Origin of the sequence: Klebsiella sp. K47 (genome assembly GCF_051858335.1) — a bacterium.
GTDB lineage: Bacteria > Pseudomonadota > Gammaproteobacteria > Enterobacterales > Enterobacteriaceae > Klebsiella > Klebsiella pneumoniae.
The window spans coordinates 111,366-215,405 of sequence record NZ_JBPYUI010000001.1 but is presented as its reverse complement, the minus strand read 5'-3'; the positions used below and the strand labels follow the sequence as shown (position 1 = coordinate 215,405).

Here is a 104,040-nt window from a genome sequence, read left to right as displayed (position 1 = left end):
CCGGTCAACCTGCGCCGCAGGCCTATCAGCCTGAGCCAGCGCCGTATCAGCAGCCGGCTTACGATCCGTATGCCGGTCAACCTGCGCCGCAGGCCTATCAGCCTGAGCCAGCGCCGTATCAGCAGCCAACTTACGATCCCTATGCCGGTCAGCCTGCGCCTCAGACCTATCAGCAGCCGGCTTACGATCCGAATGCCGGTCAGCCCGCGCCGCAGACCTACCAGCAGCCGGCTTACGACCCGCATGCCGGCCAGCCCGCGCCGCAGCCGTATCAGCCGGAGCCAGCGGCGTATCAGCCGCAAAGCGCGCCAGTTCCCCCACCGGAGCCAGAGCCCGAGGTTGTGCAGGAGGAAGTGAAACGTCCGCCGCTCTATTATTTCGAGGAAGTGGAAGAGAAGCGGGCGCGCGAACGCGAGCTGTTGGCCTCGTGGTATCAGCCAATTCCTGAGCCGGAAAGTCCGATTGCCACTAAACCGCTGACGCCGCCGACCACTGCGTCCAAACCGCCAGTGGAGACAACCGTAGTCTCTGCGGTAGCGGCTGGGGTGCATCAGGCTACCGCCGCCAGCGGCGGCGCGGCGGCAGCAACCTCGTCCACTGCCGCATCCGCTGCGGCTACGCCATTGTTCAGCCCGGCGTCCAGCGGCCCACGGGTTCAGGTGAAAGAGGGCATCGGTCCAAAACTACCGCGGCCCAATCGCGTGCGTGTTCCTACGCGTCGGGAACTGGCCTCCTACGGCATCAAGCTACCGTCGCAGCGGGAGGCGGAACAGCGCGCGCGGCAGGCGGAGCGCGATCCGCATTATGATGATGAGCTGCTCTCGGATGAGGAAGCGGATGCTATGGAGCAGGATGAACTGGCTCGCCAGTTCGCCGCCACCCAGCAGCAGCGCTACGGTCATCGCTGGGAAGACGATAACGCGACTGATGACGATGAGGCCGACGCCGCGGCGGAAGCGGAGCTGGCGCGTCAGTTTGCCGCTACCCAGCAGCAGCGGTACGCTACCGAGCAGCCGCCGGGCGCCAACCCGTTCTCGCCGGCAGATTATGAATTCTCGCCGATGAAAACGTTGGTCAATGACGGCCCGAGCGAACCGCTGTTTACGCCGACGCCGGAAGTCCAGCCGCAGCAGCCGGCCCAGCGCTATCAACAACCGGCGGCCGCTCCGCAGCAGGGTTATCAAGCTGCGCAGCATCAGCCGATACACCATCAGCCTGTGCCGCCGCAGCCGCAGTCCTATCCGACTGCGTCGCAGCCCGTGCAGCCGCAACAACCGGTTGCCCCTCAGGGGCATCAGCCTGCCGCCCCTGCGCCGCAGGAGAGCCTGATCCACCCGCTGCTGATGCGCAATGGCGATAGTCGACCGCTGCAAAAGCCGACCACGCCACTGCCGTCGCTGGATCTGCTTACCCCGCCGCCGAGTGAAGTCGAGCCGGTGGATACCTTTGCTCTCGAGCAGATGGCACGCCTGGTGGAAGCGCGACTCGCCGATTTCCGCATTAAAGCGGATGTGGTGAACTACTCACCGGGGCCGGTGATCACCCGCTTCGAACTGAATCTGGCGCCTGGCGTTAAGGCCGCACGGATCTCTAACCTGTCACGGGACCTGGCGCGATCGCTGTCAACGGTCGCCGTGCGCGTGGTGGAGGTGATCCCGGGCAAACCGTATGTCGGGCTTGAGCTGCCGAATAAAAAACGCCAGACCGTCTACCTGCGTGAAGTGCTCGACAACGCCAAGTTCCGTGATAACCCATCTCCGCTCACCGTGGTGCTGGGCAAAGACATCGCTGGCGATCCGGTAGTAGCCGATCTGGCGAAAATGCCGCATCTGCTGGTGGCCGGTACCACCGGTTCCGGTAAGTCTGTTGGCGTCAACGCCATGATCCTCAGCATGCTCTACAAGGCGCAGCCGGAAGATGTGCGTTTCATTATGATCGACCCGAAAATGCTCGAGCTGTCGGTCTACGAAGGAATTCCGCACCTGCTGACGGAAGTGGTCACCGACATGAAAGACGCCGCCAATGCGCTGCGCTGGAGCGTCAATGAGATGGAGCGCCGCTACAAGCTGATGTCGGCGCTGGGCGTGCGTAACCTCGCGGGCTACAACGAGAAGATCGCCGAAGCCGCGCGCATGGGACGTCCGATCCCGGATCCGTACTGGAAGCCTGGCGACAGCATGGACGCCGTACATCCGGTGCTGGAAAAACTGCCGTACATCGTGGTGCTGGTGGATGAATTCGCCGATCTGATGATGACCGTCGGCAAAAAGGTGGAAGAGCTGATCGCTCGCCTGGCGCAGAAAGCGCGCGCGGCGGGGATCCACCTGGTGCTGGCGACACAGCGTCCGTCGGTAGATGTTATTACCGGCCTGATAAAGGCCAACATCCCGACGCGCATCGCCTTTACCGTGTCGAGTAAAATTGACTCACGTACCATTCTCGATCAGGGCGGCGCGGAATCGCTGCTGGGTATGGGGGATATGCTTTACTCCGGGCCGAACTCTACCACGCCGGTGCGTGTCCACGGGGCGTTTGTGCGCGACCAGGAAGTCCACGCCGTGGTTCAGGACTGGAAAGCCCGCGGTCGCCCGCAATATGTGGATGGCATTACCTCCGACAGCGAAAGCGAAGGCGGCGGTGGCGGCTTCGACGGCGGGGAAGAGCTGGATCCGTTGTTCGATCAGGCAGTCAACTTTGTGACCGAGAAGCGCAAAGCGTCGATTTCCGGGGTTCAGCGTCAGTTCCGCATCGGCTATAACCGTGCCGCGCGTATTATCGAACAGATGGAAGCGCAGGGTATCGTCAGCGAGCAGGGCCATAACGGTAACCGCGAAGTGCTGGCGCCGCCGCCCTTTGAATGAGTGCAAAGTTGGGTAAATAAGCGCAAAATCAGCCAATTCTTCTGTCCCACCGCCGCCGGCGGTCCTACAGTAGGGGCAGAAGAGGCTCCCGCGTCGGGAGTGACGCACATTAAGGAAGAACAATGAAAAAACTCGCAATCACCTGTGCATTACTGTCTGGTATGGTCGTCAGCCAGGTCTGGGCAGATGCGGCCAGCGACTTAAAAAGCCGTCTTGATAAAGTGAGCAGCTTCCATGCCAGCTTCACGCAAAAAGTTACCGACGGCAGCGGTAACGCCGTGCAGGACGGGCAGGGAGACCTGTGGGTGAAACGCCCGAACCTGTTTAACTGGCATATGACCCAGCCGGATGAGAGCGTCCTCGTTTCGGATGGTAAAACGCTGTGGTTCTATAATCCGTTCGTCGAGCAGGCCACGGCGACCTGGCTGAAAGACGCCACCAGCAACACGCCGTTTATGCTGATTGCCCGCAACCAGTCCAGCGACTGGCAGCAATATAATATCAAGCAAAATGGCGATGATTTTGTGCTGACGCCAAAAAGCGGCAGCGGCAACCTCAAGCAGTTCACGATCAACGTCGGTCGGGACGGCACTATCCATCAGTTCAGCGCCGTCGAGCAGGATGATCAGCGCAGCAGCTATCAGCTGAAATCGCAGCAGAACGGCGCCGTCGACGCAGCTAAGTTCACCTTTACGCCGCCGAAAGGGGTGACGGTGGACGATCAACGTAAGTAGAGGCGAAAGTGAGCAATCTGTCGCTCGATTTTTCCGACAACGCGTTTCAACCTCTGGCCGCTCGCATGCGGCCAGAAAATTTAGCGCAGTATATTGGCCAGCAGCACCTGCTGGCGCCGGGTAAACCCCTGCCGCGGGCCATTGAGGCCGGGCACCTGCATTCGATGATCCTCTGGGGGCCGCCGGGTACCGGCAAGACCACTCTGGCGGAAGTGATTGCCCGCTACGCCAGCGCCGATGTCGAACGGATCTCAGCGGTAACCTCCGGGGTGAAAGAGATTCGCGAGGCTATTGAGCGCGCGCGGCAAAATCGCAACGCCGGCCGGCGGACCATCCTGTTTGTTGACGAAGTGCATCGCTTTAATAAAAGCCAGCAGGATGCCTTTCTGCCGCATATTGAAGACGGCACCATCACTTTTATTGGCGCGACCACCGAAAACCCCTCCTTTGAGCTTAACTCGGCGCTGCTCTCCCGCGCCCGCGTCTACTTACTGAAATCGCTCACCACCGACGATATCGAGCGGGTGCTTGACCAGGCGATGAACGATAAAACCCGCGGCTACGGCGACCAGGATATCGTTTTGCCGGATGAGACCCGCAGGGCCATTGCCGAGCTAGTGAACGGCGACGCGCGGCGAGCGCTGAATACCCTGGAAATGATGGCCGATATGGCCGAAAGCGATGACTCGGGCAAGCGGGTGCTGAAGGCGGAACTGCTGACCGAGATCGCTGGCGAGCGCAGCGCGCGCTTTGATAATAAAGGCGACCGGTTCTACGATTTGATTTCCGCCCTGCATAAGTCGGTGCGCGGTAGCGCGCCGGATGCGGCACTTTACTGGTACGCGCGGATCATCACCGCCGGCGGCGATCCGCTGTACGTTGCTCGCCGCTGTCTGGCGATTGCCTCGGAAGATGTCGGCAACGCCGACCCGCGGGCGATGCAGGTCGCCATTTCGGCGTGGGACTGCTTTACCCGCGTCGGGCCGGCGGAAGGCGAACGGGCGATTGCCCAGGCCATTGTCTATCTGGCCTGCGCGCCGAAGAGCAACGCGGTGTACACCGCCTTCAAAGCGGCGCTGGCCGACGCGCGGGATCGTCCTGACTACGACGTTCCGGTGCATCTGCGCAATGCGCCGACGAAGCTGATGAAAGAGATGGGCTACGGCCAGGAGTATCGTTACGCTCATGACGAACCCAACGCCTACGCCGCCGGCGAGCAGTACTTCCCGCAGGAAATGGCGCAAACGCGCTATTATCACCCGACAAACCGGGGGCTTGAGGGCAAAATTGGCGAAAAGCTCGCCTGGCTCGCTGAACAGGATCAAAATAGCCCGATAAAACGCTACCGCTAATTGAGGCGTTGCGGTAAGGTTATTACACTATTTCCGTGGTCGTAGTCTGCGGCCACTTTTCTTTTTTAATTCGATAAGCACAGGATAAGCATGCTCGATCCCAATCTGCTGCGTACCGAGCCAGACGCAGTCGCAGAAAAACTGGCACGCCGGGGCTTTAAGCTGGATGTAGATAAACTTCGCGCGCTTGAAGAGCGTCGTAAAGTTCTGCAGGTGCAAACGGAAAACCTGCAGGCGGAGCGTAACTCCCGATCGAAATCCATTGGCCAGGCGAAAGCGCGCGGGGAAGACATCGAGCCATTACGCCTGGAAGTTAACAAGCTTGGCGAACAACTGGATGCTGCAAAATCCGAGCTGGAAACGCTGCTGGCGGAAATTCGCGATATCGCGCTGGCGATCCCGAATATTCCTCATGATGATGTGCCGGTTGGTCGCGACGAAAACGACAACGTTGAAGTTAGCCGCTGGGGTACGCCGCGTCAGTTCGATTTTGAGGTGCGCGATCATGTGACGCTGGGTGAAATGCACGGGGGGCTGGATTTTGCCGCCGCCGTTAAGCTCACCGGCTCGCGCTTCGTGGTGATGAAAGGGCAGCTGGCCCGTCTGCACCGCGCCCTGGCGCAGTTCATGCTGGATCTGCACACCGAACAGCATGGCTACAGCGAAAACTATGTCCCGTACCTGGTGAACCAGGACACCCTGTATGGCACTGGCCAGCTGCCGAAATTCGCCGGCGACCTGTTCCATACCCGTCCGCTGGAAGAAGAGGCTGACAGCAGCAACTACGCGCTGATCCCGACGGCGGAAGTGCCGCTGACCAACCTGGTGCGCGATGAAATCATCGACGAAGACGATCTGCCGATCAAAATGACCGCCCATACGCCGTGCTTCCGCTCTGAAGCCGGTTCCTATGGCCGCGACACCCGCGGTCTGATCCGTATGCACCAGTTCGATAAAGTTGAAATGGTGCAGATCGTCCGCCCGGAAGACTCTATGGCCGCGCTGGAAGAGATGACCGGTCACGCCGAGAAAGTGCTGCAGCTGCTGGGCCTGCCGTACCGTAAGGTCGCGTTGTGCACCGGCGATATGGGCTTCAGCGCCTGCAAAACCTATGACCTCGAAGTATGGGTTCCGGCGCAAAACACTTATCGTGAGATCTCCTCCTGCTCCAACGTCTGGGATTTCCAGGCGCGTCGTATGCAGGCTCGCTGCCGCAGCAAGTCCGATAAGAAGACCCGTCTCGTTCATACCCTGAATGGTTCTGGCCTGGCAGTAGGTCGTACGCTGGTGGCGCTGATGGAAAACTATCAGCAGGCTGATGGCCGTATCGAGATCCCGGAAGTGATGCGCCCGTATATGCGCGGCCTCGAATATATCGGCTAAACTTCTCACTCCTTCTTTTAAAAGCGCCTGCGGGCGCTTTTTTTACGCCCTTATTGATACCGGGCAATAATCCTTGCCGCGAATGCAGTGATACTCCCTTTGGGTTAAACCAGCATAAAAAACCAATAATATCGCAAAGCATTATATATATGTCTATATAACGCTTGTCAGTTTATTGTGAGCAACCAAAGCGAGTATCCATGAAAATTAAAGCCCCTGATGCTTTACTGGCTGCTGAGGTAAGCCGCCGTGGTCTGATGAAAACCACGGCAATAGGCGGCCTGGCGCTGGCCAGCAACGCACTAACGTTACCCTTTACCCGACTGTCGCATGCTGCCGATACGCCGGCGCCCGCCAGTGAGAAGGTGGTCTGGAGCGCCTGCACCGTCAACTGCGGTAGCCGTTGCCCGCTGCGCATGCACGTGGTGGATGGCGCGATTAAATACGTCGAAACCGATAATACCGGTGACGATAACTATGACGGTTTGCACCAGGTCCGCGCCTGCCTGCGTGGGCGTTCAATGCGCCGCCGGGTCTATAATCCGGACCGTCTGAAGTACCCGATGAAGCGCGTTGGTAAACGCGGTGAGGGCAAGTTCGAGCAAATCAGCTGGGAAGAGGCGTTGGATACCATCGCCAGCAATATGCAGCGGCTGATTAAAGAGTACGGCAATGAATCCATCTATCTGAACTACGGCACCGGCACGCTCGGCGGGACGCTGACCCGCTCCTGGCCGCCGGGGAAAACGCTGATTGCCCGTCTGATGAACTGCTGCGGTGGCTATCTCAACCATTATGGCGACTATTCATCAGCGCAGATTGCTGCCGGTCTGAATTACACCTACGGCGGCTGGGCGGACGGCAACAGCCCATCGGATATTGAAAACAGTCAGCTGGTGGTGCTGTTCGGCAATAACCCCGGCGAAACGCGGATGAGCGGCGGCGGGGTGACGTACTACCTTGAACAGGCGCGGCAGAAATCCAATGCCCGGATGATAATCATCGATCCGCGCTATACCGACACCGGCGCCGGGCGTGAAGATGAATGGATCCCGATTCGTCCTGGGACCGATGCGGCACTGGTTTCGGGCCTCGCGTGGGTGATGATCACCGAGAATCTGGTCGATCAGCCGTTCCTCGATAAATACTGCGTAGGATACGACGAGAAAACGCTGCCCGCCGGTGCGCCAGCCAATGGTCATTACAAAGCTTACATTCTTGGCCAGGGCACTGACGGTATCGCCAAAACGCCGGAGTGGGCCTCGACGATTACCGGTATTCCGCGCGAACGCATTGTTAAACTGGCGCGCGAAATTGCCACCGCCAAACCGGCCTATATTAGCCAGGGCTGGGGTCCGCAGCGTCACGCCAACGGTGAGATCGCCACCCGCGCCATCTCAATGCTCGCCATTCTGACGGGTAACGTCGGGATCAACGGCGGCAATAGCGGGGCGCGCGAGGGCTCGTATAGTCTGCCTTTTGAGCGTATGCCGACGCTGGAGAATCCGGTTGAGACCAGTATCTCGATGTTTATGTGGACCGATGCGATTGAGCGCGGCCCGGAAATGACCGCTCTGCGCGACGGCGTACGCGGTAAAGATAAGCTCGACGTGCCGATCAAAATGATCTGGAACTATGCGGGCAACTGTCTGATTAACCAGCATTCTGAGATCAACCGGACCCACGAAATCCTGCAGGACGACAAGAAATGCGAGATGATTGTGGTCATTGACTGCCATATGACCTCCTCGGCGAAATACGCTGATATTCTGCTGCCGGACTGTACCGCCTCCGAGCAGATGGATTTCGCGCTGGATGCCTCCTGCGGCAACATGTCCTACGTTATCTTTGCCGATCAGGCCATCAAGCCGCGCTTTGAATGCAAAACCATCTATGAGATGACCAGCGAACTGGCAAAGCGTCTGGGCGTCGAAGAGCAGTTTACCGAGGGCCGTACCCAGGAAGGCTGGATGCGCTATCTGTATGAGCAGTCGCGCAAAGCGATTCCCGACCTGCCGGATTTCGACACCTTCCGTCAGCAGGGCATCTATAAGCAGCGCGATCCGCAAGGTCATCATGTGGCCTACAAAGCCTTCCGTGAGGATCCGCAGGCTAATCCGCTGACCACGCCTTCGGGCAAGATCGAAATTTACTCGCAGGATCTGGCGAAAATCGCGGCCACCTGGGAGCTGCCGGAAGGGGATGTTATCGATCCGCTGCCGATCTACACCCCGGGTTTCGAAAACTACAACGATCCGCTGACAGCGAAATACCCGCTACAGCTCACCGGCTTCCACTATAAATCTCGCGTCCACTCGACCTACGGCAACGTCGATGTGCTGAAGGCCGCCTGTCGGCAGGAGATGTGGATTAACCCGATCGATGCCCGCAAGCGCGGCATTGCCAACGGCGATCGTATTCGCATCTTCAACGATCGGGGTGAAGTGCATATCGAAGCGAAGGTGACGCCGCGCATGATGCCGGGCGTCGTCGCGCTGGGGGAAGGGGCCTGGTACAACCCGGACGCCTCGCGTGTGGATCAGGCGGGCAGCATCAACGTGCTGACCACCCAGCGTCCGTCGCCGCTGGCGAAGGGAAACCCGTCGCATACCAACCTCGTTCAGGTTGAGAAGCTGTAAGGAGTAACCGATGACAACTCAGTATGGATTTTTTATTGATTCCGCCCGTTGCACCGGTTGCAAAACCTGCGAACTGGCCTGTAAGGACTACAAGAACCTGACCCCGGAGGTCAGCTTTCGCCGCATCTATGAATATGCCGGCGGCGACTGGCAGGAGGACAACGGCGTCTGGTAGCAGAACGTGTTTGCCTATTACCTCTCCATCGCCTGTAACCACTGTGAAGATCCGGCCTGCACCAAGGTCTGTCCGAGCGGCGCGATGCATAAGCGCGAAGACGGTTTTGTGGTGGTCAACGAAGAGGTATGCATTGGCTGCCGCTACTGCCATATGGCCTGCCCGTACGGCGCCCCGCAGTATAACGCCGACAAAGGCCATATGACCAAGTGCGATGGCTGTCACGAGCGCGTCGCCGAGGGGAAAAAGCCGATCTGCGTCGAGTCCTGCCCGCTGCGGGCGTTGGATTTCGGGCCGATTGCCGAACTGCGCGCTAAGCACGGCCAGCTGGCCGCGGTAGCGCCGCTGTCGTCGGCGCACTTTACCCGGCCGAGTATCGTTATCAAACCTAACGCCAATGCCCGGCCGTGTGGCGATACCACCGGTTACCTGGCGAACCCGAAGGAGGTGTGAGATGGGAAACGGATGGCATGAATGGCCGCTGATGGTCTTTACGGTATTCGGCCAGTGCGTCGTAGGCGGCTTTATTGTTCTGGCGCTGGCGCTGATGACAGGCAAGCTTTCCCGTGAGCAGGAGCAGCGCGTGGTGGGCAGCATGCTCGGACTGTGGGTATTGATGGGGATCGGGTTTATTGCCTCGACGATGCACCTTGGCTCGCCGCTGCGGGCCTTTAATTCGCTGAATCGCGTGGGAGCCTCGTCGCTGAGTAATGAAATAGCCAGCGGGGCGATCTTCTTCGCCGTCGGCGGAATTGGCTGGCTGCTGGCCGTGTGCAAAAAGCTGCCTGCCGGCCTGCGGAGCCTGTGGCTGGTGGTGACCATGGTGCTGGGCGTGATTTTCGTGTGGATGATGGTGCGGGTGTACAACACCATCGACACGGTGCCGACCTGGTACACCGTTTGGACACCGCTGAGCTTCTTCCTGACGCTGTTTATCGGCGGTCCACTGCTGGGCTACCTGCTGCTGCGCGTCGCAGGCGTCGATGGTTGGGCGCTGCGCCTGCTGCCGGTGGTTAGTTTGCTGGCGCTGCTGGTCAGTATTATGGTGGTCGTGATGCAGGGAAGTGAACTTGCCACCATCCGCAGCTCAGTTCAGCAGGCCTCCGCCCTGGTGCCGGATTACGGGTTGCTTATGGCCTGGCGCGTGGTGCTGCTGGCGCTGGCCCTGGCCTGCTGGTGCGTGCCGCAGATTCGCGGCCGCAAACCGGCGGTCTCGCTGCTCGGCCTGGCCTTTGTTCTGATACTGGCGGGAGAGATGATCGGCCGCGGCGTATTCTATGGCCTGCATATGACCGTTGGGATGGCTGTCGCCAGTTAACTACCTCCATCATGCCGGTGCCTAACCACCGGCATGATGAAAACGTGCTGTCGATAGATGAAATTTTTCAACTGAAATTAACTTCGGCATTTATTAATAAACCAGCAAAAACAATAGCGTATTATCTGTTGTCTCACCTTTTTCCATCCTCTGGATAAAAAACTTCTATCGTAGCCGACAAAACCGCGTCACGCCTGATTTCAGGTGGATTGACAATGTTTTTAGCAGTGGCATGATGCGCTCGCGATCTGAACATTCCTCACGGTTTTTACCCATGACCATCTACACCCGGCCAGTGCAAATGCTGCTCTGTGGCCTGCTTTTATTGACCCTGGCGATAGCGGTGCTGAATACGCTCGTCCCGCTCTGGCTCGCCCATGAAAACATGCCAACCTGGCAGGTCGGCATGGTGGGGTCATCCTATTTTACCGGCAACCTGGCCGGTACGTTGCTGGCCGGCTGGGTGATCAAGCGCCTGGGGTTTAACCGTAGCTATTATCTCGCATCGTTAATTTTCGCCGTCGGCTGCGTAGGGCTGGGGATCACCGTTGGCTTCTGGACATGGCTGAGCTGGCGTTTTATCGCCGGCGTAGGTTGCGCGATGATCTGGGTGGTGGTGGAAAGCGCGCTGGTTTGCAGCGGCACTTCCCGCAGTCGCGGTCGTCTGCTGGCGGCGTACATGATGGTCTATTACGTCGGTACCGTACTGGGCCAGCTGATGGTCAGTAAATTACCCACCGATTTAATGAGCGTCCTGCCGTGGGTGACCGGCCTGGCGCTGGCGGCGATCCTGCCGTTGCTGTTTACCCGCATTATGGGGCAGGCAGAAGAACCGCATGAAACGGTACGTATCTGGCCGATGCTGAAGCTGCGCCAGGCGCGCCACGGGGTCAATGGCTGTATTATTTCGGGGATTGTCCTCGGCTCGCTGTATGGCCTGATGCCGCTGTGGCTGAACCATCAGGGCGTCAGCGACTCCGGCATCGGCTTCTGGATGGCGGTGATGGTGAGTGCGGGGATCCTCGGCCAGTGGCCGGTAGGGCGCCTGGCAGACCGCTACGGTCGCCTGCTGGTGCTGCGGGTACAGGTCTTTGTGGTCATTCTGGGATGTCTGGCGATGCTTAGTCAGGCGGCAATGGCCCCGGCGCTGTTTGTGCTTGGGGCATCTGGTTTCACGCTGTATCCGGTGGCGATGGCCTGGGCCTGTGAAAAAGTGGAGCACCATCAGCTGGTGGCGATGAATCAGGCGCTGCTGATGAGCTATACCATCGGCAGCCTGCTGGGCCCGACCCTGACGGCGATGCTGATGCAGAACTTCTCAGACAACCTGCTGTTTATCATGATCGCCAGCGTGTCGTTTATCTATCTGCTGACCCTGCTGCGCAAAGCCGGGCATCATCCGACGCCGGTGGCGCACGCCTGACCCTGCAACGCGCAGCGCATGCTGCGCATCATCTGCTGCAATCGCATAGGCTTTCTGCCGCAGAGAGGACAAGTCGTTTTTCATGAGAATGAAACGGCGGGGCGGACACAGCTTCCCACGCCGTTGCAGGCCGGCATAAGCGCATCACCGGCCCGGGCGGGATTAGTACATTACTTTGTGACCATACTGCTCAAGGATGCCTTTTACCCGCTCCATGGTCTCTTTCTTCGGCGGATGGACGCCGTCCAGCTTGTACTCTTCGCCCATCGCTACCCATTTGTGTTTACCCAGCTCATGGTAGGGCAGCAGCTCGATTTTTTCGACATTGCCCATATCGCGGGTAAATTCGCCCAGGCGGTGCGCGGAATCATCATCGTCTGACCAGCCGGGAACCACCACGTAGCGGATCCAGACATTGATATTCTTCTTCGCCAGATACTGGGCGAATTCCAGCGTACGATGGTTAGAGACGCCGACCAGGTTCTGGTGAATCTCATCGTTCATCTGCTTGAGATCCAGCATCACCAGGTCTGTTACCTCCAGCAGCTCGTCGATAACCGGATCGTAGCGACGTACGAAGCCGTTGGTATCCAGGCAGGTGTGGATGCCTTCTTTCTTACACGCGCGGAACCAGTCGCGAACAAACTCCGCCTGCAGGATCGCCTCACCGCCCGAGGCGGTGACGCCGCCGCCGGAAGCATTCATAAAGTGACGATAGGTCACCACCTCTTTCATTAATTCTTCAACGGTGATTTCTTTGCCGCCGTGGGTATCCCAGGTGTCACGGTTATGGCAGTACAGGCAGCGCATCAGGCAGCCCTGGAAAAAGGTAATAAAGCGGATGCCCGGGCCATCAACGGTGCCACAGGATTCAAAGGAGTGAATGCGACCAATAACTGACATTGCGGTGTTTTCTCCAGATGTGGCCCATCCGGGGCCGTGTTGGTGCGCAGCTCCGCGGCTGCGTCGAGTCTGTTTTGACAGGTACCCAAAGTATAGATAACTGGCAAAGCAGGCTGGGGCGGGGAATGCTTGTTAAAAAGGCCCCACTGATGTGGGGCCTTTATTGTACGCCTTTTCAGTCAGACAGGGAATTACATGGTCTGAGTGAAGGTACGGGTAATTACATCCTGCTGCTGTTCTTTGGTCAGGGAGTTAAAACGTACGGCGTAGCCAGATACACGGATGGTCAGCTGCGGATATTTTTCCGGGTTTTCCATCGCGTCGAGCAGCATTTCGCGGTTCATGACGTTCACGTTCAGGTGCTGACCACCTTCGATGGACGCTTCGTGATGGAAGTAACCATCCATCAGACCCGCCAGGTTGGTCTTACGAACTTCGTCGTCTTTACCCAGCGCGTTCGGCACGATAGAGAAGGTATAAGAGATACCATCTTTCGCGTAAGCAAACGGCAGTTTAGCGACGGAGGTCAGAGAGGCTACTGCGCCTTTCTGGTCACGGCCGTGCATCGGGTTAGCACCTGGACCGAACGGCGCGCCAGCGCGACGACCGTCTGGGGTATTACCGGTTTTCTTACCGTACACCACGTTAGAGGTGATGGTCAGAACAGACTGAGTCGGGATAGCGTTGCGGTAGGTGTGCAGTTTCTGAATTTTCTTCATGAAACGTTCAACCAGGTCAACGGCCATGTCATCGACGCGAGGGTCGTTGTTACCAAACTGCGGGTATTCGCCTTCGATTTCGAAGTCGATAGCCAGACCGTCTTCGTCACGAATCGGTTTAACTTTCGCATATTTGATAGCAGACAGGGAGTCAGCAGCAACGGACAGACCAGCGATACCACACGCCATGGTGCGGATAACGTCACGGTCGTGCAGCGCCATCAGAGAGGCTTCGTAGCTGTACTTGTCGTGCATGTAGTGGATGATGTTCAGCGCGGTGACGTACTGTTTAGCCAGCCAGTCCATGAAGTGATCCATGCGATCCATTACTTCGTCGAAGTTCAGGACGTCGCCTTTGATCGGTTCAGATTTCGGACCAACCTGCATTTTCAGTTTTTCATCCACGCCGCCGTTGATAGCGTACAGCATGGTTTTCGCGAGGTTAGCGCGAGCGCCGAAGAACTGCATTTGCTTACCAACAACCATCGGGCTTACGCAGCATGCGATAGCGTAGTCGTCGTTGTTGAAGTCCGGACGCATCAGGTCATCGTTCTCATACTGCAGAGAAGAGGTATCGATGGACACTTTAGCGGCGAATTTCTTGAAGCTCAGCGGCAGTTTTTCAGACCACAGGATAGTAATGTTCGGCTCCGGAGACGGCCCCATGGTGTACAGGGTGTTCAGGAAGCGGAAGCTGTTTTTGGTCACCAGAGTACGGCCGTCAACGCCCATACCGCCGATGGATTCCGTTGCCCAAATCGGGTCGCCGGAGAACAGTTCATCATATTCCGGGGTACGCAGGAAGCGAACCATACGCAGTTTCATGACCAGGTGGTCAACCATTTCCTGCGCGTCTTGCTCGGTGATTTTACCCGCCTGCAGGTCACGCTCGATGTAGATATCCAGGAAGCTGGAGGTACGACCGAAGGACATTGCCGCGCCGTTCTGAGATTTCACGGCAGCCAGGTAACCGAAGTAGGTCCACTGAATCGCTTCCTGAGCGGTGGTCGCCGGACCGGAGATGTCATAGCCATATTTAGCGGCCATCTCTTTGATCTGGCCCAGTGCGCGGTGTTGTTCAGCGATTTCTTCACGCAGACGGATGGTCGCTTCCAGGTCTTCGCCGCTTTCCAGTTTCGCTTGCAGAGAGTTGAACTGGGCGAATTTGTCTTTCATCAGGAAGTCGATACCGTACAGCGCAACGCGACGGTAGTCACCGATGATACGACCACGACCGTAAGCATCCGGCAGACCCGTCAGCACGCCGGATTTACGGCAGCGCAGGATGTCCGGGGTATAGACGTCGAAAACGCCCTGGTTGTGAGTTTTACGGTACTCTGTGAAGATTTTTTTCAGCATCGGGTCCAGCTCGCGATTATACGCTTTGCAGGAACCTTCAACCATTTTGATACCACCGAACGGGATGATCGCACGTTTCAGCGGCGCTTCGGTCTGCAGACCAACGATTTTTTCCAGACCTTTCTCGATATAGCCCGCGTCGTGAGAGGTGATGGTGGAAGCCAGGGCAGTGTCAAAATCAACAGGCGCGTGAGTGCGGTTTTCCTGTTTTACACCTTCCATTACGGTGTCCCACAGCTTGGTGGTCGCTTCAGTCGCGCCAGCCAGGAAGGATTCGTCGCCTTCATATGGGGTGTAGTTTTTCTGAATAAAGTCACGGACGTTGACTTCATTCTGCCAGTCACCTTTCGTAAAACCTTCCCAGGCTGTGGCTAACTTTTCATTAAGCTCGGACATGTAACACCTACCTTCTTAAGTGGATTTTTTATTTACTGCCTGAAACAACCCTTAGTGATGGTCGTTGCCACGCAGGTAAATGACCCAGTATGTCAACCCGACCAGCAGACCCCCGCCGATAATGTTCCCGATAGTTACCGGAATCAGGTTATCAGTGATGAAGTTCATAACGGTCAAGTGAGAGAAACTTTCCGGAGTCGAACCGATGGCGGTCCAGAATTCCGGGCTTGCAAAGTTGCGGATTACGATACCCATCGGGATCATAAACATGTTGGCGATGCTGTGCTCAAAGCCGCTGGCAACGAACATCGCTACCGGCAGGACCATGATCATCGCTTTATCCATCAGGCTACGACCGGAATAGCTCATCCATACGGCGAGACAAACCATCAGGTTAGCGAGGATACCCAGGCTCACGGCCTCCACAAAAGTATGGTGCATTTTGTGGTCGGCGGTCTGCAGAACGTTTAGCCCCCAGCCGCCGTTGGCAGTCATATATTCGCCTGATAACCACATCAGCAGCACAAACAGCAGCGCGCCCACCAGGTTACCAAAATAGACGTTGAGCCAGTTTTTTGCCAGTTGCCCCCAGGTAATTCGACCGCTGGCTTTGGCCACCACGATCAGTACCGTAGAGGTAAAGAGGTCAGCGCCGCAGATAACGCACAGAATCAGACCCAGAGAAAAACAGATCCCACCGATAAGTTTGGCAATCCCATAAGGCATCGCGGCAGTGCCGGTGGTCGCGGTGATATAGAATACGAAAGCGATGGAGATGAAAACGCCAGCGGTGATCGCCAGATAAAACGTCTTCATCGGATGCTTCGTTGCTTTATAGACACCTGCTTCTTCGGCGACTTTCGCCATCGCGGCAGGGAGCAAAAGATCAAAAGGGTTGTCAGCTTTCACACTAACTCTCTCTTTATATAAGTTGGCGGTGAGATACTAACAAAGCATTATAGAAGGGAAATTGATATAGATCATATCTCACCGGAACTATATGCCTTTTTAGTGTGTGGTTTTTATTGAAATTATCAGTAAGCCAATGAAATGTATAGAGAAAATAATTTTTAAATTTTATAGATAATGTTGAATTTTTTCTTTTTTACCCCCATTTTTGAGTTAATTAAAATGGAGTATTTTTATTAAATTTAACAATTGATAAATGATGAAATGGCGTTATTTAACATTAATTAACTTTACAACTACAAATTATAGGAGGCGCTTTCTCAGGGTTAAATAACGGAGCCGCTGAGGGCTCCGTTGTAAGCATGAACGATGGCGCAAGCTGGGCTTATTTTGCCCAAAACGCCGCTTTCGCCCGCTGCAGTTTTTCATAGGCTTTCAGCAGCGACTGATGGGCCGGGAAGGCCTGCAGATCGCTATCGACCGCCTGGAGACCATAGAACGGCGCTTCCCCGCTCAGCGCCGCGCTGGCGGCTTCGACCGCGTCGGCGCCGTACATACGGATGAAGGCGTTCAGGTACTGCAGCGGCTGACGCTCTTCTTCCTGGCTCAGCAGCAGCAGGGTTTGCAGACAGCGATAGTAGTTCGCGCGCTCCGCGCTGAAGACCGAAGCATTAAATTCCATGGTCCACTCGGTCCAGATCAGCGCCTGTTCCAGATCGCCGCCGGCCAGGGCCAGCATCGCTTTCAGCTCGCCGACGCGCAGGGTATACCAGCCGTTGTCTTTTCCGGTGGCGAGCCCCAGCAGTTCGCGAACGCGGGTGAAATCATCCAGACCCTCATCGTCCATCTGCTCGATCAGCGCCAGGTAATCTTCTTTATCCCACTCGCTGCCCGGCAGGGACAGAATGGTGTCCCGCAGATGAGCGCCCATGCTGTTGTTCGCCAGCCACAGGTCTTCCGCCGGGTATATGTCCGACATCCCCGGGACGATGATACGGCAGGCGTAAACGCCCAGGTGCTCGTAGTCGGCGATGTACACTTCTTTATCTTCGGCCTTGAAGATGGCCATCAGGGTGGCGAACTCTTCTTCGGTAGTACCAGAGAAGCTCCAGTCAACGAATGGATAGTCGGCGTCCTGCTTGAACATATCCCAGGAGATCAGGCCGCTGGAGTCGATAAAGTGGGTTTCGAGGTTCGTGTGCTCGGCGACCTCTTCGTCATCGAAGGTTGGCGGCGTGAAGACATCGAGGTCTTTCAGGCTGCGGCCCTGCAGCAGTTCGGTGACGGTTCGCTCCAGCGCCACGCCAAAGTCCGGGTGGGCGCCGAAGGAGGCGAAGCAGGTGCCGTTAGCCGGGTTAAACAGCACGACGCAGATAACCGGATATTTGCCGCCGAGCGAGCCATCATAGGCAAAGATCGGGAAACCTTCAGCTTCCAGTTTGGCGATCGATTCCACGACGCCCGGATAGCGCGCCATGACTTCCGCCGGGATCTCCGGCAGGCTGATGCTTTCAGCGATGATGCGGTTTTTAATGTGACGTTCAAAGACCTCTGACAGACCCTGTACCCGCGCTTCGTTGCGGGTGTTACCGGCGGACATGCCGTTGGAGACGTACAGGTTGCCGACAATATTCATCGGAATATAGACGGTTTCGCCGTCGGACTGGCGGGTAAAAGGCAGACCGCACACGCCGCGCTCATCGTTACCCGACTGCAGATCCACCAGCATACTGGCCGTTAACTGATCGTCAGGATCGTAGAACGCGCGCAGGCGGGCATCCAGCAGACCTTCCGGGACTTCATCATCCTCAGTCAGCGGGAACCACTTTTCGTTCGGGTAGTGAACAAACGGGCCGTTAGCGATAGTGTCGCCTAACCAGAAGTCGGCGAAGAAATAGTTAGTGGACAGACGTTCGAAATATTCGCCCAGCGCGGAGGCCAGGGCTGCCTTTTTGGTGGCGCCTTTACCATTGGTAAAGCACAGCGCGCACGCTTTATCGCGAATGTGAACGGACCACACGTGCGGCACCGGGTTCAGCCACGAGGCCTCTTCGATATCAAATCCGAGGTCGAGCAATTTCTGCTGGAAGCGAGCGATGGAATCTTCCAGGGCGGCATCTTTGCCGGGAATAAACGTTTGGGTCATGGCGATCACTTTTGTCGTACGGAAAGCGCGCAATGATACGGCTTTTATCTGACAGGTGCTATCTCCATCATCTGGCTATGCTTAGAGGCATCTTTAATACACAGGGAGATGGAAAATGAAAGCCTTTGACTGGCAGCGGATGGCGCTCGATAAAGTACCGGTGGAATTCCTGGCGGAGGTGGCGTTGCGCAGCCTCTATACCTTCGTTCTGGTCTTTATTTTCCTCAAGATTACCGGACGGCGCGGCGTGCGGCAGATGTCGCTGTTCGAGGTGCTGATTATTTTGACCCTCGGCTCGGCGGCGGGTGACGTGGCGTTTTATGACGATGTGCCGCTGCTGCCGGTGCTGGTGGTCTTCGTTACGCTGGCGCTACTGTATCGCGGCATTATGTGGCTGATGGGGCATAGCGAAAAGCTGGAGGATCTACTGGAGGGGAAACCTATCGTAGTGGTGGAAGAGGGACAGTTGGCCTGGGAGAAGCTGCATGCGGAAAACATGACCGAATTCGAATTTTTTATGGAGCTGCGGGTCAACAGCGTCGAGCAGCTTGGCCAGGTCCGGCTGGCAATCCTCGAAACCAACGGGCAGATCAGCGTGTTTTATTATCCCGATGAAGAGGTGAGGGCCGGATTATCGATCCTTCCAGCGCATTGTACCACACGCTATACCACCATTCCGCAAGAGGGGATCTATGCCTGCGTGCGCTGCAGCATCGTAATGGCGATGCAGGCGGGAGAAAAACGAATATGTCCGCGCTGCGCAAATGCAGAATGGTCGAAGGCCAGCCGGGCGAAACGGCTTACCTGACAGCAAATATGTCGGTTTTATTACGTCAAGCCGATAGATTCTGTTGTGTGACGGCGGCCGCGTTTTACCGTCGGCGAGTTTTAGCCATTGCGGACCTTGTCACTGAATGATAAAACCGATAGCCACAGGAATAACTTATGCCCGCGGCGGTTCGCGGGCAAAACAACATAGCAACGTGGTGAGGGGAAATGGCTCAGGTCTATAACTTCAGTTCGGGCCCGGCAATGCTGCCGGCGGAAGTACTCAAACTGGCGCAGCAGGAACTGTGCGACTGGCACGGTCTGGGGACGTCGGTCATGGAGATCAGTCACCGTGGTAAGGAGTTTATCCAGGTGGCAGAAGAGGCAGAACAGGACTTCCGCGCTCTGCTGAACATCCCTTCCAACTATAAAGTTTTATTCTGCCACGGCGGCGGCCGCGGCCAGTTCGCCGGGATCCCGCTGAACATCCTCGGCGATAAAAAGGTCGCTGACTATGTGGACGCCGGCTACTGGGCGGCCAGCGCGGTCAAAGAGGCGAAGAAATACTGCACGCCGAACGTTATCGACGCGAAAATCACCGTCGACGGCAAGCGCGCTGTGAAGCCGATGAGCGAGTGGCAGCTGACCCCGGGGGCGGCCTATCTGCACTACTGCCCGAACGAAACCATTGACGGTATCGCGATTGATGAGACGCCGAACTTCGGCGACGACGTCATCGTGACCGCCGATTTCTCCTCCACCATTCTTTCCCGCGAAATTGACGTCAACCGCTTCGGCGTAATCTACGCCGGCGCGCAGAAGAATATCGGTCCGGCTGGGCTGACGCTGGTCATCGTGCGTGAAGATCTGCTGGGCAAAGCCAGCGTGGCCTGCCCGTCAATTCTTGACTACACCGTGTTAAGCGAGAATGACTCGATGTTTAACACACCGCCGACGTTCGCATGGTATCTGGCTGGACTGGTGTTTAAGTGGCTGAAACAGCAGGGCGGGGTTGCCGCGATGGATAAAATCAACCAGCAGAAAGCCGAACTGCTCTACGGCGTGATCGATAACAGCGGCTTCTATCGTAACGATGTGGCGCAGGCCAACCGTTCGCGTATGAACGTACCGTTCCAGCTGGCGGACAGCGCCCTGGACAAACTGTTCCTCGAAGAGTCGTTTGCTGCCGGGCTGCACGCGCTGAAGGGCCACCGGGTGGTGGGCGGCATGCGTGCTTCCATCTACAACGCCATGCCGCTGGACGGCGTGAAGGCGTTAACCGACTTTATGCTGGACTTCGAACGCCGCCACGGTTAATCGCCTGTTTCTTTCTTCCTCCCCGCGGCCTGTCTGCGGGGTTTTTATTCTGTTTGTTTGAGAGTGAAGTTTGATGGAATCCCTGACGTTACAACCCATCGCACGCGTAGAGGGCACCGTGAACCTGCCAGGTTCGAAAAGCGTCTCCAACCGCGCGCTGCTGCTGGCTGCCCTGGCCCGCGGCACGACGGTGCTGACCAACCTGCTGGACAGCGACGATGTGCGCCATATGCTGAATGCCCTGAGTGCGCTGGGGGTTCAATATACCCTGTCTGCCGACCGCACCCGCTGCGAAGTGACCGGCAACGGCGGCCCGTTGCGCTCTGCCGCGGCGCTGGAGCTGTTCCTTGGCAACGCCGGTACCGCGATGCGTCCGCTGGCGGCGGCTCTGTGCCTTGGCAGCAACGATATCGTGCTGACCGGCGAACCGCGGATGAAAGAGCGTCCGATCGGCCATCTGGTGGATGCCCTGCGTCAGGGCGGCGCTCAGATCGACTATCTGGAGCAGGAAAATTATCCACCGCTGCGCCTGCGCGGCGGTTTTCAGGGCGGCAACGTCGAGGTTGACGGCAGCGTCTCCAGCCAGTTCCTGACCGCGCTGCTGATGACCGCGCCGCTGGCGCCGCAGGATACCGTCATCGTCATTAAGGGCGATCTGGTGTCGAAACCCTATATCGACATTACGCTGCACCTGATGAAAACCTTCGGCGTTGAGGTGGACAATCAGTCTTATCAGCGATTTGTGGTGCGCGGCAAGCAGCAGTATCAGTCGCCGGGAGATTACCTGGTGGAAGGCGATGCTTCCTCGGCCTCGTATTTCCTCGCCGCTGGCGCCATTAAGGGCGGCACGGTAAAAGTCACCGGTATCGGCCGCAACAGCGTACAGGGCGACATTCGTTTCGCCGACGTACTGGAGAAAATGGGCGCCACCGTCACCTGGGGCGACGATTTCATCGCCTGCACCCACGGCGAGCTCAAGGCGGTCGATATGGATATGAACCATATCCCGGACGCCGCGATGACCATCGCCACCGCCGCGCTGTTCGCGCAAGGGACCACTACCCTGCGCAATATCTACAACTGGCGGGTCAAGGAGACGGACCGTCTGTTCGCCATGGCGACCGAGCTGCGTAAAGTGGGCGCCGAGGTGGAAGAGGGGGAAGATTATATCCGCATCACCCCGCCGGCAAAGTTGAAGTACGCAGAAATCGGCACCTATAACGACCACCGGATGGCGATGTGCTTCTCGCTGGTAGCGCTGTCTGATACGCCGGTGACCATCCTTGATCCCAAATGTACGGCCAAAACGTTCCCTGACTACTTTGAGCAGCTGGCGCGGATCAGTACCCTCGCCTGAGTAAAACTATGTCATCCCGCGGGCTGATGTCCTGTCAGCCCGCTATAATTGCGCAAAACTTCTGCTTTTCATTTCCTGTAGTCCGTAATTTACAAGCAATGCTCACTTTCCGGCGTATTGATGCGTATAATGCGCGGCGTTTATATTCCATGCGCCTTGCTGAAGGAGAAAAAGATGACGGCGAATATTCCGGTAATCACCATTGATGGGCCTGGCGGTGCGGGTAAAGGTACGTTGTGCAAGGCAATGGCGGAAGCGCTGGGCTGGCATCTGTTAGATTCAGGCGCGATCTACCGCGTTCTGGCGCTGGCGGCGCTGCATCATCATGTCGACGTGGAGTCCGAAGAGGCGCTGGTGCCCCTGGCTGCCCATCTTGACGTGCGTTTTATTTCTACTGACGGCAACCTGGAAGTGGTGCTGGAAGGGGAAGATGTCAGTAGCGAAATTCGCACTCAGGAGGTCGCGAACGCGGCCTCGAAAGTGGCGGCTTTTCCGCGCGTTCGCGAAGCGCTGCTGCGCCGCCAGCGCGCCTTCCGCGAACTGCCAGGGCTTATCGCCGACGGTCGCGATATGGGAACGGTAGTTTTCCCGGACGCGCCGGTGAAAATTTTCCTCGATGCCTCGGCCGACGAGCGGGCGCATCGCCGCATGCGGCAGTTGCAGGAAAAGGGCTTTGATGTTAACTTTGAACGTCTTTTGTCCGAGATAAAAGAGCGTGACGATCGCGACCGAAATCGCGCCGTGGCGCCGCTTGTCCCGGCTGCCGATGCATTAGTTCTCGATTCAACCGAACTAAACATTGAGCAAGTGATTGAAAAAGCGCTACAATATGCGCGCGAAAAATTGGCCGTTGCGTAGGCCTTAACCGGTAACGCGCCGAAGCCTCCGAATTATAGCAGTACCCCGCGGCAATGGATGGTCAGCGGGTATGTGAAACAACCCCATCCGGCACGGAGCCAGGTGGACGTTAATATTAACCTGAAGATTAAACATGACTGAATCTTTTGCTCAACTGTTTGAAGAATCCTTAAAAGAAATCGAAACCCGCCCGGGTTCCATCGTTCGTGGTGTTGTTGTTGCTATCGACAAAGACGTAGTACTGGTTGACGCCGGTCTGAAATCTGAGTCCGCCATCCCGGCTGAGCAGTTCAAAAACGCCCAGGGCGAGCTGGAAATCCAGGTTGGTGACGAAGTTGACGTTGCTCTGGATGCAGTAGAAGACGGCTTCGGTGAAACTCTGCTGTCCCGTGAGAAAGCTAAACGTCACGAAGCTTGGATCACGCTGGAAAAAGCTTACGAAGACGCTGAAACTGTTACCGGTGTTATCAACGGCAAAGTTAAAGGTGGCTTCACTGTTGAGCTGAACGGTATTCGTGCGTTCCTGCCGGGTTCCCTGGTAGACGTTCGTCCGGTGCGCGACACGCTGCACCTGGAAGGCAAAGAGCTTGAGTTCAAAGTCATCAAGCTGGACCAGAAGCGTAACAACGTTGTTGTTTCTCGTCGTGCCGTTATCGAATCCGAAAACAGCGCAGAGCGCGATCAGCTGCTGGAAAACCTGCAGGAAGGCATGGAAGTCAAAGGTATCGTTAAGAACCTCACTGACTACGGTGCATTCGTTGATCTGGGCGGCGTTGACGGCCTGCTGCACATCACCGATATGGCCTGGAAACGCGTTAAGCATCCGAGCGAAATCGTAAACGTTGGCGACGAAATCACTGTTAAAGTGCTGAAGTTCGACCGCGAGCGTACCCGTGTATCCCTGGGCCTGAAACAGCTGGGCGAAGATCCGTGGGTAGCTATCGCTAAACGTTATCCGGAAGGTACCAAACTGACCGGTCGCGTGACCAACCTGACCGACTACGGCTGCTTCGTTGAAATCGAAGAGGGCGTTGAAGGCCTGGTTCACGTTTCCGAAATGGATTGGACCAACAAAAACATCCACCCGTCCAAAGTTGTTAACGTTGGCGACGTTGTGGAAGTAATGGTTCTGGATATCGACGAAGAGCGTCGTCGTATCTCCCTGGGTCTGAAGCAGTGCAAATCTAACCCATGGCAGCAGTTCGCGGAAACCCACAACAAGGGCGACCGTGTTGAAGGTAAAATCAAGTCTATCACTGACTTCGGTATCTTCATCGGCCTGGACGGCGGCATCGACGGCCTGGTTCACCTGTCTGACATCTCCTGGAACGTTGCAGGCGAAGAAGCAGTTCGTGAATACAAAAAAGGCGACGAAATCGCAGCAGTTGTTCTGCAGGTTGACGCAGAGCGTGAGCGTATCTCCCTGGGCGTTAAACAGCTCGCGGAAGATCCGTTCAACAACTACGTTGCTCTGAACAAGAAAGGCGCTATCGTTGTTGGTAAAGTGACTGCAGTTGACGCTAAAGGCGCAACCGTAGAACTGGCTGACGGCGTAGAAGGTTACCTGCGTGCTTCTGAAGCATCCCGTGACCGCGTTGAAGACGCAACTCTGGTTCTGAGCGTTGGCGACGAAGTTGAAGCGAAATTCACCGGCGTGGATCGTAAGAACCGCGTAGTGAGCCTGTCTGTACGTGCGAAAGACGAAGCGGAAGAAAAAGACGCTATCGCTACCGTGAACAAGCAGGAAGACGCGAACTTCTCCAACAACGCTATGGCTGAAGCGTTCAAAGCAGCGAAAGGCGAGTAATCTTTGTCATTCAGGTAATAACAACCTGAATAGCGACGAGTTTACTTGACAGATTGCAGGATTCGTCCTGTAATCAAGCACAAAGGGCGGCTACGGCCGCCCTTGTTTAAGCTGTTAGCTAATTTTTGCCTTGAAGGAAACCGGAGGAATAATGACCAAGTCAGAATTGATTGAAAGACTTGCCAGCCAGCAATCTCACATTCCGGCGAAAGCGGTGGAAGATGCTGTTAAAGAAATGCTGGAACATATGGCCTCAACGCTTGCTCAAGGTGAGCGCATTGAAATCCGCGGTTTCGGCAGTTTTTCTCTGCACTATCGAGCACCTCGCACCGGACGTAACCCGAAAACTGGTGATAAAGTCGAACTGGAAGGTAAGTACGTTCCGCACTTTAAGCCCGGGAAAGAATTACGTGACCGCGCCAATATTTATGAAGGGTGAGTTGCACGACGTGCAGCCTGCCTGACGATAAAGAAAGCACCTTCGGGTGCTTTTTTTGTGCCCGCCATTTACGGCCATCCTCACAAAAAAAGCGTGCCCGGCTGCAAGCGAGGCGATTGTCTGGAATGCGCCGCGCAAGCCTGAATTCGCCGCCAGGACGCCAGCACCGCTTTGCGTAACACTGCCCACTCACAGGGAGGTGTTTATGCGTCTACCATGGCTTGCCGGATGCGCCATCATTGCAATGCTGCCGCTTCTCTGGCTACCCGTCTTGCCGGGCCCGTACAGTCTGGCGGGCGCGAGCGCACTGGCGCTGGCGCTGATTCGTCTGCATGGAAGGGCCGTCGCCGGAGTGGCGATGACGCTTCTGCTGGTGGTCTGGGGAGTATTGAGCGCGCATCAGGCGCTGTGGCCGACCCGGCACCTTACCGGCGCCATCCGGCAAGCGGAAGTGATCCTTAGCGAGACGGATGGCCAGACCTTGCACCGTGGACAAATGGTGCGCCTGCGGGGCCGCTATCTGTTTCCCCCGGTAGGCGTAACGCTGTACGGGGAACTTGCACCTGCGCCAGCCTGTGCGGGTCAACACTGGCTGATGACGCTGCGCCTGCGCCCGGTGCACGGGCAGCTCAATGACGGGGGCTTCGACAGCCAGCGCTATGCGCTGGCGCAGCACCGACCGCTGAGCGGAGGGATCGTCGCCGCTTCCGCGCTGGATGCCCGCTGCAGTCTGCGCGCCCGCTATCTGACGTCGCTGACCCGGCGACTGCAGACTTATCCCTGGCGCGCGGTGATGTTGGGATTAGGAATGGGGGAGCGGCTGTCTCTGCCGACGGAGATAAAGGTCCTGATGCAGAACACGGGCACTTCCCATCTGATGGCTATCTCGGGTCTGCATATCGCTCTCGCGGCTTCTCTTATCATGCTGTTGCTGCGCGGCGTGCAGTATATTCTCCCGGGCCGCTGGATTGGCTGGCGGTTGCCCCTTGTCGCCGGGCTGGCGGGCGCCGTCGGCTATGCCTGGCTGACCGGTATGCAGCCGCCGGCCCTGCGCACTTGCTTAGGGCTTGCGGTCTGTTGTGCTTTACGTTTGTCGGGTCAACGCTGGACGGCGTGGCAGGTGTGGCTCTGCTGTCTGGGAGCGATACTGGTTGCCGACCCGCTGGCGGTCCTGTCGCAAAGCCTGTGGCTATCTGCCTTCGCCGTGGCGGGGCTGATCTTCTGGTTCCAGTGGCTCCCGTTGCCTGCCGGCCGCTGGCGCTGGCCGTGGAAGACCATAATTGCTCTTGTTCATTTGCAGGCTGGCGTGACGCTGCTGCTGCTGCCGCTGCAGTTGTTGCTATTCCATGGAGTCAGCCTGACGTCGATGGCGGCTAATTTGCTGGCGGTACCGTTAGTCACCCTGTTGGCGGTGCCGCTTATTCTGACCGCGATGCTGGTGCATCTCTCGGGGCCGGATATAGTGGAGTCGCTACTCTGGCTGGCGGCCGATCGCGTGCTGGCGCTACTGTTTTGGGGATTACGACGTTTACCGGACGGCTGGTTGACGCTGGATGCTCGCTGGCTGTGGATCAGTATCCTGCCGTGGCTGTTGGTGATGGGCTGGCGTTTTCAGAGCTGGCGGCATTCACCGGCGCTGTGTCTCAGCGTGCTGTTTTTACTGACGCGGCCATTCAGCCGACAACCGCCTGCGGACGAATGGCGGGTGACGATGCTGGATGTCGGACAGGGGCTGGCGATGGTGATCGAGCGTCACGGTAAGGCATTGCTTTACGATACCGGGCCGGCTTGGCCGCAGGGTGATAGCGGTCAACAGGTGATTATCCCGTGGCTGCGCTGGCACCATCTGCAGCTGCAAGGGATTATGCTGAGCCATGAACATCTGGATCATCGCGGCGGCCTTGATTCAGTGCTGCAGGCATGGCCGCAGGCGTGGGTGCGCAGCCCGTTAGGCTGGGCGCATCATCTGCCGTGTCATCGCGGTGAGCGCTGGCAATGGCAGGGACTCAACTTCCAGGCCCTGTGGCCGCTGCCGGGCAGCACGGCAAAGGGTAACAATCATTCCTGTGTGGTGCGGATCGATGATGGTCGCTCCAGCATCCTGCTCACCGGCGATATAGAACGTCAGGCGGAGCAGGCGATGATCAGTCGTTACTGGCGGCATCTGACGTCTACACTTATTCAGGTTCCCCACCACGGCAGCAATACCTCCTCCAGCGCGCTGCTGATCCGCCGGGTGGATGGCGCGGCCGCGCTGGCCTCCGCTTCGCGCTACAATGCGTGGCGGATGCCCTCGTACAAGGTGGTTCAGCGCTACCGCCAGCGGGGTTATCGCTGGTTCGCCACGCCGCAGCAGGGGCAGATAACGGTGGTTTTTTCCGCAGAAGGTTGGCAAATCCATAGCTTACGGGATCAAGTTTTACCGCGTTGGTATCATCAGTGGTTTGGCGCGCCCGCCGATAACGGGTAGAATATGCGGCTATTTCAACACAAGCTGGTTTATTGAATGCAGAACGATAAAGATCTCTCCACGTGGCAGACCTTCCGCCGACTTTGGCCGATTATCGCGCCGTTTAAAGCCGGGCTAATCGTAGCGGCGGTGGCGTTGGTGCTTAACGCGGGCAGTGACACCTTCATGTTATCGCTTCTTAAACCGTTATTGGATGATGGTTTTGGTAAAACGGATCGCTCAGTGCTGCTATGGATGCCGCTGGTGGTTATCGGCCTGATGGTGCTGCGTGGGATCACCAGCTACATCTCGAGCTATTGTATTTCCTGGGTTTCCGGCAAAGTGGTGATGACCATGCGTCGTCGCCTGTTCGGCCACATGATGGGTATGCCGGTGGCCTTCTTTGACAAGCAGTCTACCGGAACGCTGCTGTCACGCATCACCTATGATTCTGAGCAGGTCGCCTCCTCCTCTTCCAGCGCGCTGATCACCGTGGTCCGCGAAGGGGCATCGATTATCGGTCTGTTCGTGATGATGTTCTATTACAGCTGGCAGCTGTCGCTGATCCTGATCGTACTGGCGCCGATTGTGTCGGTGGCGATCCGCGTGGTCTCCAAGCGTTTTCGCAATATCAGTAAGAATATGCAGAACACGATGGGGCAGGTCACCACCAGCGCCGAGCAGATGCTGAAAGGGCACAAAGAGGTGCTGATGTTTGGCGGCCAGGAAGTGGAAACCAAACGTTTTGATAAAGTCAGCAATAAAATGCGTCTGCAGGGGATGAAGATGGTTTCCGCCTCGTCTATCTCCGACCCGATCATTCAGCTTATCGCCTCCCTGGCGCTGGCCTTTGTCCTGTATGCCGCCAGCTTCCCGAGCGTGATGGACACCCTGACCGCCGGGACCATTACCGTGGTCTTCTCCTCGATGATTGCGCTGATGCGTCCGCTGAAGTCGCTGACCAACGTCAATGCCCAGTTCCAGCGTGGGATGGCGGCGTGCCAGACGCTGTTTGCGATCCTCGATTCCGAGCAGGAAAAAGACGAAGGTACGCGGGTCATTGAGCGGGCGAAAGGCAATCTCAAGTTCGAGAACGTCACCTTTACCTACCCGGGTCGCGAAGTGGCCGCGCTGCGCAATATCAATCTCGATATCCCGGAAGGGAAAACCGTGGCGCTGGTGGGGCGCTCAGGGTCGGGTAAATCGACCATTGCCAGCCTGATCACCCGCTTCTACGATGTCGACGAGGGGCAGATCCTGCTGGATGGCCACGACCTGCGCGAGTACAAGCTGAGCTCGCTGCGCGATCAGGTGGCGCTGGTTTCACAGAACGTGCATCTGTTCAACGATACCGTCGCCAACAATATCGCCTATGCCCGTACCGAAGAGTACAGCCGCGAGCAGATTGAAGAGGCCGCGCGCATGGCCTACGCCATGGATTTCATTAACAAGATGGATAATGGTCTGGATACCATCATCGGCGAGAATGGCGTGATGCTGTCCGGCGGCCAGCGCCAGCGTATTGCTATTGCCCGCGCGCTGCTGCGTAACAGCCCGATCCTGATCCTTGATGAAGCCACCTCGGCGCTGGATACCGAGTCCGAGCGTGCCATTCAGGCGGCGCTGGATGAGCTGCAGAAAAACCGTACCTCGCTGGTTATCGCTCACCGTCTGTCGACCATTGAGCAGGCTGATGAAATCGTGGTGGTTGAAGACGGGCGGATCGTGGAGCGCGGAACGCACCATGACCTGCTGGAGCATAAGGGCGTGTACGCCCAGCTGCATAAGATGCAATTCGGCGAATGATCGCGCGCATCTGGTCCGGGGAATCGCCGCTGTGGCGCCTGCTGCTGCCGCTCTCCTGGCTGTATGGCCTGGTGAGCGGGGTGATTCGCCTCAGCTATCGGCTGGGGTGGCAAAAAGCCTGGCGCGCGCCGGTGCCGGTAGTGGTTGTTGGTAACCTGACCGCCGGCGGCAATGGCAAAACGCCGGTGGTGATCTGGCTGGTGGAGCAGCTGCAGCAGCGAGGTATTCGCGTTGGCGTCGTGTCTCGCGGCTACGGCGGTAAAGCCGACCGCTATCCGCTGGTGTTGGACGACAGGACCAGTACGGCGCAGGCGGGTGATGAACCGGTGTTGATCCATCAGCGTACCGGTGCCCCGGTCGCTGTCGCTCCGCTACGCAGCGACGCGGTAAAAGCGTTGCTCAGCGCGCACGATCTGCAGATGATTGTGACCGACGACGGGTTGCAGCACTATAAGCTCGCGCGGGACAGAGAAATTGTCGTTATTGACGGCGTGCGCCGCTTTGGCAACGGCTGGTGGCTGCCTGCCGGGCCGATGCGCGAGCGGGCGTCGCGCTTGCAAAGCGTTGATGCGGTTATCGTTAACGGCGGCGTGGCACGTCCGGGTGAGATCCCGATGCGGCTGCGCCCAGGGATGGCGGTTAACCTGCTTACCGGCGAACGTCGCGATGTCTCCACCTTCACGAACGTGGTGGCGATGGCCGGCATCGGCCATCCGCCGCGCTTCTTCGCCACCCTCGAAAGCTGCGGCGTCCAGCCGGTCAAAACCGTGGCGCTGGCGGACCATCAGGCGCTGAGCCAGGCTGATGTCGCCGCCCTGGTGACCGCCGATCAGACGCTGCTGATGACCGAGAAAGATGCCGTGAAATGTCGCGATTTCGCCGCTGCAAACTGGTGGTATTTACCGGTCGACGCCATAATGGCCGATGAACGCGCACAGCGGTTGCTTGCGGACTTAGCGACGTTGGCGCAACGTTAACTGACGCGCCGGCTTTGCTCGCCGCTGTGCTGGAATTCCTGACGGAGAACCTGCATGTCGGTATTGCAACTATCGCTTAACGAGGCGCGCCACCTCCATCTCGCGGCGCAGGGGTTGTTAAAGAAGCCCCGACGTCGCGCTCGCCCGAAAGACATTCTTTCCACCATCCAGCAGATGTCGCTGCTGCAAATCGATACCATCAACGTGGTGGCCCGCAGCCCCTACCTGGTGCTGTTCAGCCGTCTTGGCAGCTATCCGCAGCACTGGCTGGATGAGTCGCTGCGCAACGGCGAGCTAATGGAATACTGGGCGCATGAAGCCTGCTTTCTGCCGCGCAGCGATTTCGCCCTGGTGCGCCATCGCATGTTGAATCCCGACAATATGGGCTGGAAATACCATCGCGCGTGGATGGAGGAGCATGCCGGGAGTATTGCCGAGCTGGTGGCGCATATCGGACAAAACGGCCCGGTTCGCTCGGCGGATTTTACCCACCCGCGCAAAGGCGCCAGCGGCTGGTGGGAGTGGAAACCGCATAAGCGCCACCTGGAAGGGCTGTTTACCGCCGGCGAAGTGATGGTGGTGGAGCGGCGCAATTTTCACCGCGTGTATGATCTAACCCGGCGGGTGATGCCGGACTGGGACGACGAGCGCGACGCGCTCTCCCGCGAAGACGCAGAGGCCATTATGTTGCGCAATAGCGCCCGTAGTCTCGGCATCTTCCGCGCCCAGTGGCTGGCCGATTACTATCGCTTGCGCCAGCCGTCGCTACCGGGTCTGCTGGCGGCCTGGCAGGAAGAGGGGCTGGTGGTGCCGGTTAACGTGGAAGCACTCGGCGAGATGTGGCTGCATCACGAGGCGCTGGCGCAGCTGGAGACCGCGCCCGGCGGTAAGCTGACCGCCAGCCATAGCGCCGTGCTCTCGCCCTTCGACCCGGTGGTCTGGGATCGGAAACGCGCTGAGCAGCTGTTCAACTTCAGCTATCGCCTGGAGTGTTATACCCCGGCGCCGAAGCGTCAGTATGGCTACTTCGTACTGCCTCTGCTGCACCAGGGAAAACTGGTCGGGCGGATGGACAGTAAAATACATCGCAAAAGCCGGGAGCTGGAGATCTTCGCTCTATGGCTGGAGGAGGGGGTGAAGATCACCCGTGGTCTGGAGCAGGGGCTGCGCCGGGCGATTAACGACTTCGCACACTGGCAATCGGCAGAGCGGATCCTTTGCCGACGCCTGCCGGAAGGGCTGTTTGTCGGCCAGGAGCAGGGGTGGGAAATCGACGCCGATTGATCCCGGCGCCTGCCTTCCTGTGATATGCTGCTGAGAAATCTATCCGGTCCATCAGGAGGAAACATGGATCACCGTTTACTTGAAATCATCGCCTGCCCGGTCTGTAACGGCAAGCTGTATTACAGTCAGGATAAGCAAGAACTTATTTGCAAACTTGATAGCCTGGCGTTTCCGCTGCGCGACGGTATCCCGGTGCTGCTGGAGACAGAGGCGCGTCCGCTGGCGCTAGAAGAGAGTCACTCATGAGTTTCGTGGTCATTATTCCTGCGCGTTTCGCCTCCACGCGCCTGCCGGGAAAACCACTGCAGGACATTAATGGTAAGCCGATGATTGTCCATGTGCTGGAGCGCGCTCGCGAATCCGGCGCGGATCGTATTATTGTCGCCACCGATCACGAAGATGTCGCCCGGGCGGTTGAAGCCGCCGGCGGCGAGGTCTGTATGACCCGCGCCGACCATCAGTCCGGCACCGAACGGCTGGCGGAAGTGGTGGAAAAGTGCGCGTTCAGCGATGACACCATTATCGTCAATATTCAGGGCGATGAGCCGATGATCCCCCCGGCGATTGTCCGCCAGGTGGCGGAGAATCTGGCTGCCAGCAGCAGCGGAATGGCGACGCTGGCGGTACCGATCCATGATGCGGAAGAGGCGTTTAACCCGAATGCGGTGAAAGTGGTGATGGATGCCAAGGGTTACGCGCTCTATTTCTCCCGCGCGACTATTCCCTGGGATCGCGATCGCTTTGCCCAATCCCGCGAGACCATCGGTGACTCCCTGCTGCGTCACATCGGCATCTATGGCTATCGCGCCGGCTTTATCCGCCGCTATGTCAGCTGGGCGCCGAGCCCGCTGGAGCAGATTGAAATGCTCGAGCAGCTGCGAGTGCTGTGGTATGGCGAGAAAATCCATGTCGCCGTAGCGGCGGAAGTGCCCGGCACCGGCGTGGATACCCCGGAAGATCTGGAGCGCGTCCGCGCTGAGCTGCGTTAGTCCTCTGTCCCCTCCTTGCTGGAGGGGATATCCCCGTCGGTTTTTTGCTTTTTTTACCCCTTTTTGATCTTATCCGATGACAACCCAGGTGCGGGCGCTCATTATGAAACCAGTAGTGTTCATAGGGGTAATCGACAATGGAACAGTTGCGAACCGAACTCAGTCATCTTCTTGGCGAAAAGCTAAGCCGGGTGGAGTGTGTCAGTGAACAAGCCGCTACGGCGCTGTGGTTCCTGTACGATGCGCAGGGAAACCCGATGCCGCTGCTGGCGCGAAGTTTCACCACGCCCGGCGTGGCGCGGCAGCTGGCATGGAAGATCTCGACCCTGGCGCGTAATGGTACGGTGCGTATGCCGGTGGTTTATGGCGTCATGACGCACGAAGAACATCCCGGACCAGATGTGCTGCTGCTTGAGCGCCTGCGCGGCGTACCGGTGGAGGCGCCGACGCGCACCCCGGCGCGCTGGGAGCAACTGCAGGAGCAAATCGTCGAGGCGCTGCTGGCGTGGCATCGGCAGGACAGTGGCGGCTGCGTGGGAATGGTCGACAATACCCAGGAAAACCTGTGGCCGAACTGGTACCGCCAGCGGGTAGAGATATTGTGGAGCACCCTGAACCTGTATCAGGACACCGGTCTCACCATGCAGGATAAGCGCCTTTTGTTCCGCTCCCGCGAGTGCCTTCCGGAGCTGTTCCGCGATTTCAATGATAATGCTGTGCTGGTGCATGGCAACTTCACTCTGCGCAGCATGCTAAAAGATCCGCGCAGCGATCAGCTGCTGGCGATGGTGGGGCCGGGGATGATGCTGTGGGCGCCACGCGAGTATGAACTGTTCCGCCTTGCTGAAGGCGGCCAGGCGGAACAGCTGCTGTGGCGCTACCTGCAGCAGGCGCCAGTTTCCGAGGCCTTTGTCTGGCGGCGCTGGCTTTATCTGCTGTGGGATGAGGTGGATAGTCTGGTCAACACCGGGCGCTTTGATCGCGCCCGTTTTGACCTCGCTGCAAAATCACTCCTGCCCTGGCTCGCCTGAGCTGCCTTTCAGCCATTGCCAGACGCGACCAAGGGTTTCATAGCCGACCCGGTCGCTGTGCATCAGCCACACTGGAGAAGGAATGGCCCGCTCCCACGGATTGAGCGGCGAGGTCACCGCCAGCTGATTGGCCGGCGCGGGAAGCGGATCCAGGCCGGCATGGCGAAAGAATATCATCGCCCGCGGAAGGTGTGACGCCGAGGTGACCAGCAGGAAGGGCGCGTCGCCGATGGCGCGCTTCACCGCCAGCGCTTCCTCTTCTGTATCTTTCGGCCGATCGAGCACAATGATATCGCTGCGAGGTACGCCAAGGCTCTCCGCCACTCTCGCCCCGGCTTCCGCTGTGCTGACGGGGTTCGTTTTCGCCGCCGCGCCGGTAAAGATCATTTTCGAACCGGGATTCGCCTGCCACAGGCGGATGCCCTCCGTCAGGCGCGGCAGGCTGTTATTGATAAGATTAGAGCTTGGCGCCCACTCCGGATTCCAGGTATAGCCGCCGCCCAGCACCACCACGTAGTTCACCGGCTGCTCGCCGCGCCAGGTGGGGTAGGTATCTTCAATCGGTTTCAGCAGGCTGTCGGCCACGGGCTGCAGGCTCAGCAGCGTCAGCAGCAGCCAGCCGAGGCTCACGCATAGCTTTCCGGTACGCTGAAAGCGGCTGAACCATAACAGCGCGATCCCGATACCGATCAGCAACAGTAAGGCGGGTAGCGGCAACAGCAGGCCGCCGACGATCTTTTTTAGCGTGAAAAGCATGCCAGATGGTTCCTTTTTTAACCATATAACCAAAGTTATGTTCGGATCTTATAACAGATCGCTTCATTCTCGGCGCGGGTATGACAAAATAGCGGTTTTGTGTTGGCTTGTGGAGTCACTCGTGCAGGATCGCAATTTCGATGACATTGCTGAAAAGTTTTCGCGCAATATTTACGGCACCACAAAAGGCCAGTTGCGTCAGGCGATCCTCTGGCAGGATCTGGAACCGCTGTTGGCGCAGCTGGGGCCGGGACCGCTGAGGGTGCTGGATGCCGGCGGCGGCGAAGGGCAAACGGCCATCAAAGTCGCGCAACTGGGCCATCACGTGACGCTCTGCGATCTCTCCGCTGAGATGGTGGCTCGCGCCCGCCAGGCGGCCGCCGATAAAGGTGTGATCGACAACATGCATTTTGTACAATGCGCGGCTCAGGATATTGCGCAGCATTTGGAAAGCCCGGTCGATCTGGTACTGTTTCATGCGGTGCTGGAGTGGGTGGCGGAGCCCCAGGAAATACTGCATACCCTGTGGTCGACGCTGCGTGCTGGCGGTGGACTGTCATTGATGTTCTACAATGCTAACGGCCTGTTGATGCACAATATGGTTGCCGGTAATTTTGATTACGTTCAACTGGGCATGCCAAAAAAGAAAAAACGCACGCTGTCGCCGGATTATCCGCGTGAACCACAGCAGGTTTATCACTGGCTGGAAGAGATTGGCTGGCAGATCGTCAGCAAAACCGGCGTGCGGGTGTTTCATGATTATCTGCGTGAAAAACGCCAACAGCATGACAGCTATGCGGCGCTGCTGGCGCTGGAGACGCGCTACTGTCGTCAGGAGCCGTATCTCAGCCTGGGCCGTTATATTCATGTCACCGCGCTTAAGAGCCAGGCTCATAGCCGCAGATGCAAGGATAAAGTATGAGTGAATTTTCCCAGACAGTCCCCGAACTGGTTGCCTGGGCCAGAAAAAATGATTTTTCAATCTCGCTACCGGTCGACAGACTCTCTTTCCTGCTGGCGATCGCCACTCTGAATGGTGAACGACTGGAAGGGGAAATGAGCGAGGGTGAACTGGTGGATGCGTTCCGCCACGTCAGTGATGCGTTTGAGCAGACCAGCGAAACCATCAGCCAGCGCGCCAATAACGCGATCAACGATTTGGTGCGCCAGCGTCTGCTGAACCGCTTTACCAGCGAAATTACCGAAGGCAATGCGATCTATCGCCTGACGCCGTTGGGGATTGGGATCACCGATTATTATATCCGTCAGCGCGAATTCTCGACGCTGCGTCTCTCGATGCAGCTGTCGATCGTCGCCGGCGAGCTGAAGCGCGCGGCGGACGCCGCGGAAGAGGGCGGTGATGAATTCCACTGGCATCGCAACGTTTTTGCGCCGCTGAAGTATTCCGTAGCGGAAATTTTCGACAGCATCGACCTGACGCAGCGCATTATGGATGAGCAGCAGCAGCTGGTGAAAGACGATATCGCGCAGTTGTTGAATAAAGACTGGCGCGCGGCGATTTCCAGCTGTGAACTGCTGCTGTCGGAAACCTCCGGCACCCTGCGCGAACTGCAGGATACGCTGGATGCGGCAGGGGATAAGCTGCAGGCGAACCTGCTGCGCATTCAGGACTCGACCATGGCGCGCGACGATCTCCATTTTGTCGATCGGCTGGTGTTCGATCTGCAAAGCAAGCTCGACCGCATCGTCAGCTGGGGTCAGCAGGCGATTGACCTGTGGATCGGCTACGACCGCCATGTGCACAAGTTTATCCGTACCGCTATCGATATGGATAAGAACCGCGTCTTCGCCCAGCGTCTGCGCCAGTCGGTACAGACCTATTTTGATGAACCGTGGGCGCTAACTTACGCCAACGCCGACCGCCTGCTGGATATGCGCGATGAAGAGATGGCCCTGCGCGATGAAGAGGTCACCGGCGAGCTGCCGGCGGACCTCGAATTTGAAGAGTTTAACGAAATTCGCGAGCAGCTGGCGGCGCTGATCGAAGCGCAGCTGGCGGTCTATAAAGAGAAAGGAATACCGCTGGATCTCGGCCTGGTGGCGCGGGAGTTCCTGGCGCAGTATCCGCGCGGGCGTCACTTCGACGTGGCGCGGATCGTCGTGGATCAGGCGGTACAGCTGGGCGTCGCCCAGGCAGATTTCACCGGACTGCCGGCAAAATGGCAGCCGATTAATGATTACGGAGCCAAGGTACAGGCGCATGTCATTGACAAATATTGAACAAGTGATGCCGGTTAAGCTGGCGCAGGCGTTGGCCAATCCGTTATTTCCGGCGCTGGACAGCGCCCTGCGCGCGGGCCGTCATATCGGTCTCGACGAGCTGGATAATCACGCATTTTTGATGGATTTTCAGGATTACCTGGAAGAGTTTTACGCTCGCTATAACGTCGAGCTGATCCGCGCGCCGGAGGGATTCTTCTACCTGCGCCCGCGGTCCACCACGCTGATTTCGCGCTCGGTACTGTCCGAGCTGGATATGATGGTGGGCAAAATTCTTTGCTATCTCTATCTCAGCCCGGAGCGCCTGGCGAACGAAGGGATTTTTACCCAGCAGGAGCTCTATGACGAGCTGCTGACCCTGGCCGATGAATCCAGGCTGCTGAAGCTGGTGAACAACCGTTCCACCGGTTCGGATCTGGACCGCCAGAAGCTGCAGGAAAAAATGCGGGCCTCGCTTAACCGCTTACGCCGTCTGGGGATGGTGTGGTTTATGGGCCACGATAGCAGCAAGTTTCGCATTACCGAATCGGTATTCCGCTTTGGCGCCGATGTGCGCGCCGGCGACGACCCGCGCGAAGCGCAGCGCCGTCTGATCCGCGACGGGGAAGCGATGGCCCTGGAAAATCACCTGCAGCTCAATGATGAGAATGAAGAAAACCAGCCGGATAGCGGGGAGGAAGAGTAATGATTGAACGCGGTAAGTTTCGCTCGCTAACGCTGGTTAACTGGAACGGCTTCTTTGCCCGGACCTTTGATCTTGATGAACTGGTGACCACCCTCTCCGGGGGGAACGGCGCGGGTAAGTCCACGACCATGGCGGCCTTCGTCACGGCGCTGATCCCGGATTTAACCCTGCTGCACTTCCGTAACACCACCGAAGCGGGGGCCACCAGCGGCTCACGCGATAAAGGCCTGCACGGTAAGCTGCGCGCCGGGGTGTGTTACTCGGTACTCGATGTGATCAACTCCCGCCACCAGCGCGTGGTGGTCGGCGTGCGCCTGCAGCAGGTCGCCGGGCGCGATCGTAAAGTCGATATTAAACCTTTCGCCATTCAGGGACTGCCGACCTCTATCCTGCCGACCCAGCTGTTGACCGAAACGCTGAACGAGCGCCAGGCGCGCGTCGTGAGCCTCAACGAGCTGAAAGATAAACTCGAGGCGATGGAAGGGGTCCAGTTTAAACAGTTCAACTCGATCACCGAATATCACTCGCTAATGTTCGATCTGGGCGTGGTGGCGCGTCGCCTGCGTTCCGCCTCCGATCGTAGCAAGTACTACCGCCTGATTGAGGCCTCGCTGTACGGCGGGATCTCCAGCACCATTACCCGCTCGCTGCGCGACTACCTGCTGCCGGAAAACAGCGGCGTGCGTAAAGCGTTCCAGGATATGGAAGCGGCGCTGCGGGAAAACCGCATGACGCTGGAAGCCATTCGCGTTACCCAGTCCGACCGCGATCTGTTTAAACACCTGATCAGCGAAGCCACCAACTACGTGGCGGCGGACTATATGCGTCACGCCAACGAGAGGCGCATTCACCTGGATAAGGCGCTGGAGTATCGCCGCGATCTCTTCACCTCGCGTTCGCAGCTGGCGGCTGAGCAGTATAAGCACGTCGACATGGCGCGCGAACTGCAGGAGCATAACGGCGCGGAGGGCGATCTGGAAGCCGATTACCAGGCCGCCAGCGATCACCTGAACCTGGTGCAGACTGCGCTGCGTCAGCAGGAAAAAATCGAGCGCTACGAAGCGGATCTCGACGAGCTGCAGATCCGTCTGGAAGAGCAGAATGAAGTGGTGGCGGAAGCCGTCGATCGTCAGGAAGAGAACGAAGCCCGCGCTGAGGCCGCCGAGCTGGAAGTGGATGAGCTGAAAAGCCAACTCGCCGACTATCAGCAGGCGCTCGATGTGCAGCAGACCCGCGCCATTCAGTATAACCAGGCGCTGCAGGCGCTGGAGCGCGCGAAGGCGCTGTGCCATCTGCCGGATCTGACCCCGGAGAGCGCCGACGAGTGGCTGGAAACCTTCCAGGCGAAAGAGCAGGAAGCGACGGAGAAAATGCTGTCGCTGGAACAGAAAATGAGCGTGGCGCAAACCGCGCACAGCCAGTTTGAACAGGCTTACCAGTTGGTGGCGGCGATTAACGGCCCGCTGGCGCGCAATGAAGCCTGGGACGTAGCGCGCGAATTGCTGCGCGACGGCGTGAACCAGCGCCACCAGGCCGAGCAGGCGCAGGGGCTGCGCAGCCGCCTCAACGAGCTTGAACAGCGCCTGCGCGAGCAGCAGGACGCTGAGCGTCAGCTGGCCGAGTTCTGCAAACGCCAGGGTAAACGCTACGATATCGACGATCTGGAAACGCTGCATCAGGAGCTGGAAGCGCGCATCGCGTCGCTGGCCGACAGCGTCTCCAATGCTCAGGAGCAGCGCATGGCGCTGCGTCAGGAGCTGGAGCAACTGCAGTCGCGTACCCAGACGCTGATGCGTCGGGCGCCGGTCTGGCTGGCGGCGCAGAACAGCCTTAACCAGCTGTGCGAGCAAAGCGGCGAGCAGTTTGCGTCCGGCCAGGAGGTCACCGAATACCTGCAGCAGCTGCTGGAGCGTGAACGAGAGGCTATCGTTGAACGTGACGAGGTCGGCGCCCGCAAGCGCGCCATCGACGAAGAAATCGAGCGTCTTAGCCAGCCGGGCGGTTCGGAAGATCCGCGCCTCAACGCCCTGGCGGAACGGTTCGGCGGCGTTCTGCTGTCCGAGATCTACGATGATGTTAGCCTCGACGATGCGCCTTACTTCTCCGCGCTGTACGGTCCGTCGCGCCATGCGATCGTGGTACCGGATCTGTCGCGGGTAGCCGAGCAGCTTGAGGGACTGGAAGATTGCCCGGAAGATCTCTATCTGATCGAAGGCGATCCGCAATCCTTTGACGACAGCGTATTCAGCGTCGACGAGCTGGAAAAAGCGGTGGTGGTGAAGATTGCCGATCGCCAGTGGCGTTATTCGCGCTTCCCGTCGCTGCCGCTGTTTGGCCGCGCGGCACGTGAAAACCGCATTGAAACCCTGCATGCCGAGCGTGAATCGCTGTCAGAGCGTTTTGCGACCCTGTCGTTCGATGTGCAGAAAACCCAGCGCCTGCACCAGGCCTTCAGCCGCTTTATCGGCAGCCATCTGGCGGTGGCTTTCGAGGACGATCCGGAAGAAGAGATCCGCAAACTCAACAGCCGCCGCGGCGAGCTGGAGCGTGCGCTGAGCGCCCATGAAAGCGATAACCAACAGAACCGTGTGCAGTACGAGCAGGCGAAAGAGGGCGTGTCGGCGCTCAACCGCCTGCTGCCGCGCTTGAACCTGCTGGCGGATGATACGCTGGCCGACCGCGTGGACGAGATCCAGGAACGTCTGGACGAAGCGCAGGAGGCCGCGCGCTTTATTCAGCAGCACGGTAACCAGCTGGCGAAGCTGGAGCCTATTGTTTCGGTGCTGCAGAGCGATCCGGAGCAGTTTGAGCAGCTGAAAGAAGATTACGCCTATGCGCAGCAAACCCAGCGCGATGCGCGTCAGCAGGCTTTTGCCCTGGCGGAAGTTGTGCAGCGCAGGGCCCACTTCAGCTACTCCGATTCGGCGGAAATGCTCAGCGGCAACAGCGATCTCAACGAGAAGCTGCGCCAGCGTCTGGAGCAGGCGGAGTCCGAACGCAGCCGCGCGCGCGACGCGATGCGTGCCCATGCGGCGCAGCTTAGTCAGTACAATCAGGTGCTGGCCTCGCTGAAGAGCTCGTATGACACCAAGAAAGAGCTGCTCAACGATCTGTATAAAGAGTTGCAGGACATTGGCGTGCGCGCCGACGCCGGTGCGGAAGAGCGTGCTCGCGCGCGTCGCGATGAACTGCACATGCAGCTGAGCAATAACCGCTCCCGACGCAATCAGCTGGAGAAAGCGTTGACCTTCTGCGAAGCGGAAATGGACAACCTGACCCGTAAACTGCGCAAGCTGGAGCGCGATTACTGCGAAATGCGCGAGCAGGTGGTGACCGCCAAGGCGGGCTGGTGCGCGGTGATGCGTCTGGTGAAAGACAACGGCGTCGAACGTCGTCTGCATCGCCGCGAGCTGGCCTATCTCTCCGCCGATGAGCTGCGCTCAATGTCGGATAAGGCGCTGGGGGCGCTGCGTCTGGCGGTCGCCGATAACGAACATCTGCGTGACGTGCTGCGTATCTCGGAAGATCCGAAGCGTCCGGAGCGCAAAATTCAGTTCTTCGTTGCCGTATACCAGCATCTGCGCGAGCGTATTCGTCAGGATATTATTCGCACCGATGATCCGGTGGAAGCGATCGAGCAGATGGAGATCGAGCTCAGCCGCCTGACCGAAGAGCTGACCAACCGTGAACAGAAGCTGGCGATCAGTTCCCGCAGCGTGGCCAACATTATTCGCAAAACCATTCAGCGCGAGCAGAACCGTATCCGGATGCTCAACCAGGGTCTGCAGAGCGTCTCCTTCGGCCAGGTCAACAGCGTGCGTCTGAACGTCAATGTGCGTGAGACCCACTCGATGCTGCTCGACGTGCTCTCCGAGCAGCATGAGCAGCACCAGGATCTGTTTAACAGCAATCGTCTGACCTTCTCTGAGGCGCTGGCCAAGCTCTATCAGCGTCTCAACCCACAGATCGACATGGGGCAGCGCACGCCGCAAACCATCGGTGAAGAGCTGCTCGACTACCGCAACTATCTGGAGATGGAAGTGGAAGTTAACCGCGGCTCCGACGGCTGGCTGCGCGCGGAGTCCGGCGCGCTGTCTACCGGGGAAGCTATCGGTACCGGGATGTCGATTCTGGTGATGGTGGTGCAGAGTTGGGAAGATGAATCCCGTCGCCTGCGCGGCAAGGATATCTCGCCTTGCCGTCTGCTGTTCCTCGATGAAGCGGCGCGTCTTGACGCCCGCTCCATCGCCACCCTGTTCGAGCTGTGCGAACGTCTGGAGATGCAGCTGATTATCGCAGCGCCGGAGAACATCAGTCCGGAAAAAGGCACTACCTATAAACTGGTGCGTAAGGTGTTCAATAATCACGAACATGTGCACGTCGTGGGGCTGCGCGGGTTTGCCGCGCCGCTGCCGGAAGCGCTGCCGGGAACGGCCGACGCCTCCTGACGATGCAGCTCACTACTGGCGGGTAAGCGCTGAAAAGGGCAACGTTAAGTTGCCCTTTTTGCTATCCAGCTTGCTATGCCAGGGTGGTATAATCTTTAAGCTTCTTTACATTAGGTAAGGCAAAAGCCTTTTCGTCTTTATATACTGTGTTAAAGCCCACGAATTTGTGGGCGGCAATGTGTGACAACAGGGGGCAAGGGATGTTGCTTAAGAAACGGTATGGTCGTCCATTGTCAGCGCTCAGTCTGAGCCTGGCAATGGCATTTGCTCCGCTGTTCAATGTCCAGGCCGCAGAGCCTGAAGTCGTACCAGGTGATAGCTCCGCTACGCCTGGAGAGCTTTCCGTCGCGCTGTCGCAAAGCGACGGGCAATCGCCGGCGGTCGCGAAGCTGGCCGGTGAGCAGCCGCTGTCGATGGAAGCCGCGGCGAACAGTCGCGCCCAGATCGAAGCGCTATTGCCGGCTGGCTACAAACCCGTCTTTATGAATCCGCTGGTCTCGCTATACGCCGCCAGGGATATGAAACCGATGTGGGAAAACCGCGAGGCGGTGCAGGCGTTCCAGCAGCAGCTGGCGGAGATCGCCATCGCCGGTTTTCAGCCGCAGTTTACCACCTGGGTCAGTCTGCTGACCGATCCTGCCGTCAGCGGTATGGCGCGCGATGTGGTGTTGTCTGATGCCATGATGGGCTATCTGCACTTTATCAGCGGCATCCCCACCCAGGGGACCCGCTGGTTATATAGCTCGACACCGTACAAGATGGCGACCCCGCCGCTGTCGGTGATTAACCAGTGGCAGCTGGCGCTGGATAATGGCTCCCTGCCGGCGTTTATCGCCGGCCTGGCGCCGCGTCATCCGCAGTATGAGGCCATGCACCAGTCGCTGCTGGCGCTGGTGGCTGATTCACGTCCATGGCCGCAGATGACCGGCAGCGGCTCGCTGCGTCCGGGAGAATGGAGCAATGATATCGGCGCGCTGCGCGAGATCCTCCAGCGTACCGGGATGCTGGAAAATTCCGCCAATATCGTTCTGCCCGGGGACGTGGTGAGTCCTTCGGCGAAGAAAAAGAGCAAGCCCGCGGCGCGCGGTGTGTACGATCGCCAGCTGGTGGAGGGCGTTAAGCGCTTTCAGGCCATGCAGGGGCTGGGGGCGGATGGGGTCATCGGCCAATCCACCCGTGACTGGCTCAATGTCTCATCGGCGCAGCGCGCTGGCGTGCTGGCGCTGAACATTCAGCGTCTACGTCTGCTGCCAGGCAAACTATCGACCGGTATCATGGTGAATATTCCCGCGTTTTCGCTGGTCTATTACCAGGACGGCAGTCAGGTGCTGGCCTCGCGGGTGATCGTCGGACGTCCGGACCGCAAGACGCCGATGATGAGCAGCGCGCTGAACAACGTAGTGGTCAATCCGCCGTGGAACGTACCGCCCACCCTGGCGCGCAAAGATATTCTGCCGAAGGTGCGTAATAATCCTGGCTATCTGGAGCAGCATGGCTACACCGTGATGCGCGGCTGGAACAGTAAAGAGACCATCGATCCTTACCGGGTTGACTGGTCAACCATCACCGAGAACAATTTACCGTTCCGTTTTCAGCAGGCGCCTGGGGCACGTAATTCACTGGGGCGTTACAAGTTTAATATGCCGAGTTCGGATGCTATCTATCTGCACGATACGCCGAACCATAATCTGTTTCAGAAGGATGTCCGTGCGCTCAGTTCCGGCTGCGTCAGGGTCAATAAAGCCTCGGAGCTGGCCAATATGCTGCTGCAGGACGCGGGCTGGAATGACACGCGCATTTCCGACGCCCTGAAGCAGGGGGATACGCGCTATGTCAATATTCGGCAAAATATACCGGTGAATTTATATTACTTAACGGCGTTTGTGGACGCTGATGGACGTACACAATATCGAACAGATATTTACAATTACGATATCACCGCGCGATCCAGCGCACAAATTCTGACGAAAGCGGAACAATTAATCAGGTAAATGAAGTAGTTCAATGGATTTTGTTGTCCTAGCACTGGGTAATAAAGGGCGCTGCACCTCTGCAGCGCCCGATTTTCCTGGGGTGAGGCTGCCTTGACGTTGGCAATAATGCCCGGTAAGGTGCCTTTCGTGCGCCAGAAGTGCATATACATATCATTCCGCTCAATGCGTAGCGCGGTTAGCGCGAACGCTCTCCTTTGCCGGGCAACATCTCGGTCGTGGCGAGCGATAGCGAGCTGATCCTGGCATCGCGCAAAGCGGAAAAAGTATATAACGATTCATTGACTGTAGACCTGATTATCATGGACAAATTTGACGCTAATCGCCGCAGATTGCTGGCGTTGGGTGGCGCTGCGCTGGGTGCTGCCGCCATTCTCCCTGCGCCGGCATTTGCCACCCTCTCGACCCCCCGTCCGCGTATTTTGACGCTGAATAACCTGCATACCGGTGAATCGCTCAGGGCGGAGTTTTTCGATGGCAGAGGCTATATTCAGGATGAATTAGCAAGACTTAACCATTTTTTCCGTGACTATCGCGCGAATAAAATTAAGTCCATCGATCCAAATCTGTTCGATCATCTTTATCGGTTGCAGGGACTACTTGGCACCAACAAACCTGTCCAGCTTATCTCTGGCTATCGTTCCCTCGATACCAACGATGAGCTTCGCGCACGAAGCCGTGGTGTAGCGAAACACAGCTATCACACCAAGGGGCAGGCGATGGATTTCCATATTGAAGGTATTTCGTTAAGCAATATTCGCAAAGCGGCGTTATCTATGCGCGCAGGTGGTGTAGGATATTACCCACGTAGTAACTTTGTGCATATTGATACCGGTCCCGTAAGGCACTGGTAACGAAAGGAGCGTCATGAACTATCGTATTATTCCGGTTACCGCGTTCGCGCAGAACTGTTCTCTTATCTGGTGCGGGCAAACCCGGCTGGCGGCGCTGGTCGATCCTGGCGGCGATGCTGAACGTATCAAAGCGGTGGTGGCGGAGGCTGGCGTCACGCTGATGCAGATCCTGCTGACGCATGGCCACCTCGATCACGTTGGCGCCGCGGCTGAACTGGCGCAGCATTATGGCGTACCGGTTATTGGTCCGGAAAAAGAGGATGAGTTCTGGCTGGAAGGATTACCGGCGCAAAGCCGGATGTTCGGCCTGGAGGATTGCCAACCGCTGCGTCCGGATCGCTGGCTTAATGAAGGCGATGTGGTCAATGTGGGGAATGTGGCGCTGCAGGTGCTGCACTGCCCGGGCCATACGCCGGGCCATGTGGTCTTTTTTGATGACGCCTCCCGACTGCTGATCTCCGGAGACGTGATTTTCAAAGGCGGGGTGGGACGCAGCGATTTTCCGCGCGGCGACCATGGGCAGCTGATTGCGGCTATCAAGGAAAAGCTGTTGCCGCTGGGCGATGATGTGACCTTTATTCCCGGCCATGGTCCGTTGTCGACGCTGGGTGAGGAACGCCGTAATAACCCGTTTCTGCAGGATGAGATGCCGGTCTGGTAACAGACATGACGCGAACACATAAAAAAGGCCGCATTCGCGGCCTTTTTCTTTATACCGAATACTATCGCTTACAGTACGGCGACGATGGCTTCGCACAGCGGCGCCATATTGTCAGGCGTCATCCCGGCCACGTTGATACGTCCGGAAGCTACCGCATAGATGGCGAACTCTTCACGCAGGCGCAGCACCTGCTCTTTAGTCAGGCCGCTGAATGAGAACATGCCGTTCTGCTGGCTGATAAAGCTGAAGTCGCGGCTCGCGCCTTTCTCCTGCAGGGTATTGACGAACAGCAGACGCATACGCTGGATGCGCTGGCGCATATCGGTCAGTTCCTGCTCCCAGATTGCCCGTAGCGCATCGTTGCTCAGAATGGTGGCGACCACGGAGGCGCCGTGCGCAGGCGGGTTGGAGTAGTTGGCGCGGATCACCGACTTCATCTGACTGAAGGCGCGGTCTACAGTCTCCTGATCCGCGGCGACCAGAGTGCAGGCGCCGACGCGCTCGTTGTACAGGCCAAAGTTTTTCGAGTAGGAGCTGGCGACCAGCAGCTCTTTATGTAGAGCAGCAAAAGCGCGTAGCCCTTCAGCATCTTCTTCCAGACCGCGGGCGAAGCCCTGGTAGGCGAAATCGAACAGCGGTAGCCAGCCTTTTTCCACCGACAGCTGCGCCAGCTGCTGCCACTGATCGAGCGTCGGATCGATACCGGTCGGGTTGTGGCAGCAGCCGTGGAACAGTACCACGTCGCCCGCCTGGGCTTCGTTCAGGCTGGCCAGCAGACCATCAAAGTCCAGCGCGTGGTTAGCCGCGTCATAGTAAGCGTATTCGCGCACTTCCAGCCCGGCAGAGGTGAATACGCTTTTATGGTTCGGCCAGCTCGGATTACTTACCCACACACGTTTCACGTCGGTGTTTTTGGCGAGGAAGTCTGCGGCGACACGCAGCGCACCGGTACCGCCCGGTGTCTGCGCGGTGCGGGCGCGTTTATCAGCGATAATCGCATTGCCTTTACCGAACAGCAGCTCCTGGGTGCAGCGACCAAATTCAGGAATACCATCGATGCCCAGATAGTTTTTAGTCGTTTCATTTTCCAGCAGATACTGCTCTGCTTTTTTGACGCTGGTCAGAACGGGCGTTTTACCGGTTTCATCCTTGTAAACACCAATTCCGAGGTTAATTTTTTCAGGGCGGTCATCGGCACGAAACAGATCGGCCAGACCTAAAATCGGGTCGGCTGGGGCGGCGGTAATGTTCTCAAACATGACGAGGTTCCATTGTGATTACTGAAGGGAAATCCGCTATCAGGTTAACGGGAGAATAACGAATTGCCAACCGTTTGCGACAAAAAGCGCGAAGGTTTTCGAAAGAGACGATCTTTGTCTCACGAATACAGAAAAGCAGGACCGAAGTCCTGCTTTGAAGGCATATCACGAAGGGGTGTACTGCAGATTAGAACTGGTAAACGATACCCACGGCCGCCTGGTCGTCAGTGGCGACACCAGCCGCTTTGGTGTAATCGTTGTCGTCCAGCTGGTTGAATTTATACGCAGCGTAGACGTTCATGTTCTTGTTAAAGTAGTACCAGGTACCCACTTCGATGTATTTAACCAGATCCGCATCGCCGCCGGAGAAGCCAGCACGCGACTGCAGGTCCTTGCCTTTGGTCTGTACGTAGCCGATGGACGGACGCAGGCCGAAGTCAAACTGATACTGTACAACTGCTTCAAAGTTCTGAGTTTTACCAGCGAAGTGGTTATCTTCTTCCGGAGTCATGTTGTAAGTCTGGGAGTACATGACGGCCGCATAGATGTTGTTAGCGTCATATTTTGCAGAGGTCGCCCAGGCTTCGGCTTTGTCGCCATTGCCGTCAGCTTTCTGATCGACGCTACGGTTAGAGCTGGAGTAGCCTGCAGACAGTGCGATACCGTTGTCGAACGCGTAGGTGGCTGCGGTGCTGAAGCCGTCGCCATTCTGCTTGCGAATCGCACGGTCATGGTCGTTTTTACCCTGGTACTGCAGCGCGAAGCTCAGACCGTCAACCAGACCGAAGAAGTCGGAGTTACGGTAGGTTGCGACGCCGTTGGTACGACCGGTCATGTAGTTGTCGGTATAGTTCCAGCCGTCACCGCCCCATTTAACCAGCATATCGGTTGCCGCTTCGACGTCGTAGATCGCGCCGTAGTTACGGCCATAGTCGAATGAACCGTATTCGCCCGCTTTCAGGCCCGCGAACGCCAGACGGGTTTTTGTGGTCTGGGAACCTTCAACATTGGACGCGTCCATGTTGTATTCCCACTGGCCGTAGCCGATCAGCTGATCGTTGATCTGAGTTTCGCCTTTCAGGCCGATACGGGCATAGGTGGTATCGTCGCTGCTGGTGTCGCCATTGGTGGTCCAGACGTGCTCGCCGACCATTTTTCCATAGAAGTCCAGTTTGTTGCCGTTTTTGTTATAGATTTCTGCAGCGTTGGCTGCACCGGCTACCAGCAGGGCAGGGATCACCACTGCCAGAATATTGCGCTTCATCATTATTTATTACCCTCATTAATATTTTTTATATGAACACGTGCCACTGCCGTCAATAAGTTCTGTCAATAAAAACTTACAGAACCATTGATGAGAGTTTGGTGTCTGAAGGCATCTTTCCATCCGCGACAACGTTTCGCTAGCCGGAAAATGCTACGAATATATCATATGAGTAACAAAACGAAAAATCATGTAACTAAATGTGTATTTAACGGAACTTTGTGAACTTAATCAAAATTCCGTTCCACCGGATAAGGGAAAACGCGATTGCTTATCTATCTATATGAATTATTTATGATTAATTTGGCTAAGCGGCAATTCGTTCATTTTGTGTATTGAATTCGTATTCTTTTTATTCAGTCTCTGTCTTTGCAAGATGTGCGGGTAAAGGTCAAAAAATGAGCAAATTTATCAGCCATTTTGCTCTGTTATGAACATAAAGTGCGATCTACATCACCAGGATGCACCGAAACAGTGCGTAACATAATTGTGATTTCCAGGTCTTGATGTTTAAGGTTGTTGAATTTTACTAACAGTAATTGACATAAAAAAAGGCCAGCTTGCGCTGGCCTTTCAGATTGATGTCAGAAAAATTTAGAATGTCGCGTTGCGCGGCGTCCGTGGGAACGGAATAACATCGCGGACGTTCTGCACGCCGGTCACGTAAGCGATGAGGCGTTCGAAGCCCAGACCGAAGCCGGAATGCGGCACGGTGCCGTAGCGACGCAGGTCGCGATACCACCAGTAGTCTTCTTTGTTAAGCCCCATCTCTGCCATACGCGCGTCAAGCACGTCGAGACGCTCTTCACGCTGGGAACCGCCGATAATCTCGCCGATGCCCGGCGCCAGAACGTCCATTGCCGCGACGGTTTTACCGTCTTCGTTAAGGCGCATATAGAACGCTTTAATGTCTTTCGGGTAGTTTTTCACCACCACCGGCGCTTTGAAGTGCTCTTCGGCCAGGTAACGTTCGTGCTCAGAGGAGAGATCCACGCCCCAGTACACCGGGTTCTCGAACTGTTTGCCGCAGTTTTCCAGAATGGTGACGGCGTCGGTGTAATCCACCTGAGCAAAATCAGCGGTGATAAAGCGCTGCAGACGGTCGATAGCGTCTTTATCCACGCGCTCGGCGAAGAACTGCATGTCGTCCGCACGCTCTTCCAGTACCGCTTTGAAGACGTACTTGAGCATCGCTTCCGCCAGGCCGGCAACGTCGTTCAGGTTGGCGAAGGCCACTTCCGGCTCCAGCATCCAGAATTCCGCCAGGTGGCGGCTGGTGTTGGAGTTCTCGGCGCGGAAGGTCGGGCCGAAGGTATAAATCTTCGACAGCGCACAGGCGTAGGTCTCGCCGTTCAGCTGGCCGGAAACGGTCAGGAACGACTCTTTACCGAAGAAGTCTTTGTCGAAATCGACTTTGCCCTGATCGTTACGCGGCAGGTTTTCCAGATCCAGCGTCGACACGCGGAACATTTCGCCGGCGCCTTCGGTATCGGAGGCGGTGATCAGCGGGGTGGAAACCCAGAAGAAGCCCTGTTCGTTGAAGAAGCGGTGCAGCGCCTGCGCCAGGGTGTGACGCACGCGGGCTACCGCGCCAATCAGGTTGGTGCGCGGACGCAGGTGCGCTACTTCACGCAGATACTCGATGCTGTGGCGCTTGGCCGCCATCGGGTAGGTGTCCGGGTCTTCCACCCAGCCGGTCACTTCCACGCTGGTCGCCTGGATCTCAAAGCTTTGACCCTGACCCTGAGAAGCCACGACTTTACCGGTGACAATCACCGAGCAGCCGGTGGTCAGACGCAGCACTTCCTGATTGTAATTGGGCAGAGAATTATTAATAACGGCCTGTACAGGATCAAAGCAGGAACCGTCATAGACGGCGAGGAAAGAAAAGCCAGCTTTAGAATCTCGGCGGGTACGCACCCATCCGCGGACCGTGACTTCGCTGTCAACGGCAACGCGGCCCTGGAGTACGTCGGCTACAGGCACAACGCTCATAATAATCTCTCTATGTAGTCCAATAAAAAAGTCTCTTCCCCCAACAGCGGGGGGATATCTATGTTACCTGTCATCTTCCATCAGACAAGTAGATTTCGCACAGGGAAGGGTGGATTTCGGAAATAAATACACCTCCGGGGCGTTCTTTGGCTCACCATTTCGACTTTTACACGACTTACTCGATAATGACCGTCATTTCCTGCTTCGCATTTTGCATCGACACGATGGTCCGGAAAGACTTGATATTTCCCGAGGCAAAAAAGAGTTCACGGGTTAGCGCTTCGTATTCCGCCATATCACGGACGTTGATCACGAGCAGGAAATCGAAGTCGCCAGTGACATAGTAGACCTGCTGCACTTGCGGACAGGTTACGAAACGCTGTTTATCCTCCTCAAGCAGATCGAGACGTTCATTCTCAATGGTCACCTGCACCATAATGGTGATTGGTCTTCCCACTTTACTGGCGTCCACTAAGCTAACACTGCCTTTAATCACTCCTGCATCCTCCAGTGCAGCGATACGCCGATTGACTGCCGAAGGAGACAGGCTGATCCGATCGGCGATCTCCCGTTGCGACAAGCGATTATTACGCTGCAAGAGCGTAAGAATTTTTTTATCCCATGCGTCAAGTTTCATCATATATCTCGTCCTGCAAGTCTGTGATCAACCTCACTAATGCAACGTTGTTGCGTGTGAATGATAAAACAGAGTGAAAATTGCGGCGCGATGGGCAACTTTGCGCCAATTAACCGCCGGGCGCAGTGTACCATCACAGGCAGTGGGAAAGCGGTATATCGCGACAAAAAGCCTCTCACATTCTGACTTAACCAATTTAAAGCGACCGTCCTGTCTCAGGCCGCACGGATCCGTGCACCCGTTGTTTAGGCGGAATGGTCGCAAATAACGTTATCGTCGCAGGACGATATGAAAATAGAGGTGCCTGAATAGTGGACACAATTAAATTTCAACTTAACGCCCGGCGGCAGCCCTATGGCCAGGGAGCAGACTTGAGTCTGCTGAATGAAAGCGTGGGGAACGAAGTGCTGGCATTCCATCAAAAATTTCCTGATTACCGGGTCACGCCGCTGCGTAAGCTGGAATTTTTAAGCCAGCGGCTGGGGCTGGGATCGATCCATATAAAAGATGAAGCGCAGCGATTCGGTTTGAATGCGTTTAAAGGATTAGGCGGATCTTATGCGATGGGGAAATATCTCGCCGCTCTGCTTGAGCGAGATATTAATACGTTGAGCTTTGCCGAGCTTAATTCACCAGTGATTAAGGCGCGTATCAAGGACATCGTATTTGTGACTGCTACCGACGGTAACCACGGACGTGGCGTGGCGTGGGCGGCTGAGCAGCTTGGGCTGCGTGCGGTGGTGTATATGCCAAAGGGCTCGTCACCGGTACGCGCGCAGAATATTCGCCGGCATGGCGCCGAATGCACGATTACTGAACTGAACTACGACGACACAGTTCGGCTGGCGGCCAAAACCGCGCGCGAGCAGGGATGGGTTCTACTCCAGGATACCGCCTGGCAGGGCTACGAGCAGATCCCCACATGGATCATGCAAGGCTATATGACCCTCGCTGTTGAAATCTGGCAGCAGCTGGCAGAAAGCGGAGCGTCGATGCCGACGCATCTGTTTTTACAAGCCGGGGTCGGGTCGTTTGCCGGTAGCATCATGGGATATTTCATCGAAAAGATGCAGCAGCAGGCTCCCACCATCATCATCGTTGAGCCGCACAAGGCGAACTGCCTGTTTCGCTCGGCAACCATTAATGACGGACTGCCGCACAGCGTCGGCGGGGATATGTCAACCCTGATGGCCGGGCTTGCCTGTGGTGAACCTAATATCACCAGCTGGCCAATGCTCCGCGACCATACCACCTGTTTTATTTCCGCCGACGATTGTCTGGCGGCCAACGGCATGCGCCTGTTGGCCGCTCCGCGACCAGGTACTGACGAACCTTTTGTCTCCGGGGAATCCGGCGCTATTGGCACAGGAGTGCTTTATGCGCTGATGACTCAACCGGCGTATCGCGAGCTTGCCGAATCGCTGCGCCTGAATGCCGATGCACAGGTTCTGTTAATCAGCACGGAAGGAGATACATCACCCGATGTCTATGAAGACATCGTCTGGTTTGGCCGTAATGGTTGAGCGCTATCGACAATAACAAGGGGGCCATCTTACCTACCCTACAAGCCCTCGGTATGACAAGCGTTCTGACTCATAACGAAAACATACGCGCTTTCGCGTCATGCATAGAGAGAACCTGACCGATGAATACTGAAAATATAATTATCAATAAAGGATATTCCGATCCCGCAAAGTGGCATAGCGAAGATACCGTTTGGGTCCTTGGCCTGTTCGGTACCGCCATTGGCGCTGGGGTGCTGTTTCTGCCGATTAATGCCGGAATTGGCGGCTTCTGGCCGCTGCTGATTGTTTTTGTCCTCGCTTTTCCTATTACTTATCTGGCTCACCGCGGTCTGGCGAGATTCATTTACTCTTCCAATACGCCGGAAAGCAGTATTACCGATGTTATTGGCGAGCATTTTGGCGCGCTGGCGGGAAAAGTATTTACCGTCATATATTTCTTCGCCGTCTATACCATTCTGATTATGTATGCGGTGGCTATCACCAACACCGCGCAGAGCTTTATCACCCACCAGTTGGCAATGGCCGAGCCTCCCCGGTCGCTGGTGGCCATCGTTCTGATCCTCGGGCTGATGTTTATCGTCCGTTTCGGACAGCGTTTGATAATGCGGGTGATGAGCACCCTGGTTTATCCCTTCATCATCTCGCTTATTTTTATGGCACTTTTTCTGATTCCGCACTGGAACGGCGCAATTTTGCAAACCGTAAGCTTCAGCGCCACGAGCGATACGCAGGGGATCATATTATCCCTGTGGATGACCTTCCCGGTACTGGTGATGTCGTTTAACCACTATCCCATCATTTCGCCGATGGTGGTGCGCCAGAAGCAGCGTTACGGTCTGGCGCTCGCTGAGGGTAAATGTGCGCAGATCCAGCGCTACGGTATCCTGCTCATGACGGTGGTGGTGCTGTTTTTTGTTCTCAGCTGCGTGTTAAGCCTGTCGCCGCAGCAACTGGCGGAAGCCAAAGCCCAGAATCTGTCGATTTTGTCCTATCTGGCCAATCAGTACGATACACCGATTATTGCCTGGCTATCGCCGATTATCGCCTTTGTCGCTATTACTAAATCATTTCTTGGCCACTACATCGGCGCCTATGAATCGCTGCGCGACCTGATTCTGGAGGCCGCCGCCGCACGCGGGAAAAAACCTGGTATTCGCCTCGTCGACGCGGTCATCCTGGTGTTTATGGTGCTTACCTGCTGGTTCGCCGCGTACAAGAACCCCAGTATCCTCGGTATTATCGAATGCATCAGCGGTCCCACCGGGGCGGCAATTCTGCTGCTGTTGCCTATGTACGCCATTCATAAATTACCGGTGCTTGCCCCCTGGCGCGGTAAAGCGAGCAACGTTTTCGTCACCCTGATCGGTCTTATCACCGTATCTGCCATTTTTTACGGCATGTTCCAATAACCACCATTATTAGCGAGATGTTATATGAGTCATTATCTGCAGATTAACGGCCAACGGCTTATCGATTCCCTGTATGCACTTGGCGAACATGGTGCGCTGCCAGGCGGCGGCGTATGCCGCCTGGCAGCGACTGCCGAAGATAAAGCCGGCAGGGACTTTGTTGTAGCCCGCATGAAGGCGCTGGGCCTGAGCGTGTCAATTGATGCTATCGGCAATGTCACCGGCGTTTATCACGGCGAGGAGACGTTGCCGATGGTGATGATGGGGTCACATATCGATACCGTCGCCACCGGTGGGTTATACGATGGCAACTACGGCGTTATGGCCGGCCTTGAGGTGATTGCCACCCTCCAGGATGCCGGGATCCGCACCCGACGACCGTTGGCGGTAACCTTCTTTACTAACGAGGAGGGGGTGCGATTTCAGCCCGATATGATGGGCAGCGTGGTGTTTGCCGGCGAGTATCCGTTGGCGCAGGCGCTCGCGGCAAAAGATCTCGACGGTATCACGCTCGATGAAGCGCTGCGTAACATTGGTTATAAAGGCGAACGTCAGCCGGGAGATATGGCGGTAGATAGCTACGTTGAGCTGCATATCGAACAGGGACCAATTCTTGATAAAGAGCAGATTGATATTGGCGTGGTTACCGGCGTACAGGGTATTTCGTGGCAGGAATTTACCCTGAGAGGCGTATCGAATCATGCGGGTACTACCCCAATGTCCATGAGACGTGATGCCGGGCTGGCGGCTGCGAAAATCGCTGTTTTTGCCCGTGAGCTGGCGCTAAGCCTTGGTGGTAATCAGGTAGCTACCGTTGGACATTTCAGCGTGAAGCCTAATCTAATCAACGTCATTCCCAACCATGTCGTCATGTCAGTGGATCTCCGCAATACCGATAATGCGATCTTATGTCTGGCGGAGCAGCAATTGGCCGAATTTGTCGCGAAAACGTCGCAGGAAGAAGGCGTGGAGATAACCAGCCGCTCACTGGTGCGCTTTAATCCGGTCATTTTTGCCGATGAGATCGTCAATGCGGTGGAAGCCGAGGCGGAGCGTCAGGCGCTCAGTTACCGACGTTTGCCAAGCGGCGCCGGACACGATGCACAATTTATGGCGTCGGTATGTCCCGCCGGGATGATTTTTGTCCCCTGCGTCGATGGCATTAGCCATAACGTCAAAGAACATAGCGCAGCCAAAGATCTGATTGCTGGCGCCAATGTGCTGCTGCAGGTGGTTTTACAGCGCGCCCAGCGTATGGACTAATGTTTACAGGAGCAGAGAATGAATCAGCAACAGCTAAAGCAGCAGCTTATCGCCTGGCGTCACTATTTGCATGCCCATCCGGAAAGCGCCTTCGAGGAGCAGAATACTTCACGGTTTATTGCCGAAAAGCTCGAAGCTATGGGCATTGAGGTGCACCGCGATATTGGCAAAACCGGGGTGGTGGGGAGATTGAAATGCGGCGACGGGAAGGGCGTTATTGCTATTCGTGCCGATATCGATGCCATTCAATTGACCGAACAGGGAGACTGGTCTTACCGCTCCATGACCGCCGAGCGGATGCACGGTTGCGGACATGATGGTCATACCTGCATTGCGCTGGGCGCGGCGCAGTTGTTATTGCAGCGGCAGAATTTTAACGGCACGGTCTGCTTTGTTTTTCAGCCTGCTGAGGAACCTGGCTATGGCGCCAGAGCGATGATGGACGATGGCGTTATTGAACGCTTTGGCATAGAGGAAATCTACGGTCTGCATAATATGCCGGGTATGAAAGCCGGGACTATCGCCACGCGAGTCGGTGGCATTATGGCCAGTGAAGATAACTTTATTATTCGTATTAAAGGGCAGGGAGCGCATGCGGCGCGGCCGCATATGGCGAAAGATCCGCTGGTCATTGCGGCGGAAATCATCCTGGCTTTGCAGACAATTGTTTCGCGAAATGTTGATCCGAACGTGCCAGCGGTCATTTCCTGTACTGAACTGCACACCGATGGCATCCGCAATGCGATTCCGACGCACGTCGAAATCAAAGGGGATACGCGCAGCTTTGCACCGGAGGTGCAGATGCTGCTCGAAGAACGAATGCGTACCATTAGCGAAGCGATTTGCGCGATGCACGGTGCGACGTGCCAGTTCAGCTATACCCATGAATTTGCGCCAACGGTGAACTGGCAGCAATGCGTTGATGTAGCGGTCACCGCTGCGATTAACGTGGTAGGGGCTGAGAAGGTGGACGGCAACGTCGCACAGATGATGATTTCGGAGGATTTTGGCGCTTTTCTGCAAAAAATCCCCGGCTGTTTCATCTTTTTAGGCAACGGCGATAGTTCAGATGCTCAGGGCAATACACCGTTGCATAATGCCTGCTACGACTTTAATGATGAGATATTGCTAACTGGCGCGGAGTATTTTGCCGAGGTCGTCAGAACCCGTCTGCCGCAGGAGTGATATTGATTGGCCCGATAGCAGAATGCCGTCGGGCCATGTTTTTTAGCTTGCCTTTTTAATCGGCGGCAGGTCGAAAGCCTCGCGCAGGGCGCGGACGAAGGCCTTATCGTGGCAGATGGTTTTCCCCGGGCTGTCGGAGAGTTTCGCCACCGGCTTGCCGTTACATTCCACCAGCTTAATCACGATATTGAGCGGTTTAACCTGCGGCAGATCGCAGGTTAAACGGGTGCCGATCCCAAAGCTGAGCTTCACCCGCGAGGCGAAGTGGCGATACAGATCGACGGCTTTGGCCAGGTCGAGATTATCGGAGAAGACCAGCACTTTGCTCAGCGGATCGATACCCAGCTTCTGATAATGGGCGATAGCTTTTTCTCCCCATTCCACCGGGTCGCCGGAATCGTGGCGCAACCCCTGATAGCGGGTGGCGAATTCCGGACCGAAATCGCGCAGGAACGCATCCATAGTGATGCAGTCGGTCAGCGCGATGCCCAGCTGGTCGGGATACTCTTCCAGCCAGGCGGCAAGGGCCGCCCGCTGGCTGCTGGCAAGGCTGGGGCTGATCTGCTGGTGGGCCTGGAACCACTCATGGGCCTGGGTACCCATTGGGGTTAAATTCAGACGGCGCGCCAGATCGTAATTGCTGGTGCCGACAAACCATGGTTCCTGCTGCAGACGCCGCACAATACCTTCCTGCACCTCGCGTGAGAAACGACGGCGGGTGCCGAAGTCCATCAGACGGAAGGCGCTCATATCGAGGTCAGCGGTCATGGTGGCGAAGTCGCCTAGCTTATGTTCCAGCGTGTTGAGCGCCTGATCGACGCCCATCTCTGGTGAACGATAGCGATGGACCAACTCGCTTATCACCGCCAGCAGCGGGACTTCCCACATGATGGCTTCCCGCCATGGGCCGGTAAGGCGAATGTTCAGCTTACCATTGTCATTGCTGACCGTGACCTGGCTCGGGTCATAGCGAAAATCGCGCAGCCAGTTGAGGTAATCCTGGCGAAAAAAGGGAAGGGTGGACAGCCAGCGATATTCATCATCCCGCAGCCTCAGGTCGCGCATGGACTCCACCTGCTCGCGGATCGCGTCGGCATAGATGCCGAGCAGGTCGTCTCCGCGGCAGCGAAACTCCGCCGCCACATGCACATCGCCGTAGCGGTGGAAGACAGCCTGCTGCATGTGCAGCTTATAGGCATCCGTATCAAGCAGCGAGTGCAGTACAGGAGAAGTGAATTGTGTCATGGTGCGCAGTAGCATCCTCTCACTGGAGCGTTCCATCGAAACCAACGCGGAAAATGGAGGCGGAGTATACCTTTATTACCCGACTCTGTCCCGCGATGGCGAGCAATGGTGACGCTGACGGTCATTTGCGAGGCCTAGTTTAATATATTGAACATGGATCACACCACAAGCTTTGCGTCGGGTCGAGGGCATTTCGTGCCGCGAGTGTTAACAAAATGTAGCGATTTCCGTGTTTCACGTTGAAAAGATGAAGATTCTGCATAGCGCGATTGACACAACAGGAATAGACTGGGACGACACTTTACCGAAGATGCTAAAGGTTTTTTATGACACAACAGCCCCAAGCCAAATACCGCCACGACTATCGTGCGCCGGAGTATCTGATTAGCGATATCGATTTGACCTTTGACCTGGATGCCGCAAAAACCGTTGTTACGGCCGAGAGCAAGGTCTCCCGCCACGCGGCTGCGTCTGATGTGCCATTGCGCCTGGACGGCGAAGATCTGACCCTGATCGCTCTGCAGGTGAACGGCCAGCCGTGGAGTGACTATAAAGAAGAAAACAATCAGCTGGTGATCGGCGGCCTGCCGGAGCATTTCACCCTGACCATCGTCAATGAGATCAGCCCGGCGGCGAACACCGCGCTGGAAGGCCTGTATCAGTCAGGCGAAGCGCTGTGCACCCAGTGCGAAGCGGAAGGTTTCCGCCATATCACTTGGTATCTGGACCGTCCGGATGTGCTGGCGCGCTTTACCACCAAAATTATCGCCGATAAAGCGAAATACCCGTTCCTGCTTTCCAACGGCAACCGTATGGCGGAAGGGGAGCTGGAGAACGGTCGTCACTGGGTACAGTGGCAGGATCCGTTCCCGAAGCCGTGCTATCTGTTTGCGCTGGTGGCCGGTGATTTTGACGTCCTGCGCGATTCATTCCGCACCCGCTCTGGCCGCGAAGTGGCGCTGGAGCTGTACGTCGATCGCGGCAACCTCGATCGCGCGCCCTGGGCGATGACCTCGCTGAAAAACTCTATGAAGTGGGATGAGGAGCGCTTTGGCCTCGAGTACGACCTCGATATCTATATGATTGTCGCCGTCGACTTCTTTAATATGGGTGCCATGGAGAACAAAGGACTCAACGTCTTTAACTCCAAATATGTTCTGGCCCGTACCGATACCGCCACCGATAAAGACTACCTCGATATTGAGCGCGTGATTGGTCATGAATATTTCCATAACTGGACCGGCAACCGCGTCACCTGTCGTGACTGGTTCCAGCTCAGCCTGAAAGAGGGGCTGACCGTGTTCCGCGATCAGGAGTTCAGTTCCGACCTCGGCTCACGGGCGGTGAACCGCATCAACAACGTGCGCACCATGCGCGGGCTGCAGTTTGCCGAAGACGCCAGCCCGATGGCCCACCCGATCCGTCCGGATATGGTTATCGAGATGAACAACTTCTACACCCTGACGGTCTATGAAAAGGGTGCCGAAGTGATCCGCATGTTGCACACCCTGCTGGGTGAAGAAAACTTCCAGAAAGGGATGCAGCTGTACTTTGAACGCCATGACGGCAGCGCCGCCACCTGCGACGATTTCGTGCAGGCGATGGAAGATGCCTCTAACGTCGACCTGTCGCACTTCCGCCTCTGGTACAGCCAGTCCGGTACGCCAATCGTCACCGTGCATGACGACTATAATCCGGAGACCGAGCAGTATACGTTGACCATCAGCCAGCGTACGCCGCCGACCGCCGAGCAGGCCGAGAAGCAGCCGCTGCATATCCCGTTTGCCATTGAGCTGTACGATAACGAGGGCAAGGTGATCCCCCTGCAGAAGGGCGGCCACCCGGTACACCCGGTGCTTAATGTGACCCAGGCCGAGCAGACTTTCGTCTTCGATAACGTTTATTTCCAGCCGGTGCCGGCGCTGCTGTGCGAATTTTCAGCGCCTGTGAAACTGGAATACAAGTGGAGCGATCAGCAGCTGACCTTCCTGATGCGTCACGCGCGGAATGATTTCTCGCGCTGGGATGCGGCGCAGAGCCTGCTGGCGACTTACATCAAGCTGAACGTCAACCGCCATCAGCAGGGGCAGCCGCTGTCGCTGCCGGTGCACGTAGCGGATGCCTTCCGCGCCATCCTGCTGGATGAGAAGATTGATCCGGCGCTGGCCGCTGAGATCTTAACCCTGCCGTCAGCCAACGAAATCGCCGAGATGTTCGCGATTATCGATCCGATCGCCATCGCCGCCGTGCGCGAAGCGCTCACCCGCACCCTGGCGAACGAACTGGCGGACGAATTCCTCGCGGTTTATAACGCCAATAAGCTCGACAGCTATCGGGTGGAGCACGCCGATATTGGTAAACGTGCTCTGCGCAATACCTGCCTGCGCTATCTGGCGTTTGCGGAACCGATGCTGGGCGATAAGCTGGTGGCGACGCAGTATCACCAGGCAGATAACATGACCGACGCGCTGGCCGCCCTGTCGGCGGCGGTTGCCGCTGAGTTGCCGTGCCGCGATGCGCTGATGCAGGAGTACGATGACAAATGGCATCAGGACGGTCTGGTGATGGATAAGTGGTTTATCCTGCAGTCCACCAGCCCGGCAGCCAACGTGGTGGAAACCGTGCGCGGTCTGCTGAACCACCGTTCGTTCAGCATGAGCAACCCGAACCGTGTGCGCTCGTTAATCGGCGCTTTCGCCAGCAGCAACCCGGCGGCGTTCCATGCTGAAGACGGCAGCGGTTATCAGTTCCTGGTGGAGATGCTGACCGAGCTTAACCAGCGTAACCCGCAGGTGGCGTCGCGCCTGATTGAGCCGTTGATTCGTCTGAAGCGTTATGATGAGAAGCGACAGGCGCTGATGCGCGCCGCGCTGGAGCAGCTGAAGGGGCTGGAGAATCTCTCTGGCGACCTGTTCGAGAAAATCAGTAAGGCGCTGGCGTAACGGTGCCATAACCCCGGATTGCGGCGCGCCTTGCGCCCTGTCCGGGTTACCCGTTAGCGTGGTGATGTTGTCGGGCGGCGCGATGCTTACCCGACCTGGAATACACGGCTGATTTGGCGTTGGTAGCCCGGCTGTGCAACGCGCGAGCCGGGGACATGTCGGATGACGATATGCCCCCGTTCAGACAGCGGACAGTTACGCCGGTCAGCCATGACTAAACAAACGCGGCGCACGCTCGCTGTCGCCGCGTTTCATCACCCGATCCAGTACTTCAGCCTCCAGCTCGGCCAGCTTCGCCGAACCGGTGCGCCGCGGTCGCGGGATATCCACGCTTAAATCGAGGCCAATCTTCTTCTCTTCAATTAACAGCACCCGATCGGCCATGGCCACCGCTTCACTGACGTCGTGCGTGACCAGCAGGACCGTAAAGCCATGCTCCTGCCACAGGGAGACGATCAGCTCCTGCATCTCCAGACGGGTGAGGGCATCCAGCGCCCCCAGCGGTTCGTCCAGCAGCAGCAGGCGCGGGCGATGGATCAGCGCGCGGGCCAGCGCAACGCGCTGCTTCTGCCCACCCGACAGCGCGGCCGGCCACTCCTGTGCGCGGCTTTCAAGTCCGACACTGGCCAACGCCTGCAGGGCGGCGTCGCGCCAGGCGCCTTTTAGCCCCAGCCCCACGTTATCAATCACTGTTTTCCACGGCAGCAGGCGCGGATCCTGAAACATCATCCGGGTGTCGTCCTGGATCGCCGCCAGGGGCGTCGCGCCAGCCAGCAGTTCGCCGGCGTTTGGTTTTTCCAGACCTGCCAGCAGGCGCAGCAGGGTACTTTTGCCGCCGCCGCTGCGGCCCACCACCGCCACAAACTGGCCGCTGGGAATATGCAGATCCAGCTCGTTAAGAATGGTGTTGTCGCCATAGCGTTTCGTCACCCCGTTCAGCAGCAGCGGGATACCTGGGTTGAGACGGGCAGTGTTCATGCGTTAGCCTCCTGAAGATGATACGCCGGATTCCAGCGCAGCCAGAGCCGTTCCAGCAGCTGGGCGCAGACGTCGGCCAGTTTGCCAAGGATGGCGTAAAGAATGATCGCCACTACCACCACGTCGGTTTGCAGAAATTCACGCGCGTTCATCGCCAGATAACCGATGCCGGCATTCGCCGAGATAGTTTCGGCGACAATAAGCGTCAGCCACATCAGACCAAGGGCAAAACGCACGCCGACCATAACTGAGGGCAGGGCGCCGGGTAATATCACGTGACGGAACAGGGCGAAGCCGGATAAGCCATAGCTGCGCGCCATCTCAACCAGCCCACGGTCAATATTGCGGATCCCGTGCCAGGTGTTGATATAGATCGGGAACAGGGTGCCCAGCGAGACAAGGAAGATCTTGGCGGTCTCATCGATGCCGAACCACAAGATCACCAGCGGGATCAGCGCCAGATGCGGGACATTGCGCAGCATCTGGATCGAGGTATCCAGCAGACGCTCGCCCCAGCGAGACAGGCCGCTGATCAGGCCGAGTATTAGCCCGATCGAGCCGCCGATGGCGAAGCCGACCAGCGCCCGCCACGAGCTGATGGCCAGATGCTGCCACAGCTCACCGCTGGCCGAGAGGGTCCAGAACGCTTTCAATACCCCCTCCGGCGAGGGCAGCACCCGCGTCGACAGCCAGCCGACGGACGAGGCCAGCTGCCAGACAATGACCGTCCCTACCGGCAGCAGCCAGGGGGCGAGGCGTAACAACAGGGGATGGGTTGATTTTGCCATCACGGTCTCCTCAGCTTTGCGCTACTTTACGCGGAATAAACTCGTTGGCGACCGCTTCCCCCTGCAGACGCAGGTTTTGCGGCTGCGGGATGGACGGCACCGCGACGTCAAGCAGGGGGAACAGCAGCTCTCCGACCCGGTACGCCTCTTCCAGATGCGGATAGCCGGAAAAGATAAAGCTATCGATACCCAGCGCGGCGTATTCATTGATCCGTTCGGCAACGGTGGCGGCATCGCCCACCAGCGCGGTCCCGGCGCCGCCGCGCGCTAAACCCACGCCAGCCCACAGGTTGGGGCTGATTTCCAGCTTATCGCGTCGCCCGTTGTGCAGGGCCGCCATCCTTTGCTGGCCGACGGAGTCGGTTCTGGCGAAAGCCGCCTGGGCGCGGGCGATCGTCTCGTCGTCAAGATGGGAGATAAGGCTGTCCGCCGCCTGCCACGCTTCCTCGTTGGTTTCCCTGACGATCACGTGCAGACGGATGCCGAAACGCACCTGGCGACCATGCCGGGCGGCTTTCTCTCGCACCTGAGCTATTTTCTCTGCCACCTGGGCCGGCGGTTCTCCCCAGGTAAGATAAAGATCGACCTGCTCAGCGGCCAGCTCCTGCGCTACCTCAGACGAGCCGCCGAAATAGAGCGGTGGACGCGGCTGCTGCAGTGGCGGAAACAGCAGTTTGGCGTCGCGAACGCGCTGATGCTTGCCGTTAAAGGTGACGGTTTCTCCCTCCATCAGCTTGCGCCAGATGTGGGTAAATTCAGCCGAGGCCTCATAGCGCTCGGTGTGGTCGAGGAAGACGCCGTCGCCTGCCAGTTCGGCAGGATCGCTGCCGGTGACCAGATTGAACAGCGCCCGGCCGTTTGACAGCCGGTCCAGGGTCGCCGCCTGACGCGCGGCCACCGTCGGCGATACCACGCTTGGCCTGAGGGCGACAAGGAACTTCAGCCGCTGCGTCACCGGGATCATTGAGGCCGCGACCAGCCACGCATCCTCACAAGAGCGTCCGGTCGGGATCAGCACGCCGGTGAAGCCCAGCCGATCCGCCGTCTGCGCGATTTGCTGCAGATAGCCATAATCGACCGGACGGGCACCCTCTTCGGTACCCAGATAACGACCATCACCATGGGTCGGTAAAAACCAGAACATATTCAGACTCATGATTTCGCTCCTTGTGTGGCGGTGGGCTGCCAGATGCGGGCCCGGATATCAACTTTTTTTGGCACCAGCTTGTTCTCGTAGAACAGGTCTGCCGTCTGCTGCTGGCGAGCGGCGGTTTCGGCGCTCACCGGGGTAACCGCGGTGGGGGGACGATGGTCCAGATAGCTGGCGATCACCGCCTCCGGTAAGCCCATCGTTTTCGCCAGCAGCGTAATGCTTTGCGCGCGTTGGCTGTGGGTCAGGGCATCGGCCTGAGTAAAGGTGTCGAGTACGCCTTCAATGAAAGCGCCATTGCGTTCAGCGTAGGGCCGGGAAGCAAGATAGAAGGATCCCGTCTGTTTCAGATCGGTTCCGTCAGTGAGTACCCGGGCGCCGCCCTGCAGCAGCGCGGCGGAGTAGTACGGATCCCAGATGGCCCATGCGTCGACATTGCCCTGCTGAAAGGCGGCGCGCGCATCGGCGGGGGCAAGGTAAACCGGCTGAATATCGCTAAATTTCAGACCTGCGAGCTGTAGGGCGCGCAGCAGCAGATTGTGGGAGCTGGAGCCTTTCTGAAAAGCGACCTTTTTCCCTTTTAACTCAGCAACGTTATGAATCGGGCTGCCCTGCGCCACCAGGATCACCTCCGCCTTGGGCTTGGGCGGCTCCGCGCCGATATAGACCAAATCGGCGCCTGCCGCCTGGGCAAAGATAGGCGGAATATCGCCGGTACTGCCGATATCAATGCTGCCGACGTTCAGCGCCTCCAGCATCTGCGGACCGGCCGGGAACTCAATCCACGAGATATGGGTTTGCGGATAGCGCTGCTCCAGCAGCTGATGGCTCTTCGCCAGCACCATGCTGACGCTGCCTTTCTGGTAGCCGATGCGCAGAGCGTCAGGCGCCGCCGAGGCGGCGTGACCCAGCGTAGAGAATAGCAGCAGTCCGCCCAGAGTCAGGGCGCGGAGAGGATTAAGCATGCTCCACCCCACGCAGAGATGTTAACGACGGCGCACGGCTGCTGGGGCGATGCAGCGCCTGCCAGAAGGTCTCCAGGGCGTCATCAAGGCGCCGCTGCAGATTCGCGGTAAACTGCGGCTTATGCTGGTAATCGGTCACCTGGCTGTCATCAGCGAAGACGCCATGGAGGATCTCCTGGGCCTTGAGGGCATTCAGCACTGGCTTCAGCGCGTAGTCCACTGCCAGCATGTGGGCGATGGTGCCGCCGGTGGCCAGCGGCAGCACAATTTTGCCCTCCAGCGCTCGCTCAGGCAGCAGGTCGAGCAGCGTTTTCAGCGCGCCGGAGAACGAGGCTTTATACACCGGCGTGGCGATGATCAGGCCATCAGCCCCGGCCAGCTGTTCGTTGAGCGTCTGCAGCGCCGGGTTGTCAAAACGAGCGTACAGGAGGTCTTCCGGGGCAAAGTTCTGCAGATGCCAGTGGCAGACTTCGATATCGGCGGCGGTGAGCGTCTCTCTGGCGTATTCCAGCAAAGCGCTGGAACGGGAAGGGTAACGCGGGCTGCCCGCAAGCGTAATGACGCGCATCTCTCTCTCCTTATAACTAAATGTTTGCATTTATCTATAATTGATAACATTTATAGTGAGTGTGACAGAGGGCCATTATTTCCCTAAATGATTTATCCGCGGTTAGATAGCCGAAAAGCGCATAATGGCGCGCGGGGTAGGTAATCGTTTGCGCTGATGGGGGATTTTTTGTCGCAGGTCAATTCCCTTTCCGCAACAGATCGCACATAATACGCCCCCGGTTTGCACACCGGGAATCCAGGAGAGTTCATGTACTACCCCTTCGTTCGTAAAGCCCTTTTTCAGCTCGATCCTGAGCGCGCTCATGAAGTTACCTTTCAACAATTACGCCGTGTCACCGGGACGCCGCTGGAAATGCTGGTTCGCCAGAAGGTACCGGCCAGGCCTGTCACCTGCATGGGGCTAACCTTTAAAAACCCGCTGGGTCTGGCGGCCGGGCTGGATAAAAATGGGGAATGCATTGACGCGCTGGGCGCGATGGGGTTTGGTTCGATTGAGATCGGCACCGTGACGCCGCGTCCGCAGCCGGGCAACGATAAGCCAAGGATCTTCCGTCTGGTTGATGCCGAGGGATTGATCAACCGCATGGGCTTTAATAACCATGGCGTCGATAACCTGGTTGAGAACGTGAAAAAGGCGCATTTTGACGGCGTGCTGGGTATCAATATCGGCAAAAATAAAGATACGCCGGTTGAGCACGGGAAAGATGATTACCTGATTTGTATGGAAAAAGTCTATCCGTACGCCGGGTATATCGCCATTAATATCTCCTCGCCGAATACCCCAGGGCTGCGCACGCTGCAATACGGCGAAGCGCTGGATGATTTACTCTCCGGTATTAAAAATAAGCAGCTCGAGCTGCAGCAGAAGCATCAAAAATATGTCCCGGTCGCCGTAAAGATCGCGCCGGATCTTTTGCCTGAGGAATTGATCCAGGTTGCCGATAGCCTCGTGCGTCATAATATTGATGGCGTGATTGCAACCAATACCACCCTCGATCGTTCCCTGGTTCAGGGAATGAAACATTGCGATGAGACCGGCGGGCTTAGCGGTCGTCCATTACAATTAAAAAGCACTGAAATTATCCGTATGCTCTCCGCTGAGCTGAATGGCCGTTTGCCTATCATCGGCGTGGGCGGCATTGATTCGGTGATTGCCGCGCGGGAAAAGATTGCCGCCGGGGCATCGCTGGTGCAGATCTATTCTGGATTTATTTTTAAAGGTCCGCCGCTGATTAAAGAAATTGTTACCCACATCTAATCTTTTCCTCCTCTGAATCCCACCCAGGGCTTTATTTCCGGCCCTGGTTGTTTTATATTCCCTCACTGTTGCTTATTTAAACATTTTAGACTTTTCTTAATTTTAGAAAATATTCTGCGGTAAGTCGCAACAACTTTGCAGAGGCGTATGAAAGGGGACAGGGGGAAAAATGCGGATTAAACCTGACGATAACTGGCGTTGGTATTACGATGAAGAGCACGACCGCATGATGCTCGATCTGGCCAATGGCATGTTATTTCGCTCGCGCTTCGCCCGGCGCATGCTGACTCCGGATGCCTTTGCCCCTTCGGGATTTTGCGTTGATGACGCCGCGCTCTATTTCTCTTTTGAAGAAAAATGTCGCGATCTCGAGCTATCGAAAGAGCAGCGGGCGGAATTAGTCCTTAACGCGCTCACCGCCATCCGTTTTCTCAAACCGCAGATGCCGAAAAGCTGGCACTTTATCGCCCATACCCATCACTGGCAGCCGAGCGGCGGCGACGCCGCCTGCGTTTGGCTGAGCGATACCGGCGAGCAGGTGAATTTACTGGTGGTGGAGCCGGGCGATAACGCCGCGCTCTGTCTGTTGGCTCAGCCGGGTCTCACCCTTGCCGGCCGCGTCATGCAGCTGGGCGATGTCATTAAAATCATGAATGACAGACTGCAGCCGGCGCAGAGCGCGGTCAGCTACAGTCTGGGGCAGGCGGTTTAAGGCGCCAGGCGTAGCGCTGTTTTCGGTACACAGCTGCAGGCGAGAATAGTGCCATCTCCGGCAACCGCGTTTTTCTTTAACGGACTCACTTCTCCCTCTTCCAGCCGGATGCGGCAGCTGCCGCAGATCCCCGCCCGACACGAATAGGGTACGCGAATGCCCTGTTGTTCCAGTTGCTCCAGCAGCACCTGCTGATTATTGCCGGTAAACTGTTGACCCTGCCATTCGATGGCAACCGTAGCCTGCTGCTGCGCCTCGGGAGCCGGGGTATCGTCGCTTTCACCTGCCCCGTAGGCTTTCGCCGGGCCGCGGGTAAGAATTTCCACTTCATCTCCCACCCGGATCACCCCGCTGTTGCGGGCAATCAGGTTCTGGCCAAAATCGACATCGCCATTGTCCAGCGCGGTACGAAAACGCTTTAAGGTTTCCAGCGGCTCCCCGGCGGGATGCTTCTGACCGCGCTCCGGGCTGACGGTGGTAAAAATGCAGCGGCTGCACGGCTTAGCGACATCAAACACCACCTCGCCGATGCGGATCACTTTCCAGCTATCTTCATCCCAGGCCGCCGCGCCGGTGACCACAAGGTTAGGGCGAAACTGTTCTATGCTTACGCTGGCCGGGCAGCGCTGTTGCAGATCGCGCAGGGAGGCCTCGTTAGCCAGCAGGTAAGGGTAGCCGTCGGCGAAGGAGAGCGGCACCGCATCATGGCGCTTTACCCGGCGGGTTAGCTGCGGCCCCAGCCAGCGCAGCTGGACATCGCGCTTGAAAAAGCCGCTGAGCCACTGGTTAACGGCGGCGGGCGCGATGAGGGCGGTAAAATGGTTGCCCCAGACTTCGGTCGGCTCGGCCTGCGTGGCGAAATCGCTAAAACGCACCACGGCGCTGCTGCCGTCCGGTGCGGTCAGGTGAAGGCCATCATGCAGCGGCGCCGGAATAAATTTCACCATTTGCGGAAACTGGCGAGCGGTAATAAAGGTCCCGTCGGTTTCGGTGACCATAAACAGGCGATCGAAGGCCAGGCCGCTGATATCAGCAAAGGCGTGGGTCAGGCCTATGCCGCGCATGGATTTAACAGGATGAATAAAAAGTCGCGATAGCGTTACCATACGCTGCCTCCGGGTTCCAAAAATAAGCCTATAACTTTATGACATAGGGCACATATTGGCTATAATGCGCACCAATTTTCTTTAAGTAAAAGTGACGATATGAATTCTCTGTTTGCCAGTACGGCTCGTGGGCTGGAAGAGCTGTTAAAAACTGAACTGGAAGGGCTTGGCGCGACGGACTGCCAGGTAGTCCAGGGCGGGGTCCATTTTCAGGGGGATACGCGCCTGCTGTATCAAAGCCTGATGTGGAGCCGGCTGGCTTCGCGCATCATGCTGCCGCTGGGCGAATGTCGCGTATACAGCGATCTGGATCTGTACCTCGGCGTACAGGCCATCCCGTGGACGGAGATGTTCAACCCTGGCGCCACCTTCGCGGTGCATTTTAGCGGCCTCAATGATGAGATCCGTAACAGCCAGTACGGCGCGCTGAAGGTTAAAGACGCCATTGTCGACAGCTTCACCCGTAAGAATCTGCCGCGCCCGAACGTCGATCGTGAGTCGCCCGATCTGCGGATCAACGTCTGGCTGAACAAAGAGACGGCGCACATCTCGCTGGATCTGAGCGGCGAAGGCCTGCACCTGCGCGGCTATCGCGATGGTACCGGAATGGCGCCGATCAAAGAAAACCTCGCGGCGGCGATCGTCATGCGCTCTGGCTGGGTACCAGGTACGCCGCTGCTCGATCCGATGTGCGGCTCCGGTACCCTGCTGATTGAAGCGGCGATGCTGGCGACCGACCGCGCGCCGGGCCTGCACCGCGGCCACTGGGGCTTTGGCGGCTGGGCGCAGCACGATGACGTCATCTGGAAAGAGGTGAAGGCGGAAGCGCAAACCCGCGCTCGTCAGGGATTGGCAGCGTATGAGTCACGCTTCTACGGCTCAGACGTCGACGCGCGCGTAATCGAGCGCGCGCGCCGCAACGCCCGCCGCGCCGGCATTGGCGAGCTGATCGATTTTGACGTGAAAGACGTCGCCCAACTGAACAACCCGCTGCCGAAAGGCCCGTACGGGACGGTGATCAGTAACCCGCCGTACGGCGAACGTCTGGAAAGCGAGCCAGCGCTGATCGCTCTGCACAGCCTGCTTGGCCGGATAATGAAAAGTCAGTTCGGCGGCTGGAACCTGTCGGTATTCAGCGCTTCGCCGGAGCTGCTGAGTTGCCTGCAGCTGCGTGCCGACAAGCAGTTTAAAGCCAAGAACGGCCCGCTGGACTGCGTGCAGAAGAATTATCACCTGGCGGATAGCGAAGGCGGCAAGCCGGCGATGCTGGCGGAGGATTTTGCTAACCGTCTGCGTAAAAACCTGAAGAAGTTTGAAAAATGGGCCCGCCAGGAAGGAATTGAATGCTATCGCCTGTACGATGCTGATCTACCGGAATACAACGTGGCCATTGACCGCTATGCCGACTGGGTGGTGGTCCAGGAGTATGCCCCGCCGAAAACCGTCGACGCGCATAAGGCGCGCCAGCGTCTGTTCGACATCATCGCTGCGACTATCGCCGTACTGGACATGGCGCCTAACAAGCTGGTGCTGAAAACCCGTGAACGGCAGAAGGGGAAAAACCAGTATCAGAAGATGGCGGAGAAGGGCGACTTTATTGAGGTACAGGAGTATAACGCGCGCCTGTGGGTCAACCTCACCGACTACCTGGATACCGGTCTGTTCCTCGACCACCGTATCGCCCGTCGCATGCTCGGCCAGATGAGTAAAGGTAAGGACTTCCTGAACCTGTTCTCCTATACCGGCAGCGCCAGCGTCCACGCAGGCCTCGGCGGTGCGCGATCCACCACCACGGTGGATATGTCACGCACCTACCTGGAGTGGGCGGAACGCAACCTGCGTCTCAATGGCCTGACCGGCCGCGCGCATCGCCTGATGCAGGCGGACGTGCTGGGTTGGCTGCGGGAAAGCACCGAGCAGTTCGATCTGATCTTTATCGATCCGCCGACCTTTTCCAACTCCAAACGGATGGAAGATGCGTTTGACGTCCAGCGCGATCACATTCGCCTGATGACCGATCTAAAACGTCTGCTGCGTAAAGGCGGCACCATTATGTTCTCGAATAACAAACGCGGTTTCCGTATGGATCATGACGGGCTGGCGGCGCTTGGCCTGAAGGCGCAAGAGATTTCGCAAAAAACGCTGTCGCAGGATTTTGCCCGCAACCGTCAGATCCACAACTGCTGGCTGATTACCGCAGCCTGAAAGGAATAAATAATGTCACTGATTAGTATGCACGGCGCCTGGCTTTCCTTCAGCGATGCGCCGCTGCTGGATAATGCCGAGCTGCATATTGAAGATAACGAACGCGTCTGCCTCGTCGGACGCAACGGCGCCGGTAAATCTACCCTGATGAAGATCCTCAACCGCGAACAGGGGCTGGATGACGGACGCATCATTTATGAACAGGACCTGATCGTGGCGCGTCTGCAGCAGGATCCGCCGCGGAACGTTGCTGGTACGGTGTACGATTTTGTCGCCGAAGGGATCGCCGAGCAGGCGGCTTATCTGAAAGCCTACCATGACGTGTCGCATCAGGTGATGACCGATCCGAGCGACAAAAATTTAAATGAACTGGCGCGCCTGCAGGAGCAGCTCGATAACCTGGGACTATGGCAGCTGGACAGCCGCATTAACGAAGTGATTGAGCAGCTGGGCCTTGACGCCAATGCGCAGCTGGCGTCGCTGTCCGGTGGCTGGCTACGTAAAGCGGCGCTGGGCCGCGCCCTGGTCAGTGGGCCGCGCGTGCTGCTGCTGGATGAGCCCACTAACCACCTCGATATCGAAACCATCGACTGGCTGGAAGGTTTCCTGAAAACCTTTAAAGGCACGATTATCTTTATTTCGCATGACCGTTCCTTTATCCGCAATATGGCGACGCGCATTGTCGACCTCGATCGTGGCAAGCTGGTGACCTATCCGGGAAATTACGATCAGTATCTCCTCGATAAAGAAGAAGCCCTGCGGGTCGAAGAACTGCAGAATGCGGAATTTGACCGCAAGCTGGCCCAGGAAGAGGTGTGGATCCGTCAGGGTATCAAAGCGCGCCGGACCCGTAACGAAGGCCGAGTCCGCGCGCTGAAGGCGATGCGCCGCGAGCGCGGTGAGCGCCGGGAAGTGATGGGCAGCGCGAAGATGCAGGTTGAGGAGGCTTCCCGTTCCGGCAAAATCGTCTTTGAGATGGAAAACGTCAACTATCAGGTTGACGGCAAAGTGCTGGTGAAGGATTTCTCCGCACAGATCCAGCGCGGCGACAAGATCGCCCTGATCGGCCCCAACGGCTGCGGGAAAACCACGTTGCTGAAGCTGATGCTCGGCCAGCTGCAGGCCGACAGCGGGCGGATCCATGTTGGCACCAAGCTGGAGGTCGCCTACTTCGACCAGCACCGCGCGGAGTTGGATCCGGATAAAACGGTGATGGACAACCTGGCGGAAGGCAAACAGGAGGTAATGGTTAACGGTAAACCACGCCATGTGCTGGGTTATCTACAGGACTTCCTGTTCCATCCAAAACGAGCGATGACCCCGGTACGTGCGCTTTCCGGAGGGGAACGTAACCGCCTGCTGCTGGCCCGGCTGTTCCTGAAACCCAGCAATCTGCTGATCCTTGATGAACCGACTAACGACCTCGATGTTGAAACGCTGGAGCTGCTGGAAGAGCTGATCGATGGCTATCAGGGGACCGTGATGCTGGTGAGCCACGATCGTCAGTTTGTCGACAATACCGTGACCGAGTGCTGGATCTTCGAAGGCGGCGGTCGTATTGGCCAGTACGTCGGCGGCTATCACGACGCCCGCGGTCAGCAGGCCCAGTCTTTGGCGCAAAAGCAGACGGTCGTTAAAAAAACGACGGAAGTCGCTCAGCCAAAAGCAGAAACTGTCAAACGCGGCGGGAACAAACTAAGCTATAACCTGCAGCGCGAGCTGGAACAACTGCCGCAGAAGCTGGAGGCTCTCGAGGCCGAACTGCAGACGTTGCAGGATCAGGTTGCCGATCCCGATTTCTTCGGGCAACCGCACGATCGCACGCAGCAGGTGCTGGCGCAGCTGGCCGAAGCGGAGCAGGCGCTGGAAGCGGCCTTTGAACGCTGGGAATATCTCGAAGGATTAAAGAACGGCGCCTGAGCTGAGGAGTTGTCATGTGCGATCATCATCATGCTGCGCGACATATTCTATGTCCCCAATGTGATTTGCTGGTGGCTTTGCCGCAGCTTGAGCATCGCCAGAAAGCCGCCTGCCCGCGCTGCGGTACAACGTTAACCACCACGTGGGACGCGCCTCGCCAGCGTCCCACGGCGTATGCGCTGGTCGCGCTGTTTATGCTGCTGCTGGCCAACCTGTTCCCTTTTATCTATATGAAAGTGGGCGGCATCAGTAGCGAAATAGAGCTGCTGGAAATTCCCAACGTACTGTTTACCGAGGATTACGCCAGTCTCGGGACTTTCTTTTTACTCTTTGTTCAATTAGTGCCGGCGTTTTGCCTGGTCACCATTTTGCTGCTGGTTAATCGGGTCAGAATGCCTGCCGGCCTGAAGACGTTCCTTGCGCGAATTCTCTTTCAACTGAAAACCTGGGGCATGGCGGAGATCTTTCTTGCCGGCGTGCTGGTGAGCTTCGTCAAGCTGATGGCCTACGGTGATATTGGCATCGGTCTGAGCTTTGTTCCCTGGTGTATGTTTTGCCTGCTGCAGTTACGTACTTTTCAGTGCGTCGACCGCCGCTGGCTATGGGATGATATTGCCCCCATGCCGGCCATTACCCAGCCGCTGAAGGTCGGGGTGACCGGTATCCGTCAGGGGCTGCGCTCCTGTGCCTGCTGTACGGCGGTGTTGCCGGTCGATCAGACCGCCTGCCCGCGCTGTAACAGTAAAGGAACGGCGCGGCGCAAAAATAGCCTGCAGTGGACGCTGGCGCTGCTGGTGACGTCATTTATCCTTTATCTCCCTGCCAACATTATGCCGATCATGATCACCGATCTGCTGGGCGATAAAATGCCATCGACCATTATGGCCGGGGTGATTTTACTGTGGAGCGAAGGTTCATATCCGGTGGCGCTGGTGATCTTTATCGCCAGTATTATGGTGCCGACGCTGAAGATGATCGCTATCGCCTGGTTATGCTGGAACGCCAACGGCAACGGCGCGCGAGATTCGGAGCGCATGCATCTGATCTATGAGGTGGTGGAATTTGTTGGCCGCTGGTCAATGATTGACGTTTTTGTCATCGCCGTGCTCTCTGCGCTGGTCCGTATGGGAGGGTTAATGAATATCTATCCAGCCATCGGCGCGGTCATGTTTGCGCTGGTGGTGGTGATGACCATGTTTTCAGCCATGACATTTGATCCCCGTTTACTGTGGGATCGTGAGCCAGATTCAAGCCATGAGGAAATACAACAACATGGAAAATAAGAGCGGAGAAGCGAAAGTGCAGAAGGTGAAGAACTGGTCACCGGTGTGGATCTTCCCTATCGTCACTGCGCTGATCGGGGCATGGATCCTGTTTTATCATTACAGCCATCAGGGGCCTGAGGTCACGCTGATCACCACCAATGCGGAAGGGATTGAAGGGGGAAAAACCCGGATCAAGAGCCGCAGCGTAGACGTTGGGGTGGTGGAGAGCGCGACGCTGACCGACGATCTCACCCACGTGGAAATCAAAGCCCGCCTCAATTCCGGGATGCAGAAGCTGCTGCACAACGATTCCGTCTTCTGGGTGGTAAAGCCGCAGGTTGGGCGCGAGGGGATCAGCGGTCTTGGGACATTGTTGTCCGGGGCCTATATTGAACTGCAGCCAGGAACGAAAGGTTCGGTGCCAGCGCAGTATCCGCTACTGGATTCTCCGCCGCTGGCCTCGCCGGATGCCAAGGGGATCCGTATTCTGCTGGAAAGCAGCAAGGCGGGCCAGCTGTCGCCGGGCGATCCGGTGTTGTTCCGCGGCTATCGCGTGGGGTCAGTGGAAACCAGCACCTTCGACACGCAGAAACGTCGTATTACTTACCAGCTGTTCATCAATGCGCCGAACGATCGCCTGGTGACCACCAACGTTCGTTTCTGGAAGGACAGCGGGATCGCTGTAGATTTGACCTCGGCGGGGATGCGCGTCGAGATGGGCTCGCTGTCGACGCTGTTTGGCGGCGGGGTGAGCTTCGATATTCCTGAAGGACTGGACCTCGGCGAGCCGGTGGCGAATAAAACGGAATACCATCTGTTTGACGATCAAAAGAGCATTCAGGATTCAGTCTTTACCGAGCATATCGATTACGTCATGTTCTTCAAAGACTCGGTTCGCGGCCTGCAGCCGGGCGCGCCGGTGGAGTTCCGCGGTATCCGTCTGGGCACCGTCGGCAAAGTGCCGTTCTTTATTCCGGGGCTGAAGCAGCGTTTGAACGATGACTATCGTATTCCAGTGGAAGTGCGGGTTGAACCGCAACGGCTGATTAATCAGCTTGGCGGTGATCCGAATATTCGCGCCCACATTGACGATCTGATCAACCGCGGACTGCGCGGCTCGCTGAAAACCGGTAACCTGGTGACCGGCGCGCTGTATATCGATCTCGACTTCTATCCGAAGGCGCCCCCGCGCGGGAAAATACAGGAGTTTAACGGCTATCCGATTATCCCGACCATCAGCGGTGGACTGGCACAGATCCAGCAGCGTCTGATGGATGCGCTGGATAAGATTAATAACCTGCCGATTAATCCGCTGCTGGAGCAGGCGACCAGCACCCTGGCGCAGAGCGAGAAGACGATGCAGCACGTGCAGACCACGCTGGATAATCTGAATAAGATCACCTCCAGCCAGTCAATGCAGCAGCTGCCCGCCGATATGCAGACGACGCTGCGTGAACTGAACCGTAGCATGCAGGGCTTCCAGCCGGGCTCTGCGGCCTACAATAAGATGGTGGCCGATATGCAGCGTCTGGATCAGGTGCTGCGTGAGCTGCAGCCGGTTCTGAAAACGCTAAATGATAAGAGCAATGCGCTGGTATTTGAGGCGAAGGATAAAAAAGATCCACAGCCGAAGGGAGCGAAATAATGAAAAAATGGTTACTGGCGGCAGCCGTATGCGTACTGACGGCGTGCAGTAGCGGCGGGGAAAGCAAGACATACTATCAGCTACCGGTTGTGCAGGGCGGCGCGCAGAGCGCCGCCAGTCAGGGGGCACGTCTGCTGTGGGTAGAGCAGGTCAGCATCCCGGATTATCTGGCGGGTAACGGGGTGGTCTATCAGACCACCGACGTGCAGTATGTGATCGCCAATAATAATCTGTGGGCCAGTCCGCTGGATCAGCAGCTGCGCACTACGCTGGTGGCAAATCTCAGCCAGCAGTTGCCCGGCTGGGTAGTGTCGTCCCAGCCGCTGGGGAGCGAGCAGGATACCCTCAACGTTGCGGTCAATGGCTTTCATGGTCGCTATGACGGGCGGGTTATCGTTAGCGGTGAGTGGCTGCTGAAGCATCAGGGACAGCTGATTAAGCGCCCGTTTAACATCGTCCTCAGGCAGGAACAGGATGGTTATGACGCGATGGTCAAGACCCTGGCGCAGGCGTGGAGCCAGGAGGCGGCTGCCATTGCCAGCGAGCTTAATCGTCTGCCATAAGTAAAATTCATCATAATGACCTGCCGCGCGGTTCACCTGGGCCGCGCGGCATTTTTTTTTGCCAGGTCAGTTCGTTACCGGCGGCTACGCCGAGCGAACAAAAAATGAACTCTTATATAGGTCACAAATATGACACTGGCGTGAATTTTGCGCATTGACGTTGCCTTCTTTTCGCGGTATTCGTAACCCGTGGCTGCACAATTTGCGACCACTGTTTTCTTTTCCACCAGATCAAAGAATGAGGGAAACGAGGCATGAAGAGACAAAAACGAGATCGCCTGGAACGGGCACACCAACGCGGATATCAGGCGGGTATCGCGGGAAGATCGAAAGAAATGTGTCCATACCAGAGCCTGAATCAACGCTCATGGTGGCTGGGAGGCTGGCGAGAAGCCATGGAGGACAGGGTACTAACGGCCTGACACTGTCTCTTTAAAAAAGAAGCCTCCGCATAGCGGGGGCTTCGCCTTTTAATCGCTGCTGAATGTTATCAGAAAGCGGAAGTATCCTGGAACAGACCCACTTTCAGATCGTTCGCGGTGTAGATCAGACGATCGTCAACCAGCACTTCACCATCCGCAAGTCCCATAATCAGACGACGGTTAACAATGCGCTTGAAGTGGATACGGTAGGTGACTTTTTTCGCGGTCGGCAGAACCTGACCGGTAAATTTCACTTCGCCAACGCCCAGCGCGCGGCCTTTGCCTTCGCCGCCCAGCCAGCCAAGATAGAACCCGACCAGCTGCCACATAGCATCCAGGCCCAGGCAGCCCGGCATCACCGGATCGCCGATAAAGTGGCAACCGAAGAACCACAGGTCAGGATTGATGTCGAGTTCTGCCTCAACATAACCTTTATCGTAGTTACCACCGGTTTCGGTCATTTTGATGACGCGGTCCATCATCAGCATGTTTGGTGCCGGTAACTGCGGGCCTTTCGCGCCGAACAGTTCACCACGACCAGAGGCAAGAAGATCTTCTTTTGTATAGGATTCGCGTTTATCTACCATGTTTTCAGTAAGCCTTATTTTAAGTTCGGGACGCAGGATAGCTAACACGTGTAAGCTGAACAAGTCCGATCAGTTAGAACTTGTCCCACCTAACCAGCGTAGCGGCCACGGAAAACGATGGCGAGTCTCTTGCTGGGTCGCCTGCGCTATCCGCTCCTGAATGGTTTGTCGCAGCGTCTGTCCTTCACCGTCCCACATCAGCTGGGTCAACATCGGCAGCGCTTCGGTAATATCGTCAATGGCCCAGATAGCAAACTGGTTGTCGGCAACGGCCTGACGTAGCTCGTGGCTCAGGCTGAGATGACGAACGTTGGCGGCAGGGATAATCACTCCCTGTTTGCCGGTTAAACCGCGCTGCTGACAGATAGTGAAGAAGCCTTCAATTTTCTCGTTCAGGCCGCCGACCGGCTGCACGCGACCAAACTGGTCGACGGAGCCGGTGATCGCGATGCTCTGATTTATCGGTACATTGGCCAGGGCGCTGATTAAGGCGCAGAGTTCCGCCATGGAGGCACTGTCGCCATCCACTTCACTGTAAGACTGCTCAAAGGTCAGCGAAGCAGTGAAGGGAAGCTGCTGCTCCAGCTCCAGCTCGGACATCAGAAAAGCCTGCATGATCATCATGCCTTTCGCATGAATGTTACCGCCCAGCTCGGCTTTACGTTCGACGTCGATAAATTCGCCATCGCCAATGTGCACGACGCAGCTGATGCGTGAAGGTTCACCGAACGCGCGTGGATGACCGGGGAATTCGATCACCGACAGGGCGTTGATCTGCCCGACGCATTCGCCTTCGGTTTCAATCAGGATCTGTTCCTGCAGGATTTCATCCTGCATACGCTCCGCCAGGTAGCCTTCACGCCATACCCGGCGCGCCAGCATGGTCTGCATCGCTTCGCCGGTAATCTCCTCTCCTTCGCAGAAGGCGGCAGCCTCCCGCAGCTGGCGGGTTATCCATAGCGGACTGAGCGGCAGGGTCTCCTGGTCGCCGGTATAGCGCGTTCCCTCATCGATCAGCAGAGGCCAGGCATCGGCTGCCGGGCCCGGCAGCGCCAGCTGCTGCGCATTCTGCCATACCCACTGGCACCAGGCCTTTAGCGTGTCGGCGTCAGCAAACTGCAGAGTGTCTTCATACTCGCTATAGATCGCCTGCGCAGCCAGCTCCGGCTCCATTTCCTGGAAATCGGCCAGCGATTCGCGTTCGCCCACCAGGATGATTTTCAGACTCAGCGGCATAGAGGGAATGCTGACCGGCAGCGGACGCGATTCATCCATAGAAAGCCAGTCAAAGCGCTGACGAGTCACCATATTTTTCAGACGCACCCACAGCAGCGGTTGCGCCAGCAGTGTACGTAGCGAAAGCACAAGCACGCCGCCGTTGGCCTGATGGACCAGCCCAGGCTGGAGGGTGATTGCACCGTTAAACTGGCGTACGCAGCCAAACAGCTGTTCCGCTTCTACCCAATCGGCCATCACGACCGGGGCAGTGCTGGCGAAATTATCCTCAGCGCCCTGCGCCGGTGCGAGCGTCACCTGAGCGTCGGTTACCTCATAGCGGACGCCGTAAAGCGGTGCGGCAGGCTCGTGCAGAGTCCGGGTTTCAGCCGCCAGCCATTGCAGATATTCCGGCTCTTCAGGGGCTTTCACCAGCATGATGGAGGAGACTGCCGGCGTGTACAGCAGCTGCTCAAGCCCATAGAACAAACGCGGCTGCAGATCGCCCGAGAGGGAGGGGGCCGGATGGGAAAGTTCAGCTTGAGCAAACAGCGCCTGGTAAGCTTCCAGATCAGGCGCAAGGTCGGTTCGGGTCAGTTTCGTAATGGTCAAAGTCGCTGTTTTTTAGTTAGATGTAAAGCGCGCAATTATACCTGATGCCGCGACCGAGCACACGGAGGATTATGGTTACCCTGATGATTACCCGGTCGCAGACTTCACGAATAATGATTTATATTCAGCACATCAGAAAAAAACTGATATCCTGAAATGAGTTACACGGTCACATTGAGATCGCAATGAAATATCAACAACTGGAAAATCTTGAAAGCGGCTGGAAATGGAAATATCTGGTAAAGAAGCACCGGGAAGGTGAGCTGATTACCCGCTACATTGAGGCCAGCGCTGCGCAAGCTGCGGTAGATGACTTGCTGACGCTCGAGAATGAACCTGTGCTGGTGCATGCCTGGATTGAGCAGCATATGAATCCGGCGCTGATGAACCGCATGAAGCAGACTATCCGCGCGCGACGGAAACGCCATTTTAACGCTGAGCATCAGCATACGCGTAAGAAGTCTATCGACCTTGAGTTTGTCGTTTGGCAGCGTCTTGCTGGCCTGGCGCAGCGGCGGGGCAAAACCTTGTCTGAAACCATCGTCCAGCTGATTGAAGATGCCGAGCACAAAGAGAAATATGCCAGCAAAATGTCGAGCCTGAAGCACGATCTGCAGGTACTGTTAGGGAAAGAATAGCCAGGTAGGATCGTCGATCCGCCTGCTGGTGGTTGCCCTGGCCGGGGGCTGCTTCACAGCTCTCAGCCGCTAAAGTGGGCGAGAGGGCATAAAAAAAACCCGCCGAAGCGGGTTTTTTTATCGGTTATAACTTAAGCCGCCGGCTGAGTTACAACTTCTTTGTAGCCTTTAACTTCGATCTCTACACGACGATCCGGAGCCAGGCAATCGATCAGGGCAGCGCGAGCTTTCACGTTGTCACAGGTGTTGCCAGTAACCGGGTTGGATTCACCCATGCCGCGAGCGGAGATTTTGCCAGCCGGGATGCCTTTAGCAACCAGGTAGTCAACAACGGACTGAGCACGTTTCTCAGACAGCTGCTGGTTGTAAGCTTCGGAACCGATGCGGTCGGTGTAGCCCAGAACAACAGCGGAACCGTCTTTCGGATCCATGTTGCTCAGCTGAGTGTACAGCTGATCCAGAGCCTGCTGACCTTCCGGTTTCAGGGTAGCTTTGTTGAAGTTGAACAGAACGTCAGACTTCAGGGTGAAGTGCTTGGTAGCCACTTCCGGAGCCGGAGCCGGAGCCGGAGCAACAACCGGTGCAGCATCTTCCTGACCGAAGCGGTAGGAAACGCCCAGGCTCAGCATGCCGTTATCAGGACGGGTACCCACAGTGCCCGCGTCGCCGATGTTGTTAACCCACTGGTATTCCAGACGGGTAGCGATGTCACGAGTAACAGCCCACTCTACGCCGCCAGCAAATACTGGGGAAACGCCAGTGTCGTGTTCGCTACGGGAAACGCCGGTAGAAGCGTAGTTGCCTTTGGAGTCAGCGCGCCAAACCATGCCGCCCAGACGGGTGTAGATGTCCAGATCGTCAGTGATTGGGTAACCCAGTTTAGCGGTCAGCTGAACGCCCTGAGCTTTGAAAGCACCGTTGTCAACGCTGCCTTTATATGCCATACGGCCCAGCCAGTCATAACCCATTTCGAAACCGAGGTACGGGTTAACCTGGTAACCACCGAACGCGCCAGCACCAAGCTGATCGTTACGGGTCGGACCGTTGTTGTTCTGGAAACCGTTACCGTAGAAACCGGTGTCGTGATACTGGGACCAACCCAGTTTACCACCTGCATACCAGGTGTTATCTTTCGGAGCGGCCTGCGCTACGGTAGCGAAGCCAGCCAGTGCCACTGCAATCGCGATAGCTGTCTTTTTCATTTTTTGCGCCTCATTATCATCCAAAATTCGCCATGAAGTTACAAAAGACCTCACGGTTAAATCCTTCACCGGGGGCGTGACTTGTTGTTAACTATGCTGATACATGCAGCGTAAGCCGATCACCCCTGGCGATGTAAAGTCTACAACTTAGTTCGAAACTTACAAGTGTGAACTCTGTCAGGCATATGAAAAAAAAGGGTTGTGTACACAATATTTAACAAATATGGTTGATTTTCGTACACGAAAAAAAGACAGAAATCCCCGTGTGGCAGGCATTCCGCGAAAAAGACCATAAAAAACGCTGTACCTTTCCCAGCGGTAAAAAAAATTCCAGGAATAATCCTAATTTCACTCAATGATACAAATTTGAGTGAATTTTTAGCCCGCTGAGTTGTCTGCCGAGCGTGCCCTGATTTCGCACCGGGCGCATGATGAATCCCATCGCGGACCCTACCTGGGCAGCGTTAACGAGACGTTCGTGTTCGTCAGCGGTTAACTCCTCCGCCAGCCAGCAGATAACCACACTATAATTACCCGTGCGCAGGGCACGGATCATTGAGTCTATGGTATGGCTGGGAGAGAGCTGGCTAATTTGCATGACCTTGGACAGCGGCAGACCGGCGGACTGAACCCATTCGCGGCTGAGCTTTTGTTGCGGCGTGAGCCACAGCTGCCAGCGCGACTGTTGACCCAGCTGCTGTAATAAAGGTAGCAGCAATAACTGCGTCATCATGGGTTGATCTTCACGATAGACAATTTCACTGATCAGCCCATTGGTGTTCTGTTCGCCAGAACGATGAGCGTAGTGGCCTGCCGGAGCAGAAGCCTGTGCTGAACGGTTTGCGTGAGCTGAAGTAAACATAGTCTATCCCGCCTTTAGTTACTGTATGCATATACAGTATCTTCGCCAGGGGAAAAGATCAACCGCAATTTGCCATTTTGCTGCCGGGAATTTAATCGCTTCTCGTGGTTCCGTATCTGTCAAGAGAAGCCCCTGCATTATCCAATCCTTAACGCGCGCTAATGGTTTCATTTCTCCCTGTCGATTGCTGCAACGCTTGCGATTTTCTGAAAGCGTCTCGCAAAACCGCATTCTGGTGAAAAAGTCGGCGAAAATCATCTTGCTGCTGCCCGGGAAGTCCCTTATGTTTTCTCTTAGCGGATCCGTTAACAACTTAAGTTTAATTACATGATTAACAAAGGAATGATCATGAGAAAACTAGTTTGTCCGCGGCTCCCGCAATTTCAGGCCTGCGTCTCACCGCTGGGTCAACTGCATACTCGTCCGCTCTTTGGCGGCTACAGCCTGGCTATTGATGATACGGTGTTTGCGATGGTGGCCGAGGGGAACATTTATCTGAAGGCCTGCGAGCAGAGCGCTGCTTATCGGGTGGAACATCGTAATCCTCTGTTAACGCTGCGCCGACACGGCCGCATAGTGCCGCTGAAGTATTATCAAATTGACGACACTTTATGGCGCGATGAGCAGCAGCTTTTTCGGCTATCGCTACTGTCGTGGCAGAGTGCGCAGCGCGAAAAGAACTACCGACGGGCGTCGGGCCGCCTGAAGGATTTACCTAATATCAGCTTTCATATGGAATTGCAGCTGATTCACGCGGGCATACCGGACGTTAGGACGTTGCGGGAAGTTGGTGCGCAGGAGGCATGGTTGAGGCTACGCGTAAATAATGCTTCTTTATCGCTGAGCGTATTGCTGGCGCTGGAGGGGGCGATTGCCGGGGTACATGCCGCCGCGCTCCCGACGCCACGGCGTCAGGAGCTTCTCGAATGGGCGGCTACCCGGTAGCGGAAAAGCCTTGTTATTCGGTTTGGGCGTGGACCCGTTGCTGCAGGCGGCAGATTTCAGGCAGCAGCGCCAGCAGCAGGCCAATCTGCTGTAAGACCAAGGGTTCCTTACTGTCCGCGCGCGGTTCCAGATGATGGATCCGGCTTTGCAGGCTGTTCAAAGCCTGTTGCACCCGCTGTTCATCCGCGGGGGTATGATGCAAGGCATCATCCACATAACAGACTGCATCATCCAGCAGGGCGAGGATTTCCGGCGTGGACAGTTTTTCCCGATGCGCGCCAAGAGCGGAGATATAGCTGGTGAACGTGTGGTTGAGGCATAGCAGACGAAAGGCGGTTTCTCGCTGGGTGGCATCCGCGCGTGGTTCAGTCGATAAGTTCGAGACGACGGAGGCCAGCTCAGCATCACGGTTGTAGGCGTCACGACGCGCGACACGGTAGGCCAGCCGGTTGTCGCGGCCCTGATGATACTGCTCCAGAATCGCGTCCAGATAGCGGCAGTTCGCGTTCATTGCCCGGTCCAGCACCCGCGGCAGGTTGCGGAATTTCCAGTCCGGCCAGATGAAGCTGACCGCTGCCCAGGCGATGGCGCAGCCGATCAGCGTATCAATGATACGCGGCAGCGCGACTTCAAAGCCCTCGCCAAGCAGGTTAAAGCACAGCAGCACCAGCAGCGTAATAAACATCGTGGCATGGGCGTACTGCACGTTACGGAAGGCAAAAAACAGCACGCCGGTCAGGACGATCAACAGCAGTTGCCCTTCAACAGAGGGAACCAGCAGCAGGACCGGCAGGCCGATCGCCACCCCAACCAGCGTGCCGATAATCCTTAGCGCCAGGCGATGGCGGGTGGCGTTATAGTTCGGCTGACAGACGAACAGGCTGGTTAGCAGGATCCAGTAGCCATGCTGGAGCCCGGTAAACTGGATAAAGGCATAGCCGGCGCAGAGCACCAACGACATACGTACTGCGTGGCGGAAAAGGGCCGACTCTGGCGACATATTGCGCTGCAGGCGCAGCCAGATATCGCTCAGACCGCCGAGTCTGTCGTCGGCCAGCAGCGTCTCGGTATTACTCCCGGCAGGCGCGGTGGTTTGCACCGATTCAATGGTGGCCAGCTGAGCATCGATAGCGCGCAGGTTATTCAGTAAATACCCGAGGGCGTTGAGCTGCTCGTCGGATGCGCCGCCGGCGCGCACGCGCTCAAGTGCCGCATCGAGATGCATGAACGCCCGTTCAAAATGGGCATCATGCTGATAGGGTTCGCGTAACAGAATCGCCCGCGACAGTTTCTGGCAGGCCTGCGCCTGCATCGAAAGCATACGCTGGAAACGGAACATCACATCGCTATAGCGAAATTGATCGCGTAGGGTTTGATACTGAATATGCGATGAGCTGGCGCGTTCATGAATATCCTGGGCCACAAAGTAGTACTGCAGGGTGCGGCGGGTGCCGCGCTGACCCCGATCGCCTCGCAGTCGGGTTAGCAGCGAGACCTTGGTTTGGTTAAGCGTAGCTACCAGCTGGCCATTAGCGAGCGCCAGATCGTACAGCGGCGCCTGGCTCTCATCCTCAAGGTCAGGATCAAACAGCCGGGATTTGAGCTCAAGATAGCGGGCCAGCTGCTCATAGCTACGCGCCAGGTTGTCCTGCAATGGACGAATCGGAAAGATCAGGTGCCCGGACAGCGTCAGCAGGTTGTACCACACGGCCCCCGCCAGCAGGAACAACGGCTGCAGATACCAATGATCGTACAGCGTGACGCCGAGCATGGTGTAGATGGCGATAAGCAGGGCGCCGAAGGCAATGGTCGCATAGCGCTGACCGAGGCCGCCAAGCAAAATAAAGCCGATGGTAGACACGGTCAAACCAAGGGCAAACAGCGGCGGCCACGGAAACAGCAGCTCCACGGAGGCGGAGGCGATAAAAAAGCAAACCAGAGTAATGGCAAGATTACGCAGACGGCCGGCCAGACGGTCGTCAAGGTCGGTCAGAGCCGCAGCCACGACGCCGAGGGTGAGGGGGATGGTCAGTTTGACTTCGCCGATCCACCAGGGAAACAGCGTTGTGCCGCAGAGCGCGATAAAAATTCGTACGTTATAAAGCCAGGCGCTGTTCCAGGTGTAGCGGCGTAGCAGGGGGCTAATCATGTCCGTGTTCCGTTCGGTTACTGAAAGCGACGACGCGCATTGGCTTCACGCGCAGCACGCGCGGTTTCCACAGAAACGACCCGGCGACCCACCGGCCAGAGGGCGATGGCGGCGATTTTGAAATTCGCGATCCCCACCGGGATGCCTATGATAGTCAGGCACTGAGCTATACCGCTGAAAATGTGCATCAGGCAGAGCCACCAGCCGAAAAAAATGAACCACAGAATGTTCAGAACGGTACCGCCGGCGTTCAGTAGACCGTTTTTGCGCCCCGGCTCGAGCTCGTCAACATGAATCGCCTCGTTACCGTAGGGAAATAACGAAAGGCGAGTGATTTCCCAGCAGGAACGAGTCAGCGGCAGCGTGACAATCAGAATGATGCTGACCAGGGTGGCGAGTAGCCAGCCTAGAGTGGTGGCGAAACCGCCAAGGATAAAGTTCAAAATATTCAGAATGGTACGCATAAAGCCTCGGTTTTGCCCGGTGGATAATAAGACCTGATGATTGTAACGTTTTTTTGCGCTGGAGCACCTGGTCCGGGGCGGTTAAACTGAAAAACAATCCACCCTGATTGAAAATCGACATTATATGGAACTTAAAGCGACAACATTGGGCAAACGCATGGCTCAGCACCCTTATGATCGGGTGCAGCTACTGAACGCCGGGGTAAAAGTTTCCGGCGATCGTCATGAGTATCTTATCCCTTTCAATCAGTTATTGTCAGTGCATTGTAAGCGCGGTCTGGTCTGGGGCGAACTGGAGTTTGTGCTACCGGACGGGAAAGTCGTGCGTTTGCACGGTACCGAGTGGAGTGAAACGCAGCGCTTTTATCATCATTTACACACACTCTGGCAGCAGTGGAGCACGGAGATGAGCAATATCGCCGCCGGCGTGCTGAAGCAGCAGCTGGCGACGATCGAGCACACTCGCGCAGAAGGCAAGTGGCTAACCCGTCAGCAGGTGGCGGATGTTCAGGATAATATACGCCATGCGTTGACTGGTTTGCCGATGCCCACCAGTCGGCTTGATGCCTTTGATAACTGCCGGGAGCTGTGGCGGGAGTGTCAGCGCTGGTTAGGCGATATTGAAGCGACGCGTCTGGCCCATAACCAGGCCTTTACCGAGGCGATGCTGGAGCAATATCGCGAATTTTTTGATAGCGTTGAGTCGTCCCCGCTCAATGCGTCACAAGCGCGTGCGGTAGTGAACGGCGAGCGCTCCCTGCTGGTGCTAGCGGGAGCGGGCAGCGGTAAAACCTCGGTACTGGTGGCGCGAGCGGGCTGGCTGCTGGCGCGGGGAGAAGCCGCGGCAGATCAAATTTTGCTGCTGGCATTCGGCCGCCAGGCGGCGCAGGAAATGGATGAGCGGATCCGCGAGCGTCTGGCATCAGATGATATTACCGCGCGTACTTTCCATTCGCTGGCGTTGCATATTATTCAGCAGGGCAGCAAAAAAGTGCCCACTATCAGTAAGCTGGAAAGCGATACTGCGGCCCGCCACGCATTGCTGCTGAAAAGCTGGCAAAAGCAGTGCCAGGAGAAAAAAGCGCAGGCGAAAGGTTGGCGCCTGTGGCTGGAAGAAGAGATGGGCTGGCAACTGCCGGAGGGGGACTTCTGGCAGGACAAAAAGGTGCAGCGGCGGATGGCCAGCCGGCTTGACCACTGGGTGAGCCTGATGCGCATGCACGGCGGCTCCCAGGCGGAGATGATTGCCGGGGCGCCGGAAGCGGTACGCGACCTGTTCAGTAAACGGGTGAAGCTGATGTCGCCTCTGATGAAAGACTGGAAGGCGGCGCTCAAGGCCGAGAATGCGGTCGATTTTTCCGGCCTGATCCATCAGGCGGTCAATATTCTCGATAAAGGCCGCTTCGTCAGCCCATGGAAACACATTCTGGTGGATGAATTTCAAGATATTTCGCCGCAGCGAGCCTCGCTGTTGGCCGCGTTACGCCGGCAGAATAGCCAAACCACGCTCTTTGCCGTCGGGGATGACTGGCAGGCGATCTACCGGTTCAGCGGGGCGCAGCTTTCTCTGACCACCGCATTCAACCACTACTTTGGCGAAGGGGATTGCTGTGCGCTGGATACCACCTATCGCTTTAACGGGCGTATCGGCGAAATAGCCAATGGCTTTATCCAGCAAAATCCGCATCAGTTAAGCAAACCGCTGAACAGCCTTATGGCAGGTGATAAAAAGGCCGTCACGCTGTTAGCCGACGACAAGCTGGACGATCTTCTGGATAAGCTGAGCGGTTACGTTAAGCCCGAGCAGCGCATCCTGCTGCTTGCCCGTTATCACCATCTGAAGCCTGAGGCGCTCAACAAAGCGGCGACGCGCTGGCCGCACCTGCAGCTTGATTTTATGACGATTCATGCCAGCAAAGGTCAGCAGGCTGACTTTGTCATTGTGTTGGGACTACAGGATGGGGAGGATGCGTTTCCGGCCCCGGCGCGCGAGTCGATTATGGAGCAGGCGCTCCTGCCGCAGCCGGAAGATTTTCCGGATGCGGAGGAGCGTAGACTGTTGTACGTGGCGCTCACCCGCGCTCGTCACCGGGTATGGCTGTTATTTAACAAGGCGCAACCTTCGCCGTTTGTCGAGATCCTGCAGGCGCTGGGTGTGCCCGTGGCCAGGAAGCCGTAATCGCGGCTCGATTATTTCAGGCGATCGGCAAGATAGCGTGGATAATCCGGGATCAGAATATCGAGCGGTTGACCGAAGTGCGGCGACTGGATAATAAAGTCAGCGGTGGAGACGTTAGTGGCGACCGGAATGTTCCAGACGGTGGCCAGGCGCAGCAACGCTTTGACATCCGGGTCGTGGGGAACGGCGTTCAGCGGATCCCAGAAGAAGATCAGCACGTCGATTTTGCCTTCTGAAATGAGGGCACCCACCTGCTGGTCGCCGCCCATCGGACCGCTCAGCATGGCATTAACCTCCAGGCCGGTAGCCCGGGAGACGAGATTACCGGTAGTGCCGGTAGCATACAAAATATGTTGCGCCAGCAGCGCCTGATGGCGAGCAACCCATTTCATCAGCATATCTTTGCAGTGATCGTGAGCCACCAGCGCGATATGTTTTTGCGCAGGCAGGGTACGTGTTGTCAGTTCCATATTTTCATTCCACATTTTGACCTGCAAACAGATTACTGAATGTGGCTGTCGCTGCAAGCATCGGGGATGAAAATTTTGCTGAATCTGTGGGTTAGGCTGGATGGCCCCCTGCTGCGGATTAGCATACACTTAGGTGAAATAGCAGGAGGAAACCATGAAAGAGAATGATATTGCTGGCATCCTGACCTCGACACGGACGATTGCGCTGGTCGGAGCCAGCGACAAGCCTGACCGTCCGAGCTACCGGGTCATGAAGTATCTGCTGGATCAGGGGTATCACGTTATCCCGGTTTCGCCGAAGGTGGCGGGCAAGACGCTGCTGGGACAACAGGGGTATGCGACGCTCGCCGACGTTCCGGAAAAGGTCGACATGGTTGATGTCTTCCGTAATTCAGAAGCGGCGTGGGGCGTAGCGCAGGAGGCGATAGCCATCGGCGCGAAAACGCTATGGCTGCAGCTGGGGGTGATCAATGAGCAGGCTGCGGTGCTGGCCAGGGAAGCCGGATTGAGCGTAGTGATGGATCGCTGCCCGGCCATTGAACTACCGCGACTGGGATTAGCAAAATAACAAAAAACCCCGCCTGGCGGGGTTTTGTTTTAGTTGCGAAGGCGCGGAGCCTGCAGCTGCTGACGAATCGTTTTGGCCAGTTCGTCAAGGGACGGCTGTTCCGGGTGTTCGTCGCGGGTTTCGCTGCTCAGCTGCGCTTCTGCCAGATAGGTGTGAATCGGCTGGCCATCATCATCTTCCATCACCACATGGTACCAGGGCGCCGCGCGCAGTTCGTCATTGGCGGCAATTTCATCCTCTTCCGGCTCCGCGAGCGAATACTCGGGATCGACATCGACGATGACGCCCAGGTAGCCCAAGAGCGTATGGCGGACCTGTTGGCCGATACCGAATTTGCTGGCTATCATAGGCACCTCCTGGGAAACATGAATACTCCCTATATGAGGCTCATGTTTCGTTTTTCAAGTTACATGACGCGACAGGCAAACCCCTTCAGATACAGCCCTTCCGGGTAGGTTGCGATCACCGGGTGGTCGGCAGCCTGACGGAACTGTTCTATAAATTGTACATCACGCCCGGCATCAATTGCGGCATCGGCGATGATTTTCTGAAATAAATCGGTGGTCATCAGCCCGGAGCAGGAGAATGTCAGCAGCACGCCGCCGGGGTTCAGCAGCTGGATCGCCAGCATATTGATATCTTTATAGCCGCGGCAGGCGCCCATCAGCTGGCTTTTATTTTCCACGAACTTCGGCGGATCCATCACGATCACGTCGAATTTCTCTCCCCGATCGCGGTATTTGCGCAGCAGTTTGAACACGTCGTCGCGCACAAATTCCGCTTTGGACAGATCCAGTCCGTTGATCTCCACGTTCTGGCGGGCAACGTCGAGCGCCTCCTGCGAGGTATCCACGCTGGTGACCTGGCGGCAGCCGCCCATCAGCGCCGACACCGCAAAGCCGCCGGTGTAGGAGAAGCAGTTCAGCACCCGTTTATCCGCGACATAGCGGCGGGTGGCCAGGCGGCTGTCACGCTGGTCGAGGTAGTAGCCGGTCTTGTGCCCGCCCTGGATATCGACCAACAGCTTCATGCCGTGCTCGGTGATCGGCAGCAGCGCCGGGGGCAGTTCGCCCACCACCGGCCCCTGGGCCAGCTCCAGTCCCTCTTTTTTACGCACGGCGACATCGCTGCGATCGTAAATGGCGCAGTCCGGGAACAGGTTCTGCAGGGCGCTGATGATGGCGGCGCGCTGGTATTCGGCGCCTGCGCTGAGCAGCTGCAGCACGAAAAAGTTGCCAAAGCGGTCGATAGTGACGCCCGGCAGGCCATCGGACTCGCCGGCGATCAGGCGGTAGCTGTCGAGGCCATCGCGCTCGGCCAGCCAGGCACGCCAGGTTTGCGCCTGCTTCAGACGGCGTTCAAAGAAGGCGCTATCGATGGCTTCATTGCGGTCGAAGGTCCACACGCGGGCGCGGATCTGCGACGACGGCGAGTAAGCGCCGCGGGCCAGCCATTTTCCCTGATGGTCAACGATATCGATGGTTTCACCGCTGCGGGCTTTACCTTCCATGCGGGCGACGCCGCCGGAGAATATCCACGGATGGCGACGCAGCAGGGATTTCTCGCGTCCTTTGGCTAACACTAAGCGGGGGAATAGGGAATCTGTCATGGGGCTACCTTTAAGCAACGGGAATGTCGGCACCGAAAAATGGCGCGTAGATTAGCACACCTGGCGCACGCAAGCATCTTTCGCCCGGCAGGCACAGGTGAGCGTTTCGGCACAAAATGCAGGCGCTTCGGCACATTCAGCTGGTGCGGACTCTCATACCCTGTTTTCTCACCCCAACGAGGAGCAGACGATGAAAACAGGTATCCGCATGGCTGTGGCGATGGTAACGGCTGTGAGCAGCGGCGCGATGGCCGCGCCGTTTAGCGTAAGCAGCAATGATATGCGTGACGGGCAGCCGCTGGCCCAGCAGCACTGGTTTGCCGGTTTCGGCTGTACCGGAGGCAATGTCTCTCCGCAGCTGGCATGGAAAAACGCCCCGGCGGGTACGCGCAGCTTCGCGGTCACCGTCCGGGATCCCGATGCGCCTTCCGGCAGCGGCTGGTGGCACTGGACGGTGGTCAATATCGCCAGCAGCGTCTTTTCGCTGCCCGCTGGCGCGGGAGATAAAAACAGCGCTACACTGCCGGGCGGAGCGGTCCAGGGCCGCAACGATTTTGGCTATGCCGGCTTCGGCGGCGCCTGTCCGCCGGCGGGAGATAAACCGCACCGCTATCGCTTTACGGTATGGGCGCTGGATGTCCCCACGCTGCCGGTGGATGCCGGGGCCAGCGGGGCGCTGGTCGGCTATCTGTTACATAGCCATGCTCTCGCCAGCGCACAGTTGACGGCGATGGCCGGGCGTTAAAATAAAAGGTCGGTCTGATGGAGAGTATCCACTTTCAGCATAACGCCTTAACCGCGGCGGAGATCACCACCCGACGGCTATGCAGACTGCATCGCGTGCGGCTGTTCTCCCCGGCGCTCTGTCGGGTGAAACGCGGCAGCAAAGTGATTGTGCAAGGGGAGAGCCGGGTGCTGGCGACTCCGCAACAGCTGATTGTTTTGCCAGCTGACGTGGAACTGGAGGTGATTAACCAGCCGGAGAATGGCCTATTTTGCTCCGATCTGCTATCGCTGACGCCCGAGCTGCTGACGAGGTTTAAGACTCGTTATCTCAGCGAACCACCGCCAGGGCGCCTGACCTCGCTCTGCGCACCGGTGACGACAGAGCTGGCGTTTATGTGGCAAAGCGTTCTGCAGGCGGTGCGGGAGGGATTGTCCGTCGCGCTGCAGCAGCACCAGACCATGGGGCTGCTGCTGGCCCTGCATGAGGCTGGCTATGCGGGCCCGCTGCTCGTCGAGCGGCAGCAGGATCTGTCGGCGCAGGTGCGGCAGCTGATTATGCTGTCGCCGGCGCAGGCATGGAGCGTGTCGCGGGTGGCGAAAATGCTCTTTCTCGGCGAGTCCACGCTGCGCCGTCGGCTGCAGCAGGAATCGCAGAGTTTTCGCCAGATCGTCGAGGAGGTGCGGATGGCCCACGCCCTGGGGCAGCTGCAGACCACCTCGCGGCCAATAGGCGAAATTGCGCAGAACAGCGGATATCAGTCGGGATCGCGCTTTACCGCGCGCTTCCGTCAGCATTATGGTTTACTGCCGAAGCATGTACGCTGAACGAATTTGCTATCCTCAGCGTATAGCGTGAGCGAAAAGGAGATGATTATGGCCAGTATCTGCACAATGGCATGGGTTTACGGTTCGGTTCAGGGCGTGGGATTTCGCTATTCCACGCAGCGGGAAGCGCTGCAGCTGGGGGTGACCGGTTATGCCCGTAATCTGGATGACGGCGGGGTGGAAGTGCTTGCCTGCGGCGAGGCGGAGCAGGTGGAAAAACTCATCGCCTGGCTGAAAGCCGGGGGGCCGCGCAGCGCGCGGGTTGACCGAGTGTTAACCGAGCCCCATCAACCCACCCGCAGCTGGGACAAATTCGCGATCCTCTATTAGATGCACTTCACCGGCTTCGGCAAGCCGGCGATTTTAGTCGCCTGTTTGGCGGGTCCTTTCGGGAACAGGCGATAGAGATAGCGGCTGTTGCCTTTCTCTTCGCCAAACTTGTTGGCCATCGCCTTGACCAGCATACGGATCGCCGGGGAGGTGTTAAATTCAAGGTAAAACTCGCGCACAAAGCGCACTACTTCCCAGTGTTCAACGGCGAGCGTTATCCCTTCCTGCGCGGCAATGACTTCCGCCATCGCCTCGCTCCACTGGGTGGTATCTTTCAGATAGCCTTCGCTATCCGTTTCAATTTCGTTGCCTTCAAAAATAAACATGATTTTTCACATACCGCCTGAAACTGGCCGCAGTGTAGCAAAAAAAAAGGCCCCGCATAAGCGAGGCCTCTGTTAAGCAGGGGAGCGGTTAGTCCCGGCTGGCGAAGCCCAGGATGCTCAGCAGGCTGACAAAGATGTTGTACAGCGAAACATACAGACTGACCGTCGCGCGGATATAGTTGGTTTCACCGCCGCGGATAATGTTGCTGGTCTCGAACAGGATGGCACCCGAAGAGATCAGGATGAACACCGCGCTAATCGCCAGGTGCAGCGCCGGCAGCTGCAGGAACAGGTTAGCGACCATACCAATCAGGACGACCACCACGCCGGCCATCAGCATCCCGCCAAGGAATGACATGTCTTTACGCGTCGTCAGCACATAGGCCGAGCAGCAGAAGAAGACCAGCGCCGTGCCGCCCAGCGCCAGGCCGATTAAATCGCCCATGCCGGCAGAAAGATACGCGTTCAGCATCGGCCCAAGGATATAGCCGAGGAACCCGGTGAAGGCGAAGGCGGAAATAATCCCGGTGGGTTTATTCGCCGTTTTGTAGGTCAGGAACATCAGACCGTACATCCCCACGAGGGTCAAAATGAGACCCGGCGAAGGGAGCATCAGCACTGTGCTGGCGGTGGCGGTGATAGCGGAAAACGCCAGCGTCAGGCTGAGCAGGAAGTAGGTGTTACGCAGAACCTTGTGCGTGCTGAGCAGCGAGGAACGGTCACGCGATGATGTAATTATGCGATCCATGAGTCACTCTCTTATGACAGATGTAATTAGGGATAAAGAATAAGAAAAACAAGCGTGAAGCCCTAATGCTTTTACCCATCTTTACTTAGTTTTTACCGCTTTTGCCTGGCATAAAATTCTATATAGATAGGGAAAAGCGATATATTTTCGCTTTTCGCGTCGCTGAGCCGATCGAAATCTTATAGGTCACTGAAAAATATTGCCTTATGGCACTTCTGCGACTAAGTGTGGAAGAGGGGGATTACCCCGTACGTCAAAGGCAAAGGGAAATGACATTACACAAAAAAAATCACATCACCCGAACACTCCTGGCTGTCAGTATGCTGGCTATGAGCGGCGGGGCGCTGGCGGCGCAGGTGCCGCCGGGCACCCAGCTGGCGGAAAAGCAGGAGCTGGTCAGAAATAACGGCAGTGAACCGGCGTCACTCGATCCGCATAAAGTCGAGAGCGATGTTGAATTTAATATCATTAGCGATCTCTTTGAAGGGCTGGTTAACGTGTCGCCAGCGGGAGCGATCCAGCCGCGACTGGCGGAACGCTGGGAAAACAAAGACAACCTGTTATGGACCTTTCATTTACGCCCCGGTCTGACCTGGTCTGACGGCACGGCCATTACAGCGCAGGATATCGTCTGGAGCTGGCAACGGCTGGTCTCGCCGGCAACAGCCTCCCCCTACGCGAGCTACCCTGGCAATATGCATATCGCCAACGCCCGCGAGATTGCCCTCGGGCAAAAGGGACCCGAGACGTTGGGGGTGAAAGCGCTGAACGACACCACGCTGCAGGTCACTCTGACCCAGCCGAATGCCGCCTTCCTGGCGATGCTGGCGCACCCTTCGCTGGTACCGATCGACAAAGTGCTGGTGGAGCGGTATGCCGATAAATGGACCCGACCAGAGCATATCGTCACCAGCGGCCCGTATAAGCTGTCCCAATGGGTGGTGAATGAGCGGCTGGTGGCTGAACGTAATGCAAAGTACTGGGATAATGCGCATACCGTTATTAATAAAGTGACTTACCTGCCAATCTCTTCGGAGGCCGCCGATGTCAACCGCTACAAAACAGGGGAGATTGATATTGTCTATACGGTGCCGATCAATCAGTTTGCGCAGTTGCAGAAAACCATGGGCGACCAGCTGGACGTTTCGCCGCAGCTGGCGACCTATTACTACGAATTCAATACTACCCGGCCGCCGTTTAACGACGCCCATGTGCGTCGCGCGCTGAATATGGCGCTTGATAAAGATATCATTGCCGGAAAAGTGCTTGGCCAGGGCCAGCGCCCGGCCTGGCTGATCGGTCAGCCGGATATCGGCGGCGTGACGCTGCATAACCCGGACTACGCCAGCTGGCCGCGTGAGAAACGGATTGCCGAGGCGAAAAAACTGCTGGCGCAGGCGGGGTATGATGAAAGCCATCCGCTGGTCTTTACCCTGCTCTATAACACCTCTGAGTCGCACCAGCGTATCGCCATTGCCGCCAGCTCTATGTGGAAGAAAAACCTCGGCGTCGAGGCGAAGCTACAGAACCAGGAGTGGAAGACGATGCTGGATACCATGCATACGCATAACTTCGACGCCGTCCGCTACGCGTGGATTGCCGACTACGACGATGCCGCCACCTTCCTCAATACTTTCCGTACCGGTGATAGCGAGAACACCAGTCAGTACAGCAACCCTGCTTACGATGAGGCCCTGCGCAATGCGGCGAAAGCCTCCGACGTGGCGACCCGGGGCAAATACTATCAGCAGGCGGAAGATCTGCTGGCGCAGGATGTTCCCGCCATTCCGGTCTATCACTATGTACGTACCCATCTGGTGAAACCTTGGGTAGGGGGCTTCACGCCGGATAAGCTGGGGTATTACTACACCAAAGACATGTACATTAAAAAACACCCATCCGCCAGCGGCGATGGGCGTTGATTTTCTGTGCAAACTGCCTGAAATTCAGACGAATAACACAAAATTGTTTGTTTTTAAGGCAGTTGATCAAAATGATGCTTTACAGCATCCGCCGAGGTGTTTATAGTGCGCCTCACACCGGAAGTGTGGCCGAGCGGTTGAAGGCACCGGTCTTGAAAACCGGCGACCCGAAAGGGTTCCAGAGTTCGAATCTCTGCGCTTCCGCCATATAAAAGAAGGGGTTACCGAAAGGTAACCCCTTCTTGCTTTGTCCGGTCGGTCGTGCATGACCCGGACAGCGACCGACGACGTTTTCATTCCCACAGCGCTGATGGATATATAGCCCGTCGCATGGCAGGACTTTTCACAACGCCCGCTTATTCTTCGACAATCCGCGCCTTCGGTTTGCTCAGCAGGAGCATGACCAGCGCGACGTAGGGCATCGGCTTTCAGAAATAGTAGCCCTGCAGCAGATGAATATTCTGGCGATTAAGATAATCCCGTTGGGCCTCGGTTTCGACGCCCTCGGCAATGATGCGCAGTGAAAGCGTCCGCGCCATCTCTATCACGCAGTCCAGCAGCTTGCTTGCCGGCGCCTCCCCGGTTACCCGGCCGACAAAACTCTGATCGATTTTGATATAGTCGAAAATCAGCTCGTGGAGACAGGAAAGCCCGGAATAGCCGGTGCCAAAGTCGTCCAGCGCGACGGAAAACCCGCGGGAGTGTAACGTATTGAGCTTGTCCACAACCGCCCCGTTGAGCAACAGCGGCTCCTGCTCCGTGATCTCCTGCATCAGCTTCACCGCTTTACCCTCAAAGCCGCGCTGATAGTGCAGGCAGTCATCGATAAACGTCGGCGCGTTAATATGTGACACGCTGATATTCAGGCCAATATGAAACCCATCCGGTAGTTTACTAAAGAGTGGTCTCATCTGCGCGTTGACCTGAGCCATCAGGCTGCGGGTTAGGGGAATAATTAAGCCGGTACGTTCGGCCAACGGAATAAATTCCGCGGGCGAGCGCGCTGGCGTCGTGCTGTTTTGCCAGCGGGCGAGGTAAATACCTCCTGGTGTGGGTCCGCAGCCAGCGGCTTAACATCGCCATATCTGGCAATCATTTGGTTCTGCACCCAGAGTGCCAGCCCGTTGTTATCGGTATCGCTATATAGCGCATCGCGCAGATGGATGTCGCTGATCGTGACAATCACCCTGATCGGCGCTAAGCGCGTCTGATAGATCAGCACCGGCCGCTTATTGACCATCATTCTGGCCGGGAGCAGTAACAGAGGGTCATCAGGCAAAGACTCAGGGCTAAGTGTCAGGACCCGGTTGCCAGTTAATGACGAACACGCCAGCAAGAAATACCATCAGCGCCAGGGAAAAGGCAATCACTCGCAGCCGGTGGATGAAGAGACGGCGTTGTTTCTTGGCGATCGCACCGTCAGCCAGGCCGCGTGGCAGCCCGGCGCGATGGTGCGACTGACGGTCAGCGGCAAGGCGCGGGTATTTAGCGGCTAATCCCTGAGCAGGCGGCGCCGGCTATCGCCGGTGCCGCACAGAAAGCTAATCAGGCGGAGGATGAAGCCGATAGTATCCGCGCCACTGACCTCGTCGCCATGGAGTGGTAGTACGTTGGAACAATTCCGCGGGGTCAGTCCATCTCACCGCCGTTTTGCCGGTGTGCGCTTTACAAATCCAGCACTAACCGGCCGCCTTTGGCGCGTGAGCAGCAGATCAGCATACTCTGCTGGCTGGCTTTCTCTTCCTCGCTGTAATACTGATCGCGGTGGTCGGCTTCCCCTTCCAGAATCATCGTTTCGCAGGTGCCGCACACCCCTTCTCGGCACAGGCATTCGACCTTCGCCGCTTTGTTATTCTCGATCACCTGCAAAATGGTCATATCCTGCGGCACGGTAAATTCGCGTCCGGAACGCGCCAGCACCAGGGTAAATGCCTCTCCGCTTTTATCCTCAAGGATAAACTGCTCAAAGTGCAGCTGGCTGGCGGGCACCTGATGGCGTTCGGCGGCGGCTTTCACCGCCTCGTTAAGCGCCGCTGGGCCGCAGGTATACACGTGGGTTCCTGGCTCGAGGTCGGCGAACAGGCGCGGTAGGTCGAGACGGCTGCCGAGCGCTGATACATGAACATTGACCCGATCGCGCCATGGCGCAGCGCGAAGCGTATCGACGAAAGCATTACTGTCGGCGTCGTGAAAACAGTAATGCAGCTGCCAGTCGGCCTGTCGCTGTTCCAGTTCCGGAATATGCGATAAGAATGGCGTAATGCCGATGCCGCCGGCGATCAGCAGATGTTTTCGCGCCTGTGGGTCGATGGCGAACAGATTGTTGGGCGTGGACACCGTCAGGGTATCGCCCGGGCGCACCCGCTGGTGCATAAAACGCGAGCCGCCTTTGGAAGGCGACTCAAGACGCACCGCAATCTGCCAGCTGGTGGTATCCAGCGGCGAGCTCATTAGCGAATAGGCGTTACTGTAGCGCTGCTCGCCATCCTGCATCTGGACGATAATATGGCTGCCGCCGCTGAATGCCGGCAGCGGGGCGCCGGTCGGCGACACCAGCGTAAAACGCTTCACAAGAGGGGTGATCTGTTCAACATCGCGAACGACCGCCTCAAACATTTGATAATCAGACATCGCTGAACTCCATCAAAAAATCCCGGCGTGGCTAGCGCCATCGCCGGGAGAGCACATTTACAACCCCTGGCAGAGATACTTCATCTCCAGGTAATCTTCGATTCCGTGTTCCGACCCTTCGCGGCCAAGACCGGACTGCTTTACCCCGCCAAATGGCGCGACCTCGTTGGAAATTAGCCCGGTATTGATACCGACCATGCCGTATTCCAGCTGCTCGGAGACGCGCCAGATACGGGCGGCATCGTTGCTGTAAAAATAGGAGGCGAGACCGTAGATGGTGTTATTCGCCTGCTCGATGACCTGCTGCTCATCGTCAAATTTCACCAGCGCCGCCACCGGGCCGAAAATCTCTTCCTGCAGCAGCAGTGACCCCGGCTGTACGTCGCCGATCACCGTAGGGGTGAAGAAATTACCGCCCAGCGGATGCGCTTTACCGCCAGTTAACAGCGTGGCGCCGCGGCTCAGGGCGTCGTCGAGCAGGGACTGCACTTTGCGCCCGGCCTCGGCGTTGATCAGCGGGCCAATCTGTACATCGGACTCGCTGCCATCGCCCACTTTCAGGGCGGCGACACGGGCGACGAACTTATCGCAGAATTGGTCGTAGACGGCGCGATGAATATAGAAGCGGTTGACACAGACGCAGGTTTGCCCGGCGTTACGGAACTTGGCGATCAGCGCGCCCTCGACCGCTTTATCGATATCGGCATCGTCAAAGACGATAAACGGCGCGTTACCGCCGAGCTCTAAAGAGAGCTTTTTGATGGATTCCGCGCACTGGCGCATCAGCACGCGGCCAACTTCGGTCGAGCCGGTAAAGGAGAGCTTACGCACCCGCTCATCGCCGGTGAACACCGCGCCAATCTCTCGCGACTGGCCGGTAACGACGTTAATGACGCCCTGCGGGATCCCGGCCTGATTCGCCAGCTCAGCCATCGCCAGCGCGGTAAACGGCGTTTCGTTAGCCGGCTTAATCACCATCGTACAACCCGCGGCCAGCGCCGGGCCGGCCTTCCGGGTGATCATCGCCGCCGGGAAGTTCCACGGGGTGATCGCCGCGCAGACGCCTACCCCCTGGCGGATCACCATCAGGCGTTTATCGGCGCCGGGGGAGGGGATTATCTCGCCGTTGGCGCGTTTCCCTTGTTCGGCAAACCACTCGATAAACGAGGCGGCATAGGCGATTTCGCCTTCCGCTTCCGCCAGCGGCTTGCCCTGCTCGGCGGTCATGATCTGCGCCAGCGCGGTCTTGTTTTCGAGGATCAGGCGGTGCCAGTTTTTCAATAGCGCGGCGCGCTGGGCGGCGGTGAACGCGCGCCAGCCCGGCAGCGCGGCCGCGGCGGCATCCACTGCCTGTTGCGCTTCCGCACGCCCCATATTGGGGATCTGGCCGAGCGTCGCGCCGGTGGAAGGATTGCTGACGGCAAGCGTCGTGCCGTCGGCGGCGTCGCGCCAGCTTCCGGCAATCAGCGCCTGCTGGCGAAACAGATCTGAGTGAAACACAGACATAGCAAGCTCCTTCAACGATTACGGCTGGAACACCTGGGCGACCAGATTGTGGAAATGCGCGATCCCGTGCTCGGAGATACCGCTGCCGCTGTTATACGCCATAATGCGCCCCTGGCCGCGATAGCCGCGGGACTTCAGCCCCTTCTGTACGCTTTCCACCAGGCGTAAATCTTCCGGGCGGAACACGTCGCGATACCACTCAATCAGCGCTTTCTGATCGTCAGTCAGCTCTTCGTTGGTGAAATAGATGTCGTAATTCTGCAGAGTGGTCTCTTCATCCACCGGGAATTCATAGATAACGGTCATCATGCCCTTGATCGGCGTGACGTTGAACATGGTGCACGGCCACAGCCAGAAACCGTGAAACGCGGCGTCGGTACCCTCTTCGAATTTAAACGACTGCTCGGACGGTTTGGCGAAGCCATACTGCAGCGTCCATTTGCCGTGCATGGTGTGCCAGTAGCGGTCAACCTGGACGGAATCCGAGAAGCCCGGGTGCGCCGGACCGCAGTGGTAACATTCCAGATAGTTATCGACGATATTTTTCCAGTTCGCCGGGGTGAGGGTGGTAAAGCGCGCCGCCAGTTTCAGATCATGCACGTCCGGACAGGCTTCCAGCACTTTGTCCTGCAGCCCCGGTAGCTGCGTTTCCACACTCTCCGCTTCCGGATTCATATTGATAAACACAAAGCCGGCATACTCTTCCAGGCGAACCGGCACCAGCGTTGCCTTTTCGCTATCGAAATTCGCCACGTTTTCGCAGTTGCGGGCGTGGGCGAGATTGCCGTCCAGCTTGAAGGCCCAGGCGTGATAGGGGCAGGTAATCACGTTTTTGGCTTTGCCCTCGCCGCTCAGTAGCTGGTGGCCGCGGTGTGGGCAGACGTTATAGAAGGCGCGCAGAATGTTGTCGCGGCCGCGGACTATAACGATATTTTCGCCGATGATCTCCCGGGTAATGTAATCGTTCGGCCGGGCGACCTCGCTGCCGTGGGCGACGCAAATCCAGCTATTGGCGAAGATGCGCTCTTTCTCGTGCTCAAACGCCTGGCTGTCGGTATAAAAACGGGCCGGAATGGTCCAGGCATCCTGCGGATTAGCGCAAAAGTTAATCGGCAGGGTGAAGTCAGGGCTCAAATTGCTCATGTAGGGTCTCCTTGTGATTATTGTCAGTAAGAGGTTTTACAGCGACTGGCCGTCGCCTTTGAGTACCGCGCCAACCGGCAGCGTCTCGGCTTTAATAATGGGCTCGGGGGTATGGGTTTCTATCTGATGGACCGGAACGTGGGCGTAGTCCTGTTTTAACCAGCGCACGAAGCCGCCGGTTTTAATCAGTAAAATGGCCAGGAACGGTAGGGCGGTCAGCACCACGGTAGTTTTCATGGTCTCAAGCGAAGCGCCGGTAAACAGAATCGACAGCGGGATGAGGGTGATCACCACGCACCAGAACAGGCGCATGCCGCGATCCGGATCCTCGCCTTCGCGCAGGTTGCGGGTACTGGTCGCCGCCATGGTGTAGGCCACCGCATCCATGTGCGAGGCGAGGAAAACAATCATCACGAACAGATAGGCGGCGAGGAACAGCTTACCTGCCGGCAGCGACATCAGGACCTGCTGGACGGCGGTTTCGCCGCCGAGAGTCTGCATCACCTGTGGTACGTTAATCACGCCGTTGACGAACTGATGCATGGCATAGCTTTCCATCACCCCGAAGAAAAACCAGCAGCCGGCGGTGCTACCGAGGAGCAGTCCCCAGATCACCTCTTTGATTTTGCGCCCGCGGGAGACGCGGGTGACGAACATCGCCACGCCTGGGGTATAGGAGATCCACCACAGCCAGTAGAAGACGGTCCAGTTGCGGGTAAAGGCGCCGTCGCCGAGCGGGTCGGTAAACAGGCTCATCTGCAGGAAGTTTTGGGTCGTCAGGCCGACGGCGTTAATGACGTTATTGGTGATGAATTCGGTCGGGCCAACCAGTAATACCACCAACGGCAGCAGAAACGCCCCCCAGCCGACCATTTTGCTCAGGCGCTGCAGGCCGTTGTTGATGCCAATCCACGAACTCATGCAGAAAATACCGCCGGAGAGCAGGATCACAAATGCCTGCACGGTGAAGTTATCCGGCAGTCCGGTCAGCGCTGACAGGCCGCGGGTGAAGGTGGCGGCGGTGACTACCAGCGAAATGGTTAACGCGCCGACGGTAGCGATCAGGAACATCAGATCGACCAGACGGCCCCAGAAACCTTGCGGATTAACGCCGGTGATCGCCGAAACGATCCCGGAGAGGCTGAGGCCTTTATTTTTCCGCACGTGGAAGTGATAGGCCATGATCAGCGAGGCGAGGGTATAGGTTGCCCAGGCGCTAACCCCCCAGTGGAAGAAAGAGTAAGGGATGCTGTATTCCAGCGCTTTCGGCGATTGCGGGGCAATGTTCAGGCCCGGGGTCTGGTAGTAATAAGCCCATTCGGCAACGCCCCAGTACAGCGTGGAGGAGCCGAGACCGGCGCAGATAAACATAAACAGCCATGAGAGGGTACTGTATTCGACTTTACCTTCGCCGAGACGGATATTGCCGTATTTGCTGGTGGCCAGATACAACACCAGTCCCAGCGCCAGCAGCACCAGTACCTGTACCGTGGAACCCAGCAGGCGGGTCACGCCGTTAAAAATCGAATCAGCCGCCTGCGCGGTTTGCTGGGGGAAGAGACTTAATGTAGCGGCGATGAAAACAATGGCCGCCAGGCTGATGGCAATCAGCGGCACATCTTTTTTCTTTACGTTGCTCAACATGAGTGATCTCCTGGGCATGATTGCCCGTCGGTGGCTTTAGCCTGTCGTTGTTATCACGCTGTAGGGTCAGGGTTCGTAGCAAGATGCTATTAACAATTGGATTATTTCTTCGTTACATGAATTAAACAATTGGCCGTTTCGTGAAGCAATAAAACACGAAACGGAAATAATAAAAGGTGAATTGGCGCAGGTTCTGTCCTTTCAGGAATTAATAAAGTTCACCGCTGTGATGCGGTTCACTTGTCAATCGTGGGGGATTCTGCATAGCGAAAAGAGAGGGGAGTTGGCGGACCAGGCGCGCGGGTTTTCCCGGGTAGCGGCTACGCCTTACCCGGGCTACTCGCGGTGCCGTTTTTTGCCGGGTGGCGGGTAACGCCATACCCGGGCGATATTCTCGTGCTATTGTAGCCCCGGTAAGCGCAGCGCCACCGGGGGGCGGCCGGAGTAATTACGCCAAAATGGCCTTACAGATAGCGTCGCTGACCTGCTGCGTTGAGGCACTGCCTTTCATGTCCGGAGTTTTCGGTCCGCAGGCGATCGTCTGCTCAATCGCCGCCAGAATGCCATCGTGAGCGGCGTGGTAGCGCTCATCGCCGTTGCCGAGGAAATCGAGCATCATCGCCCCGGCCCAAACGGTGGCTATCGGGTTGGCGATATTTTTACCGTAAATATCCGGCGCCGACCCGTGAACCGGTTCGAACAGCGACGGGAAATTGCGCTCCGGATTGAGATTGGCCGACGGCGCAATGCCGATAGTGCCGGTACAGGCCGGGCCGAGATCGGAGAGAATATCGCCGAACAGGTTGGAGCCGACCACCACGTCAAAACGCTCCGGCTGCAGCACGAAGCGGGCACACAGGATATCGATATGCTGCTTGTCCCAGCGAATTTCGGGATAGTTTTTGGCCATCTCTTCCACCCGCTCATCCCAGTAGGGCATGCTGATCGCCAGACCGTTGGATTTGGTTGCGGAGGTCAGCGTTTTGCGTGGGCGGCTTTTCGCCAGTTCGAAGGCGTAGCGCAGGATCCGGTCCACGCCGCGGCGGGTAAAGACCGACTCCTGAATCACCACTTCATGCTCGGTGCCTTCATTGGCGCGGCCGCCAAGGGCGGAATATTCGCCTTCGGTATTTTCGCGCACCACGTAAAAATCAATATCGCCGGCCTTTTTACCCGCCAGCGGGCAGGGGACGCCGGGGAACAGGCGCACCGGGCGCAGGTTGACGTATTGATCGAACTCGCGGCGGAACTTCAGCAGCGACCCCCACAGCGAAATGTGGTCGGGAACGGTATCCGGCCAGCCGACGGCGCCGAAGTAGATAGCATCGAAGCCCTGCAGCTGCTCGCGCCAGTCGTCCGGCATCATCTTGCCATAATGGGCGTAATATTCGCAGCTTGCCCACTCCATCTGCTCGAAGCTCAGCGACAGATCCCAACGCTGTGCGGCGGCTTGCAGCACGCGAATCCCTTCAGGCAGAACTTCTTTGCCAATTCCGTCACCCGGGATGGCGGCAATACGACAGGTTTTTTTCATTCCGGTTCTCACTTTTTAACGATGATGTTTGACCACCTGCCTATCCTATAATTGACTGGTTCATAATTAATCACGCTAACTGGTGAAACATAAAACACAGATCATGAATAATCTGCCGCTGCTAAATGATTTACGCGTCTTTATGCTGGTCGCTCGCCGGGCCGGGTTCGCCGCCGCCGCCGAGGAGCTTGGCGTATCGCCGGCGTTCGTCAGCAAGCGGGTTTCGCTGCTGGAGCAAACCCTGAATGTGATGTTGCTGCACCGGACCACCCGTCGGGTCACCATTACCGAAGAGGGGGAGCGGATCTATGAATGGGCGCAGCGCATTTTGCAGGATGTCGATGAGATGATGGATGAGCTTTCCGACGTGCGCCAGGTGCCGCAGGGAACGCTGCGTATTATCAGTAGCTTCGGCTTTGGCCGTCGGGTTGTCGCCCCGGCGCTGTCGGCGCTGGCTCTCCAGTACCCGCAGCTGGAGCTGCGTTTCGATGTCCAGGACCGGCTGGTGGATTTAGTCAATGAAGGGGTGGATCTCGATATTCGCGTCGGCGACGATATCGCACCGAATCTGATTGCCCGCCAGCTGGCGGCCAATCACCGCGTACTCTGCGCCTCGCCGCAGTTCCTTGCCCGCCATGCGCCGCCGAAACAGCTGAGCGATCTGGCCGCGTTACCCTGCCTGGTGATTAAAGAGCGCGATCATCCGTTCGGCGTCTGGCAATTGCATAGCAAAGAGGGCCAGCACGCCATCAAGGTAACCGGGCCGCTCTCCTCCAACCATGGTGAAATTGTGCATCAGTGGTGTCTGGACGGGCAGGGGATTGCGCTCCGTTCGTGGTGGGACGTCCGGGAGAATATCGCCAGCGGACATCTGGTGCAGGTGCTGCCGGACTACTGGCAGCCGGCCAACGTCTGGGCGGTTTACGTCTCCCGGCTGGCGACGTCGGCCAAAATCCGCACCACCGTGGAGTTTCTGCGCCACTACTTTCAGCTGCACTATCCGCAGCATGAGCCGACGGCCAGCGCCGTCGGCAGAGGCGATTAAACCCCAAGGCGGTCGCGCAGGCTGTAGTAGGCGGCGCCCATGGCGGTAAAAGGAATGCGCAGGCTGCGGCCGCCCGGGAACGGGTAGTGCGGCAGTTTGGCGAAGGCGTCGAAACGCTCGGCGTCGCCGCGCAGCAGCTCTGAAATCAAGCGTCCGGCAAGGTGGGTACAGGTCACGCCGTGGCCGCTGTAGCCCTGCATGTAGTAAATATTGTTATCGAGACGCCCGAACTGCGGCATCCGCGACAGGGTTAGCAGGAAGTTGCCCGTCCAGCGGTAGTCAATTTTCACCCCCTGCAGCTGCGGGAAGGTTTTCAGCAGTTTCGGCATAATCAGCCGCTCCACGTCGTCCGGATCGCGCGCGCCGTAGACCACGCCGCCGCCGTACAGCAGACGGTTGTCGCCGGTCAGACGGTAGTAGTCCAGCAGGTAGTTACAGTCTTCCACACAGTAGTTTTTCGGGATCAGCGAGCGGGCGACCTCTTCCGACAGCGGAGCGGTAGTGACCACCTGGGTGCCGCACGGCATGCTGCGTTTCGCCAGCTCCGGCTCCAGTTTATCGCCGAGATAGGCGTTGCCGGCGACGATCACGTAGCGCGCGGTGACCTGGCCGCGCGCGGTGCTGACCACCGCCGGGCTGGTGTGCTGGATGCGGGTGACCGGCGACTGCTCATACACCCGGCCGCCGTTCATGCGAATGGCATCCGCTTCGCCGATGGCAAGGTTCAGCGGGTGAATATGGCCGCCGCTGTGGTCGAGCAGGGCGCCGACGTAGCGGTCGCTGTCCACTTCGCGACGAATGGCCTCTCTGTCCAGCAGCTCCAGCTGGGTGTTGCCGTAGCGCTCCCAGTTGG

Annotated in this window: 85 protein-coding genes, 1 tRNA gene and 1 pseudogene (1 of these 87 cut by a window edge); 52 read left to right on the top strand and 35 right to left on the bottom strand. The window is 57.3% G+C overall.

What is annotated here, in order from left to right:
* The 8 genes and pseudogenes from ftsK to RRF55_RS00985 form a co-directional block, all read left to right on the top strand.
* Nucleotides 1–2,861: DNA translocase FtsK (gene ftsK, locus RRF55_RS01020; RefSeq protein WP_395032516.1), on the top strand; the 2,861-nt coding region annotated here is incomplete at its 5' end.
* A 122-nt stretch (nt 2,862–2,983) separates the two neighbouring features.
* Entirely contained in the window at nt 2,984–3,595 is a 612-nt protein-coding gene (gene lolA, locus RRF55_RS01015) for an outer membrane lipoprotein chaperone LolA (RefSeq protein ID WP_002898132.1), read from the top strand.
* Between the two features lie 8 nt (nt 3,596–3,603).
* Complete coding sequence (gene rarA, locus RRF55_RS01010) at nt 3,604–4,947, top strand: replication-associated recombination protein RarA (RefSeq protein WP_019704639.1); 1,344 nt, start codon at nt 3,604–3,606, stop codon at nt 4,945–4,947.
* Between the two features lie 90 nt (nt 4,948–5,037).
* Complete coding sequence (serS, locus tag RRF55_RS01005) at nt 5,038–6,330, top strand: serine--tRNA ligase (protein ID WP_021313336.1); 1,293 nt, start codon at nt 5,038–5,040, stop codon at nt 6,328–6,330.
* 200 nt (nt 6,331–6,530) lie between these two features.
* Entirely contained in the window at nt 6,531–8,969 is a 2,439-nt protein-coding gene (gene dmsA / locus RRF55_RS01000) for a dimethylsulfoxide reductase subunit A (RefSeq protein WP_004147794.1), read from the top strand.
* 10 nt (nt 8,970–8,979) lie between these two features.
* Nucleotides 8,980–9,597, top strand: a pseudogene (locus tag RRF55_RS00995) (DMSO/selenate family reductase complex B subunit).
* A gap of 1 nt (nt 9,598) precedes the next feature.
* Entirely contained in the window at nt 9,599–10,462 is an 864-nt protein-coding gene (locus RRF55_RS00990; protein ID WP_004183542.1) for a dimethyl sulfoxide reductase anchor subunit family protein, read from the top strand.
* 274 nt (nt 10,463–10,736) lie between these two features.
* Complete coding sequence (locus tag RRF55_RS00985) at nt 10,737–11,885, top strand: MFS transporter (protein WP_004150843.1); 1,149 nt, start codon at nt 10,737–10,739, stop codon at nt 11,883–11,885.
* Between the two features lie 162 nt (nt 11,886–12,047).
* Here RRF55_RS00985 and pflA read toward each other — a convergent pair whose 3' ends face one another.
* The 4 genes from pflA to ycaO form a co-directional block, all read right to left on the bottom strand.
* Nucleotides 12,048–12,788, bottom strand: a complete 741-nt coding sequence (gene pflA, locus RRF55_RS00980) for a pyruvate formate lyase 1-activating protein (protein WP_002898145.1) — start codon at nt 12,786–12,788, stop codon at nt 12,048–12,050.
* Nucleotides 12,789–12,979: 191 nt separating this feature from the next.
* Nucleotides 12,980–15,262 (bottom strand): formate C-acetyltransferase, encoded by a 2,283-nt coding sequence (gene pflB / locus RRF55_RS00975; RefSeq protein WP_023328691.1) that lies wholly within the window; start codon nt 15,260–15,262, stop codon nt 12,980–12,982.
* 51 nt (nt 15,263–15,313) lie between these two features.
* Nucleotides 15,314–16,171: a formate transporter FocA gene (gene focA / locus RRF55_RS00970; RefSeq protein ID WP_002898150.1), complete on the bottom strand. Its 858-nt coding sequence runs from the start codon at nt 16,169–16,171 to the stop codon at nt 15,314–15,316.
* A gap of 385 nt (nt 16,172–16,556) precedes the next feature.
* The gene (ycaO, locus tag RRF55_RS00965) at nt 16,557–18,317 is read right to left on the bottom strand and encodes a 30S ribosomal protein S12 methylthiotransferase accessory factor YcaO (protein ID WP_032415649.1); all 1,761 of its coding nucleotides are present in this window, start codon (nt 18,315–18,317) and stop codon (nt 16,557–16,559) included.
* A 115-nt stretch (nt 18,318–18,432) separates the two neighbouring features.
* On the opposite strand from ycaO, the gene RRF55_RS00960 reads away from it, so the two are divergent.
* The 13 genes from RRF55_RS00960 (at nt 18,433) to RRF55_RS00900 (ending at nt 33,399) form a co-directional block, all read left to right on the top strand.
* Nucleotides 18,433–19,125, top strand: coding sequence for a DUF421 domain-containing protein (locus tag RRF55_RS00960; protein ID WP_002898152.1), 693 nt, complete (start codon nt 18,433–18,435; stop codon nt 19,123–19,125).
* Nucleotides 19,126–19,313: 188 nt separating this feature from the next.
* Nucleotides 19,314–20,402, top strand: coding sequence for a 3-phosphoserine/phosphohydroxythreonine transaminase (gene serC / locus RRF55_RS00955; protein WP_002898155.1), 1,089 nt, complete (start codon nt 19,314–19,316; stop codon nt 20,400–20,402).
* A gap of 73 nt (nt 20,403–20,475) precedes the next feature.
* Nucleotides 20,476–21,759: a 3-phosphoshikimate 1-carboxyvinyltransferase gene (gene aroA, locus RRF55_RS00950; protein ID WP_002898157.1), complete on the top strand. Its 1,284-nt coding sequence runs from the start codon at nt 20,476–20,478 to the stop codon at nt 21,757–21,759.
* A 174-nt stretch (nt 21,760–21,933) separates the two neighbouring features.
* Nucleotides 21,934–22,617 carry a (d)CMP kinase gene (gene cmk, locus RRF55_RS00945; RefSeq protein ID WP_002898160.1) on the top strand — a complete coding sequence of 228 codons (684 nt, stop codon included), beginning with the start codon at nt 21,934–21,936 and terminating at the stop codon, nt 22,615–22,617.
* Between the two features lie 133 nt (nt 22,618–22,750).
* The gene (gene rpsA, locus RRF55_RS00940; protein ID WP_002898162.1) at nt 22,751–24,424 is read left to right on the top strand and encodes a 30S ribosomal protein S1; all 1,674 of its coding nucleotides are present in this window, start codon (nt 22,751–22,753) and stop codon (nt 24,422–24,424) included.
* A 151-nt stretch (nt 24,425–24,575) separates the two neighbouring features.
* Nucleotides 24,576–24,863: an integration host factor subunit beta gene (gene ihfB, locus RRF55_RS00935; protein ID WP_002898165.1), complete on the top strand. Its 288-nt coding sequence runs from the start codon at nt 24,576–24,578 to the stop codon at nt 24,861–24,863.
* Nucleotides 24,864–25,068: 205 nt separating this feature from the next.
* Nucleotides 25,069–27,333 carry a ComEC family protein gene (locus tag RRF55_RS00930; RefSeq protein ID WP_023284913.1) on the top strand — a complete coding sequence of 755 codons (2,265 nt, stop codon included), beginning with the start codon at nt 25,069–25,071 and terminating at the stop codon, nt 27,331–27,333.
* A 36-nt stretch (nt 27,334–27,369) separates the two neighbouring features.
* On the top strand, nt 27,370–29,118 hold the full coding sequence (gene msbA / locus RRF55_RS00925) for a lipid A ABC transporter ATP-binding protein/permease MsbA (protein WP_002898170.1): 1,749 nt from the start codon (nt 27,370–27,372) through the stop codon (nt 29,116–29,118).
* The gene (gene lpxK / locus RRF55_RS00920) at nt 29,115–30,095 is read left to right on the top strand and encodes a tetraacyldisaccharide 4'-kinase (protein WP_023282335.1); all 981 of its coding nucleotides are present in this window, start codon (nt 29,115–29,117) and stop codon (nt 30,093–30,095) included. Before msbA ends, lpxK begins: the two co-directional genes overlap by 4 nt.
* Nucleotides 30,096–30,149: 54 nt before the next feature.
* A complete protein-coding gene (locus RRF55_RS00915) occupies nt 30,150–31,379 on the top strand; it encodes a winged helix-turn-helix domain-containing protein (protein WP_032414729.1) in 1,230 nt (409 codons plus the stop codon).
* Between the two features lie 63 nt (nt 31,380–31,442).
* Nucleotides 31,443–31,625 (top strand): protein YcaR, encoded by a 183-nt coding sequence (gene ycaR, locus RRF55_RS00910; protein WP_002898177.1) that lies wholly within the window; start codon nt 31,443–31,445, stop codon nt 31,623–31,625.
* On the top strand, nt 31,622–32,368 hold the full coding sequence (gene kdsB, locus RRF55_RS00905) for a 3-deoxy-manno-octulosonate cytidylyltransferase (RefSeq protein WP_002898180.1): 747 nt from the start codon (nt 31,622–31,624) through the stop codon (nt 32,366–32,368). Before ycaR ends, kdsB begins: the two co-directional genes overlap by 4 nt.
* Nucleotides 32,369–32,505: 137 nt before the next feature.
* On the top strand, nt 32,506–33,399 hold the full coding sequence (locus RRF55_RS00900) for a YcbJ family phosphotransferase (RefSeq protein ID WP_002898182.1): 894 nt from the start codon (nt 32,506–32,508) through the stop codon (nt 33,397–33,399).
* Here the strand turns inward: RRF55_RS00900 and elyC are convergent.
* Complete coding sequence (elyC, locus tag RRF55_RS00895; RefSeq protein WP_004141786.1) at nt 33,376–34,155, bottom strand: envelope biogenesis factor ElyC; 780 nt, start codon at nt 34,153–34,155, stop codon at nt 33,376–33,378. The two genes, RRF55_RS00900 and elyC, sit on opposite strands and share 24 nt — an antisense overlap.
* 121 nt (nt 34,156–34,276) lie before the next feature.
* Between elyC and cmoM the strand changes: the two genes are divergently transcribed.
* The 7 genes from cmoM to RRF55_RS00860 all read left to right on the top strand — a co-directional run bounded on the left by cmoM (nt 34,277) and on the right by RRF55_RS00860 (nt 45,035).
* On the top strand, nt 34,277–35,077 hold the full coding sequence (gene cmoM, locus RRF55_RS00890) for a tRNA uridine 5-oxyacetic acid(34) methyltransferase CmoM (RefSeq protein WP_002898187.1): 801 nt from the start codon (nt 34,277–34,279) through the stop codon (nt 35,075–35,077).
* Nucleotides 35,074–36,396, top strand: a complete 1,323-nt coding sequence (gene mukF, locus RRF55_RS00885; RefSeq protein ID WP_002898189.1) for a chromosome partition protein MukF — start codon at nt 35,074–35,076, stop codon at nt 36,394–36,396. Before cmoM ends, mukF begins: the two co-directional genes overlap by 4 nt.
* On the top strand, nt 36,377–37,081 hold the full coding sequence (mukE, locus tag RRF55_RS00880) for a chromosome partition protein MukE (protein ID WP_004150840.1): 705 nt from the start codon (nt 36,377–36,379) through the stop codon (nt 37,079–37,081). Before mukF ends, mukE begins: the two co-directional genes overlap by 20 nt.
* Nucleotides 37,081–41,529 carry a chromosome partition protein MukB gene (gene mukB / locus RRF55_RS00875; protein ID WP_032414730.1) on the top strand — a complete coding sequence of 1,483 codons (4,449 nt, stop codon included), beginning with the start codon at nt 37,081–37,083 and terminating at the stop codon, nt 41,527–41,529. Before mukE ends, mukB begins: the two co-directional genes overlap by 1 nt.
* Nucleotides 41,530–41,729: 200 nt before the next feature.
* On the top strand, nt 41,730–43,520 hold the full coding sequence (ldtD, locus tag RRF55_RS00870) for a L,D-transpeptidase (RefSeq protein WP_004211429.1): 1,791 nt from the start codon (nt 41,730–41,732) through the stop codon (nt 43,518–43,520).
* A 302-nt stretch (nt 43,521–43,822) separates the two neighbouring features.
* Complete coding sequence (locus RRF55_RS00865; RefSeq protein WP_002898198.1) at nt 43,823–44,374, top strand: YcbK family protein; 552 nt, start codon at nt 43,823–43,825, stop codon at nt 44,372–44,374.
* 13 nt (nt 44,375–44,387) lie between these two features.
* Nucleotides 44,388–45,035, top strand: coding sequence for an MBL fold metallo-hydrolase (locus RRF55_RS00860; RefSeq protein ID WP_002898200.1), 648 nt, complete (start codon nt 44,388–44,390; stop codon nt 45,033–45,035).
* A 68-nt stretch (nt 45,036–45,103) separates the two neighbouring features.
* Here RRF55_RS00860 and RRF55_RS00855 read toward each other — a convergent pair whose 3' ends face one another.
* The 4 genes from RRF55_RS00855 to RRF55_RS00840 all read right to left on the bottom strand — a co-directional run bounded on the left by RRF55_RS00855 (nt 45,104) and on the right by RRF55_RS00840 (nt 50,190).
* Nucleotides 45,104–46,294 (bottom strand): amino acid aminotransferase, encoded by a 1,191-nt coding sequence (locus tag RRF55_RS00855; protein WP_002898202.1) that lies wholly within the window; start codon nt 46,292–46,294, stop codon nt 45,104–45,106.
* Nucleotides 46,295–46,481: 187 nt separating this feature from the next.
* Nucleotides 46,482–47,561: a porin OmpK35 gene (ompK35, locus tag RRF55_RS00850; protein WP_016529535.1), complete on the bottom strand. Its 1,080-nt coding sequence runs from the start codon at nt 47,559–47,561 to the stop codon at nt 46,482–46,484.
* 591 nt (nt 47,562–48,152) lie between these two features.
* Nucleotides 48,153–49,553 carry an asparagine--tRNA ligase gene (gene asnS, locus RRF55_RS00845; RefSeq protein WP_002898206.1) on the bottom strand — a complete coding sequence of 467 codons (1,401 nt, stop codon included), beginning with the start codon at nt 49,551–49,553 and terminating at the stop codon, nt 48,153–48,155.
* 175 nt (nt 49,554–49,728) lie between these two features.
* Entirely contained in the window at nt 49,729–50,190 is a 462-nt protein-coding gene (locus tag RRF55_RS00840) for an Lrp/AsnC family transcriptional regulator (protein WP_002898209.1), read from the bottom strand.
* A gap of 311 nt (nt 50,191–50,501) precedes the next feature.
* Between RRF55_RS00840 and dpaL the strand changes: the two genes are divergently transcribed.
* From dpaL to RRF55_RS00820, 4 genes are all read left to right on the top strand, one after another.
* On the top strand, nt 50,502–51,713 hold the full coding sequence (dpaL, locus tag RRF55_RS00835) for a diaminopropionate ammonia-lyase (protein WP_071994682.1): 1,212 nt from the start codon (nt 50,502–50,504) through the stop codon (nt 51,711–51,713).
* A gap of 122 nt (nt 51,714–51,835) precedes the next feature.
* Nucleotides 51,836–53,125 (top strand): aromatic amino acid transport family protein, encoded by a 1,290-nt coding sequence (locus RRF55_RS00830; protein WP_032414732.1) that lies wholly within the window; start codon nt 51,836–51,838, stop codon nt 53,123–53,125.
* A 24-nt stretch (nt 53,126–53,149) separates the two neighbouring features.
* Nucleotides 53,150–54,388 carry a Zn-dependent hydrolase gene (locus tag RRF55_RS00825; protein ID WP_004141764.1) on the top strand — a complete coding sequence of 413 codons (1,239 nt, stop codon included), beginning with the start codon at nt 53,150–53,152 and terminating at the stop codon, nt 54,386–54,388.
* A gap of 18 nt (nt 54,389–54,406) precedes the next feature.
* Nucleotides 54,407–55,573, top strand: a complete 1,167-nt coding sequence (locus RRF55_RS00820; protein WP_004179190.1) for a M20 aminoacylase family protein — start codon at nt 54,407–54,409, stop codon at nt 55,571–55,573.
* Nucleotides 55,574–55,615: 42 nt separating this feature from the next.
* On the opposite strand, the gene pncB is transcribed toward RRF55_RS00820, so the two are convergent.
* Complete coding sequence (gene pncB / locus RRF55_RS00815) at nt 55,616–56,818, bottom strand: nicotinate phosphoribosyltransferase (protein WP_002898217.1); 1,203 nt, start codon at nt 56,816–56,818, stop codon at nt 55,616–55,618.
* A gap of 326 nt (nt 56,819–57,144) precedes the next feature.
* Here pncB and pepN point away from each other — a divergent pair, with 326 nt between their 5' ends.
* Nucleotides 57,145–59,760, top strand: coding sequence for an aminopeptidase N (gene pepN, locus RRF55_RS00810; RefSeq protein ID WP_431528755.1), 2,616 nt, complete (start codon nt 57,145–57,147; stop codon nt 59,758–59,760).
* 204 nt (nt 59,761–59,964) lie between these two features.
* Here the strand turns inward: pepN and ssuB are convergent, their stop codons facing one another.
* From ssuB to ssuE, 5 genes are read right to left on the bottom strand one after another with little or no spacing between them, the layout of a single operon-like run.
* Entirely contained in the window at nt 59,965–60,738 is a 774-nt protein-coding gene (gene ssuB / locus RRF55_RS00805) for an aliphatic sulfonates ABC transporter ATP-binding protein (RefSeq protein ID WP_032414736.1), read from the bottom strand.
* A complete protein-coding gene (gene ssuC / locus RRF55_RS00800) occupies nt 60,735–61,526 on the bottom strand; it encodes an aliphatic sulfonate ABC transporter permease SsuC (protein ID WP_004141755.1) in 792 nt (263 codons plus the stop codon). Before ssuC ends, ssuB begins: the two co-directional genes overlap by 4 nt.
* Before the next feature lie 10 nt (nt 61,527–61,536).
* Nucleotides 61,537–62,682: an FMNH2-dependent alkanesulfonate monooxygenase gene (gene ssuD, locus RRF55_RS00795; RefSeq protein ID WP_002898293.1), complete on the bottom strand. Its 1,146-nt coding sequence runs from the start codon at nt 62,680–62,682 to the stop codon at nt 61,537–61,539.
* Nucleotides 62,679–63,641, bottom strand: a complete 963-nt coding sequence (locus RRF55_RS00790) for a sulfonate ABC transporter substrate-binding protein (RefSeq protein WP_032414738.1) — start codon at nt 63,639–63,641, stop codon at nt 62,679–62,681. The genes ssuD and RRF55_RS00790 overlap by 4 nt, the downstream gene beginning before the upstream one ends.
* Complete coding sequence (gene ssuE / locus RRF55_RS00785; protein ID WP_002898296.1) at nt 63,634–64,209, bottom strand: NADPH-dependent FMN reductase; 576 nt, start codon at nt 64,207–64,209, stop codon at nt 63,634–63,636. Before ssuE ends, RRF55_RS00790 begins: the two co-directional genes overlap by 8 nt.
* Before the next feature lie 249 nt (nt 64,210–64,458).
* On the opposite strand from ssuE, the gene pyrD reads away from it, so the two are divergent.
* Both pyrD and zapC read left to right on the top strand, forming a co-directional pair.
* Nucleotides 64,459–65,469 (top strand): quinone-dependent dihydroorotate dehydrogenase, encoded by a 1,011-nt coding sequence (gene pyrD / locus RRF55_RS00780; RefSeq protein ID WP_002898303.1) that lies wholly within the window; start codon nt 64,459–64,461, stop codon nt 65,467–65,469.
* A 169-nt stretch (nt 65,470–65,638) separates the two neighbouring features.
* Complete coding sequence (gene zapC / locus RRF55_RS00775) at nt 65,639–66,181, top strand: cell division protein ZapC (RefSeq protein WP_002898308.1); 543 nt, start codon at nt 65,639–65,641, stop codon at nt 66,179–66,181.
* On the opposite strand, the gene RRF55_RS00770 is transcribed toward zapC, so the two are convergent.
* On the bottom strand, nt 66,178–67,287 hold the full coding sequence (locus RRF55_RS00770) for a YcbX family protein (protein ID WP_002898310.1): 1,110 nt from the start codon (nt 67,285–67,287) through the stop codon (nt 66,178–66,180). The genes zapC and RRF55_RS00770 overlap by 4 nt on opposite strands.
* Nucleotides 67,288–67,386: 99 nt before the next feature.
* On the opposite strand from RRF55_RS00770, the gene rlmKL reads away from it, so the two are divergent.
* The 6 genes from rlmKL (at nt 67,387) to rmf (ending at nt 75,307) form a co-directional block, all read left to right on the top strand.
* Entirely contained in the window at nt 67,387–69,492 is a 2,106-nt protein-coding gene (gene rlmKL, locus RRF55_RS00765; RefSeq protein ID WP_439419078.1) for a bifunctional 23S rRNA (guanine(2069)-N(7))-methyltransferase RlmK/23S rRNA (guanine(2445)-N(2))-methyltransferase RlmL, read from the top strand.
* Between the two features lie 12 nt (nt 69,493–69,504).
* Nucleotides 69,505–71,412, top strand: coding sequence for an ABC transporter ATP-binding protein (locus RRF55_RS00760; RefSeq protein WP_004147848.1), 1,908 nt, complete (start codon nt 69,505–69,507; stop codon nt 71,410–71,412).
* A 14-nt stretch (nt 71,413–71,426) separates the two neighbouring features.
* Entirely contained in the window at nt 71,427–72,695 is a 1,269-nt protein-coding gene (gene pqiA / locus RRF55_RS00755; protein ID WP_002898387.1) for a membrane integrity-associated transporter subunit PqiA, read from the top strand.
* Nucleotides 72,685–74,322, top strand: coding sequence for an intermembrane transport protein PqiB (gene pqiB, locus RRF55_RS00750; RefSeq protein ID WP_002898390.1), 1,638 nt, complete (start codon nt 72,685–72,687; stop codon nt 74,320–74,322). Before pqiA ends, pqiB begins: the two co-directional genes overlap by 11 nt.
* Nucleotides 74,322–74,885: a membrane integrity-associated transporter subunit PqiC gene (gene pqiC, locus RRF55_RS00745; RefSeq protein ID WP_002898392.1), complete on the top strand. Its 564-nt coding sequence runs from the start codon at nt 74,322–74,324 to the stop codon at nt 74,883–74,885. The genes pqiB and pqiC overlap by 1 nt, the downstream gene beginning before the upstream one ends.
* 254 nt (nt 74,886–75,139) lie before the next feature.
* Nucleotides 75,140–75,307 (top strand): ribosome modulation factor, encoded by a 168-nt coding sequence (gene rmf / locus RRF55_RS00740; RefSeq protein ID WP_002898396.1) that lies wholly within the window; start codon nt 75,140–75,142, stop codon nt 75,305–75,307.
* 68 nt (nt 75,308–75,375) lie between these two features.
* Here the strand turns inward: rmf and fabA are convergent, their stop codons facing one another.
* Nucleotides 75,376–75,894, bottom strand: coding sequence for a bifunctional 3-hydroxydecanoyl-ACP dehydratase/trans-2-decenoyl-ACP isomerase (fabA, locus tag RRF55_RS00735; RefSeq protein ID WP_002898398.1), 519 nt, complete (start codon nt 75,892–75,894; stop codon nt 75,376–75,378).
* 69 nt (nt 75,895–75,963) lie between these two features.
* Nucleotides 75,964–77,721, bottom strand: coding sequence for an AAA family ATPase (locus tag RRF55_RS00730; RefSeq protein WP_032414743.1), 1,758 nt, complete (start codon nt 77,719–77,721; stop codon nt 75,964–75,966).
* A gap of 185 nt (nt 77,722–77,906) precedes the next feature.
* Between RRF55_RS00730 and matP the strand changes: the two genes are divergently transcribed.
* Nucleotides 77,907–78,359 (top strand): macrodomain Ter protein MatP, encoded by a 453-nt coding sequence (gene matP / locus RRF55_RS00725; RefSeq protein WP_002898404.1) that lies wholly within the window; start codon nt 77,907–77,909, stop codon nt 78,357–78,359.
* Between the two features lie 131 nt (nt 78,360–78,490).
* Here matP and ompA read toward each other — a convergent pair whose 3' ends face one another.
* Both ompA and sulA read right to left on the bottom strand, forming a co-directional pair.
* Nucleotides 78,491–79,561: a porin OmpA gene (gene ompA, locus RRF55_RS00720; protein ID WP_002898408.1), complete on the bottom strand. Its 1,071-nt coding sequence runs from the start codon at nt 79,559–79,561 to the stop codon at nt 78,491–78,493.
* Nucleotides 79,562–79,913: 352 nt separating this feature from the next.
* Nucleotides 79,914–80,423 (bottom strand): SOS-induced cell division inhibitor SulA, encoded by a 510-nt coding sequence (gene sulA, locus RRF55_RS00715; protein WP_002898418.1) that lies wholly within the window; start codon nt 80,421–80,423, stop codon nt 79,914–79,916.
* A gap of 348 nt (nt 80,424–80,771) precedes the next feature.
* Here sulA and RRF55_RS00710 point away from each other — a divergent pair, with 348 nt between their 5' ends.
* Complete coding sequence (locus RRF55_RS00710) at nt 80,772–81,368, top strand: TfoX/Sxy family DNA transformation protein (RefSeq protein ID WP_004150836.1); 597 nt, start codon at nt 80,772–80,774, stop codon at nt 81,366–81,368.
* A 13-nt stretch (nt 81,369–81,381) separates the two neighbouring features.
* Here the strand turns inward: RRF55_RS00710 and yccS are convergent, their stop codons facing one another.
* Both yccS and RRF55_RS00700 read right to left on the bottom strand, forming a co-directional pair.
* A complete protein-coding gene (gene yccS, locus RRF55_RS00705; RefSeq protein WP_002898422.1) occupies nt 81,382–83,517 on the bottom strand; it encodes a YccS family putative transporter in 2,136 nt (711 codons plus the stop codon).
* 17 nt (nt 83,518–83,534) lie between these two features.
* The gene (locus tag RRF55_RS00700) at nt 83,535–83,981 is read right to left on the bottom strand and encodes a YccF domain-containing protein (protein WP_002898425.1); all 447 of its coding nucleotides are present in this window, start codon (nt 83,979–83,981) and stop codon (nt 83,535–83,537) included.
* Nucleotides 83,982–84,105: 124 nt separating this feature from the next.
* Between RRF55_RS00700 and helD the strand changes: the two genes are divergently transcribed.
* Complete coding sequence (helD, locus tag RRF55_RS00695) at nt 84,106–86,160, top strand: DNA helicase IV (protein ID WP_032103554.1); 2,055 nt, start codon at nt 84,106–84,108, stop codon at nt 86,158–86,160.
* 11 nt (nt 86,161–86,171) lie between these two features.
* Here the strand turns inward: helD and mgsA are convergent, their stop codons facing one another.
* Nucleotides 86,172–86,630, bottom strand: coding sequence for a methylglyoxal synthase (mgsA, locus tag RRF55_RS00690; RefSeq protein ID WP_004224034.1), 459 nt, complete (start codon nt 86,628–86,630; stop codon nt 86,172–86,174).
* 154 nt (nt 86,631–86,784) lie between these two features.
* On the opposite strand from mgsA, the gene RRF55_RS00685 reads away from it, so the two are divergent.
* Nucleotides 86,785–87,198, top strand: coding sequence for a CoA-binding protein (locus RRF55_RS00685; RefSeq protein WP_004144085.1), 414 nt, complete (start codon nt 86,785–86,787; stop codon nt 87,196–87,198).
* A 29-nt stretch (nt 87,199–87,227) separates the two neighbouring features.
* Here RRF55_RS00685 and hspQ read toward each other — a convergent pair whose 3' ends face one another.
* Nucleotides 87,228–87,545 (bottom strand): heat shock protein HspQ, encoded by a 318-nt coding sequence (hspQ, locus tag RRF55_RS00680; protein WP_002898441.1) that lies wholly within the window; start codon nt 87,543–87,545, stop codon nt 87,228–87,230.
* A 59-nt stretch (nt 87,546–87,604) separates the two neighbouring features.
* Entirely contained in the window at nt 87,605–88,807 is a 1,203-nt protein-coding gene (gene rlmI, locus RRF55_RS00675) for a 23S rRNA (cytosine(1962)-C(5))-methyltransferase RlmI (RefSeq protein WP_004176645.1), read from the bottom strand.
* 190 nt (nt 88,808–88,997) lie between these two features.
* Here rlmI and RRF55_RS00670 point away from each other — a divergent pair, with 190 nt between their 5' ends.
* The 3 genes from RRF55_RS00670 to yccX are packed head-to-tail and all read left to right on the top strand — an operon-like array spanning nt 88,998 to nt 90,688.
* Nucleotides 88,998–89,552 (top strand): YbhB/YbcL family Raf kinase inhibitor-like protein, encoded by a 555-nt coding sequence (locus tag RRF55_RS00670; RefSeq protein ID WP_020804579.1) that lies wholly within the window; start codon nt 88,998–89,000, stop codon nt 89,550–89,552.
* 17 nt (nt 89,553–89,569) lie between these two features.
* On the top strand, nt 89,570–90,358 hold the full coding sequence (locus tag RRF55_RS00665; protein WP_004183586.1) for an AraC family transcriptional regulator: 789 nt from the start codon (nt 89,570–89,572) through the stop codon (nt 90,356–90,358).
* A gap of 48 nt (nt 90,359–90,406) precedes the next feature.
* Nucleotides 90,407–90,688, top strand: coding sequence for an acylphosphatase (gene yccX / locus RRF55_RS00660; RefSeq protein WP_004150835.1), 282 nt, complete (start codon nt 90,407–90,409; stop codon nt 90,686–90,688).
* Here yccX and tusE read toward each other — a convergent pair.
* Nucleotides 90,685–91,014 carry a sulfurtransferase TusE gene (gene tusE, locus RRF55_RS00655; RefSeq protein ID WP_002898457.1) on the bottom strand — a complete coding sequence of 110 codons (330 nt, stop codon included), beginning with the start codon at nt 91,012–91,014 and terminating at the stop codon, nt 90,685–90,687. The genes yccX and tusE overlap by 4 nt on opposite strands.
* A gap of 88 nt (nt 91,015–91,102) precedes the next feature.
* Nucleotides 91,103–91,762 carry an FtsH protease modulator YccA gene (yccA, locus tag RRF55_RS00650; RefSeq protein ID WP_002898458.1) on the bottom strand — a complete coding sequence of 220 codons (660 nt, stop codon included), beginning with the start codon at nt 91,760–91,762 and terminating at the stop codon, nt 91,103–91,105.
* Nucleotides 91,763–92,031: 269 nt separating this feature from the next.
* Here yccA and RRF55_RS00645 point away from each other — a divergent pair, with 269 nt between their 5' ends.
* Nucleotides 92,032–93,684, top strand: a complete 1,653-nt coding sequence (locus RRF55_RS00645) for an ABC transporter substrate-binding protein (RefSeq protein WP_032414751.1) — start codon at nt 92,032–92,034, stop codon at nt 93,682–93,684.
* 119 nt (nt 93,685–93,803) lie between these two features.
* A tRNA-Ser gene (locus tag RRF55_RS00640) sits at nt 93,804–93,891 on the top strand.
* Between the two features lie 221 nt (nt 93,892–94,112).
* Here the strand turns inward: RRF55_RS00640 and RRF55_RS00635 are convergent.
* Both RRF55_RS00635 and RRF55_RS00630 read right to left on the bottom strand, forming a co-directional pair.
* Nucleotides 94,113–94,661 carry an EAL domain-containing protein gene (locus RRF55_RS00635; protein WP_102000101.1) on the bottom strand — a complete coding sequence of 183 codons (549 nt, stop codon included), beginning with the start codon at nt 94,659–94,661 and terminating at the stop codon, nt 94,113–94,115.
* The gene (locus RRF55_RS00630; protein ID WP_004191035.1) at nt 94,640–94,927 is read right to left on the bottom strand and encodes a hypothetical protein; all 288 of its coding nucleotides are present in this window, start codon (nt 94,925–94,927) and stop codon (nt 94,640–94,642) included. The genes RRF55_RS00635 and RRF55_RS00630 overlap by 22 nt, the downstream gene beginning before the upstream one ends.
* A gap of 64 nt (nt 94,928–94,991) precedes the next feature.
* On the opposite strand from RRF55_RS00630, the gene RRF55_RS00625 reads away from it, so the two are divergent.
* Nucleotides 94,992–95,180, top strand: a complete 189-nt coding sequence (locus RRF55_RS00625; protein ID WP_002898472.1) for a hypothetical protein — start codon at nt 94,992–94,994, stop codon at nt 95,178–95,180.
* A gap of 169 nt (nt 95,181–95,349) precedes the next feature.
* Here the strand turns inward: RRF55_RS00625 and RRF55_RS00620 are convergent, their stop codons facing one another.
* The 5 genes from RRF55_RS00620 to RRF55_RS00600 form a co-directional block, all read right to left on the bottom strand.
* Nucleotides 95,350–96,315: a PDR/VanB family oxidoreductase gene (locus tag RRF55_RS00620; RefSeq protein ID WP_021312901.1), complete on the bottom strand. Its 966-nt coding sequence runs from the start codon at nt 96,313–96,315 to the stop codon at nt 95,350–95,352.
* Nucleotides 96,316–96,372: 57 nt separating this feature from the next.
* On the bottom strand, nt 96,373–97,821 hold the full coding sequence (locus RRF55_RS00615) for an NAD-dependent succinate-semialdehyde dehydrogenase (protein WP_048331714.1): 1,449 nt from the start codon (nt 97,819–97,821) through the stop codon (nt 96,373–96,375).
* 18 nt (nt 97,822–97,839) lie between these two features.
* Complete coding sequence (gene yeaW, locus RRF55_RS00610; RefSeq protein ID WP_064153102.1) at nt 97,840–98,964, bottom strand: carnitine monooxygenase, oxygenase subunit YeaW; 1,125 nt, start codon at nt 98,962–98,964, stop codon at nt 97,840–97,842.
* Between the two features lie 36 nt (nt 98,965–99,000).
* The gene (locus RRF55_RS00605; RefSeq protein ID WP_004183615.1) at nt 99,001–100,608 is read right to left on the bottom strand and encodes a BCCT family transporter; all 1,608 of its coding nucleotides are present in this window, start codon (nt 100,606–100,608) and stop codon (nt 99,001–99,003) included.
* A 448-nt stretch (nt 100,609–101,056) separates the two neighbouring features.
* On the bottom strand, nt 101,057–102,142 hold the full coding sequence (locus RRF55_RS00600) for a tartrate dehydrogenase (protein WP_016531254.1): 1,086 nt from the start codon (nt 102,140–102,142) through the stop codon (nt 101,057–101,059).
* An 82-nt stretch (nt 102,143–102,224) separates the two neighbouring features.
* Between RRF55_RS00600 and RRF55_RS00595 the strand changes: the two genes are divergently transcribed.
* Complete coding sequence (locus tag RRF55_RS00595) at nt 102,225–103,187, top strand: LysR substrate-binding domain-containing protein (protein WP_004221441.1); 963 nt, start codon at nt 102,225–102,227, stop codon at nt 103,185–103,187.
* Here RRF55_RS00595 and RRF55_RS00590 read toward each other — a convergent pair.
* Nucleotides 103,184–104,040 carry the 3' portion of an NAD(P)/FAD-dependent oxidoreductase gene (locus tag RRF55_RS00590; RefSeq protein WP_104456692.1) on the bottom strand. It continues 424 nt past the right edge of the window, so 857 of the gene's 1,281 nt are visible here — the last part of the coding sequence; its start codon lies off the right edge, out of view; the stop codon is at nt 103,184–103,186. The two genes, RRF55_RS00595 and RRF55_RS00590, sit on opposite strands and share 4 nt — an antisense overlap.

Bases quoted from the DNA above. Each gene is read 5' to 3' on its own strand.
- lolA (WP_002898132.1), top strand. From the start codon at position 2,984: ATGAAAAAACTCGCAATCACCTGTGCATTACTGTCTGGTATGGTCGTC.
- serS (WP_021313336.1), top strand. From the start codon at position 5,038: ATGCTCGATCCCAATCTGCTGCGTACCGAGCCAGACGCAGTCGCAGAA.
- dmsA (WP_004147794.1), top strand. From the start codon at position 6,531: ATGAAAATTAAAGCCCCTGATGCTTTACTGGCTGCTGAGGTAAGCCGC.
- RRF55_RS00990 (WP_004183542.1), top strand. From the start codon at position 9,599: ATGGGAAACGGATGGCATGAATGGCCGCTGATGGTCTTTACGGTATTC.
- RRF55_RS00985 (WP_004150843.1), top strand. From the start codon at position 10,737: ATGACCATCTACACCCGGCCAGTGCAAATGCTGCTCTGTGGCCTGCTT.
- pflA (WP_002898145.1), bottom strand. From the start codon at position 12,788: ATGTCAGTTATTGGTCGCATTCACTCCTTTGAATCCTGTGGCACCGTT.
- pflB (WP_023328691.1), bottom strand. From the start codon at position 15,262: ATGTCCGAGCTTAATGAAAAGTTAGCCACAGCCTGGGAAGGTTTTACG.
- ycaO (WP_032415649.1), bottom strand. From the start codon at position 18,317: ATGACCCAAACGTTTATTCCCGGCAAAGATGCCGCCCTGGAAGATTCC.
- RRF55_RS00960 (WP_002898152.1), top strand. From the start codon at position 18,433: ATGAAAGCCTTTGACTGGCAGCGGATGGCGCTCGATAAAGTACCGGTG.
- serC (WP_002898155.1), top strand. From the start codon at position 19,314: ATGGCTCAGGTCTATAACTTCAGTTCGGGCCCGGCAATGCTGCCGGCG.
- aroA (WP_002898157.1), top strand. From the start codon at position 20,476: ATGGAATCCCTGACGTTACAACCCATCGCACGCGTAGAGGGCACCGTG.
- cmk (WP_002898160.1), top strand. From the start codon at position 21,934: ATGACGGCGAATATTCCGGTAATCACCATTGATGGGCCTGGCGGTGCG.
- rpsA (WP_002898162.1), top strand. From the start codon at position 22,751: ATGACTGAATCTTTTGCTCAACTGTTTGAAGAATCCTTAAAAGAAATC.
- ihfB (WP_002898165.1), top strand. From the start codon at position 24,576: ATGACCAAGTCAGAATTGATTGAAAGACTTGCCAGCCAGCAATCTCAC.
- RRF55_RS00930 (WP_023284913.1), top strand. From the start codon at position 25,069: ATGCGTCTACCATGGCTTGCCGGATGCGCCATCATTGCAATGCTGCCG.
- msbA (WP_002898170.1), top strand. From the start codon at position 27,370: ATGCAGAACGATAAAGATCTCTCCACGTGGCAGACCTTCCGCCGACTT.
- lpxK (WP_023282335.1), top strand. From the start codon at position 29,115: ATGATCGCGCGCATCTGGTCCGGGGAATCGCCGCTGTGGCGCCTGCTG.
- RRF55_RS00915 (WP_032414729.1), top strand. From the start codon at position 30,150: ATGTCGGTATTGCAACTATCGCTTAACGAGGCGCGCCACCTCCATCTC.
- ycaR (WP_002898177.1), top strand. From the start codon at position 31,443: ATGGATCACCGTTTACTTGAAATCATCGCCTGCCCGGTCTGTAACGGC.
- kdsB (WP_002898180.1), top strand. From the start codon at position 31,622: ATGAGTTTCGTGGTCATTATTCCTGCGCGTTTCGCCTCCACGCGCCTG.
- RRF55_RS00900 (WP_002898182.1), top strand. From the start codon at position 32,506: ATGGAACAGTTGCGAACCGAACTCAGTCATCTTCTTGGCGAAAAGCTA.
- elyC (WP_004141786.1), bottom strand. From the start codon at position 34,155: ATGCTTTTCACGCTAAAAAAGATCGTCGGCGGCCTGCTGTTGCCGCTA.
- mukF (WP_002898189.1), top strand. From the start codon at position 35,074: ATGAGTGAATTTTCCCAGACAGTCCCCGAACTGGTTGCCTGGGCCAGA.
- mukE (WP_004150840.1), top strand. From the start codon at position 36,377: ATGTCATTGACAAATATTGAACAAGTGATGCCGGTTAAGCTGGCGCAG.
- mukB (WP_032414730.1), top strand. From the start codon at position 37,081: ATGATTGAACGCGGTAAGTTTCGCTCGCTAACGCTGGTTAACTGGAAC.
- ldtD (WP_004211429.1), top strand. From the start codon at position 41,730: ATGTTGCTTAAGAAACGGTATGGTCGTCCATTGTCAGCGCTCAGTCTG.
- RRF55_RS00865 (WP_002898198.1), top strand. From the start codon at position 43,823: ATGGACAAATTTGACGCTAATCGCCGCAGATTGCTGGCGTTGGGTGGC.
- RRF55_RS00860 (WP_002898200.1), top strand. From the start codon at position 44,388: ATGAACTATCGTATTATTCCGGTTACCGCGTTCGCGCAGAACTGTTCT.
- RRF55_RS00855 (WP_002898202.1), bottom strand. From the start codon at position 46,294: ATGTTTGAGAACATTACCGCCGCCCCAGCCGACCCGATTTTAGGTCTG.
- ompK35 (WP_016529535.1), bottom strand. From the start codon at position 47,561: ATGATGAAGCGCAATATTCTGGCAGTGGTGATCCCTGCCCTGCTGGTA.
- asnS (WP_002898206.1), bottom strand. From the start codon at position 49,553: ATGAGCGTTGTGCCTGTAGCCGACGTACTCCAGGGCCGCGTTGCCGTT.
- RRF55_RS00840 (WP_002898209.1), bottom strand. From the start codon at position 50,190: ATGAAACTTGACGCATGGGATAAAAAAATTCTTACGCTCTTGCAGCGT.
- RRF55_RS00830 (WP_032414732.1), top strand. From the start codon at position 51,836: ATGAATACTGAAAATATAATTATCAATAAAGGATATTCCGATCCCGCA.
- RRF55_RS00825 (WP_004141764.1), top strand. From the start codon at position 53,150: ATGAGTCATTATCTGCAGATTAACGGCCAACGGCTTATCGATTCCCTG.
- RRF55_RS00820 (WP_004179190.1), top strand. From the start codon at position 54,407: ATGAATCAGCAACAGCTAAAGCAGCAGCTTATCGCCTGGCGTCACTAT.
- pncB (WP_002898217.1), bottom strand. From the start codon at position 56,818: ATGACACAATTCACTTCTCCTGTACTGCACTCGCTGCTTGATACGGAT.
- pepN (WP_431528755.1), top strand. From the start codon at position 57,145: ATGACACAACAGCCCCAAGCCAAATACCGCCACGACTATCGTGCGCCG.
- ssuB (WP_032414736.1), bottom strand. From the start codon at position 60,738: ATGAACACTGCCCGTCTCAACCCAGGTATCCCGCTGCTGCTGAACGGG.
- ssuC (WP_004141755.1), bottom strand. From the start codon at position 61,526: ATGGCAAAATCAACCCATCCCCTGTTGTTACGCCTCGCCCCCTGGCTG.
- ssuD (WP_002898293.1), bottom strand. From the start codon at position 62,682: ATGAGTCTGAATATGTTCTGGTTTTTACCGACCCATGGTGATGGTCGT.
- RRF55_RS00790 (WP_032414738.1), bottom strand. From the start codon at position 63,641: ATGCTTAATCCTCTCCGCGCCCTGACTCTGGGCGGACTGCTGCTATTC.
- ssuE (WP_002898296.1), bottom strand. From the start codon at position 64,209: ATGCGCGTCATTACGCTTGCGGGCAGCCCGCGTTACCCTTCCCGTTCC.
- pyrD (WP_002898303.1), top strand. From the start codon at position 64,459: ATGTACTACCCCTTCGTTCGTAAAGCCCTTTTTCAGCTCGATCCTGAG.
- zapC (WP_002898308.1), top strand. From the start codon at position 65,639: ATGCGGATTAAACCTGACGATAACTGGCGTTGGTATTACGATGAAGAG.
- RRF55_RS00770 (WP_002898310.1), bottom strand. From the start codon at position 67,287: ATGGTAACGCTATCGCGACTTTTTATTCATCCTGTTAAATCCATGCGC.
- rlmKL (WP_439419078.1), top strand. From the start codon at position 67,387: ATGAATTCTCTGTTTGCCAGTACGGCTCGTGGGCTGGAAGAGCTGTTA.
- RRF55_RS00760 (WP_004147848.1), top strand. From the start codon at position 69,505: ATGTCACTGATTAGTATGCACGGCGCCTGGCTTTCCTTCAGCGATGCG.
- pqiA (WP_002898387.1), top strand. From the start codon at position 71,427: ATGTGCGATCATCATCATGCTGCGCGACATATTCTATGTCCCCAATGT.
- pqiB (WP_002898390.1), top strand. From the start codon at position 72,685: ATGGAAAATAAGAGCGGAGAAGCGAAAGTGCAGAAGGTGAAGAACTGG.
- pqiC (WP_002898392.1), top strand. From the start codon at position 74,322: ATGAAAAAATGGTTACTGGCGGCAGCCGTATGCGTACTGACGGCGTGC.
- rmf (WP_002898396.1), top strand. From the start codon at position 75,140: ATGAAGAGACAAAAACGAGATCGCCTGGAACGGGCACACCAACGCGGA.
- fabA (WP_002898398.1), bottom strand. From the start codon at position 75,894: ATGGTAGATAAACGCGAATCCTATACAAAAGAAGATCTTCTTGCCTCT.
- matP (WP_002898404.1), top strand. From the start codon at position 77,907: ATGAAATATCAACAACTGGAAAATCTTGAAAGCGGCTGGAAATGGAAA.
- ompA (WP_002898408.1), bottom strand. From the start codon at position 79,561: ATGAAAAAGACAGCTATCGCGATTGCAGTGGCACTGGCTGGCTTCGCT.
- sulA (WP_002898418.1), bottom strand. From the start codon at position 80,423: ATGTTTACTTCAGCTCACGCAAACCGTTCAGCACAGGCTTCTGCTCCG.
- RRF55_RS00710 (WP_004150836.1), top strand. From the start codon at position 80,772: ATGAGAAAACTAGTTTGTCCGCGGCTCCCGCAATTTCAGGCCTGCGTC.
- yccS (WP_002898422.1), bottom strand. From the start codon at position 83,517: ATGATTAGCCCCCTGCTACGCCGCTACACCTGGAACAGCGCCTGGCTT.
- RRF55_RS00700 (WP_002898425.1), bottom strand. From the start codon at position 83,981: ATGCGTACCATTCTGAATATTTTGAACTTTATCCTTGGCGGTTTCGCC.
- helD (WP_032103554.1), top strand. From the start codon at position 84,106: ATGGAACTTAAAGCGACAACATTGGGCAAACGCATGGCTCAGCACCCT.
- mgsA (WP_004224034.1), bottom strand. From the start codon at position 86,630: ATGGAACTGACAACACGTACCCTGCCTGCGCAAAAACATATCGCGCTG.
- RRF55_RS00685 (WP_004144085.1), top strand. From the start codon at position 86,785: ATGAAAGAGAATGATATTGCTGGCATCCTGACCTCGACACGGACGATT.
- hspQ (WP_002898441.1), bottom strand. From the start codon at position 87,545: ATGATAGCCAGCAAATTCGGTATCGGCCAACAGGTCCGCCATACGCTC.
- rlmI (WP_004176645.1), bottom strand. From the start codon at position 88,807: ATGACAGATTCCCTATTCCCCCGCTTAGTGTTAGCCAAAGGACGCGAG.
- RRF55_RS00670 (WP_020804579.1), top strand. From the start codon at position 88,998: ATGAAAACAGGTATCCGCATGGCTGTGGCGATGGTAACGGCTGTGAGC.
- RRF55_RS00665 (WP_004183586.1), top strand. From the start codon at position 89,570: ATGGAGAGTATCCACTTTCAGCATAACGCCTTAACCGCGGCGGAGATC.
- yccX (WP_004150835.1), top strand. From the start codon at position 90,407: ATGGCCAGTATCTGCACAATGGCATGGGTTTACGGTTCGGTTCAGGGC.
- tusE (WP_002898457.1), bottom strand. From the start codon at position 91,014: ATGTTTATTTTTGAAGGCAACGAAATTGAAACGGATAGCGAAGGCTAT.
- yccA (WP_002898458.1), bottom strand. From the start codon at position 91,762: ATGGATCGCATAATTACATCATCGCGTGACCGTTCCTCGCTGCTCAGC.
- RRF55_RS00645 (WP_032414751.1), top strand. From the start codon at position 92,032: ATGACATTACACAAAAAAAATCACATCACCCGAACACTCCTGGCTGTC.
- RRF55_RS00630 (WP_004191035.1), bottom strand. From the start codon at position 94,927: ATGATGGTCAATAAGCGGCCGGTGCTGATCTATCAGACGCGCTTAGCG.
- RRF55_RS00620 (WP_021312901.1), bottom strand. From the start codon at position 96,315: ATGTCTGATTATCAAATGTTTGAGGCGGTCGTTCGCGATGTTGAACAG.
- RRF55_RS00615 (WP_048331714.1), bottom strand. From the start codon at position 97,821: ATGTCTGTGTTTCACTCAGATCTGTTTCGCCAGCAGGCGCTGATTGCC.
- yeaW (WP_064153102.1), bottom strand. From the start codon at position 98,964: ATGAGCAATTTGAGCCCTGACTTCACCCTGCCGATTAACTTTTGCGCT.
- RRF55_RS00605 (WP_004183615.1), bottom strand. From the start codon at position 100,608: ATGTTGAGCAACGTAAAGAAAAAAGATGTGCCGCTGATTGCCATCAGC.
- RRF55_RS00600 (WP_016531254.1), bottom strand. From the start codon at position 102,142: ATGAAAAAAACCTGTCGTATTGCCGCCATCCCGGGTGACGGAATTGGC.